The organism is Kitasatospora sp. NPDC048722 (assembly GCF_040650235.1).
Lineage (GTDB): Bacteria > Actinomycetota > Actinomycetes > Streptomycetales > Streptomycetaceae > Kitasatospora.
In genome coordinates, this window is sequence record NZ_JBEZGX010000036.1 from 1 (window position 1) to 87,048 (window position 87,048).

Consider the following 87,048-nt stretch of genomic DNA (forward strand, 5'->3'; position numbering starts at 1 on the left):
GAAGTCCGACCGCAATCCAATAAAACGCGCACGCCGAATACGAACCGAGCCGCGACAAGACGCGGACCAGCCCGGACCGGGAAGTGGTGTTTCAGGGGATTGGCCGCCCCGGGACCGTCCGCGCCGATGCGTGTCCGGTGCTCCCTGTCAGGCAACTCGAAGAACTCTACGCGTTCCGGCTCCCCGATGCAAACGACGGGCAAGGCGCGGGGGGACGGGGTACGACCGGAGGCCGAACACGAGCCGGCCGGGCCCTGGGGGGAAGGGCCCGGCCGGCTGTCCTGCGGAGCGGAGGCTCAGCTGTTGGTGGGGAAGCCCAGGTTGATGCCGCCGTGCGACGGGTCGAGCCAGCGCTGGGTGACGGCCTTGCCCCGGGTGAAGAACTGGACGCCGTCCGCGCCGTACGCGTGGGTGTCGCCGAACAGGGAGGCCTTCCAGCCGCCGAAGGAGTAGTAGGCGACCGGGACCGGGATCGGCACGTTGATGCCGACCATGCCGACCTCGACCTCGTACTGGAACCGCCGGGCCGCGCCGCCGTCGTTGGTGAAGATGGCGGTGCCGTTGCCGTACGGGTTGGCGTTGATCAGGGCGACGCCCTCCTCGTAGGAGGAGACCCGGACGACGGAGAGGATCGGGCCGAAGATCTCGTCGTTGTAGACGGACATGCCGGGCTGCACGCGGTCGAACAGCGTCGGGCCGAGCCAGAAGCCGTCCGCCGTCGGGGCGCCGTTCTCGTCCTCGGCGGTGATCGGGTGCTTCCGGCCGTCCACGGTGAGCTCGGCACCGTCGGCGAGGCCGGACTCGACGTAGGAGGTGACCTTGTCCCGGTGGACGCCGGTGACCAGCGGGCCCATCTCGGAGTCGCCGTTGCAGCCGGGGCCGACCTTCAGCCGGGCCATCCGCTGCTTGATCTTGTCGACCAGCTCGTCGCCGACCGGGTCGACCGCGACCAGCACGGACACGGCCATGCAGCGCTCGCCGGCCGCGCCGAAGCCCGCGTTGACGGCCGCGTCGGCGGCGAGGTCGAGGTCGGCGTCCGGCAGCACCAGCATGTGGTTCTTGGCGCCGCCGAGGGCCTGCACGCGCTTGCCGTAACGGGTGCCGGTCTCGTAGACGTAGCGGGCGATGGGGGTGGAGCCGACGAAGCTGACGGACTTGACGTCCGGGTGCTCCAGCAGGCGGTCGACGGCCACCTTGTCGCCGTGCACGACGTTGAAGACGCCGTCCGGCAGCCCGGCCTCCTTCCACAGCCCGGCGAGGAAGTTCGCGGCGGACGGGTCCTTCTCGGACGGCTTCACCACCACGGTGTTGCCGGCCGCGATGGCGAGCGGGAAGAACCACATCGGCACCATGGCCGGGAAGTTGAACGGCGAGATGATCGCGACCGGGCCGAGCGGCTGGCGGATCGAGTAGACGTCGATGCCGGTGGACGCCTGCTCGGTGAAGCCGCCCTTGAGCAGCTGCGGGATGCCGCAGGCGTACTCGACGACCTCCAGACCGCGGGCGATCTCGCCGAGCGCGTCGGAGTGGACCTTGCCGTGCTCGGACACGATGATCCGGGCCAGCTCGTCGCGGCGGGCGTTGAGCAGCTCGCGGAAGGCGAAGAGCACCGTGGTGCGCCTGGCGATCGAGGCGGTGCGCCAGTCGGCGAAGGCCGAGGCCGCGGCGGCCACGGCCTGGTCGACCTCGGCGATCCCGGCGAAGTCGACCTGGCCGGTGACCTGGCCGGTGGCGGGGTCGAAGAGGTCGCCACGGCGGGGGGCCGCGCCGGCGGTGGCGACGGGCTCGCCGCCGATCCAGTGGGTGATGTGCTTGCTCAAGGTCCGTCTGCCTCCGAAGTCCCGGGCGGCGTCCTGCCGCCGGTCCCTTGTCTGGCGCCGCCCGCGAATGGGCCGGGCGACGGGAATCACGGGGCTACCGCGCTCGTCACCCAGTCTGGTCGCCGCCGGGCCCGGCCTCAACGAACAGGCTGACGGGGATCCGGGATTCAGCCTTACAGGTCGTCCGGTCGCTCGGCCGGACGGGGGAACCCGACCGCGGCGGCGGGCCGCTCAGCCCTCGTCGGGCAGGTCGTCCAGATCCGCGGTGTCGACCAGCTCGGGGTCCTCCAGGTACGGGTCGTGCAGCCCGTCGGCCGCCTCTTGCGTCTCCAGCAGGTCCAGCCGCAGGTCCTGCGCCCACTCCAGCGCCCACCGCTTCAGCCCGGCCACCGCGTCCGCGGCGAAGCCCCGGGCGCGGAACCGGCCGTCCGCCGCCTCGGCCAGCGTCTCCAGCCGCTCGGCGAGCGCCGTCGGCTGGAAGTCGTTGTCCAGCGCGCTCGCCAGCGCCACGAGTTCACCGGGTCGGTAGTTGGCGGTGAGCGCGTGGACGTCGATCAGGTCGCGCGGCATGCCCCGGTCGACGAGCAACGCGGTGGTCAGCGCCGCCGCGTCCTCCAGGGCCACGACCGGCAGGACCACCGGCACCGGCGGCTCCGCGGACACGCCGGACTCCCCCGCCGCGCCGGCCCCGAGCACGAGCCGGACCGCCCGGTGCGCGAGCGGCTCCTTGCGCAGTTCGACCGAGTGGGTCCGCCCTCCGAGCCCGAGCCGGACGGCGAGCTGTTCGAGCCGCGGTGTGCCGGGCCGCTCGGTGGCCTCGCCGCCCGCCGCGCGGAAGGCGGCGGCGAGCACGGCGGCCACCTCCGGCAGTCCGGCGGCGCCCTGCTCCGCGCCGCCTGCCACCAGGGTGAGCCCGTCCTGGTCACAGGCCGCCACACCGTGGGCGCGCAGCGCGTGGCCGCCGGCCAGCGCGAGCCCGTACCGGTCGCAGAGGGGCGCGGCCAGTTCGGCGAGCCGCAGCTGGGCCGGGCCCGGTCGGAGGACGGGGTCGAGCGCGTCCGGGGCGGTGGTCACGCCTCCAGTCTGCCGCGACCGTCCCTCCCCCGCGCCACCGGCCGGGGCGCGGGGCCGCCGGGCGGCGCCCGTCACCAGTCGCTGAGTCCCGCGGCGGCCTCGTGGAGCGCCAGCTCCAGCAGCACCGGGTCGTTGAGCCGTCCGGATCCGTCGGGCGGGACCAGCCAGCGCACCCCCCGACTGCTGCGCTCGGGGTGCGGGACGACGATCCAGGTGCCCTCCCCCGCGCACCGCACTCCGGTGCCGACCCAGCGGGCGGCGGTGCCGACGGGGACGAGGAAGCTGACGTGCTCGTCCCCGAAGTCGGCGAGGGCCGGCCCGCAGAAGCCGCCGTCGAGGATGTCCAGGGCCGGGCGTCCGAGCCGGGCCTGGACGGAAAGGACGTCCCAGCGGCGGCCGGCGGGCAGCAGCATCAACCCCAGTCCGGTGCGTTCCCACTGTGCCCGGAAGCCCTCCGGGTCGGGTGCCGCCTGGGCGAGCCAGTGCAGTCCGGTGCTCTCCATGTCTGTCCCCGCTTCGTGCCGCTCGTACCGTTCAGGGCGCGGCGGGGATGCCGAGACCCGCCGCCACCAAGGAGAGGTGGACGGCGGGTCTCTCTTACACCGACTCGGACGGAAAACCGTGGATGCCGGGGTCAGCTGTCGAAACCGAGCCCCAATCGGTCCAACGTGCGCAGCCACAGGTTGCGGTGCCCGCCGTTGCGGTCCGCGCGCTGCAGGGAACGGGTGGTGATCTCGATGCCGGCCCAGCGGACCGGCTCAGGCGGGAACGGCAGCGGCTTGCGGCGCACCATCTCCAGCGAGGTGCGCTCGGTCCGCTCGCCCGCGAGCAGGTCGAGCATCACCTCGGCGCCGAAGCGGGTGGCCCCGACGCCGAGGCCGGTGTAGCCGGCCGCGTAGGCGACCCGGCCGCCGTACGCGGTGTCGAAGAAGGCCGAGAACCGGCTGCAGGTGTCGATGGCACCGCCCCACGCGTTCGTGAAGCGCAGACCCTCCAGCTGCGGGAAGCAGCGGAAGAAGTTGTGCGCCAGGGTCCGGAAGGTCTCCGGCCGCTGGTCGTACTCGTGCCGGACGTGTCCGCCGTAGTGGTAGACCGCGTCGTAGCCGCCCCACAGGATGCGGTTGTCGGCGGAGAGCCGGAAGTAGTGGAACTTGTTGGCGCTGTCGCTGAGCCCCTGCCGCCCGCTCCAGCCGATCGCGGCGAGCTGCTCCGCGTCGAGCGGCTCGGTCATGAGCGCGTAGTCGTACACCGGGACGACGTACGGACGCACGCGCTTGACCAGCGACGGGAACGCGTTGGTGCCGAGGGCGACCCGGCGCGCGAACACCCGGCCGTACGGGGTGCGGACGGCGGTGCCGCTGCCGTACTCGCGCAGGTCGGTGGCCCGGGTGTGCTCGAAGATCCGCACGCCCTGGCCGAGGCAGGCCGCCTTGAGGCCCCACGCGAGCTTGGCGGGGTGGACCATGGCCACGCCCTCGCGGTCCCAGAGCCCGCCGAGGAAGGTCGGCGAGTCCACCTCGGCGCGCAGCGCGTCGGCGTCGAGGACGGTGAGGTCGAGGCCGTACGCGCGCACGGCCTCGGCGATCTCGTGCAGTTCCTCGACCTGGTGGGGCTGGGTGGCGATGTCGATCTCGCCGGTGCGCTCCCACTCGGCGTCGATGCCGTAGCGCTTGAGGGTGTCCTCGATGCCGTCGAGGTTGGCGGCGCCGAGGCGTTCCAGCTGCGCGAGTTCGGCGGGCCAGCGCTGCAGGCCGTTGCCGAAGCCGTGGGTGAGGCTGGCCGCGCAGAAGCCGCCGTTGCGCCCGGACGCGGCCCACCCGACCTCGTGCCCCTCGACCAGGACGACGTCCAGCGAGGGGTCGCGCTCCTTGGCGATGAGCGCGGTCCACAGGCCGGAGTAGCCGCCGCCGACGACCAGGAGGTCGCAGACGGTGTCGCCGACCAGGGCGGGCTGCGCCGCGGGCCGGCCGGGGTCCTCCAGCCAGAAGGGGGTGGGCCTGGCGTCACTGAGTGCGCGGGCGGAGTCCATGCATTATCAGCCACTTTCCACGGATAGGTGATGGTTTGACGGGCCACCGCGGTCCGGACCCGCGTCAGCGGTGGCCGGGCCTGCGTCAGGCGGTGGCCTTCCGGCGGTTGCCGAGCCACTGCCCGCCGACGGTCAGCGCGACGGCGGCGATGAACATCGCGGTGCCGATGACGTTCACCTGCACCGGGATGCCGCGCTGCGAGGCGCCCCAGACGAACATCGGGAAGGTGACCGTGGTCGGGCCCGAGTTGAACTGGGTGATGATGAAGTCGTCGAAGGAGAGCGCGAAGCTGAGCAGCGCGCCCGCCGCGATGCCGGGGGCGGCCAGCGGCAGCGTGACCCGGAGGAAGGTCTGGACGGGGGTCGCGTAGAGGTCCTGGGCGGCCTGTTCGAGTCGCGGGTCCATGCTCATCACGCGCGCCTTGACCGCCGTCACCACGAAGCTGAGGCAGAACATGATGTGCGCGATGAGGATCGTGGTGAAGCCGAACGGGATGCGCATGTTGAGGAACAGCGTGCCGAGCGAGGCGGCCATGACGACCTCGGGCATGGCCATCGGCAGGAAGATCATCGCCGTGGTGGCGGCGCGGCCGCGGAAGCGGTAGCGGGCCAGGGCGAAGGCGACCATGGTGCCGAGGACGGTCGCGCCGATGGTGGCGAGCACCGCGATCCGCAGGCTGAGCGACAGCGACTGGCACATGTCGGCCACGCCGCAGGGATTGGTCCAGGCGTCGGTGGAGAACTCGTTCCACTCGTAGTTGAACTTGCCCACCGGCTTGTTGAACGAGAACGCGAGCACCACGAGGTTCGGCAGCACCAGGTAGGCGAGCGCCGCCAGCCCGGCCAGCACGACCAGGTGGGCGCGGATCCACGTGAAGATGCGGGACATCAGACCAGCTCCTCCGTCCCGGCCTTGCGCATGTAGACCGTCACCATGACCAGGATCAGCGCCATCAGGATGAAGCTCAGCGCGGCGGCCGTCGGGTAGTCGAGCACGTTCAGGAACTGCTTCTGGATGCCGTTGCCGACCATCTGCTCGCTCGGCGAGCCCAGCAGCTGCGCGTTGATGTAGTCGCCGGACGCCGGGATGAAGGTGAGCAGCGTGCCCGCGACGACGCCCGGCAGCGAGATCGGGAAGGTCACCTTGCGGAAGGTGGTGAACGGCCGGGCGTAGAGGTCGCCGGCGGCCTCGTGCAGGCGCGGGTCGATCCGCTCCAGCGAGGTGTACAGCGGGAGGATCATGAACGGCAGGAAGTTGTAGGTCAGGCCGCAGACCACGGCGAGCGGCGTGGCCAGCACCCGGTCGCCGGAGGTGAGCCCGAGCGCGTTGGTGACGTCCAGGACGTGCAGCGCGTTCAGCGCGCCGACGACCGGGCCGCCGTCGGACAGGATCGTCTTCCAGGCGAGCGTGCGGATCAGGAAGCTGGTGAAGAACGGCGCGATCACCAGGATCAGGATGACGTTGCGCCACCGCCGGCTCGCCTTGAACGCGATCGTGTAGGCGAGCGGGTAGCCGATGACCAGGCAGAGCACGGTGGCGACGGCGGCGTAGGAGAACGAGCGGACGAAGTGCCACTTGTACTCGACCAGGGCGTCCCAGTACGTCGAGACGTGCCAGGTGACCTTGAAGCCCGCTTCGAGCGAGCCGGTCTGCAACGAGGTGGACGCCTGGTACAGCATCGGCACGGCGAAGAAGACGACCAGCCAGGCTATGCCGGGCAGCAGCAGCCAGTACGGGGTGAGCTTGCGCTTCGGCTTCGGTCCGGGTTCCTTCAGCGGGATCGCGGCGGCCGGGGCGGTGGCGGTCACGCGGCCTCCTCCGCGGTGCCCGCGTCGATCGCCTGCGCGGCGTCGAGGGCGAAGGAGTGGGCCGGGTTCCAGTGCAGGACGACGGGGGCGCCGGGGACGATCCGGGCGTCGCGCTCCATGTTCTGCTCGAAGACCGTCACCTCCTGGCCGCCGTCGGTGCGCACGACGTACTGGGTGGAGACGCCGATGAAGCTGGAGTCGAGGACGGTGCCGGCCAGCCGGTTGCGCCCGTCGGCGACCTCGGCCGAGCCGTGCTCGATGGTGATCTTCTCGGGCCGGACGCCGAGGTGGACCTGCCGGGACCCGGTGGAGCAGCGCGCCTTCGGCACGGCGAGCCGGGCGCCGGCCACGGTGAGCAGCAGGTCGCCGCCCTCGCCGCCGGTCACCTCGGCGGGCAGCAGGTTGGACTGCCCGAGGAAGTTGGCCACGAAGGTGGTGGCGGGGTTCTCGTACAGGTCGGCGGGGGCGCCGAGTTGCTCGACCCGGCCGCCGTTCATCACCGCGATGGTGTCGGCCATCGTCATGGCCTCCTCCTGGTCGTGGGTGACGTGGACGAAGGTGATGCCGACCTCGGTCTGGATCCGCTTGAGCTCCAGCTGCATCTGGCGGCGGAGCTTGAGGTCGAGGGCGCCGAGCGGCTCGTCGAGGAGCAGCACCTGCGGGTGGTTGATCAGGGCGCGGGCGACGGCGACGCGCTGCTGTTGGCCGCCGGAGAGCTGGTGCGGCTTGCGCCGCGCGTACGGGCCGAGTTCGACGAGTTCGAGCATCTCCTCGACCTGCTTCTTCACGTCCTTCTTCCCGCGCCGCCGCAGGCCGAAGGCGACGTTCTCGAAGATGTCGAGGTGCGGGAAGAGCGCGTAGCTCTGGAAGACCGTGTTGACCGGGCGCTTGTACGGGGGCAGGGCGGTGACGTCCTGGCCGCCGATCAGGACGGTGCCGCTGGTGGGCTCCTCCAGCCCGGCGATCATGCGCAGGGTGGTGGTCTTGCCGCAGCCGGAGGCGCCGAGCAGGGCGAAGAAGGAGCCCTGGGGCACGGTCAGGTCGAGCGGGTGGACGGCGGTGAAGGGACCGTAGGTCTTGCCGATGCCGGTGAGGCGGACGTCGCCGCCGGCCGCGTCGCGCTGCTGGTCTGTCATCTGGGGTGTCTTCCTGGTTTCTGCGGTCTCGGCCGGGGGCTGGTCAGGCACCGATGAGCTTGGAGAACTTCTCCTCGAAGTCGCTCTCCTCGCTCTCGGTGAGGGTGCGGAACACGTGCGCCTTCGTCGCCATCTCGGGGGTGGGGACGACCAGCGGGTTGGCCGCGGTGTCCGGGGCGAGCGTGGCGAGCTCGTCCTTCATCCCGGTGACGGCCGAGACGTAGCCGATGCCCGCGACCAGCTGCGCCGCGATCTTGGGCTGATAGTAGAAGTCGATCAGCTTTTCCGCGTTCGCCTTGTGCCGCGCCCGGGCCGGCACCAGCAGGTTGTCGGTCGAGGCGACGTAGCCCTTCTCGGGGATGACGAACTCGATGTCCGGGTTGTCGGCGCGGAGTTGGATCAGGTCGCCGCCCCACGCGACGCACGCGGCGATGTCGCCCGAGGAGAGCTCCTGGCCGTAGTCGTTGCCGGTGAAGCGGCGGATCTGCTTGTCGTCGACGCCCTTCTGCAGCCGGGCGATCGCGGCGGCGTAGTCGTCGGCGGTGAACTTCGCCGGGTCCTTGCCCATGTCGAGCAGGACCATCCCGATCGTGTCGCGCATCTCGGACAGGAAGGTCACCCGGCCCTTGAGCTCGGGGTCGTCGAGCAGCTGGGAGACGCTCGTGACCTCCTTCCCCTTAGTGGCCTTCTTGTTGTAGGCGACGACGACCTGGATGCCGGCCCACGGGTAGGTGTAGAGCCGCCCCGGGTCCCAGTCAGGGGCGCGGAAGCGCGCCTCGACGTTGGTGATGGCGGTGGTGACGTTGGCCGGGTCCAGCTTCTGCGCCCAGCCGAGCCGGATCAGCCGGCCGCACATCCAGTCGGTGAGCACCACCAGGTCGCGGCCGGTGTCCTGGCCGGACGCCAGCTGCGGCTTGATCTTGCCGAAGAACTCGACGTTGTCGTTGACGTCCTCGGTGTACTTCACCGTGATCCCGGTGGCCGCGGTGAAGGCGTCCAGGGTGCCGTGCTTCTGCTTGTCCTTCTCGTCGGTGTCCACGTAGAGCGGCCAGTTGGAGAACGCGACCTCCTTCTCGCCGGCCGAGTGGTCCTCGGCCGCGTTGGCGCTCGAATCGCCGCTCACCCGGGGAGCCGCCGGGATGCCGCAGGCGGCCAGGGTGCCGGCCCCGGCGGTCAGCGCGGCGGCACGCAGCAGGGTGCGGCGGCCGATCGCGGCCCTGCCGCCGGCCAGGCTGCGTTCCCAGGCCCTTCGGACCGGTTCGGGCAGACCGTCGGTGAGCTCGTTGAACGCCATGGAACGGGCCTCCTGGGGGAAGTCGGGGGTGTGGGGGCACCCGCCGGCCGGGGGTCATCTGTCGCCGAAGACGGTGCGGTGCCAGTCCTTGCGGGCCACCGCGGTGGTGTCGAACATGACGTGCTTGACCTGCGTGTACTCGTCCAGCGAGTACTGGGACATGTCCTTGCCGTAGCCGGAGGCCTTGTAGCCGCCGTGCGGCATCTCGCTGATGATCGGGATGTGGTCGTTGACCCACACGCACCCGGCGGCGATCTCCCGGGTGGCGCGCAGCGAGCGGTGGACGTTGGTGGTCCAGGCGGAGGCGGCCAGGCCGTAGGGGGTGTCGTTGGCCAGCCGCAGGCCCTGGTCGTCGGTGTCGAAGGGCAGCACGACCAGTACCGGGCCGAAGACCTCGCCCTGCACGATCTCGCTGTCCTGGGCGGCGTCCGTGACGAGGGTCGGCGGGTAGTAGGCGCCGCGGGTGAGGTCGGTGCCGTCGTGGCCCCTGGCGGGGATCCGGCCGCCGGTGACGACGGTGGCGTACGCGCGGGCGCGCTCGACGAAGGCGGCCACGCGGTCCCGGTGGGTGTACGAGACCAGCGGGCCGAGGTCCGTGCGGGGGTCCAGCGGGTCGCCGACGCGGACGGCGGCGTACAGCTCGGCGACGCCGGCCACGAACGCGTCGTACAGGGGGCGCTGGACGTACGCGCGGGTTGCGGCGGTGCAGTCCTGGCCGCCGTTGATCAGCGACGCGGCGACCGCGCCGTGCACGGCCGCGTCGAGGTCGGCGTCGTCGAACACCACGAACGGGGCCTTGCCGCCGAGTTCGAGGTGGGTGCGCTTGACGCCCGCGACGGCGAGTTCGGCGACCCTGCGCCCGACCGCGGTGGAGCCGGTGAAGGACACCATCGCGACGTCCGGGTGCGAGACGAGGTGCTCGCCGGCCGTGCGCCCGGCACCGGTGACGACGTTGACGACGCCGTCGGGGATCCCGGCCTCGGTGCACGCCCTCGCGAACATCAGCGAGGTCAGCGGCGTCAGCTCGGCCGGCTTGAGCACGATCGTGTTGCCGGCCGCGATCGCCGGGAGGATCTTCCAGGCGGCCATCTGCAACGGGTAGTTCCACGGCGAGACCGAGCCGACGACGCCGACCGGCTCGCGCCGCACGTACGAGGTGTGGTCCCCGGAGTACTCGCCGGCCGCCTTGCCCTCCAGGTTGCGCGCGGCCCCGGCGAAGAAGGCGGCGTTGTCGATGGTGCCGGGCACGTCGAACTCGGTGGCCAGCCGGACGGGCTTGCCGGTCTGCGCGGTCTCCACCCGGGCGAGGTCGTCGCCGGCCCGGGTGAGGACGGCGGCCAGCCGGTTCAGCGCCTCGGCGCGGGCCCCGGGGGTCGCCGCGGCCCAACCGGGGAGCGCGGCCCGGGCGGCGGCCACGGCCGCGTCGACCTCCGCGGTGGTGGCCAGGGCGACCTGTTCGACCACGCTGCCGTCCGCGGGGTTGACGATCTGGAAAGGCTCGCCGTTCCCCCGGCTCTGCCGGCCGGCGATGTACTGCGCGCCGGCGCCGAAGTCGGTCAGGTCCATCTGGTTCCTCCAAGTGCCGGTTCCGGCAGTGCGACGTTCCCCGGGCAGGGCGTTCCACTGCCTCTTGCCTGCTGACGCGACGGATTCCGGAGTCCGGATCTTCGCCACAGCCGACCCGCTGACCATGCCCGCTGCCGCGACGGCGTGACAAGGGTCACTCCGACAGTCTCGACACGAAGGGCCTTACAACCTGCAAGGTGCCGAACAGCCCAACAGTTCGTCGTGAGCAGGATGATTTACCTGACACTGTGGATCCCCTAGGAGCTCTGGAGGCCCTCGCGATGCTCCCCACCGTCGCCCGCGTGCTCGACCTGGAGGTGATGCGGCGCGGCCTGCCCCAGGTCGTCGCCGGCGCCGACCACCTGGAGCGGCCGGTCCGCTGGGTCCACGTCAGCGAGCTGCCCGACGTCGCCGGGATGCTGCGCGGCGGCGAGCTGGTGCTCACCACCGGCATCGCGCTGCCCGAGGACCGCGAGGGACTCGCCCGCTACGTCCGCGAGCTGGCCGAGGTCGGCGTCGCCGGGCTGGTCATCGAGTTCGGCCGGCGCTACTTCGACACGCTCCCCCGAGCCCTGGTGCACGCCGCCGAACAGCGCGGCCTGCCGCTGATCGCGCTGCGCCGCGAGCTGCGCTTCGTCGCCGTCACCGAGGCCGTCCATGCCCTGGTCGTCAACGCCCAGCTCGACCAGCTGCGCGCCTCCGAGGCCGTCCACCAGGTGTTCAACGAGCTGGTCGTCGAGGGCGCCGAACCCCCCGAGGTCATCCGCCAGGTGGCCCGGATCGCCGGCGCGCCCGTCGTCCTGGAGAACCTCGCCCACCAGGTGCTGGCGCACGACGCCGCCGGCCGCCCGGAGGCCGAGCTGCTGGAGGACTGGGAGCGCCGCTCGCGCGGGGTGCGCCCGCCCGGCCGCACCGGCCACGACCCGCGCAGCGGCTGGCTGGTGACCACGGTCGGCGCGCGCGGCCAGGACTGGGGACGGCTCGTGCTCGTCCAGGAGCCCGGCGAACTGCCCGCCGGCGAGGCGCACCCGCACGCCATGCTGCTGGAGCGCGGCGCCTCCGCCCTCGCGCTCAACCGGCTCGTGGTGCGCGACCGGGAGAGCCTGGAGCGGCAGACCCACCGCACCCTGCTGTCCGGCATCCTCACCCACGCGCTGACCGTCTCCGAGGCCGCCCTGCGCGCGCAGGCGCTCGGCGTCCCGCTGGAGGGCCGCCGGCTGGTCGGCGTCGTGCTGCGGCAGCGGCGCGGGCCGATCCCGGCCGCCCTGGAGGCGCAGGCCCGGCTGCGCGACTTCACCGAGCTGGCCGCCGGCGCCGTCCGGGCCTGCCGGCTGTCGGCCCTGGTCGGCGCGCTGGACGACGAGGGCGTCGGCGTCCTGATCGCCCTCGGTACGCAGCAGGACGAGCACGCCGCGCTGGACGCCTTCTCGGCCGCGCTGCGCCGGATGGCGGCGGAGGCAGCGCGCGACGCCTCCCCCGGGCCGGAACCGGTGGTCGCGGTCGGCTCCTCGGTCGGCTCGGTCCGCGACGCCCGGCGCACCCTGCTGGAGGCCACCCAGGTCGCCGACGCGGCCCTGCACGACGCGCCCGGCGCCCGGACGTCGTCCTACTACCGGCTACCCGACGTGCGCCTGCGCGGTCTCCTGCACCTCCTGCGCGACGACGCCCGGCTGCAGACCTACGTCGAGCGCGAGCTTGGCCCGCTGCTCGCCCACGACGCCGAGCACAACGGCCAGTTGGTGCAGATGCTGCGGATCTACCTGGAGCAGGGCCGGAACAAGTCCGCCGCGGCCGACGCCGCGCACCTGTCCCGGCCGTCGTTCTACGACCGGCTGCACAAGGTCGAGCGGATCCTCGGCGTCGACCTCGACCAGGTCGAGTCCTGCCTCTCCCTGCACGTGGCGCTGCTCGCCCTCGACGCCGTCCGCCGGTGAACCTCAGACCCCGGTGATGCGCCCCCAGACCTTGTGCAGCGCGGGCCGCTCGGCCGAGGTGACGTCGCGCATGGTGCGCAGCCGGGCGCGCATCTCGTCGGTGGGGAAGACCAGCGGGTTCTCCGCCAGCTCGGCCTTGTCCTTGTCGCCGCTCGCCGCGAGGACCTCGCGCGCGGCCGGCACCGGGCAGATGTACTGGACGGCGGCGGCGAGTTCGGCGGCCACCTCGGGCTGGTAGTAGTAGTCGATCAGCAGCTCGGCGTTGCGCTTGTGCTCCGCCCGGTTGGGGATCATCAGGCTCTCCGCCCACAGCTCGGCGCCCTCCTCCGGCACGAGGAACGCGATGTCCGGGTTCCCGGCGGTGAGCTGGACGGCGTCGCCGGAGTACGCCTGGCAGGCCAGCGCGGCGCCGGAGGCGAGGTCGCTGGTGTAGTCGTTGCCGGTGAAGCGGCGGACGTGGCCGTTGTCGACCATCCTCTGCACAAGGTCCATCGCGCGGTGCGCGTCGTCGTCGGTGAACCGGGAGATGTCGGCGCCCTGGGAGAGCATGAGCAGCCCGAGCGCCTCGTCCAGCCCGGCGAACAGCGTCACCCGGCCCTTGAGGTCCGGCGCCCACAGGTCCGCCGTCGACTTGAGCTCGCGGCCGAGGGCCTTGCGGTTGTACGCGATGCCGGTGATCCCGGACTGCCACGGCACGCTGCGCCGGCGCCCGGGGTCGAAGGCCGGCCGGGCGAGCTGCGGGTCGAGGTTCGCCGTGACGTTGGGCAGGTTGGCCCGGTCCATGGCCTGCACCCAGCCGAGCGAGACGTACCGCCCGGCCATCCAGTCGCTGATCACCATGAGGTCCCGGCCGGGATCGGCGCCCTCGGTGAGCACCGGGCTGATCTTGCCGAAGAACTCGTCGTTGTCGTTGATGTCCTCGGTGTAGGTGACCGCGATCCCGGTCTTCTCGGTGAAGGCGTCGAGCGTCGGCCGCCGGCCCTGGTCGTCGACGTCGATGTACTGCGTCCAGTTGGAGAACGCCATCCGCCGGTCGGCCTCCGAACGGTCCGGCGCCGAGCGGCGGTCCTCGGCCACGTACGCGGACGGGATGCCGCAGCCGCTCAGCGCGCCGGCACCGAGCAGCGCGGCCCCGCCGCCGAGCACCGAACGTCGGCGCAGCGCACGGGAGTTCAACGGACGTCGGGGCGTGGTGGTGCTGGGCATGGTGGGGCCTCCGGAGCGTGGGACGGCCCCGGGCGCACCGAGGCACCCGGGGCCGTCCGATTCGTTACGTCAGACAGTGTGCGCGTCGGCGAGCGACAGCACCTCGTCGAGCACCGCGAGGCCGGTCTTGGCCTCCTCCTCCGTGACGGTGCACGGGGGGACGACGTGGAGGCGGTTCATGTTGACGAACGGCCAGAGCCCGCGCTGCTTGCAGGCCGCGGCCAGTTCGCCCATCGGGGCGTTGGCGGCGCCGGCGGCGTTGTAGGGCACCAGCGGCTCGCGGGTCTCGCGGTTCTTGACCAGGTCCAGCGCCCAGAACACGCCGAGGCCGCGCACCTCGCCGATCGAGGGGTGCCGATCGGCCAGCTCGCGCAGGCCGGGGCCGAGCACGGTGTCGCCGATGTGCTTGGCGTGCTCGACGATGCGCTCCTCGGCCATCGCGTTGATGGTCGCGACGGCGGAGGCGCAGGCCAGCGGGTGGCCGGAGTAGGTGAGCCCGCCGGGGAAGGGGCGCTCGTCGAAGTCGGCGGCGATCGCGGCGTTGATCGCCACGCCGCCGAGCGGCACGTAGCCGGAGTTGACGCCCTTGGCGAAGGTCAGCAGGTCCGGGGTGACACCCCAGTGGTCGGCGGCGAACCACTCGCCGGTCCGGCCGAAGCCCGCCATCACCTCGTCGAGGATGAACACGATCCCGTACCGGTCGCAGATCTCCCGCACCCCGGCGAGGTAGCCCGGCGGCGGGATCAGGATCCCGGCCGTGCCGACCACGGTCTCCAGGATGACGGCCGCGACCGTGCCCGGCCCCTCGAACGCGATCACCTGCTCCAGGTGCTCCAGCGCGCGCTCGCACTCCTGCGCCTCGTTCTCGGCGTGGAAGTTGGAGCGGTAGGCGTACGGGCCCCAGAAGTGCACCACGCCGGAGACGCCGGTGTCGTTGGCCCAGCGGCGCGGGTCGCCGGTGAGGGCGATCGCGTTGGCGGTGGCGCCGTGGTACGAGCGGTAGGTGGAGAGCACCTTCTGCCGGCCGGTGTGCAGCCGGGCCAGTCGGATGGCGTTCTCGTTGGCCTCGGCACCGCCGTTGGTGAAGAAGATCTTGTCCAGGTCGCCGGGGGTGCGCTCGGCGATCAGCCGGGCGGCCTCGCTGCGCGGTTCGACCGCGAAGCCGGGCGCGATCGTGCAGAGCTTCGCCGCCTGCTCCTGGATCGCGGCGACCACCTTCGGGTGCTGGTGCCCGATGTTGGTGTTCACCAGCTGCGAGGAGAAGTCGAGGTAGCGGTTCCCGTCGTAGTCCCAGAAGTACGAGCCCTCGGCGCCGGCCACCGCGAGGGGGTCGATCAGCGCCTGGGCGGACCACGAGTGGAAGACGTGCGCGCGGTCGGCGGCCTTGACGGCCTGGCCTGCGGCTGAGTCAGCGGTGGGGATGCTCATGCGGTAAGGCTAGGGAGTCCGGTGCCCGAAGTGCAGTTTCATCTTGTCAGTCGGTCACGCGAACGGCCGACAGGGTGCAAAGACACAGGGCCCGGATCGAATCGACCCGGGCCCATTGTCAGTTCACACCACTGATCAGATCGCGGTCATCCTGCGCCGGACGGTCACGACCCGCTCAGATCGCGGTCATCCTGCGCCGGACGGTCACGACCCGCTCAGATCGCGGTCATGACGTGCTTCACACGGGTGTAGTCCTCGAAGCCGTAGGCCGAGAGGTCCTTGCCGTAGCCGGACTTCTTGAAGCCGCCGTGCGGCATCTCGGCGACCAGCGGGATGTGGGTGTTGATCCACACGCAGCCGAAGTCCAGGCGGCGCGACATCCGCATGGCGCGGGCGTGGTCCTTGGTCCACACCGAGGAGGCCAGCGCGAACTCGACGCCGTTGGCGTACTCGACGGCCTGGTCCTCGTCGGTGAACCGCTGCACGGTGATGACCGGGCCGAAGACCTCGTTCTGGATGATCTCGTCGTCCTGCTCGAGGCCGGAGACGACGGTCGGCGCGTAGAAGTAGCCCTGCTCGCCGACCCGGTGGCCACCGGTCTCGACCTTGGCGTGGGCGGGCAGCCGCTCGATGAAGCCGGCCACCTGCTTCAGCTGGTTGGCGTTGTTCAGCGGGCCGTACAGCACGTCCTCGTCGTCCACGCCGCCGGTCTTGGTCTCCGCCGCGGCCTTGGCCAGCGCCTCGACGAAGGCGTCGTGGATCGAGTCGTGCACCAGCACGCGGGTGGCGGCGGTGCAGTCCTGGCCGGCGTTGAAGAAGCCCGCCACCGAGATGCCCTCGACGGCCTCGGCGATGTCGGCGTCCTCGAACACCACGACCGGGGCCTTGCCGCCCAGCTCCAGGTGCACGCGCTTGACGTCCTTGGAGGCCGACTCGGCGACCTGGATGCCGGCCCGGACGGAACCGGTGATGGAGGCCATCGCCGGGGTGCGGTGCTCGACCATCAGCTTGCCGGTCTCGCGGTCGCCGCAGATGACGTTGAAGACGCCGGCCGGCAGCTCCAGGTCCTTGAGGATGCCGCCGATGATCTCGGCCAGCAGCACGGTGGAGGCCGGGGTGGTGTCCGAGGGCTTCAGCACGACGGTGTTGCCCGCGGCGATCGCCGGGGCGAACTTCCAGACGGCCATCATCATCGGGTAGTTCCACGGCGCGACCTGGGCACAGACGCCGACCGGCTCGCGGCGGATGATCGAGGTCATCCCGTCCATGTACTCGCCGGCGGCCTTGCCCTCCAGCAGGCGGGCGGCGCCGGCGAAGAAGCGGATCTGGTCCACCATCGGGCCGATCTCCTCGGAGAGGGTCAGCGCGCGGGGCTTGCCGGTGTTGCGCACCTCGGCGTCGACGATCTCGTCGGCGCGCGCCTCGACGGCGTCGGCGATCTTCAGGAGCAGCTTCTGGCGGGTGCTCGGGGTGGCGTCGCGCCAGACCGGGAAGGCGGCGGCGGCCGAGGCCATCGCGGCGTCGACGTCCGCGGCACCGGACAGCGGGGACGTCGCGTAGACCTCGCCGGTGGTCGGGTCGACGATGTCGAGCGTGCGGCCGTCTGCCGCGTCGACGAACTCACCGTTGATGTAGTTGCGCAGCGTGCGAAGGTCGCTCACGGGGTCTCTCCTCGGTCTGGTCCTGCGGCGTTGCAGAGTCCGGCGCCATGGTACGTCCGCGACGGCGGCGTACGAAGGGTGCCGAGTGGCCCGGCCCGGACGGCCGCGGTCCACTGGTGGGGGAACGCGCGCTGCGCTGCGTCGCCGCGCGCGTACCGTGCCAGGGTAGCCGGAACACGGAGGGGATCGACAGCCCTGACGCAGTCCGGCGATGAAATCCGTACGTGATTTCGGTGATCGCGACGAAATCAGCAGCTTCCACGGTTGCGAACACAGGAACGATCAGGCACAGTTGCGGCGTGGCCAACCGCGACCGGAACGCCAGCGTTCCCCTCGACGCCGCCTCCAAGGCGATCATCGAGCAGCTCCAGGAGGACGGGCGCCGCCCGTACGCCGCCATCGGCAAGGCCGTCGGCCTGTCCGAGGCGGCCGTGCGCCAGCGCGTCCAGAAGCTGCTCGACCAGGGCGTGATGCAGATCGTCGCCGTCACCGACCCGCTCACCGTCGGCTTCACCCGCCAGGCGATGGTCGGGATCCGGGTCGAGGGCGACATCGAACCCGTCGCCGACGCACTGGCCGCCCTCGACGAGGTTGACTACGTCGTCTGCACCGCCGGCTCGTTCGACCTCCTGGCCGAACTGGTCTGCGAGGACGACGAGCACCTGCTCGAAATGATCAACAAGCGCATCCGCGCGCTTCCCGGCGTGCGGAGCACCGAGAGCTTCGTTTACCTGAAGCTCCGGAAACAGACCTACACCTGGGGCACCCGATGACAGCCGACCCGGCCCAGAAGGACCTTTCCAAGACCGCCTACGACCACCTGTGGATGCACTTCACCCGCATGTCGTCGTACGAGAACTCCCCCGTGCCGACCATCGTCAAGGGCGAGGGCACGTACATCTGGGACGACAAGGGCCGGAAGTACATCGACGGCCTGGCCGGCCTGTTCGTCGTGCAGGCCGGTCACGGCCGCACCGAGCTGGCCGAGGTGGCCGCCAAGCAGGCCAAGGAACTCGCGTTCTTCCCGATCTGGAGCTACGCGCACCCCAAGGCCGTCGAGCTGGCCGAGCGCCTCGCCAACTACGCCCCGGGCGACCTGAACAAGGTCTTCTTCTCCACCGGCGGCGGCGAGGCCGTCGAGACCGCCTGGAAGCTCGCCAAGCAGTACTTCAAGCTGATCGGCAAGCCGACCAAGTACAAGGTCATCTCCCGCGCGATCGCCTACCACGGCACCCCCCAGGGCGCCCTGTCGATCACCGGCCTGCCGGGCCTGAAGGCCCCGTTCGAGCCGCTGGTGCCGGGCACCCACAAGGCCCCGAACACCAACATCTACCGCGCCCCGCACTACCTGGAGGGCCCCGACGGCACCGTCGACCCCGAGGCGTACGGCCGCTGGTGCGCCGACCAGGTCGAGGAGGCCATCCTCTTCGAGGGCCCCGACACCGTCGCCGCCGTGTTCGTCGAGCCGGTGCAGAACGCCGGCGGCTGCTTCCCGCCGCCGCCCGGCTACTTCCAGCGCCTTCGCGAGATCTGCGACCGCCACGACGTGCTGCTGGTCTCGGACGAGGTCATCTGTGCCTTCGGCCGCCTCGGCACCATGTTCGGCGCCGACAAGTTCGGCTACGTGCCGGACATGATCACCTGTGCCAAGGGCATGACCTCGGGCTACTCCCCGATCGGCGCGACGATCATCTCCGACCGCATCGCCGAGCCGTTCTACAAGGGCGACAACACCTTCCTGCACGGCTACACCTTCGCCGGCCACCCGGTGTCCTCCGCCGTGGCCCTGGCCAACCTCGACATCTTCGAGCGCGAGGGCCTGAACCAGCACGTGCTCGACAACGAGTCGCGCTTCCTGGGCACCCTGAGCAAGCTGCGCGACCTGCCGATCGTCGGCGACGTCCGCGGCAACGGCTACTTCTACGGCATCGAGCTCGTCAAGGACAAGGTCACCAAGGAGTCCTTCAACGACGAGGAGACCGAGCGCGTGCTCTACGGCTTCCTGTCGAAGGCCCTCTTCGACAACGGCCTGTACTGCCGCGCCGACGACCGCGGCGACCCGGTCGTCCAGCTGGCCCCGCCGCTGATCTCCGACCAGTCGACCTTCGACGAGATCGAGCAGATCCTGCGGACCAGCCTCACCGACGCGTGGGCGAAGCTCTGATCATCTGATCCTCTTTCCCACCCTCCGCCGAAGGGCGGTCCCGCTCCCCGCGGGGCCGCCCTTCGGCGCGTTCCGGTGCCGGCCCGGTCGTTTCCGGTCGGCGTTCGCACCCAAACATGCCTGATTGCGGGTGATATGCCCGCGATGGCCCAGTGCGCCGCAACCGCACGGGGCCCCCATCGTTCTAATCTGACGACTGTCATATCCCTGCGGCCATCCAGGATGGAACCTCATGTCAGCGGCACCGCCTGACAACGACGTGCTGTGGGCCCGGGGGATCGTCAAGTCCCATCACGGCACCCCCGCCCTGCGCGGCATCTCGATCGGCGTCCGCGAGGGCGAGGTCCTCGCCGTCACCGGACCCCGCGGCTCCGGCAAGAGCACCCTGCTCGGCTGCCTCTCCGCCCTCCTCCCGGTCGACCGGGGCGAGGTCTGGTTCAACAGCGCCCCCGTGCACACCCTGACCCGGGCCGGCCGTGAGCGGCTGCGCCGCGACCGCTTCGGCTTCGTCGGCTCCGAACCCCACCTGGTGCCCGAACTGACCGCCCGGGAGAACGTCGCCCTGCCGCTCCTGCTCGCCGGCGCCGGCAACAAGGCCGCCTACACCGCCGCCTCCGAGTGGCTGGAGCGCCTCGACGTCGGCGACATCGCCCGCCACCGCCCCGACCGGCTGCTGCAGAGCCAGCGCCAGCGGATCGCCGTCGCCCGCGCCCTGGCCCCGCTGCCGCCCGTCGTCTTCGCCGACGACCCCACCGCGCCGCTCCACCGCGAGGCCGCCGACCAGGTCCTGCGGATACTGACCAGCGCGGCCCGCTCCCACCAGCTCACCCTGGTCCTGGCCACGCACGACCCGGAGCTCGTCCGGTTCGCGGACCGCGCCGTCGCCCTCGTCGACGGACGGCTCACCGCTCCCGCCGCCCCCGTCCCGCGCGGCCCAGCCGCACCGGGCACCACCGGCGCCTCGGCCGTCTCGGCCACCCGCCGCTGACGACGAGCCGCTGAAAGAGTCGACGTGTTCTATCTCCGCCTGGCCCGGGGCTACCGGGCGCCCGACCTCGGCCGCTGGCTGCTCACCGCCCTCGCCTCCGCCGTGGTCGCCGCCTTCCTGCTGCGCGCCCTCGGCCGGGCGATGAGCGACCGGCCCGGCGACGCCGACGCGCTCGTGCGGCTGCTGTGGTGCCTGCCCCCGCTGGCCGCCGTGGCCTGGTTCGCCGCCGTCGCCGCCCGCGCGGTCCCCGCCCAGCGGCCCGAACGGATCACCGGCCTCACCGCCGCCGGCGCCAGCTCCGGCCGGATCCGCAGCCTGATCGCCGGCGAGGTCGCCCTCGCCTGCACCCTCGGCAGCGTGCTCACCCTGCTCGTCTTCCTGGTCCTGCGCAACGACATCGCCGGGCCCTCCCTCGCCCCCGACCTCGGCATGGGCGTGCCGCTGCCGGCCGCGGCCCCGGTCACCCTGCTCGCGCTCGTGCCGATCACCGCCGGCATCGCCGCGGCCTGCGCGGTGCCCTTCGCCGAGACCCTGCCCGGCGGCCGCGGCACCGCCCCCACCGGCTTCGGACCGCTGCGGATCGCCGTGCCGATCGGCCTGGCCATGGTCGGCCTCGCCCTCGAACTGATCGCCCTGCGGCCCGGCGCCCCCGCCGACGGCCGTCCGGTCCACCTGCCCGCCGGACTCGGCAGCACCAGCGTCGCCGCGCTCGGCGGCTGGGCCGCGAGCGCCCTCGGCCTCGCCCTGATCACCGGCCCGCTGCTCGCCTGGACCGGTCGCCTGCTCGCCCTCGGCAGGCCCACCCCGCTGCGCCTGCTGGCCGGTCGCGGACTCACCGCACAGGCCCGCCGCCTCGGCGCGCCGCTGGCCGTCCTCACCCTCGTCGTCGCGATGGTGCTCACCACCATCCGCTACTGGATCGGCACCCCCGGCAGCGCCGACGCCCTGCCCGCCGTCGAGGCCTGCCTGGTCCTCGGCTGCGCGGCCTCGGCCGTCGCCGCCCGCCTCGCCGAGGTGCGCACCGACCGCCGGGACGTCACCGACGCCCTGCTGCGCCTCGGCGCCTCGCCCCGGCTGCTGTTCGGCGCGGTCGCCCTGCGCACACTGGCCGTCGGCACGGCCCTGCTGGTCACCGGCGGGGCGACGGCCGCACTGGCCGCCGCCGGACTCCGCTAGTCCCCGGTCCTCAGCGTCCTCAGCCTGCGGCCGCGAGCTGGCCGCAGGCGCCGTCGATCTCCTGGCCGCGGGTGTCGCGGACGGTCGTCGGCACGCCGTGCGACTGGAGCCGGCGGACGAACTCGCGCTCGTCCTCGGGCCGGGAGGCGGTCCACTTCGAACCCGGCGTCGGGTTCAGCGGGATCAGGTTGACGTGCACCCGGTGGTTCTTGATCAGCCGGCCGAGCAGGTCCGCCCGCCAGGCCTGGTCGTTGATGTCCTTGATCAGCGCGTACTCGATGGAGACCCGGCGGCCGGACTTCTCCGCGTAGTTCCACGCCGCGTCCAGCACCTCGGCGACCTTCCACCGGGTGTTCACCGGCACCAGCTCGTCGCGCAGCTCGTCGTCCGGGGCGTGCAGCGACAGCGCGAGGCGGCAGCTGAGGCCCTCGTCGGCGAAGCGGTTCATCGCCGGGACGAGGCCGACGGTGGAGACGGTGATGCCGCGCTGGGACAGGCCGAAGCCGTCCGGTGCCGGGTCGGTCAGCCGGCGGATCGCGGCCAGCACCCGGTTGTAGTTGGCGAGCGGCTCGCCCATGCCCATGAAGACGACGTTGGACAGCCGCGCCTCGCTGCCGGGGCCGCTCCCGTCCTCGGCGGACGAGCCCCCGCGCGCCCCGAACTCGCCGGCCCTGAGCGCGCGCATCCCGGCGGCGATCTGCTCGACGATCTCGGCGGTGGACAGGTTGCGGGTCAGACCGGCCTGGCCGGTCGCGCAGAACGGGCAGTTCATGCCGCAACCGGCCTGCGAGCTGATGCACATGGTGACCCGGTCGGGGTAGCGCATCAGCACCGACTCGACGAGCGTGCCGTCGAACAGCTTCCACAGCGTCTTGCGGGTCGCGTCGTCGTCGCAGGAGACGTGCCGGACGACCGACATCAGCTCGGGCAGCAGGCTCCCGGTGAGCTTCTCCCGGCTGGCGGCGGGAATGTCCGTCCAGCCCGCCGGGTCGTTCGACAGCCGGCCGAAGTAGTGGTTCGAGAGCTGCTTGGCGCGGAACGGCTGCTCGCCCAGCTCGGCGACGGCCTCCTTGCGCTCGACGGGGCTCAGGTCGGCGAGGTGTCGCGGGGGCTTGGCGCCGCGCGGCGCGACAAAGGTGAGTTCTCCGGGCTTAGGCATGGTTCATCCAGTGTCGCAGACGCGCGAGGGCCCCGGACGTCGGGACGTCCGGGGCCCTCGCGCGCGTACGCGGGTGCGCTAGCTGCCGACGAAGGCGGCGAGCAGCAGCCAGACCACCGGGGCGGTCGGCAGGAGCGAGTCCAGCCGGTCCATGATCCCGCCGTGGCCGGGCAGCAGCGTGCCCATGTCCTTGATGCCGAGGTCGCGCTTGATCATCGACTCGCCCAGGTCCCCCAGGGTCGCCGTGACGGCCGCGCAGCCGCCCAGGATCAGGCCCTGCCACCAGCTTCCGCCGTCGATGATCAGCTGCATCAGCAGGGCGCCGGCCAGCATCGACAGGCCGATGCCGCCCGCCAGGCCCTCCCGGGTCTTGCCGGGGCTGATCGTCGGGGCCAGCTTGTTCTTCCCGAACTTGTAGCCCACCGCGTAGGCGCCGGTGTCGCTGCAGATCGTGACGATCAGGAAGAGCACGATCCGCTGGGGGCCGTCGTCGGCCGCCAGCATCATCGCCACGAAGGTCGCGAGGAACGGCACGTAGAAGGCGGTGAACACGCCCGCCGTTATGTCCCGCAGGTAGTCGTCCGGCGGCTCGGCCATCCGCCAGACCATCACCGCGAGGCCGGTCAGCGCGAGCGAGGCCGCGGCCCACTGGACGCCGGCCCAGTAGCCGGTGGCGATCATCGCGATGCCGCCGGCGACCAGCGGGACCAGCGGCGCCTTGATCTGCTTGCGCTCGGACAGCCGGCTCGTCAGCTCCCAGACGCCGACCGACACCGCGGCCATCACGACGAACAGGAACAGCGCCTTCACCACGAACAACGAGGCGATGATCACCGCGCCGAGACCGACCCCGACCCCTATCGCGGCCTGGAGGTTACGGCCTCCGCGCTGCTTGCGGGGCTGGGGCTGCGGCTCGGGCTGGGCCACGGGCGTCTCCTGCCCTGGGTAGGACGGCGGCACGAAGGGGGGATGCCCGGCCGCCGGGTGGCTCGACGGAGGCGCGGGGTGCGCCGGAGCCCCCGGGTACGGCGGAGCGCCGTGGCCGGGGGCGGGGGCGACGTCATCGGTCATCGCGCGCAGCACGACGGTCTCCGACGCGCCCGGCACCGCCGCACCGGGATGCTCGTCCCGGAACAGCGGACCGCTCAGCCGGCCCGCCTCCCGTGCCTGGCCCGCGTCCTGGCGGGCCGCGGGGCCCGCACCGGCCGCCGGGCCCGCGGCCGGACCACCGGACGGGCCGGGGCCGACGGGCGGGACCGGGTCGGCCGGTACGGGAGGCATGACCTGAGTCTCCTCCGCGTCGGGGCCCCAGTACACCGGAGGCTGCGACGCGTGACCCGTTCGGCCGCCCCGGTCGCCCGGCACACCGCCGGGCGCACCCTGGGCGACCGGCGGGCCCGGCACGGCGGGATCGCCGTACCCCGGCGCCGTGGGGTCGGCGTACCCGGGCGCCGCGTGCGACGGCTGCCGGGGGGCCTGCGGCTGCGGCGCCGGGCGGTAGGGCTGGAACTGCTGGTCGGATGGGCCCCAGTAGCCAGGGGCGTCAGGGGCGTCGTTCATCAGACTTCGAGCAGCTCGGCTTCCTTGTGCTTGAGCAGCTCGTCGACCTGGGCCACGTACTTGGCCGTGGTGTCGTCGAGCTCCTTCTCGGCGCGGCGGCCCTCGTCCTCGCCGACCTCGCCGTCCTTGACCAGCTTGTCGATGCCGTCCTTGGCCTTGCGGCGCACGGAGCGGATCGAGACCTTGGCGTCCTCGCCCTTGGTGCGGGCGATCTTGATGAACTCCCGGCGGCGCTCCTCGGTGAGCTCGGGCAGCACCACCCGGATGATGGAGCCGTCGTTCGAGGGGTTGACGCCCAGGTCGGAGTCGCGGATGGCCTGCTCGATGGCCTTCAGCGCGGTCTTGTCGAACGGCGAGACGACCGCCATCCGGGGCTCCGGCACCGAGAACGAGGCCAGCTGGTTGATGGGGGTCACGGCGCCGTAGTACTCGGCGACGATCTTGGCGAACATCGCCGGGTGGGCACGGCCGGTGCGGATGGCCGCGAGGTCGTCCTTGGCGACGAGGACGGCCTTCTCCATCTTCTCCTCGGCCTCGAGGAGGGTCTCTTCGATCACTGTGGTCTCCCTGTCCGGTTCATCTGCTGTTGTCCCGACCGGTGCCGGCGTGGCGCCCGGTCATGGCGTCGACGCCGTCCCGTACGGCTGGTTGCTGCTCAGGCCCGGACGGAATCCTGGCTGATGAGTGTGCCGATCTTCTCACTCTTCACCGCGCGCGCGATATTGCCCTCCGCGAGCAGCTCGAACACCAGCATCGGGAGGTTGTTGTCCTTGCACAGCGTGATGGCGGTGAGGTCGGCGACCTTCAGGTCGCGGGCGATGACCTCGGAGTACTCCAGCGCGTCGAACTTGACCGCGTCCGGGTTGGTCCGCGGGTCGGAGTCGTAGACGCCGTCCACGCCGTTCTTGCCCATCAGCAGGACGTCCGCGTGGATCTCCAGCGCCCGCTGGACGGCCGTGGTGTCGGTGGAGAAGTACGGCATGCCCATACCGGCGCCGAAGATCACCACGCGGCCCTTCTCCAGGTGCCGGACGGCCCGCAGCGGCAGGTACGGCTCGGCGACCTGGCCCATCGTGATGGCGGTCTGGACGCGGGTCTCGATGCCCTCCTTGACCAGGAAGTCCTGGAGCGCGAGGCAGTTCATCACGGTGCCGAGCATGCCCATGTAGTCGGACCGGGCCCGGTCCATGCCACGGACCTGCAGTTCCGCGCCGCGGAAGAAGTTGCCGCCGCCGATGACCACGGCGACCTCGGTGCCGGCGCGCACGACCGTGGCGATCTCCCGGGCGATCGCGTGCACGACGTCCGGGTCGACGCCGAGCCCGCCGCCACCGGCGAAGGCTTCACCGGACAGCTTCAGCAGCACCCGGCGGCGCGAGCCGTCCTTGGGGTCCTGCGCGGTCTCCTGCGTCTCCTGCATGGGACTTCTCCTTCTGCACCTACTTGGTTCACAGACGCGGGTGTGCGGGTGCCCGGTCTGCGCGTACACGCGAGGAGGCCACTGCCGCGGGAACCGGTTCGGTGTCCTGCACGGCAATGGCCTCCTCGTCGTTCATGGTGCCGACGCGGCCCGCCCGTGGCGGTTGGCGCTGGGTGAGCCCGTTCGGCGTTCCTCCCGCCCGGGTCAGCGGGCGGGGGCGGTTCCCAGCGTAAGCGCGCCGGGGACCAGGGGGAACGTGGCTCAGGCGCCGACGCGGAAGCGGGCGAAGCGCTTGAGGGCGACGCCGTTCTCCTCGAGGACCTTGGCGACGGACTTCTTGTTGTCCTTCGCGAAGGCCTGCTCCAGGACGGAGTTCTCCTTCACGAAGCCGGTGACGCGACCCTCGACGATCTTCGGCAGGGCGGCCTCCGGCTTGCCCTCCTCGCGAGCGGTGGCCTCGGCGACGCGGCGCTCGTTCTCGATGTCCTCGGCCGGGATGTCCTCGCGGGACAGGTACTTCGGCGCGAAGGCGGCGATGTGCTGCGCGACGTCCTTGGCGACCTCGGCGTTCTCCTTGTCCAGCTCGACCAGGACGCCGACGGCCGGCGGCAGGTCGGGGCTGGTCTTGTGGAGGTAGACCGCGACGAAGCCGTCACCGTCGAACTGGGCGAAGCGACGGAAGACGATCTTCTCGCCCAGGGTCGCGTTGGCCTCGTCGACGAACTGCTGGACGGTCTTGCCGGCCTCGATCTCGGAAGCCAGGGCGGCGTCCAGGTCGGCCGGGGCGGTCTTGGCCACGTGGGCGGCGATCGCGTCGGCGACCTTGACGAAGTTGTCACCCTTGGCGACGAAGTCGGTCTCGCAGTTGAGCTCGACCAGCACGCCGGACTTCTTGTCCTCGGCGATCAGCGCGGCGACGGCGCCGTTGGAGGCGTCACGGCCCTCGCGCTTGGCGACGCCCTTCTGGCCCTTGATGCGCAGGAGCTCGACGGCCTTCTCGACGTTGCCCTCGGCCTCGTCCAGGGCCTTCTTGCAGTCCATCATGCCGGCGCCGGTGAGCTCACGGAGCTTCTTGACGTCCGCGGCGGTGAAGTTCGCCATGGTGTGAATCTCTTCTCGCGTCTCGCGTGTCTGCGTGGGGATGTGCCGGGACCGTTGGTCCGGTCCCGGCACGGGAGAGAGGGGCGCCTACCGGCGTCGTACCGGCGAGCGCCCCTCACCCTTGGTACGTCAGGCCTGCTCGGCCGGAGCCTCGGCGGCCGGGGCCTCGGCGGCGGCGGGGGCCTCCTCGGCCTTCTTCTCGCCCTCGATGAGGTCCTTCTCCCAGTCGGCCAGCGGCTGGTCGGCACCCGGCTCGGCCTTGGCGTCGCCCTTGGCGACACCGGCGCGGGCCTTGAGGCCCTCGGCGACGGCGTCGGCGATCACGCGGGTCAGCAGGGTGACGGAGCGGATCGCGTCGTCGTTGCCCGGGATCTTGTAGTCGACCTCGTCGGGGTCGCAGTTGGTGTCGAGGATGGCGACGACCGGGATGTTGAGCTTCCGGGCCTCGCCGACCGCGATGTGCTCCTTCTTGGTGTCCACGATCCACACGGCGCTGGGAACGCGCTGCATGTCACGGATACCGCCGAGGGTCTTCTCCAGCTTGTCGTGCTCGCGCTGGAGGACCAGGAGCTCCTTCTTGGTGAGGCCGGAGCCGGCCACGTCCGAGAAGTCCAGCTCGCCGAGCTCCTTGAGGCGCTGCAGACGCTTGTAGACGGTCGAGAAGTTGGTCAGCATGCCGCCGAGCCAGCGCTGGTTCACGTAGGGCATGCCCACGCGGGTGGCCTGCTCGGCGATGGCCTCCTGGGCCTGCTTCTTCGTGCCGACGAAGAGGACGCTGCCGCCGTGGGCAACGGTCTCCTTGATGAACTCGAAGGCGCGGTCGATGTAGTTCAGCGACTGCAGGAGGTCGATGATGTAGATGCCGTTGCGCTCGGTGATGATGAAGCGCTTCATCTTCGGGTTCCAGCGGCGGGTCTGGTGACCGAAGTGGACGCCGCTCTCCAGCAGCTCCCGCATCGTGACGACGGCCATAGCCGTTCTCCTCAGGTGTTACGGCCCGGCTGCCGCGCAGGCCGCCCCGGGGCTCGCGCGGTGGCGATCCCCGTTCGGGTGACTGCGTGTACGGCCGGGTCAGGCTCGGTTTGTCCGTGGCGGTCAGGTGACAGCCACGCCTGACGCCCCGAACGTGCCGAGCCGCTTGAACCCGCTCGGTCGGGGACCGGGACGGGCTCGGCGGACCGAGCGGCACTCGCACCTGGCGGGGGCGGCGGCGGAGCCGCATCCGTCCACCGGTGGCGGGGCGTGCGAAGTCGACCCGGCGGACCGGGTCGCGTGTGAAGTGTACGGGAAGCGCCGAGTGGGGGGCGACTCCGCAGGTGGCGGAGGGGCCGCGGACGGGCGGCCGCGTCGGCGGCACGGGCGCCGCCGGAGCGGGTCGGCGTGCGGTCGGCGTGCGGTCCGAGTGCGGTCTGAGTGCGGTTGGAGTGCGGTCGCCACGACGTTCGCGAGGACGTTCGCCAGGACGTTCGCGACGGTGGTCCGTAGCGGCGCCGGGAGGCGCTCGTACACCGGACGGCGGCGTCCGTACACCCGTCCGGGGGATGCCGCTCGTCTGCGGGGACGGTTTGTCCACAGGAATCCCGAAGAGGGTGGTGTGGGCACTTCGCGGCCTGGACGCTCGGGCGCATGACTGGTCGCGGTGGAGTTCGGGGGGTCTCGTCGGCATTGTCGGCGACATTGGCGGCGCCGTTCGTGGTGCTGTGCGTTGTGATGGCGCTCGTTCTGGCGGGTGCTGCGGCAGCGCGCGCTGTCGGGTTCCTTGCCGTGGCTGGGCGTTCGAGCCCGGGTGGCTCCGGGGACGGCGCCCCTGCCGGACTCGCGCGTGAACGGGCGTGGCCGGTGGGTGGGCCCGGCGGGGTGCTCGGGCGGTTCGTGGCACCGGCGAAGCCGTGGTCCGCCGGGCACCGGGGCGTGGACCTGGCCGCTCCGGCAGGAGCGGAGATCAGGGCTGCGGCTCCGGGAGTGGTCACGTTCTCCGGGCTGGTCGCGGGCCGCCCGGTGGTGACGGTGTCGCACCCCGGCTCGGGGGCTCCCGCCCTGCGGACCACCTATCTCCCCGTCACCGGCACTATGCCGGTGGGCGGCGCCGTCGGCGCCGGCCAGGTGATCGGGCGGCTCGCCCCGCTCTCCGGGGAGGGGCGGCACTGCGCCGGGCGGGGCTGCCTGCACTGGGGTCTGCTGCGCGGCGACCGCTACCTCGACCCGCTCGCCCTGTTCGGCGCGGGCGCGGCGCGGCTGCTGCCGACGGGTCCGCCGACGGGCACCTCCCCTCGACCGGGGCGAGGTGTGCCGATCGGCAGCTCAGCCGCGAAGGAGCCGGCGGTTCACCCGCGGGAGAGGCCGTGGAGGGCCATCGCGACGGCGGCATCGGCGATCCGCTCGGGGCTCTCGGCCAGGCCACCGAGCGCGGCTCCTGCCGCCGCCAGCTGCTCGCCGTGGCGGACGGCCGCCTCGACGACCCCCTGGAGCAGCGCCGCGGTGAGCCTCGGCTGGGTGTGGCCCAGCTCTTCCAGGGCCTGGGTGACCAAGCCGACCAGCTTCCCGTGCGCCGCGCGGATCCGCTCGCGCGCGGCCTCGTCGAGCTCCAGCGCCGAGATCGCCACGACCGCCCGGTGGCGCGGATCGGCCGCGAGCGCCAGTTGCCCTCGGACGTAGGCCTCGATGCGGCCGGCCGCCGTGTCGCAGCTCTCCATCCCGGCCTCGATCTCGGCCGCCCAGAGCGGGAAGTCCACCTCGCACAACGCCTCGACCACCGCGGCGCGGGAGCGGAAGTACTCGTAGACCGAGGAACGCGCCAGCCCGGTCCGCGCCGCGAGGGCGGGGAAGGTCAACGCCTCCATGCCCCCCTCGGTGAGCAGGACGCGGGCAGCGTCGAGGAGAGCTGCCCGCTGCAGCTGGCGATGCTCGGCCACCGTGGCCGCTCGGATCTTCGGCACGCTCCCACTTTACGGAGACCTACACGCGGCCGGTACGCCGCCGCGCAAACCTCGGGCCGCCCGGCCGGAACCGCACGCCCGAGCGACCGACCGCACGCACTACCGGACGTCCGAGAGCTTGGCGCGCAGCTGCAGGACGGACTTGGTGTGGATCTGGCTCACCCGGCTCTCCGTCACCCCGAGGACCTGACCGATCTCGGCGAGGGTCAGGCCCTCGTAGTAGTAGAGCGTCACCACCGTCTTCTCCCGCTCCGGGAGGGTGTTGACCGCTTGGGCCAGCAGCCTCCGCAGCTCCCGGTCCTCGGCCACCTCGACGGGGTTGTCGGCGCCGTGGTCCTCCAGGGTCTCCATCAGGCTCAACCGGTCCCCGCCCTCCCCCACGGGGTGCAGCAGTTCGTCGAGCGCCACGACGTTGGCGAGCGACAGCTGGCTGAAGATGGCGTGCAGGTCCTCGATCGCAATGCCCATCTCGGCCGCGACCTCGGGCTCGTGCGGGGTCCGGCGCAGCCGGGCCTCCAGCGTCGCGTACGTCCGCTCGACCGCCTTGGCCTTCTGCCGCACCGAGCGCGGGATCCAGTCCAGCGCCCTCAGTTCGTCGATGATCGCCCCGCGGATGCGGCTGATCGCATAGGTCTCGAACTTGATGGCCCGGTCGATGTCGAACTTCTCGATCGCGTCGATCAGCCCGAATACCCCCGAGGAGACGAAGTCGGCCTGCTCGACGTTGGAGGGCAGACCCACCCCGACCCGGCCCGCCACGTACTTGACGAGCGGTGAGTAGTGGAGGATCAGCTGCTCCCGCAGCCGCTGGTCACCGGTCTCCTTGTAGGAGCGCCAGAGTTCCTCCAGCGCACTGCGCGCGGGGCCGCCTGCCTCCGGCCCCCGGCGGGGCGAAGGCGCCAACGCGTTCGGGGGTGGAGCTGGCGTCGGGGGCGCTGCTGGGGACCGGGTCGGAGCTTGGGTCGAGGACGGAGCGTGCGTCGGGGACGGACCCTGCATCGGGGGCAGCGCTGGAGGCGGGGGCGGAGCCTGGCGTCCCGGTCCGGGCGGGGGCGCCGGTGGTGGCACCGCCTCGGGCGCCTCCGTGGCGGCACGCGCCCCGGTCGGGCCGTCGGCGGGCGCCCCGAACCACGTGCCCGTACCGGCCGCGACCTCGCCACCGCCGGTACCGGCGTCGGCACCGTCGACCGCGTCGGAACCGACGACATCGGGGCCGGCCGTGTCGGGACCGACGGCATCGGCGGGCTGGCCGGGCACCGACGCCGGCCGGCCGCCCTGCCGTGACAGGCTCCCCATCGCCCCCGTCGCCTTGGGCGGGTACTCGGTCACGGGGCGCCGCTCGGTGCGCGGTCCTCCCGAGGACCGGGCGCCACCGGTCACTCTGTGTCCGGGAATGTGTGTGGGCATGCGTTGGTCTGCGCCGTTCTGCCGAGTCATGTGCTGATAGGGAAGGCATGTGGAGCGTAGCGTGACCGACTCGCTGCAATGCGCTACCGCCACTCGGTCGTCCCTCGATCCGGTGGCGTTCTCGTTATCGGATCCGGGCACCCGCAGAGGACGAACCGGTTCGGCAGGTCAACCACCCGATCTCCCGTCACTCCTTCTCGCAGCTCCCATCAGCGCAGCTGTTCGCCTCTCCCCGCGGTCACCTCCTCCGCACGATTCGCCAGTGCGCGCCGTGCCGTTCCACGAAGCCGAGCGACCCCAACTCGTAGAGCCGCTGGAGCACTTCGTCCGGCGGCAACCCCGACTGACGGGCCAGCCACTCGACCGGCGCGCCCTCGGCCGTCGCCGGCACGGCCTCCAGCACCCGTGCGACGGGCGGCTCCAGCAGGTCCCGCGGCAGGACCGGTCCGGTCCGCGTCGGCGCGAGGTCGTCCCCGATCGCACCGATCAATTCCGTCACCTCCGCCGCGTCGGTGACCAGCGTGGCGCCGCCGCTGCGGATCAGGGCGTGCACGCCCGCCGAGAGCTCGGAGGTGACCGGCCCGGCCACGCCCATGGTGTGCCGGTTGAGGTCCCGCGCCCGTCTGGCCGTGCTCAGCGCCCCGCTGCGCACGGCCGCCTCCACCACCACGGTGCCCCGGGTGAGGGCCGCGATGACCCGGTTGCGCAGCACGAAGCGGAAGCGGTTCGGGTGCTCCCCAGGCGGGAGTTCGCTGACCAGGAGCCCTTGGGCCCCGATCCGCCGAATCAGTTCGGCGTTGCCCTTGGGATACGCGACATCGACCCCACAGGCGAGGACAGCGACGGTCAGCCCGCCCACCGCCAGGGCCCCGCGGTGGGCGGCGGCGTCGATCCCGTAGGCGGCTCCGGAGACCACCACCCAGCCCCGTTCGGCGAGTTGGGCCGACAGCTCCCCCGCGACGTGTGCGCCGTACGCCGTGCAGGCCCGGGACCCCACCACCGCCACCGAGCGGAGGGCCAGCAGGCGCAGCGACCCGGTGCCCGTCGTCCAGAGCCCGACCGGCCGCCCGTCGCCCAGGTCGTCGAGCTGGCTGGGCCATTCCGTGTCCCCCGGAATGATGAAGCGTCCACCGCAGGCTCGCACCCGTTCCAGGTCCTCGGCCGGATCCAGACCGGGGAGTCTGGCCTGGTAGCCGGCCAGGCGGGGCCCGTCGAGCCCGGGATGGTCGGGCACGGCGCCCTCCCGGATCGCCTGGACCACCTCGGTGGCGGCGAGCTGGCGGAGCCACCGACCGACCACCGCGTCCCCGGGCTCGCTCAGCCGACTGAGCAGCACTCGGGCGAGCCGCTCCGGCTCGGGCTGTGCGGCCGTCGGCGGCGGCTGTCGAGGATCCGCCGTCATCCGGTTCATGCGACACCGTCCTCGTCCGCCGGGTACTCGTCGCGCGCTCCTCGGGTTGGGCGTCTTCCCGGACCGCTCCGCTGGGCGGGGACGCCCCCGGGGCGCTCGAGGGCGCGTCCGGTGAGCGGAAGGCCCTGCTCCACGCCGGTGCGCAGGACCAGCGCCGTCCGCACGTCCCGTTCGTCCGGTCGGTCCCGGCCAGCGAGGTCCGCGACCGTCCAGGCGACCCGGAGCACCCGGTCCAGCCCCCGGGCGGTGAGCAGCCCGCGTTCCAACTGCCGTGCGGCGTCGTTCAGCGCGCCGGGGGCGAGCTGCCAGCGCGTCCGCAGTTCGTGCCCCGGGACCTCGGCGTTGACCCGCCAGGGCGTGCTGGCCAGCCGGGCGGCCGCCCGCTCCCGCGCGGCCAGCACCCGGGCCGCGATGATCTCGGTGGTCTCCGCCGTGGTGTCCCGCTCCATCAGCTCGACCCTGGTCACCGGGGCGACCTGGACCTGGAGGTCCACCCGGTCGAGCAACGGCCCCGACAGCCGCCCCTGGTAGCGGCTCACCATCGCCGGGGTGCACTCGCACCCCTCGCCACGCCGTGAGTGCCGGCCGCACGGACAGGGATTGGCCGCGAGGCAGAGCAGGAACCGGGCCGGGAGCCGGAGCGATCCGGCCGAGCGCGCGATCACCACCTCGCCCGACTCCAGCGGCTGCCGCAGCGCGTCGAGCACCCGGACGGGGAACTCCGGTGCCTCGTCCAGGAACAGGACCCCCCGGTGAGCCAGCGACACCGCACCCGGTCTGGGCAGGCCGCTGCCGCCACCCACGATCGCCGGCATCGTGGTCGAGTGGTGCGGGGAGCAGTACGGGGCGCGGTCGATCAGTGGACGGCCCGCCGGGAGCAGGCCCGCCACCGAGTGCACCGCGGTGACCTCCAGCGCCTCCTTCTGCGTGAGCGGCGGGAGCAGCGAGGGCAGCCGCTCGGCCAGCATCGTCTTGCCGGCCCCGGGCGGCCCCTTCAGATACAGGTGGTGTCCCCCGGCGGCGGCGATCTCCAGGGCCCGCCGGGCCTCGTACTGACCGGCCACGTCAGCCATGTCGAGGCGGGCCGCCTTGTCGTCGGGCAGGCCCCGCACGCCCGCGCTCGGCAGCATGAGCCCGGCCATCACGGGATCGGGGCGGCCCGCGATCGGATCGGGCGGCTCCTCCGGCGCGGGCGCACCGGTGAGGACGGCGATCAGTTGGCGCAGGCTGCGGACCCCGATCACCTTCGCCCCGGGGACGAGCGAGGCCTCGGCCGCCGTCTGCTCGGCGACGACGACCCGCTCGTACCCGGCATCGGTGGCGGCCAGCACCGAGGGCAGCACTCCGCGGACGGGCCGCACCCGGCCGTCCAGCCCCAGTTCGCCGATGATCAGCAGGTCGGCGATGGCCGAAGGGTCGAGCCGCTCGGCGGCGGCCAGTACGGCGCAGGCCACCGCGAGGTCGAAGCCACTGCCGCTCTTGGGCACGGAGGCGGGGCTGAGGCCGACGGTCAGCTTGCGCTGCGGCCACGCCTCACCGCTGTTCACGACGGCCGCGCGCACCCGGTCGCGGGCCTCTGACAGCGCCTTGTCGGGCAGGCCGACCAGGGTGAACGCGGCCACCCCGGGCTCCAGATCGGCCTGGACCTCGACGATCACCCCGTCGACGCCGACCAGCGCGACGGAACAGGTACGGGCGAAGGCCATCTCAGACCACCCCCCGCAGGTGGTCCACCGAGGCGGCGCCCCGGGACCGGTTGATGACCGCGACCAGGTCGATCCGCACCCCGCCCGGCGGGACGGGCGGCCACTGCGGATCCGCCGGCCCGGGGTCGTACCCGGGCCCGGCCAGCTGCGCGAAGTGCCCGGGCCAGCGCTCGGCCAGCCACCGCTCGGCCAGCCGCTGCAGTCGGGCCGCCTTGGCCTGGTCGATGGCCTCGGTCGGCTGCTGGAAGCCCCGCTCGGAGCGGGTCTTCACCTCGCAGACCGCCACGGTGTCGCCGTCGAGGGCGACGATGTCCAGCTCGCCCTCGGCGCAGCGCCAGTTGCGGTCCAGGATGCGGAGCCCGTCCTCCGCGAGGCGGCGGGCGGCGACCCGCTCGCCGTAGCGGCCGAGGCTGGTCTTGCTCGGCCTGTCCGGCCCGCCCTGGCGGGCCTGCCGGGTGATCGCGCCCTGCGCGGTCGGGTTCTGCACGGTCGTGTTCTGCACGGTGACCACCTCCGCCGTGGAGGTTGCACCGCTGTGCTCGACGGGACCCGGTATTTCCCTTTTCCTGTGGACAACTCGCGCCTGTGGATAACTTCCGTCACCCGCAGGAGTGAGAATCCCCGATTGCGCGAAATTCCCCTGGACAACGCGGGACCGGGCGGTCCAACGTCAGTTCCCGAAGCCGGCGTCGTCCGAGGGCAGCTCCAGATCGCTCTTCGCGAGTTCCTCGATGTTCACGTCCTTGAAGGTCAGCACCCGGACCTTGCGGACGAACCGGGCCGGCCGGTACATGTCCCAGACCCACGCATCCGCCATCGACACCTCGAAGAAGACCTCGCCCTGGACCGAGTGCACCTGCAGCTCGTAGTCGTTGGTGAGGTAGAAACGTCGCTCGGTCTCGATCACGTACTTGAACAGGCCGACGACGTCCCGGTACTCCCGGTAGAGCTTGAGCTCCATCTCGGTCTCGTACTTCTCGAGATCTTCGGCACTCATCCAGGCGTCCCCTCAACTTGTCACGTCCACCCATTGTGGACCACCGCACCCACGCTCAGAGCCGTACCGGAACGACCGGCGGGCCCTGTACCAGCAGCCGCTCCAGAAAGTCGGCCAGTCCGGCCGGGTAGACCGTCTCGGCGGTCCGCCTCAGCTCCTCAAGCGTCCACCAGCGTGCCGCGAGCAACTCGGCGTGTTCCTCGTCGCCCGTGCCCGAGCGGTCGAGGCCGGTCGCCTCGGTCCGGGCCAGGTGGAACCACTGCTCCTGCTCGTAGCGCTGTCCCCGGAAGGAGAACGACACCGTGCCGTACCCCACCAAGGGCCCCAGCTCCACGCCCCGCAAACCGGTTTCCTCCACGAGCTCCCGCGCGGCGGCGTCGCGCACGTCCTCCCCGGGTTCCAAACCGCCTCCCGGGGTGAACCACCAGGTCACGTCCGGCACCGCCGGGTCCGAGCCCAGGAAGAGGAGGACGCGGTCCAGCCCGTCCAGCAGGAGGATCCGCGCGGCCTGGCGACGCCGCACCGTCATGGCAGCTCTTCACGCCCCTTCCATCCGCACCGGTGGTGGTACCGATCCTGCCACCCGACGCGTCCGTCCGGGGCGATGTTCGACAGAGCGGCCCGGCAGCCGGCGGCGGCCGCGCTCAGGATGCGCGCCCCCGACGGAACCGGCGGGCCAGACCGGCCACGCCGCCGACCGCCGAGGTCACGACGATCAGCGCCGCGCCGGCGACGGTGGCCACGGCCGCCGGGACCAGCGGGCCGGGCTGAGCGGCCCGCGGACCGGCGAGGCCGTCGAAGGCCGTGGTCCGGGTGAACCCACCCATCCGGCCGAACGGCATCACCGTCGCCTCCACCCGGGCCTCGACGGCGTCGGCCGCGACGGTCCCGCCGTCGACCGCCACGTGGGTGCGGGAGTCGAGCGAGACCATCCGGTTGTCGCCGAGCAGGAAGATCCGCCCCTGCGGCACCGTGACGCTGAAGGCCGCGCCCTGCGGACCCTGCGCCGCGAGGTAGGGCTCGGTGACGGGGGTGCCGTTCACCGTCAGTCCGCGGCCGTCCTCGGCGGAGGCCACGGTGTCCCCGCCCACCGCGACGACCCGCTTGACCATGAGCTCGCCGCCCCAGGCCTGGTCCTTGAAGACCACGACGTCACCCCGGCCGACGGAGCCGCCGTCGGTCTTCCGGGCAAGCACCGTGTCCCCGACCTCCAGCGTGGGGGACATCGAGCCCGAGGGGATGTTGTAGGGCCGGTAGCCGACCGCGATCACGGCGAAGCCGCCGACCAGCAGCACGAGGCCGAGCCCGATCAGGACGCCCTGGATCACGGCGGCCGCCCGGTGGCGCGGCCGGGTGGGCGTCACCGTCCGGTCGGCGGTCTGTTCCACGGCACTGCTCATCGACACCGTCCAGCTCTGACCTGCCGGAGCACGCCCCGGGTGCGCCGGAGGCACAGGCGGAAAACCCGTCGGGCCGTGGCACGTCCGAGCAGATTACTCGTCGGTACCACGGCCCGCGCAAGAGCTTGGGAGGAGCTGCCGGGGCTCAGGAGCCCTTCCTGTGGTCCGACCGGTTCCGCACCCGGCGCACCAGTGGGAGCAGCGCCACCGCTCCCGCCGCGCCGGCCACCGGCGGCACCAACGGCACGCCCGCCGCCAGGCCCTTCTGGTCGAAAGTGCTCGGCACCGGCAGCGTCGCCCAGTGGTCGATCGGCCAGGCCACCACGAAGGCGCGCCCGATCACGTCGTCCACCGGAACCGTCCCGCCGCCCGGCTGGTCCATGTGGAAGCGGGAGTCCAGCGAGTCGTCGCGGTGGTCGCCCATCACCCAGATCCGGCCCGGCGGCACCTTCAGCGGCCCGAAGCTCCGGCTGCAGGGGTTGTTGCCCGGGAAGATGTACGGCTCGTTGAGGGCGACGCCGTTCACCTTGACCGGACCGCCGCTCTCGCACTCGACGGTGTCGCCGCCGATCGCGATGACCCGCTTGATCAGGTCCTTCTCATTGGCCGAGGGCATCAGGCCGACGAAGCTGAGGACGTCCTGCACCCCCCGGAGGAAGGAGTTGCTGCTCTGCTGGACGGGCTCGTCGTTCAGCCAGCCGCCCGGGTCGTGGAACACCACGACCTCGCCGCGCTCGGGCTCGGCCCCGAACCAGGGGGTCAGCTTGTCCACCAGGACGCGGTCACCGACCTGCAGCGTGTTCTGCATCGACTCCGACGGAATGGAGAAGGCCTGGACGAAGAAGGTCTTGATCACCAGCGCCAGGACCAGCGCGATGCCGATCAGGATCGGCAGTTCCTTCCAGAACGATCGCGGCTTCTTGTCCTTGTCGGACACCTTGCCTTCCGACTCGTCCGCCGGCCCGGCCCCACTCCGGAGCTCGCCCGGGGTACCGTCCGTCCCGTCGCCCGGCTCGTCGGCGGAATGGGCCGCCGCGTCCTCGACCGAGGCCGACGGCGCTGCGGACTCGGCGGACCGGTCCGCCCGGCTGCCGGAGCCCTCGGGCTCTCCGGCGCCTGAGCGGGCGCCGATCACCAAATCCCCCACAACGTCTCCTCCCTGCTGTGCGGACGCCCACGCGCCCGCGCTCGGAGTGCCGCACAGCGGGCACCACGCTCACTACGACCATGAACGCCTCAGGGCTGCCCACCACGGACGCCCCTGACACCAGCACAGCCTCGACGCTCAGCCGGGACGTCCCGGCCGCGCCTGCACTTCTCTATCACTCCAAGGCATCCGGCTCGCGATCCCACGCGCGCGACCCGGTGGGTCGGCGGCCGGCGTGGCCTACCGCGCAGGCCCCTCCGGCCTGCGAACGGCAAGCGGAAGGATGCCCAACACACCCATAACGAGCGGAGGTTCCATCGGAACCGGCCCAACGGGCACGGAATTCGGCACAGTTCCGGCGGCCTGCGGAGCACGCGCCAGAGAGGAGAGTGAACTCGGCTCGTCAAGTTGATGGAAGCGGTCCAGCGGCCAGGCGATCACGAAGGCCCGGCCGACCACACCACTCAGCGGGATCGTGCCCTGGCCCGGATTCCCCATGTGGAAGCGGGAGTCGGCGGACACGTCCCGGTGGTCGCCCATGACCCAGAGCCGACCCTGGGGCACCTTCACCTTGAAGGGCTGCCTGGACGGCGGGTTCCCGGGCGAGAGGTACGGCTCGTCCACCGGCGTGCCGTTGACGCTCAACCGGCCCTGCGCGTCGCAGCACTCCACGGTGTCCCCGCCCACGCCGATGACCCGCTTGATCAGATCCTGCTCGCTGTCGGACGGCAGCAGCCCGACGAAAGTGAGGACCTGCTTGGCCCCGCCCAGGATCGGACCGTCGTCGGACGGCTTGTGATCGTTCTCCAGCCAGCCGCCGGGGTCCTTGAACACCACGACGTCTCCGCGCGACGGCTCGTTGCCGAACCAGGGGGTGAACTTGTCCACCAGTACCCGGTCCCCGACCTGGATGGTCTGCTCCATCGACCCCGAGGGGATCACGAAGACCTGGATCATGAAGGTCTTCATCACCAGCGCCACCAGCAGGGCCACCAGGACGATCAGCGGGAACTCCCGCAGCAGCGAGCGCTTGCGCCGCCGGGCCGCGCGCTGCGCCGTGCGGCGTCGATCGGCCCGGCCGCGGACCGGAACGACTCCGTCGGCACCCGCGGCGCCCTCCCCCGCCACCTCGGCGGGGTGGTCGGCCAGTCGGCCCCTACCTCTGGTCCCCATGACCACCCGTCCCCGCTGTCGCGGCGAAGGCCGCGGGCCGGTCCAGGCTGTTCCAGCGCGCGATCGGGAAGACCACCCAGTCCGCCCGGCCGATCACCCTGCTCTCCGGCACGAACCCGCCGCCGGGCTCGCCGAGGTGGTCGCGGGAGTCCCGGGAGGCCCTGCGGTGGTCACCCATCACCCACAGCTTGCCGGCCGGCACCACCACGTCGAAGGCCACGCCGGACGGTTCGTCGCCCGGGGCGAGGTAGGAGGATTCGTCGATCGGCACACCGTTGACGGTGATCCGCCCGCCGGGCCCGGTGCTGGTCACGCGGTCGCCGCCGACACCGATCACCCGCTTGACGTACACCGTGTTGCCGGCCGGGGCCAGCCCGAGGTCCCGGCCGAGCGAGCGCAACCCGTCCCGGAAGCCGGCCGGCCGGTCCGGCTCCGGAAGGAAGGAGCCCGTCCCGTCGAAGACCACGACGTCGCCCCGCCTGGGGTGGTCGCCGAAGGCGTAGGCGAGCTGGTTCGCGATCAGCCGGTCGCCGGGGCGAAGGGTGTCCTCCATCGACCCGGACGGCACGGTGAACGGCCGCGCGACGAAGGCGTTCACCAGGAGCAGCGCGGACAGGCAGATGCCGGCCAGCAGCAGGAGGTCGCGCGAGCGCGACCGCCCCGGCTCCTCGCCGTCCGCGGCCTCCCCGCCGTCGGCCTCGCCGTCGGTCTTGCCATCGGCCTCGCGATCGGCCTCGCCATCGGTCGTGCCGTCGGGCTCGCCATCGGTCTTGCCATCGCCCCCGCCGTCGGCGACCCCACCGCCATCGGCCACGTCGTCCACCACGTCCGCGGAAACCGCCGTGGGAGCAACCGCAGTGGCGGCGGAAACGGCCGCGGACCGCGGCGGCGAGTCCGCACCGGAGGGTGCGGGACTGCCGTCGCGGTCCGCGGGTGGTTCGTGCGTGCTCATCGGGGGCTGAGCTTACCGTGCGGCAGCCGCGCCCCCGGGAGCGCTCCGATCCCCCGGCGAGGCCGGGGGCCGGTGGATCAGCGGTCGCGCTTCTCCTTGATCTTCGCGGCCTTGCCGCGGAGGTCACGCAGGTAGTACAGCTTGGCGCGGCGAACCGCACCGCGGGTCACGACCTCGATCTTCTCGACGACCGGGGTGTGCACCGGGAAGGTGCGCTCCACGCCGACGTTGAAGCTGACCTTGCGGACGGTGAAGGTCTCACCGACGCCCGCACCGTGGCGGCGGATGACGACGCCCTGGAAGACCTGGACACGGGAGCGGTTGCCCTCGATGACCCGGACGTGGACCTTCAGGGTGTCACCGGCGCGGAAGGCCGGGATGTCGCTACGCAGCGAGGCCGCGTCGACAGCAGCGAGCTTGTTGCTCATGTTGCTCTCCATCGCAGGCGCCACGGGCCGCCCACGGAAGTTCGTCGCAATGGGGTCTGCTGCGGGCCGCATCGGCTGGCGGCGATCCCCCCGTGGCGGGGGCGCCGGTCCACGTGACCCCTACGGGAGGGGTCCAGCGACAGACAGCAGCGGCCTATTCTTCCACACCCTCGGCCACGGACCGAAATCGGCCGAGCGTCTCGTCCCAGGCCAGGCCGAGGACGGAGAGCGCCGCCCGGTCCTTCTTGTCGAAGGCGCCGTACTGCCACCGCTCCACCAGGTCGGGACGGTTCGCCAGCGTACGGGCGAAGGCCTCGTCCCGGCGCCAGCGGGCGATGCGGCCGTGGTTGCCACTGAGCAGCACCTCGGGCACGGTCCGGCCGCGCCACTCGGCGGGCTTGGTGTACACCGGGCCCTCCAGGAGGTCGGCCATCGCGCCGGGAGCGAAGGAGTCGTCCCGGTGGGACTCGGCGTTGCCGAGCACCCCCGGCAGCAGCCGGGCGATCGCCTCGACCATCACGAGCACGGCGACCTCGCCGCCGGCCAGCACGTAGTCACCGATCGAGGCTTCGACCACCGGCATCCGGGTGGCCGCCTCCTCGATCACCCGCCGGTCGATGCCCTCGTACCGGGCGGGAGTGAAGGCCAGCCAGGGGCGGCCGGCCAGTTCCTGGGCGAGCTCCTGGGTGAACGGGCGCCCGCTCGGGGTGGGCACCACCAGCGTCGGCACCTGCCCCTCGGGCCCGGCGGCGACCACCGCGTCCAGGGCCTCGCCCCACGGCTCGGGCTTCATCACCATGCCGGGGCCGCCGCCGTACGGGCTGTCGTCGACCGTCCGGTGGACGTCGTACGTCCAGTCCCGCAGGTCGTGGACGTGCACGTCCAGCTGGCCGCGGGCACGGGCCTTGCCGACGAGCGAGATGTTCAGGGGTTCCAGGTACTCCGGGAAGATCGAAACGACGTCGATCCGCATCCCGGTCTGGACGCCCTCGGTCGCCGTCACTTCTCGCCGCCCTGCGAGTCACCGTCGGCGCCGTCCGGGGAGTCCTCCTGGGCGCCCTCAGCAGCGCCCTCCGGGGCCTCGGCGGCAGCACTGCCCGCCACCTCGGCCCGCTCCGGGTCGATGAGACCGGCCGGCGGGGTGATCACGGCGCGCTGGTTCTCCAGGTCGATGGTCGGCACGATCTGGCTGACGAAGGGCACCAGCACCTCCGTCCCGTCGGCCTTCTTCACCGTGAGCAGGTCCTGATACGGCAGGTGGACGACCTCGGTGAGCTCGCCGACCGGGGTGCCGTCGGAGAGCACCACGTCCAGCCCGATCAGCTGGTGGTCGTAGTACTCCTCCGGGTCCTCGGGGCTCTCGTCCGGATCGACCTCGGAGATCAGCAGGGTGCCACGGAGCGCCTCCGCCGCGTTGCGGTCCTTGACGCCGGCGAAGCGCAGCAGCAGCCGCCCGCTGTGCACCCGGCCGGACTCGACGGTCAGCGGGCCGGCCGACGCGGGGTCGGTGAGCACGACGGCCCCCGGCCCGAGCCGGAGTTCCGGCTCGTCGGTGCGGACCTCGACGCTGACGTCCCCCCTGATGCCGTGGGCGCGGCCGATCCTGCCGACGACGAGCTGCACGGTGATCGTTCTCCTGGAGTTCCTGAGCTGGACGGGAAGTCGGCCACGTCCGCGCCCCCGCGGGGCAGGGACGTGCTGGCCGGATGCGAAAAAGGCCGACCGGGACGCCATGCGTCCCGGTCGGCCCCAAGCCCTGACGGCTGCACGGGCAGCTGCGTCAGCGGATGTTGTCCACGTCGACCAGGTCGACCCGGACGTTGCGACCGCCGAGGGCGCCGACCACGGTGCGCAGAGCGCGCGCCGTGCGGCCGCCCCGGCCGATCACCTTGCCGAGGTCATCGGGGTGCACACGCACCTCGATGGTGTTCCCCCGACGCAGGTTGCGCGAGCGCACCTGCACCTCGTCGGGGTGCTCGACGATGCCCTTCACCAGGTGGTCGAGGGCGTCCTCGATCACGATCAGGCCTCGGCGGCGGCGTCGGCCTCAGCCTCGGCCTTGTCCGACTTCTTGGCCTTCGGGGTGATGGCGACACCGGTGGTGGCGTCCTCGAAGCCGGCGACGGCCTTCGCGAACAGGTGCGAGAAGTCCTCGACCTTGGGCTCGGCGACCTTGAGCGGCGCCGGGGCCGGCAGGCCCTTGAACTTCTGCCAGTCGCCGGTCAGCTTGAGGATGGCGAGGACCGGCTCGGTCGGCTGGGCGCCGACGGACAGCCAGTACTGGGCGCGGTCGCTGTCGACCTCGATCTTCGAGGGGTTGTAGGTCGGCTGGTAGATGCCGATCTCCTCGATCGCGCGACCGTCACGCTTGGTGCGGGCGTCGGCGACGACGATGCGGTAGTGCGGGGAGCGAATCTTGCCGAGACGCTTGAGCTTGATCTTGACTGCCACGGGAGTGGATTCTCCTGGTGTTGACGTGGGTGAGCGGTCGCGTCATCGCGTGGGGTTGCGGTGCGGACCGTTCAAGGGACACGCCAGCCGTAGGAGAGAGGGGTCCTGCTCGGCTGCCGAGTACTCAGCTGTCCATTCTGCCATACCGGCGCGAACCGCCTGGACCGGGCCTCCCGGGCCCCCGTCCGCGGGGCCGGAGCCGGAGCGGCCGGCCCCCGGATCCACCTCGTGGGGCCGGACCGGACCGGGAGCCCCCGCTCCCGGTCGAGTCCACTGATTCCGTCCACGAGTCTTCCGATCACACCCGCCGGTTCCGCTGCCCGCACAGCCGACCACCGGGTCCTGCCACCCGGTCACGCGACCCCGAACCGGTCACGTGAGCCCGATGGGCCCTGCCTTGCCTAACTTCTCGAACGCGCTTGTCGAACTCGTCGAACGTGCCGAACTCGTCGAACCTCGTCGAGATTGCTGAAATTGCTGAAATGGTTGGAACTACCGGAACCGCCGGAACTACCGGAACCGTCGAACCCGACAGGATCAGGCGATCTTGAAGGGCTGCTGGCACGCACCGCAGACGATGGACGCCTGCGCGAGCACCGACGGCACGACCCGGACGTTCCGCCCGCAGCCGCAGACCGCCTTGACCCGCACGCCGCCCCCGGAGGAACCGTGCCGGGCGGCCGGCCCGCGGAAGGCACGCGTGGCGCCGTCGCCGGCCACCGCCTCCTGGTGCGCACCCAGGGCGCGGTCCAGGCGTTCGATGGTCTCGGCGTACCGCTCCTGCGTCTCCTTGAGCATGGTCACCTGGGAGAACCCGCTGCTTGCGTGCGGCTCCACCGGGTGCGCCAGACCGAGCTCGGAGGCGAGCATCAGGAAGCGCCGGTTGTGGTAGCGGCCGGCCCGCGAGGTGTCCCGGATGTCCCGGGCCGCGGCCAGACCATGGGCAGCCTCGTGGAGGAGCCGCTCGAAACCGAGCCGCGTGCCACAGGCCGAGGAGGACTCGCCGATCAGGGCCTCGGGCGAGGCCAGGTCCGGGAGGTCCTGGTGGTAGGCCTGGATGTCACTCCAGGCGGCGGCCAGTTCGGCCGCGAGGACGAGGGGCTGTGTCGTGCTCACGCTAGACCAACGATGGAGTGCGAGCCGATGTTCCGCCTGTTCCCGTTCTCCGGGAATTCCCAGGGAACTCCCAGGAATGCATGGTCGCGCGCGAATTGCGCGTTCCGGATCTGACGCAAGACCAACCCCCTGCCGGTTTCGGCCCGCACAGCTCGGCGGGCCTGGTGAATTCCGTCCGGGGGGCGGGCTGTCGCACCCAGGACGTACGGCCCGTGGTCCTGTCGAAGTTGACAGGGCCACGGGCCGTACACCGTACCGCTATTCCGTTAATACCGGCAGTTGACCGGCCAGTAGGGATGTTGCGAGTCCGGAGCCGTCGGTGAGAGTTACCGGATTCTTACCACCCGCATTCCGGGCAAATGTTGCCGGTAACGGTCATTACCCACCGCCGGTCGTGCCGATGGTCGGGATCAGTACGCACGCGCGACGATCGCGATATTGCCTTCCTGGTCGTCCGTCTGCGGCACCGAGCCGTCGGCGGCGACGATGCAGCGCACCGAGACGCCCTGCTCGGCCAGCTTGGCCTCGCCCTCCGGGCCGAGCTCGGCCCAGGACATCCGGCCCCAGCCGGTGGCGGCGGCCTCGACGGCCTCGTCGAGGGTCTTGACGTCGACGGTGCGCGACTCGCGGCGCTCGCGGGACTGGCGCAGCAGGAGCGCCTGGTCCTCCTCCAGGACGCCCGGGAGCAGCTCGGCCAGGGCGTCGATCGAGACCGGCTCCTTGCCGCCCGCGATGCGGCGGACCAGCATCGCGGTGCCGTTCTCCAGGTCGCGCGGGCCGACCTCGATGCGGACCGGAACGCCCTTGAGCTCCCAGTCGACGGCGCGGCGGCCGAACGGGGTGTCGGTGCGGTCGTCGACGACCACGCGGACGCCGGCGGCCTCCAGGCGGGCGCCGATCTCGCGGACCTTGGCGAGGACGGCGTCGTCGCCCTTGATGGCGAGGACGACGGCCTGGACGGCGGCCAGGCGCGGCGGGACGCGCAGGCCGTTGTCGTCGCCGTGGGACATGATCAGGCCGCCGACCATGCGGGTCGAGACGCCCCAGGAGGTCTGCCAGACGTACTCGCGCTCGGCGCCCTGGAGCTGGTAGGTGGTGTTGAACGCCTTGGCGAAGTTCTGGCCCAGCTCGTGGCTGGTGCCCATCTGCAGGGCCTTGCCGTCGCCCATCATGCCCTCGAGGGTGAGGGTGTTGATGGCGCCGGCGAAGCGCTCCTTGGCGGTCTTGCGGCCGAGCACGACGTCGATGCCGAGCACGTTGGTCATGAAGTCGCCGTAGACCTGCGTGTGGATCATCGACGCGTACGCGCGGGCGTCCTCGTAGGTGGCGTGGGCGGTGTGGCCCTCCTGCCAGAGGAACTCGGTGGTGCGCAGGAAGACGCGCGGGCGCAGCTCCCAACGGACCACGTTGGCCCACTGGTTGATCAGCAGGGGCAGGTCGCGGTGGCTCTGCACCCACTTGGAGAAGTACTCGTTGATGATCGTCTCGGAGGTCGGTCGGACGACGACCGGCTCCTCCAGCTGCTTGCCGCCGCCGTGGGTGACCACCGCGAGCTCGGGGGCGAAGCCCTCGACGTGCTCGGCCTCCTTGGTCAGGTACGACTGCGGGATGAACATCGGGAAGTAGGCGTTCTGCGCGCCGGCCTTCTTGATCCGGGCGTCCATCTCCTGCTGCATCCGCTCCCACAGGCCGTAGCCGTACGGTCGGATGACCATGGTGCCGCGCACCGGACCGTTGTCGGCCAGCTCGGCCTTGTTGATGAGGTCCTGGTACCAGCGCGGGAAGTCTTCCGCCTGAGGGGTGAGAACGGGTGCCTTAGCCATGGCCCGAATGGTACGGGGAGCGGCCCCCTGACTTCGAATCGGTATCACACCCGCGGCGGACGGCCACCCGGCCACGGGACGACCACGCACGGCCACGGGACGGAACGGGACACGGCCGCGGGAGGACCACGGGACGGACGGGCCACGCCCGCGGCACGACCCCCGCCGACAGCAGGGGGCGCACGACCGCGACACGCGCGCACCACCCTGCACCCCTCTGGACGCCGCGCCCGAGCCGCTGTTCGCTGGAGTGGGGCGGGACTTTGGGGGAGCCGTAGCAGCACACCGAAGGACCGGATGGGAGGCCGCGATGGCTTCAGCTCGGACGACCGGCACGACCGAACGACCAGCGGGCGCACGACCGCACCACCACCACGCGGGGGGCGCGTGGCCCGCGCGGGCGCGCGACTGGGCCGAGATCCAGGAACGCATGCTGGTACCGCTGTACGAGGCGGTCTACGACCGGCTGGAGGTCGGCCCGGCGAGCAGCGTGCTGGGCCTGGGCTGCCGCTCCGGGCTGGCGCTCCTGCTGGCGGCCGGCCGGGGTGCCCAGGTCGCCGGCCAGGAACCGCGGGACGAGCTGCGCGAGCTCGCGCGGGACCGCCGGCTGCGGGTGTGCGCGGGGGCCCGCCCGGCCACCGCGCTCCCCCGCTCGGCCCATTCGCTGGTGACCGTTTTCGAACAGCTCCCGGCGAGCGCCGAACCGCGCGCGGTGGTCGCCGAGGCCGCCCGGCTCACGCTGCCCGGCGGGCACGTGGTGCTGGCCACCTGGGGGCCGCAGGAGCGCTGCGAGAGCGCCGCGGTGCTGGACGTGGCCCGGCGGATGGCCGGCCGCACCGCCGCGCGCGACCCGTTCGAGCTGAGCGCGCCGGGCGCCCTGGAGGACCTGATCGCCGCGGCCGGCCTGCGTCCCGCCGGCAGCGGCCGGGTGAGCTGCCCGTTCGCCTATCCGGACCTGGACAGCGCGGTGCGCGGCCTGCTCTCCACCGGGCTGTTCGAGGCCGCCGAGGAGTTCTCCGGCGGCGCGCTGGTCGCCAAGGAGCTGGAGGAGGCGCTGCAGCCCTACCTGCGCGCCGACGGGTCGGTCCGGATGGAGAACGTGTTCCGCTACCTGATCGCCGAGCGTCACCGCTGAACCGGGCACCGCGGCACACGCGGCGCGGCACACGCGGCGCGGCACACGTGGCCCGGCACACGTGGCCCGGCACACGCAGGCACGCCGGACCCGGCGGACCCGGCGGACCCGGCGGACCGGGGGCACACCCCGAGACAGACGAAACCGGGGGCGCCCGCCGCCATGGCGAGCGCCCCCGGCCTTCTGCCCGCGCTTCCCCGAACAGCCCGCGGCGCACCGCCGTCCTACGAGGCGTCCCCGTCCCCGTCCCCGTCCTCGGCCGCCTCCCGCGGCACCCCGGCGGCCCGGTAGGCCTGCGCCTCGTCCAGTGTCTCCGCCTCCAGCAGAGCCGCCGCCAGCGCGTCGAGCCGGGTCCGCTGCTCGGTCAGGATCCGCACCGCGTCCTCGTAGCACTCGGCGACGATCCGCCGGGCCTCCTCGTCGACGGCGTCGAGCGTGGTCGGGGCGGCGGAGAGCCCGTACGCCCCCTGCGGGTCGGCGGGCACGGCGGTGAGCCGCCCGACCCGCTCGCTCATGCCCCAGCGGCCGGCCATCCCCCGGGCGATGTTGGTGACCTGCTCCAGATCGCTCTCCGCGCCCGTGGTGATGACCCCGTAGACGACCTGCTCGGCCGCCATCCCGCCGAGCGCGCCGATGATCCGGCCGCGCAGGTAGGGCTCGGTGTACGAGTAGCGGTCGTTCTCGGGCGTGGAGAGCGTGACGCCGAGCGCCCGGCCGCGGGGCACGATGGTGATCTTGCGGACCGGGTCGGCACCGGGCTGGAGCATCCCCAGCAGCGCGTGCCCGCTCTCGTGGTACGCCGTGCGCTCGCGCTCCTCCTGCGGCATCACCAGCGGCCGGACGGCGCCGAGCTGGACCTTCTCCAGCGCGTCCGAGAGGTCCCGCTCGTTGACGGCGTCCTGCTTGCGCTTGACGGCCAGCAGGGCGGCCTCGTTGACGAGGTTGGCGAGCTCGGCGCCGGTCATCCCCGGGGTGACCTTGGCCAGCCGGGTGAGGTCGGCGTCGCCGGCCAGCGGGACGGTCCGGGCGTGGATGGCGAGGATGGCGGCGCGCCCCTCGCGGTCCGGCGGACTGACGGTGATCCGCCGGTCGAAGCGGCCGGGGCGCAGCAGCGCGGGGTCGAGCACGTCGGCGCGGTTGGTCGCGGCGATCACGATGACGCCCTCGGAGCCGGTGAAGCCGTCCATCTCGGTGAGGATCTGGTTGAGCGTCTGCTCGCGCTCGTCGTGGCCGCCGAGGCCGCCGCTCCCGCCGCGCTGGCGGCCGATGGTGTCGATCTCGTCGATGAAGACGATCGCCGGGGCCACCTTGCGCGCCTCGGCGAAGAGTTCGCGGACGCGGCTGGCGCCGACGCCGACGATCATCTCGATGAACTCGGAGGCGGAGGCGGAGAAGAACGGCACATCGGCCTCGCCCGCGACGGCTCGGGCGAGCAGCGTCTTGCCGGTGCCGGGCGGGCCGCTCAGCAGCACGCCGCGCGGCATCTTGGCGCCCATCATGCGGTACCGCTGCGGGTTCTTCAGGAAGTCGACGACCTCGGCGAGTTCGGCCTCGACCTCGTCGATGCCGGCCACGTCGGCGAAGGTGGTGCGCCTGCCCTCCTCCGCGACCACCGGTTTGGGCGGCGCCTTGCGGCCGAGCGGCCCGGTGCCGAGGCCGCCGGACATCCGGCGGGCGAGCAGCACCCAGACGAAGACCAGCAGCAGCATCGGGGCCAGCGAGAGCAGCAGGTTGGAGAGGAAGCTGCGCTGCTGGACGACCGGCGAGGTGGCGGTGACCTCGATGCCCTGCTGCTGGAGCGTGGCCCAGAGGTTGTCGTTGGCGAAGGAGGGCCGCTGGGTGGCGAAGTCGGTGTAGTCGCCCTTGGCACCGTCCGGCCGGGGCTGGGCGGACTTGAGGGTGCCCTCGATCGCGTCGCCCTTGGAGTAGATCTTGGTGATGTTGCCCTTGTTCAGCTGGTTGTTGAACTCGGTGTACGAGATCGTCGTGGCGCCCTCGTTGCCGAAGAAGGACAGCAGCACGTCGGAGATCAGGAACACCACGAGCGCGGTGAGGATGAGGCCCATCCAGCCGCCGGGCATCCGGCGGCGGGGCGGCTGCGGGGGTGGGGCGCCCTCCGACCGCCAGGGCTGGTCGGGGGTCTGGCGCGGCGGGACGGGTTCGGTCACCTCTCGGACGATACGGACGCACGCTCGGGTGGGCCAACCGCAACGCCGCACCCCCGCCCCGCCCCGAGCGGCCCCGGGACAGCCCCTGCCCGCCCCCGGGCCGGCCCCGACCGGGGCCGCCCCACCGCCCGCTAGGCGCCCGAGCCCGGCCATTCCTCGACGGTCATCGCGAACCGCTCGTGGTCGCGCCAGGCGCCCTGCAGGAACAGCATCCGCGGCGTGTAGCCCTCGTGCCGGAACCCCAGCCGCTTCGCCAGCGCGATCGACCGCTCGTTGTCCGGCTGCACGTTGATCTCCAGCCGGTGCAGCCCGAGCCCGCCGGCCGACGGCGGGGCGAAGCAGCGGTCCACGACCAGCCGCATGCCCTCGGTCATCCGCCCGGTGCCGGCGAACGGCAGGTAGGAGTCGTAGCCGAGGGAGGCGTTGCAGAAGCGGCCCATCACGATGTTGGCCACGTTCACCTTGCCGACCAGCCCGTCGGTCTCGCGGTCGACGATCAGGAAGGTCCGCAGGCCGGCCCCCTGGCGCTCCAGCAGGTCGGGCAGCCCGTCCGGCTCGACCGGGTTCCACCGCCCGACGTGCTCGGCGGACCGTCGGACCGCCTCGGCGTACGCACCCTCGTCCTCGGCCCGCGGGGCCCTGATCGTCACTCGCACCCCACCATCATCGGACACGCGATCGGCCCGCCGCCCGGATAATCCGGACGGCGGGCCGATCGGTGACGACGCTGGCCGACGGGCGTCGAACCGCCCGGAGGCCTACAGCAGGTCCTTGAACTCCTTGGGGAGCTCGAAGTCGGCCGGTCCCTTGCCCGCGCCGAGGCCGAACGCCCCGCCGTCGGCCGGGGCCTGGGCGCCGCCCGGGCCGAGCGCGCGCCGCTCGGCGGCGGCCGCCTCCTCCTGCGCGCGCTTGAGCGGGTTGCCGCTCTTGCGCTTGCCCTTGGCCTGCGGGGCCTTCTTCGCGGACTTCTTCGCGCCGCCGCCCATGCCCGGGATCCCCGGCATGCCGGGCATGCCCTTGCCGGAGGCCATCGCGGACATCATCTTGCGGGCGTCGAAGAACCGCTCGACCAGGTTCTTGACCTCGCCGACCTGGACACCCGAACCCTTGGCGATGCGGGCCCGGCGGGAGCCGTTGATCAGCTCCGGCTCGGCACGCTCGGCCGGCGTCATCGACTTGATGATCGCGCCGACGCGGTTGACGTCCTTGTCGTCGATGTTGTTGATCTGCTCGCGGATCTGGCCCATGCCGGGCAGCATCCCGAGCAGCTTGGAGATCGAGCCCATCTTCTGGACCTGCTCCAGCTGGGACAGGAAGTCGTCCAGCGTGAAGGCCTTCGGGCCGCCGCGCAGCTTGGCGGCGATCTTCTCGGCCTCGGCCTGCGAGAAGGTCTGCTCGGCCTTCTCGATCAGCGAGAGGACGTCACCCATGCCGAGGATGCGCGAGGCCATCCGGTCCGGGTGGAAGGCGTCGAAGTCGTCGACCTTCTCGCCGTTCGAGGCGAACATGATCTGCCGGCCGGTGACGTGCGCGACCGACAGGGCCGCACCGCCGCGGGCGTCGCCGTCGAGCTTGGAGAGCACGACACCGGTGAAGTCGACGCCGTCGAGGAAGGCCTGCGCGGTGGTGACCGCGTCCTGGCCGATCATCGCGTCCACGACGAACAGGACCTCGTCCGGCTCGACCGCGGCGCGGATGTCCGCGGCCTGCTGCATCAGCTCGGCGTCGATGCCCAGGCGGCCGGCGGTGTCGACGACGACGACGTCGTACTGCTTCTGCTTGGCGTACTCGATCGAGTCCTTGGCCACCTGCACCGGGTCGCCGACGCCGTTGCCCGGCTGCGGGCCGTAGAAGGCCACGCCGGCGCGCTCGGCGACCACCTGGAGCTGGTTGACCGCGTTGGGGCGCTGGAGGTCGCAGGCGACCAGCAGCGGGGTGTGCTTCTGCTTCTTCAGCCAGTGGCCGAGCTTGCCCGCGAGGGTGGTCTTACCGGCACCCTGCAGACCGGCGAGCATGATCACCGTGGGGCCGTTCTTCGCGAACCGCACCCGACGGGTCTCGCCGCCGAGGATCGCGATGAGCTCCTCGTTGACGATCTTGATGATCTGCTGCGCCGGGTTCAGCGCGCCCGAGACCTCGGCACCGAGCGCCCGGTCCTTGACCTGCTTGATGAAGGCCCGGACGACCGGCAGCGCGACGTCCGCCTCCAGCAGCGCGATGCGGATCTCGCGGGCGGTGGCGTCGATGTCCGCCTCGCTGAGGCGGCCCTTGCCACGGAGGTTCTTGAACGTCGCTGCGAGGCGATCGGAAAGGGTGTCGAACACGTCGTCGCGGGTCCTCTGCGGCATCGGTATCGGTACGGTCGTCGCTCCCAAGGGTATCCGGCCGCCCCGGGTACGGTCTCCACCCCCGCGCACACCGGGCCCGCGGCCCGTTCGCGGCGGGCCCGCGACCCCTTCAGCCCAGTGCCGCGCGGACCGCCGCAGCCACCTCCCCGGCCCGCTGGGCGGCCAGCGGGCGGCCCTCCCCGTCGGTCAGGTAGAAGGAGTCGACGGCGTCCGCGCCGAGCGTGGAGACGTGCGCGGTGCGCACGCGGACGCCGGCCTCGTCCAGCGCCCGGCCGATCCGGTGCAGCAGCCCGGGGGCGTCGTGCGCGCGGACCTCCAGGACGGTCGCCGTCGCCGAGGCCACCGCGGGCGCGACCGTGACCAGCGGCGGCGGGGTCGGGATGCCCCGGCGCCGCGGGGCCGCCGCGTCCCGCTCGGCGAGCCGGCGGGCGACGTCCAGCGAGCCGTCCAGGGCCCGGCGCAGGTCCGCGCGCAGCCGGGTGGCCTCCGGCAGCTCGCCGTACTCGGCCGCGACCCGCCAGGAGAGCAGCAGGACCGGGCCCGCGCCGATCGGGTCCAGCTCGCGCAGTCCCGCCGAGCGGACGGTCAGCCGGTGCAGCGCGAGCACCCCGGCGACCGTGCCGAGCAGCCCCGGCCGGTCCGGGACGGCCAGCGTCAGCTCGACGCCCATCGGCTCGGTGCCCGGTTCGGCCGCCTCGGCCTGGGCCAGCAGTGTCAGTGCCGGGGCGTCGGTGCGCGCGGCCTCGACGGCGAGCCGCTCCTGCTCGGCCGTGGGTGCCGCCTCGGTCGGCGCGGCCGGTCCCCCGGACAGCTGGGCGGCGGCCCGCGCCACCAGGCCGTCCACCAGCGAGGCGCGCCAGCCGCTCCACGCCGCCGGGCCGGTGGCCAGCGCATCCGCCTCGGTGAGCGCGTGCAGCAGTTCCAGGCGCGGCAGGGTGGTGACCACCTTGGTGATCGCCTCGACGGTGGCCGGGTCGTCCGGGTCCCGCCGGGTGGCGGTGTCGACCAGGGTCAGGTGGTGGCGGACCAGCACCGCGAGGGTCTCGGTGTCCTCGGGGTCGAAGCCCATCCGGACGGCGACGTCGCGGACGATCACCTCTCCGGCCTCGCTGTGGTCGCCGGGCCAGCCCTTGCCGATGTCGTGCAGCAGCGCGGCGACCAGCAGCAGGTCGGGCCGGGCCACCCGGCGCGTCATCGCGGCGGCCCGCACCGCCGTCTCGACGAGGTGGCGGTCCACCGTCCAGCGGTGCACCGCGTTGCGCTGGGGGCGACAGCGGACCCGCTCCCAGTCCGGCAGCAGCCGGGTGACCACGCCCTCGGCCTCCAGCGCCTCCCACACCGGCACGGCCGCCTCGCCCGCGCCGAGCAGCGTGACCAGCTGCTCGCGCGCCTCGTCCGGCCAGGGCACCGGCAGCGGGCGGCACTCGGCGGCGAGCCTGCGGACCGTCGCGTACGAGACGGTGAGCCCGTTCTGCGCGGCCGCGGCCGCGGCGCGCAGCGGCAGCACCGGGTCGGCGGCCGGGCGGGCACCCTGTGCGAGCACCGCCTCGCCGTCCTGCTCGACGACGCCCTCGGCGAGCGGTCGGCGCTCGACCGCGCCGCGCGCCACCGCGCCCGAACCGCGCCCGGCGCCGCCGAACGGGAAGGCCAGCCGCCCCGGCCGGCGGCCCCGGCCGGACCGGGCGGCGAGCACCCGGTCCACCGCCCGCCAGGTGACGTCGCTCGCGTAGGCGATGGTCCGGGCGGCCTCGTAGACCTGGCGCAGCAGTGCGTCGGCGTCCAGCACGCCGAGCCGCTCGGCGACCTGGTCCTGGTCCTGGAGGCTGAGCCGCTCGGTGGCCCGGCCGGTGGCCAGGTGCAGCGCGTCGCGGACGTCGGCCAGCCGCAGCGCGGCGGCGTCGAGGCCGTCGCGCGGGGCGTCGGCGAGCCAGGTCGCGGCGACCGCGTTGAGCGCGACGACGTCGCGCAGGCCGCCCCGGGCCTCCTTGAGGTCGGGCTCCAGCAGGAAGGACAGCTCGCCGTGCCGCTCGGCCCGCTCCCGGCCGAGCTCGCGCAGTTCGGGCAGCCGGGCCGGGGCGCCGGCGCGCCAGTCACCGAGGACGGCGGAGCGCAGGGCCGCGGTGAGCGACTCGTCCCCGGCGACGTGGCGGGCGTCCAGCAGGCCGAGCTGTGCCTTGAGGTCGGCGGCGGCGACGGACCGCGCCTCGGCGACGGTGCGCACCGAGTGGTCGAGGGAGGCTCCCGAGTCCCACACGGGGTACCAGATCCGCTCGGGCAGCTCCCGGTCGATCCGGCCGGAGTGCAGCAGGAGGACGTCGAGGTCGCTGCGCGGGGACAGTTCGCCGCGCCCGTAGCCGCCGACGGCGACCAGGGCGACACCGGCGGGGGCACCGGCGGACGCGAGCAGGCCCGCCAGCCAGTCGTCGGTGAGCCGGGCGAGCGCGGCGCGGCGTTCGCGGCCGGCCGGGCCCGGGCCGGCGAGCAGCGCGGCCCGGGCCGCTCCGTAGCCGGCGCGACCGGAGTCGGAAGGGCTGGTCTCGGTGGTCATGCGGGGTCCCGTCCGTCGGGCGGCTGTGCGGGGTGGCGCCGGCGGGCGGGCCGGGCGCCGATGCGCCGCCGGGCGGGCCCGCGACCCCTGGGGATCGCGGGCCCGCCCGCGGTGCGTCACGTCGTCAGAGCGCGTCCGGTCCGCGCTCGCCGGTGCGGACCCGGACGGCCGTGTCGACCGGGATGCTCCACACCTTGCCGTCGCCGATCTTGCCGGTCCTGGCCGCCTTCACCAGGACGTCGATCAGCTGGTCGGCGTCGTCGTCCTCGACCAGGACCTCGATCCGGATCTTGGGCACGAGGTCCACGGTGTACTCGGCGCCGCGGTAGACCTCGGTGTGGCCGCGCTGGCGGCCGTAGCCGCTGGCCTCGGTGACGGTCAGCCCGTGCACCCCGAAGGCCTGCAGGGCGGCCTTCACGTCGTCCAGGCGGTGCGGCTTGATCACGGCGGTGATGAGCTTCATCGGGCGTCGACCTCGGTCTTCTCGGCAGTGTTCGGGGCGGCGGACTTCTGAACATCGGCCTTCTGGGCCGTGGTCGCCGCGGAGACCGCGGCCGGAGCGAGGGCCCGGGCCAGACCGGCGCCCACCGCGCTGAAATCGTAGGCGGACTCCGCGTGTTCGGCCTGGTCGATGCCGGCCACCTCCACCTCCTCGCTGACCCGGAACCCGACCGTCTTGTCGATCGCCTTGGCCAGCAGCCAGGAGACGACGAAGGAGTACGCCGCGACCACGGACACGCCCATCGCCTGCTTGCCGAGCTGGTCGAGACCGCCGCCGTAGAACAGGCCCTTGGCGGTCTGGCCGACCCCGCCGGTGGCGAACAGGCCGATCAGCAGCGAGCCGATCGCGCCGCCGACCGCGTGCACGCCCACCACGTCGAGCGAGTCGTCGAAGCCGAGGCGGTACTTGAGGGAGATGGCGGCGGCGCAGACGGCGCCCGCGATCAGGCCGATCGCCACCGCGCCGAGCGGGCTGACCGAACCGCAGGCCGGGGTGATGGCGACCAGGCCGGCCACCGCGCCGGAGGCGGCGCCCAGGGTGGTGAACGCGCCGTGCTTGAGCTTCTCGAAGACCAGCCAGCCGACCAGCGCGGCGCCCGTCGCCACCTGGGTGTTGACGAAGGCCATCGCGGCGACTCCGTTGGCGGCCAGGGCCGAGCCCGCGTTGAAGCCGAACCAGCCGAACCACAGCAGGCCGGAGCCGAGCATCACCAGCGGCAGGCTGTGCGGGCGCATCGGGTCCTTCTTGAAGCCGATCCGCTTGCCGAGCACCAGGCAGAGCGCGAGTCCGGCCACGCCGGCGTTGATGTGCACGGCCGTGCCGCCGGCGAAGTCGATGACGCCGTTGCGGTCGCCGAGCCAGCCGCCCTTGCCGCCGTCCACCATGAACACCCAGTGCGCGACGGGGAAGTAGACGACGGTCACCCAGAGCGCGACGAACAGGCCCCAGGCGGCGAACTTGGCGCGGTCCGCGATGGCGCCGCTGATCAGTGCCGGGGTGATGATCGCGAACATCAGCTGGAAGACGGAGAAGGCGGTGACCGGGATCGTGCCGGACAGCTCGTTCAGGCCGATCCCGCGCATCCCGAGGAAGTCGAGGTTGCCGATCAGGCCGAAGCCGGCGTCCGGCCCGAAGCTGAGCGAGTACCCGTAGAGGACCCAGAGCACGGTGACGATGCCGAGCGAGAGGAAGCTCATCGCCAGCATGTTGAGTGTGCTCTTGGCCCGGACCATGCCCCCGTAGAAGAAGGCCAGGCCCGGGGTCATCACCATGACCAGGGCCGCACTGATGAGCACGAAGGCGGTGTCGCCCGCGCTGAAGCCGTCCGGCATCGGCGTCTCCTCTGCGTGAAAGCCGATCCACCACCCGGGTACCTGTCCCGTGCCACCCGGGGTGTCGGCGATGAAGAGGAGAGTGCCGAAGGCTGGTTTCGGCCAGTGCGGCCGGTTGTTTCGCGGCCGTGACGCGTGCGACGCGCGGGTTACACCTGCGTGAACCGCAGCCGTGTCGATGGCCCGGATGGGTTACCGTGCCGCCGCGCGCCACACCCGGTGCCGCGACCGCCACCGACCGTGGCGGCGGCGGCCGTCACGGTCGGTGGAGTCCGGTGGGGGGGCGTGCTCAGACCACCGAGACGTACTCGGGGATGTCCTGGACGACCCTTTCCTTCAGGCGGCTCACCGCGTCCACGCCCTTGAAGCGGACGGCCGCGGCCTCCGTGGTCTTGCGCACCCGCGAGTTCAGCCGCTCGGAGCGGACCTTCGTCGCGATGTCCACCGCCTGCTCGGCCATCAGCGCGGCCTGCTCGGCCTCCTTCTGGAGCAGGTGCACGCTGGCCATGCCGATCAGGTTGAAGGCGTAGGAGCGCACGTGGTCGCCGTCCTGGCGGAACAGGTCCACCGCGCGCTCCATCACCGGCGCGGACATCGACGCGTACAGCTCGGCGTTGTCGGAGTGGTAGGCGAGGTCGCGGAAGGAGTGCGCGTTCTCGGCGTTCAGCTCGGCGGGCGAGAAGAACTTCAGCCAGTCCGGCTCCTCGTCCCCCTCGCGGATGTCGGTGAAGGTGTCCTCGGCCAGCCGCACCGCCCGGGCGCAGCGGTTCACCTCGCCGATGGTCGCGTAGGCGCGCGCCTCCATCGCGTACAGCAGGGCCTGCTGGCGCGGGGTGGCCGTGTCGCGACTGCCGTACTGGGCGAGGTGGATCAGCTCCAGGGCGTCCTCGCCGCGGTTGAGGTGGATCATCTGGCGGCTCATGTCGGTGAGGATCAGCGCGCCGAACGGGCGGTCGCCGGCCTCCTTGGCGGCGTGCAGCGCGAGCACGTAGTACTTCTGCGCGCTCGGGTGCATGCCGACGTCGTAGGACATCCACCCGGCCAGGTGGGCGAGTTCGGCGGTGAGCCGGAACAGCCGCCGGGTGGTCTGCTCGGGGTAGCTCTCCTGGAGCAGGTCGGTGACCTCGTGCAGCTGGCCGACGACGGCCTTGCGGCGCAGCCCGCCGCCGTTCTGCGCGTCCCACTGGCGGAACATGACCGTGGTCTGCTCCAGCAGTTCGAGCTCGGGCTCGGACAGCCGGCCGGTGAACGCCTCGCCGCCGTTGGCCGCGGTCAGGATCGGGGTGGGGGTGCCGTTCGGGCCGGGGGCGAGCCAGCGCTGCATCGGCTCGATCAGGGCGGCGCCGGCGGTCAGCGCCAGCGAGGTGCCGAGGAAGCCCCGGCGGTTGAGCATCAGGTCGCTGCGGGAGTAGTCGCTGATCAGCTGGACGGTCTGCGGGGCGCTCCACGGCAGGTCCACGCCGCCGCCGACGGTGGAGACCGGGATCGCGGCGCGCAGGCCGAGGTCCTCGATCGAGACGACCGAGCCGAAACGCTCGGAGAAGAGCTCCGACATGATCTTGGGGATCGGCTCGCGCGGCTGCTCGCCGTCCAGCCAGCGCCGCACGCGGGAGGTGTCGGTGGAGACGTGGTGGGCGCCGATCTGCCGGGCCCGGCGGTTGACCTGGCGGGCCAACTCCCCCTTGGACCAGCCGCTGCGGGCGAACCACGTGGTCAGCTTCTCGTTGGGTTGCTTCTCTGCCATGGGGAACGTCCCATCCCGCCCGGCCCCGGAGGGCCCCCGATCGTCATCGCCCGACGGTTGCGGGCTGTTGCCAGACGTGCCGTGCCGCGGCGCCGCCGCACCCCGCTGTCGCACTGGTGTGCCACGACCCCGGACGGGGCGTCAGTTCGCCCAACTCCCGCGCCCCTACGGCTCGGAGCTGACTCCCCGACGACGCCCGTGTGCTGAACGTAATGCCCCGCCGAGGGTCCGCGGGACGGCCCCTGGCGAAACGCCACCTTTCGCCACCCCCAGGAGTGAACCGAAGCAAGGGGGCACACGCTTCACTAGGTAGTCGCGGCGGTCGGCATATGCGGGCTGCCAAGTCCCCGAGCAATCCCGGCGGTCCCGGCGGACCACTACGGCCACCGGCGAGTTTGCCGTCCGCCCAGCTCGACGGCCGCCTCGCGCACACGACGATCCGGCATCGGCACAGCCGCCACAAGGCGGCGCCCGAGGCGCACCACCCCAAAAGGCGCACGCCACGCGCTGCGCGCCGCATTCGCACAACGCACCACGCAACGGACAATCAACACAAAGTCACCGTCCCGTAACCATCGGCAACGAGAACCTGTTGGGGGAGGCATGGACAACCTGTTCGGCGAACTTCGACTGGGGCACCTGCGGCTGGCTCCGCTGGGCGCGCGCCGCCGCACCAAGGTCACCGCGTCCCAGGCCGCCGCGGAGTACACCGGCCGCTGGGGCTGGGCGGTAGCCGTCACCGGCCGGGCCGCCGGCAACGCCCCGGCCTCCTGCCGGTGCGGCTCCGCCCGCTGTGCCGCCCCCGGCCTGCACCCCGTGCCCGGCTGCGAGGGCGCCGTGCACACCGCCGACGCCGAGGGCTCCGTCCTGTTCCCCACCGGCCGCGCGTTCGACGTCCTGGACGTCCCCGAGCAGGCCGGCGTCCAGGCGCTCGTCCGGCTGGAGCGGATGGGCACCCAGGTCGGCCCGGTGCTGACCGCCCCCACCGGCCGGCTGCAGTTCCTGGTCGCCCCCGGCACCGCCCGCCGCCTGCCCGACCTCCTGTACCGGATGGGCTGGGACGACGCCGCGCTCGACCTGGCCTGCCACGGCGAGGGCAGCTACGTCGCCGCCCCGCCCACCGTCCTGCCCGGCCTCGGCCCGGTGCGCTGGCTGCGCCGCCCGACCCGGGACAACGCCGGCTGCCCGCCCGAGGCCCGGCTGCTGCTCGGCACCCTCGCCTACGCCTGCCACCGCGGCCGCGAGCGCACCGCGGAGCCGGCCTGGATGGCCTCCTGAGCCCAGCACCACCCGAGCCCAGCGCAAAGGGCCCGCCCCCAGCGGGGAGCGGACCCTTCACCGTGTGCGGGGAGCTCAGTCCCCGATCAGCGCGTCCACGAAGGCGCCAGGCTCGAACGGCGCCAGGTCGTCCGCGCCCTCGCCGAGGCCGATCAGCTTGACCGGCACCCCCAGCTCGCGCTGGACCGCGACGACGATGCCGCCCTTGGCGGTGCCGTCCAGCTTGGTCAGCACGATGCCGGTGATGTCGACCACCTCGGCGAAGACCCGGGCCTGGATCAGGCCGTTCTGACCGGTGGTGGCGTCCAGCACCAGCAGGACCTCGTCCACCGGGCCGTGCTTCTCGACGACCCGCTTGACCTTGCCCAGCTCGTCCATCAGGCCGGTCTTGGTGTGCAGACGGCCGGCGGTGTCCACCAGGACGGTGTCCACGCCCTCGGCGATGCCCTCCTTGACCGCGTCGAACGCGATCGAGGCCGGGTCGCCGCCCTCGGGACCGCGCACGGTCCGGGCGCCGACCCGCTCGCCCCAGGTCTGGAGCTGGTCGGCGGCGGCGGCACGGAAGGTGTCGGCCGCGCCGAGCACGACCCTGCGGCCGTCGGCGACCAGGACGCGGGCCAGCTTGCCGGTGGTGGTGGTCTTGCCGACGCCGTTGACGCCGACGACCAGGACCACGGCCGGGCCCTCCTCGTGCTTGGTGGAGCGCACGGTGCGGTCGGCGTCCTTGCCGACCAGCTCGACGAGCTCCTCGCGCAGCAGCCCGCGCAGCTCGTCGGGGGTGCGGGTGCCGAGCACCTTCACCCGGGTGCGCAGCCGCTCGACCAGCTCCTGGGTGGGGGCCACGCCGACGTCGGCGGTCAGCAGGGTGTCCTCGATCTCCTCCCAGGTGTCCTCGTCGAGGTGCTCGCGGGAGAGCAGCGAGAGCAGGCCCTTGCCGAGCGAGTTCTGCGAACGCGAGAGCCGGGAGCGCAGCCGGACGAGCCGGCCGGCGGTGGGCTCGGGGACCTCGATGGCGGGAGCCACCTCGGCCTCGGCGACCTCGACGGCCTCGGGGGCCTCGGGGGCCTCGGGGGCCTCGGGGAGCGGCACCTCCTCGACGGTGCGCCGCGGCTCCTCGGTGGGCGGCGCGGCCTCCTCACCGACCTGGGGCTCGCGCGGGGTGGTCGGCGGCGCCGTGATGACCGGCGCCTGCGACTTCGGCGGGAGTTGCTGGCGTCGTCTGCCGGAAACGACGAGGCCCGCGATCGCGCCGACGGCGACCACGGCGATGACTACGGCAAGGATCACGTATTCCATAACGGATCCAGTATCCGCGACGGGACCCGAGAAGCACCGCACCCGGGCTAGGCCGATGTGGCCCGCTCCACTTCCCGCCGCCGCTCGCGGTCCTCTTCCCGCAGCCGCTGGCTGATCACCTGGGAGATGCCGTCGCCCTTCATCGTCACGCCGTAGAGCGCGTCCGCGGACTCCATCGTCAGCTTCTGGTGCGTGATCACGATCAGCTGCGAGCTCTCCCGCAGCTCCTCCATGATCCCGATCAGCCGGCGCAGATTGGTCTCGTCCAGTGCTGCCTCCACCTCGTCCATGACGTAGAACGGGCTGGGCCTGGCCTTGAAGATGGCGACCAGCAGCGCGACGGCGGTCAGCGAGCGCTCGCCGCCGGAGAGCAGCGACAGCCGCTTGACCTTCTTGCCCGGCGGGCGGGCCTCCACCTCGACCCCGGTGGTCAGCATGTCGTCGGGGTCGGTCAGCACCAGCCGCCCCTCCCCGCCCGGGAACAGCCGGGCGAAGACTCCCTCGAACTGGGCCGCGGTGTCCTGGTAGGCGGACGCGAACAGTTGCTCGACCCGCTCGTCGACGTCCCGGACGATGTCCATCAGGTCGCGCCGACCGCGCTTGAGGTCGTCCAGCTGCTCGCCGAGGAACTGGTGGCGCTCCTCCAGCGCGGCGAACTCCTCCAGCGCGAGCGGGTTGACCTTGCCGAGCTGCTGGTAGGCCTTCTCGGCCGCCCGCAGCCGCTTCTCCTGCTCGGCCCGGACGTAGGGGTACGGCTCCCCCGGCTCCCGCCCCTCCTCGGGCGTGGCCGGCGGGACGGGCTGGTCGGGCCCGTACGAGGCGAGCAGCTCGCCGCCGTCGATGCCGAACTCCTCCAGCGCCCTGGTCTCCAGCTGCTCGATCCGCAGCCGCTTCTCGGCCCGCAGGACCTCGTCCCGATGGCCTGCGTCGACCAGCTTGTCCAGTTCCTCCTTGAGGCCGCGCCCCTGCTCGCGGTGCTCCCGGAGCTCCGCCTCGCGCTCGGCGCGCTCCCGTTCGACGGCCGCCCGCCCGGCGTCCGCACGCGCGAGCGACACCTCCAGGCAGGTGAGCAGTTGCCGGGCACCCGCCGCGACGGCGTTCGCCACCCCGGCGTCGTGCTGCGCGCGCCGACGGCGCTCGGCGGCACGGGCGCGCGCCTCGCGCTCGGCGCGGGCGGCGCGGTCCAGCTGGTCGGCACGGCCGGCCAGCGCGCGGACCCGCTCCTCGTGGGTGCGCACGGCGAGGCGCGCCTCCAGCTCGGCCTGCCGGGCGGCTGAGGCGGCACCGGCCAGCCGCTGCTGCTCGGCCGGGTCAGGCTCGTCCTCCCCCGCATCGGCGGAGTCCTCGGCGGCGGCCAGGCGTTCGGCCAGTTCCTCGGCGGTGGCGAGCAGTTGGGCGAGGCCCTCCTCCGCCCGGGCGGCGGCGGCCGCCAGCCGTTCGGCCTCGCCGGCGGCGGCGCGGGCCTGTCCGCCCAGGCGGCCGAGCGCTCCGGCCACCTGGGCCCGTTCCTTCTCCGCGTGCCTCCGCTGTGCGGACAGCCGTTCCACCTCGGCCGCCGACTCGCTCCGCAGTTCGGTGAGTTCGGCCAGCCGTTCGGCCGCCTCGGCGCAGCGGAGGGCGAGTCGGTCGATCGCGCGGGCCGTCTCGTCCACTGCGGCCTGGGTCTCCAGCAGGCTCGGCGCGCCGCCGGAGCCGCCGTGGGCGCAACCGGCGCCGAGCCGGTCGCCGTCTGCGGTGACGGCGTTCAGGGCGGGGTGCGCGGCGATCAGGGACAGGGCGTCGTCGAGGGTGCCGACGACGGCCGTCCCGGCCAGCAGCGTCCGCACGGCGGCGGTCAACTCGGCTGGTCCGTCCACCAGTTCGGCCGCCCAGCGGGCACCGGCGGGCAACTCGGGCACGGCCCGGGCCGGTTCGGGCGCACCGGCGATGAGCAGCGCGGCCCGCCCGGCGTCGTCGGCACGCAGCAGGCGCAGCGCGGCGACGGCGGCGTCCGGCGAGTCGACGGCCACCGCATCGGCCGCGGCGCCGAGCGCGGCGGCGACGGCGGCCTCGTGGCCGGGGGCGATCCGCAGCAGTGCGGCGGCCGGGCCGAGCAGCCCGGTCAGCCGTTTCCCCGCCGCGAGCAGCGCACCGGTGCCGTCCTTGCGGCGCAGCCCGAGCGCCAGCGCGTCGTGGCGCGCGGTGAGCGCGGCGCGCTCGCGCTCGGCGGCGCCGGCCGCCTCCCGGGCGGTGGCGAGGTCGCGTTCGACGGCGGCGAGCCGCGCGCGGGCCTCGTCGTGGGCGGTGTCGGCGCGCTCGTCGTCCCCGACGAGGCCGTCGACCTGCTCCTGCAGCTGCTCGAACTCGCCCTGCGCGGCCCCGGCCCGCAACAGCGCCTCGTCCCTGGCCTCGGTGAGCCGGCCGATCTCGGCCTGGGCCGACGTGGCCTTGGAGCGCGCGGCCGCCGCCTGCCCCTGGAGCCGGGCGAGCCCCTCGCGGCGGTCGGCGATGGCGCGGGCGGCGTCCCGCAGCCGGCGTTCCTCGGCGGCCAGGTCGCGTTCCAGTCCGTTCTTGCGTTCGACGGCCTCGGCCAGCGCGTACTGGGCCTCCTCCAGCGCCTCGGCGAGGGCGGCCTCCTCCTCGCGCACGCGCTCGGCCTCGCGTTCGAGCTCTTCCGGGTCCCGTCCGCGCCGTTCCTCGCCCTGTCCCCCGGCGGCGGCGTGCCGGGCCCTCGCCTCGGCCAGTCCGATCGTGCCGCGGGTGCGCTCGGCGAGCGCGGAGAGCCGGTACCAGGTCTGCCGGGCGGCCTCCAGGCTCGGGCCGAGCTGCTCGACCTGCGCCTCCAGGACGCGCTCGCGCTGGACGGCGCGGGCCAGTTCCTGCTCGACGGTGGTGCGGCGCAGGCGCAGCGCCAGTTCGTCGGCGATCTCGGCCTCGACGGCCTTGCGGAGGGCGAGCAGGTCGTCGGCGAGCAGCCGCAGCCGGGCGTCGCGCAGGTCGGCCTGGATGCCGGCGGCGCGGCGGGCGATCCTGGCCTGCCGGCCGAGCGGGCCGAGCTGGCGGCGCAGTTCGGCCACCAGGTCCTGGACGCGGTTGAGGTTGGCCTGCATCGCGTCGAGCTTCCGCAGCGCCTTCTCCTTGCGCTTGCGGTGCTTGAGCACGCCGGCCGCCTCCTCGATGAAGGCCCGGCGGCCCATCGGGTCGGCGTGCAGGACGGAGTCCAGCTGGCCCTGGCCGACGATGACGTGCATCTCGCGGCCGATGCCGGAGTCGGAGAGCAGTTCCTGGATGTCGAGCAGCCGGCAGGTCCGGCCGTTGAGCGCGTACTCGCTGCCGCCGTTGCGGAACATCGTCCGGGTGATGGTCACCTCGGCGTACTCGATGGGCAGCGCGCCGTCGGTGTTGTCGATGGTGAGGCTGACCTCGGCGCGGCCGAGCGGGGCGCGCCCGCTGGTCCCGGCGAAGATGACGTCCTCCATCTTGCCGCCGCGCAGCGACTTGGCGCCCTGCTCGCCCATGACCCAGGAGAGCGCGTCGACGACGTTGGACTTGCCCGAGCCGTTCGGGCCGACGACGCAGGTGATGCCGGGCTCGAAGCGCAGCGTGGTGCTGGAGGCGAAGGACTTGAACCCGCGCAGCGTCAGACTCTTCAGGTGCACGCCGCCGGTCTCCTCATCGCTCGCCGGGGTTCACGGGCCCCGACCGCGACTGTATCCGGCGGGCGGGCGGCCGAAGGCGCCCGGACACGACGAAGGGACGCCACAACCGGGCGTCCCTTGCATGCTGCGTCCCTTGCGGGGCGGCTCAGTGCACAGCGGCGTCGATCTGTGAGGACCGGGCGGGACTCAGGTGAGAGCCGGCTCCCGCTGATCCAGATCGATGCTGTTGAGCAGCGAGTGCTCGTCAGCGACAGCGGTGAGAGCGTCGTTCTCAGCCTGCATCCGAAGGAGCTCGGCTTCAAGGTCCTGGACGCGCTGCTGAAGCCGTCGCATCTCGGAGAGCATTCGCGGGTCGGGGCCGCCGACGTACCCGAGAAGCGCCTTTGCCATGATGAATGGTCCTCCACGCTGAGTGACCGAACCGGAACGGTACAGGTCTAGGGGGAAGGGGGACGCACGCGCGGCGCGCCACCGGTAAGTGCCGGCTTGGCACTGCGGCGCAACCATCGTGAGCTGCGCTCACGAGGGCATGCGCCGACCGGGAAAACGCGGTCGTGTGCGCGGGCTTCCAGCGTCTCACCAAAGACGGAAAGGGTCAACACGATCACCGCACGCTACCGCGCCCCTGTCACCTGCCTGGCGGTGTCGTCACGCCGAGGGGGTCCGGGCCCGGGTCCACCAGGTGCTCGTGGATCATCGTTCGATGCGGAGTCAACCACGAGTCTGCCCGGATGGCAACCGTATGACACCGCCGGTTGAGGATCTTTTCCCCGGGGACCGCACGGGGCCCCTCCGCGGCGGATTTCAGCGGATCTCGAAGCCCTCGTAGCCGGCGCCGACGGCGGTCCAGATCTCGGTCACGCCGCTCACGCTGCCGGGCGTGTCGGGGCCGCGGAGCAGCGCGAGCAGCTCCTCGCAGTCGGCGGCGAGGCCCTCGGCCACCACCTGGACCCGGCCGTCGCCGAGGTTGCTCGCGTAGCCGGTCAGACCGACCTCCAGCGCCCGAGCCCTGGTCCACCAGCGGAAGCCGACCTGCTGGACCTTCCCCCGGACCCAGGCGGTGACCCGGACCGGTTCCTCACTGTGGGCGTCGCGACCGTGCATGCCCCGACCCTAACCGGCCGCGGGCCCGGCCACAGGTCCGCGGACGGTCACGGCTCCGCGGGCCCCTCGACGGTCCATCCCGGGCTGTGCACGCGCGCGTGCAGTTCGCCGCGCCGGGCCTCCCGGCCGCAGGTGCGGCAGACCCAGGCCGCGTCGAAGGCGTGGGGCTCGTGCCCCGGCGGCTCGTGGTCGAAGGTGACCGGCGACTCGGGCAGCAGCCAGCGGTCGCCCCACGTGCGCAGCGCGTGGGCGAGCGGGGCGAGGTCACGGCCGGCCTCGGTGAGGTGGTACTCGTAGCGCGGCGGGCGCTCGCTGTAGGCGCGCCGCTCGACGATCCCCGCCTCCTCCAACGCCCGCAGCCGGGCGGTGAGCCGGTCCCGGGGCGCGCCCGTGTTGCGGGCGATCCGGTCGAAGCGGTGGTTGCCGTAGAACAGTTCGCGCACCACCAGCAGGGCCCACTTCTCTCCGACGACGTGCAGCGCCGCCGCCATCGAGCAGGGACGGCCGGGCAGGGCGGCGGGGACCGACGGGACCGGGCCCGGGGTGTCAGGGGTCACGGCGCCAGCGTGCCACACAGGGTTGTGTTCTCAAACCCGGCCCGGACGACACCGCGGCCCCGCCGGAGGATCCGGCGGGGCCGCAGCGGGGTGCGCGTCGGGTCGGCGCGTCAGGTCAGCGGGTCACCAGTCGCCGCCGCCACCGCCGAAGTCGCCGCCACCGCTCCAGTCACCACCGCTGAAGTCCCCGGCGTTGAAGTCCGCCCCGGTGAAGTCACCGCCCTCGTACTGGTCCTGGTAGCCGTGGTGGCCGCCCTCCATCATCGGCGCCGCGGCGTAGGCCGGGCCGCTGCTCATCATCGAGCCGAGCATGGTGCCCACCAGCAGGCCGGACAGCAGCCCGCCGCCGCCGAAGCCGCTGTAGTAGCCACCCGCGTACGGGGCGTAGGCCGGGCCGGCGTTCCAGTACGGCTGCGGGCCGTACTCGGTGTCCACCGTGCGGACGGCCGGGTCGAGGCCGGCGGCGACGCGGTCCGCGTCGGCCTGGCAGACCGGGACGCTGCGGGCCGAACCGCCGGCCGGGGCCCAGTCGACGTCCTTGACGGAGGGGCCGTGGCGCGGGTCCATGAAGCACGGGGGACGGCGCTCGGGCAGCGGGCGCCCGTCGCGCCGGGCGGCCAGGGTGGCCAGCGCGAACCGGCCGTCCTCGATCGTCTCGGTGACGACCTTGACGTCCTCGGGCTTCTTGGCCTCGTCCATCAGGCGCTTGGCCTTCTCGTACGAGTCGAGCGCGTGGCTGTAGTCGGTCCGCTGGACGTCGTCGGCGTCGGCGGCACGCGGGTTGAAGTCCAGGCGCTCGAGCTCGACGCCGTAGGCGGTGATGTCCTCGTCGACCACGCGGCGCAGCTGCTCCAGCTCGGCGCGGGCCTGCTCCTCCTTGCGCTTCTTGGCGCGGCGGAAGAGGAAGAAGACACCGGCGCCGGCCAGCGCGAGCAGCACGACCGGGATGACCACCCAGGCGATCGAGGTGCTGTGGTTCACCCCGGTGCCCTTGGTCTGCGGGGCGGCCTGGTCGACGAAGTCGTTCAGGGTGGCGTTGATGTCGCCCTTGTCCGCGCGGGCGACGGCACCCGAGATCCGCTCCGCGGCGCCGACGCCCATCGCGCCGCGGTCGGCGTGGGCCAGGAACCCTCCGGTCCCGCGCCAGACGCCGTAGACGCCGTCGATGCCCACCAGGGTGCGCAGATCGGTGAGGATGGTGTCCTTGTTGGCGCTGTCGGGGACGACCGCGATGAAGATCGGCTTGTCGGCCTTCTCGATCTTCTTGGTCAGGGCGTCCGCCTGCGCCTGGCTGAAGCGGTCCAGCATCGTCGGGGCGACGTAGACCTGGCCCTTCTTCAGGGTGGCCGCGGCGTCGCTCAGGCCACCGGCCGCCGAGGCCGCCGGGGCGAGCAGGAGCAGAAGCCCGAGCAGCGTCGCCGCGACCACGGCGAGCGGCCCGGTGCCCCGGGAACGTCGAGCAAGGGTTCTCATAGCACCCGACGCTACCGCGAGTGGCGGCGAAGCACGCCATACCCTTCGCATACTGGTGATGTGGGGATTCCCCGCCGGACGCCGGGGCGGTCCCCTCCTCGGGGATGAGATTTCCCCCGAGTCACCCTGAACCGGACGACCGCCGGGAACCGCGGCAGGCGGCCGGACGTACATCCCGGCAGGCCCGGAGCGGTCGGAGGGGGTGTCCTGACCGTATCGTGCGAACGGGCATAGTGGTCCCGGACCGCGGGCCCATTACCCGCTCTTGACCCAACGCCCCTCGTGGCCCCAACCCCTCTGATCGGAGCGCTCGGTGATCATCGGCCTCGTCACCGCCGTGACGGCATCCGCCTGTTACGGCACCGGCTCGGTCCTGCAGGCCGTCGGTTCCCGGCGGTCCGCCCGCGAGGAGGCCGCCAAGGGTGTCTCCACCGCCACGACCGAGCACGGCGGGCCGAGCCTGTCCTCGACCGCGAAGGCCGCCGTCACCTGGGAGTTCATCCTCGGCACGGTGCTCGACCTGATCGGCTTCGGACTCGGGGCACTGGCCGCCCGGCTGCTGCCGTTGTTCCTCTCCCAGACGATCATCAGCGCCAACCTGGTGATCACCGCGGTGCTGAGCATCAAGCTGCTCGGCATCCGGCTCAAGCAGCTGGAGTGGGCGTCGATCGGCGTGCTCTGCTCGGCGCTGGTGCTGCTGGCCGTCTCGGCCGGCCCCGAGGGCGGCCACCACGCGGAGATGGCGTTCCACTGGTGGCTGCTGATCATCACCACCGTCCTGCTGGTCGGCGGCGGCCTGCTGGTGCGGCGGATGGGCTCGAAGGGCGCCGTCGTCGCCGGTCTGCTGTCCGGCCTCGGCTTCGGCGCCCTCGGCGTCGGCGTGCGCATCCTCAACGGCGTCGAGCCGTTCGAGCTCGGCAGCCTGCTCTCCGACCCGGCGCTGTACGCGATCATCATCGGCGGCCTGGGCGGCATGTACGTGCACACGGTCGCGCTGCAGATCGGCTCGGTGAACGGCGCGACGGCCGCCCTGGTGGTCGGCGAGACCGTGCTGCCCGGCGTGGTCGGCGTGCTGTGGCTCGGCGACTCCTCCAAGTCCGGCCTCGGCTGGCTCGGTGTGGTCGGCTTCGTGCTCGCGGTGGTGTCCGCCGTCGGCGTCGCCTACTTCGGCCAGGGCGACCACGGAGCCCTCGGCGACGCGGCCGACCAGGAGCCCGAACTCGCGCACAAATAGCGCTGCCCGTCAGCCCCCGCTGCGCTCCCGCGGCACCCGTTGGCAGCGGGGGCAGTAGTAGCTGGAGCGGTTCATCCACGCGGCCCGGCGGATCGCGGTGCCGCAGCGGCGGCAGGGCTCGTGCTCGCGGCCGTACGCGTCGAGGTCCCGCGAGAAGTAGCCGCTCTCGCCGTTCACGTTGACGTACAGGCTGTCGAAGCTGGTGCCGCCGACGGCCAGCGCCGCGGTCATCACGTCCCGGGCGTTGGCCAGCAGCACGGCCGCCTGCGGGCGGGTGAGCGTCGCCGTCGGCCGGTCGTAGTGCAGCTTGGAGCGCCAGAGCGCCTCGTCGGCGTAGATGTTCCCGACGCCGCTGATCAGCGTCTGGTCGAGCAGCGCGCGCTTGACGGTGGTGCGCCTGGCGCGCAGCGCGGCCGTGAAGGCGTCGTCGTCGAAGCGCGGGTCGAGCGGGTCGCGCGCGATGTGCGCGATGGAGACGGGCGTGCCCTCCGGGTCGCCCTCCTCGGCCTCCTCGACCGCGAGGCCGCCGAAGGTCCGCTGGTCGACGAAGCGCAGTTCGCGTCCGCCGTCGGTGAAGCACAGCCGCACCCGCAGGTGCGTCTCGTCGGGCACCGACGGGTCCTGGACGAGGAGTTGGCCGCTCATGCCGAGGTGGCCGATCAGCGAGAATCCGGTGCCGGTGCCGGCCAGCGGCAGCCACAGGTACTTGCCGCGGCGCTGCGCGGCGCCGAGCGTCGTCCCGGTGAGCCGGGCGGCGAAGTCGGCGGCGCCCGCGGGCTGGCGGCGCACCGCGCGCGGGTGCAGGACCTGGACGTCGGCGACGGTCCGCCCGGCGACCCAGTTCGCCAGTCCGCGGCGCACGACCTCGACCTCGGGAAGTTCGGGCAAGGCAGCATTCCTCCTGCGGAAAGGGACCGGCAGGAGGAAGGCTACTGCTTCGTCACGCGCCGGCGGGCAGCCGGTCGGCGTACTTCTCCTTGATCGCGCGCCAGGCGCTCTCGGCGGCCTTCTGCTCGGCCTCCTTCTTCGAGCGGCCGACGCCGCTGCCGAAGTCCTGGCCGGCCACGCGGGCCACCGCGGTGAAGGTCTTCTCGTGGTCCGGACCGGACTCCATGACCACGTACTCGGGCACACCGATGCCCACCGAGGCGGTGAGCTCCTGCAGGCTGGTCTTCCAGTCCAGGCCCGCGCCCAGCTGAGAGGACTCCTCGATCAGCGGGTCGAACAGGCGGTGGACGAACTCGGTGGCCGCGTCCAGGCCCTGGTCCAGGTAGACGGCGCCGATGACGGCCTCGACGGTGTCCGCGAGGATCGACGACTTGTCGCGGCCGCCGGTGCCCTCCTCGCCCTTGCCGAGGCGGATGAAGGCGCCCAGGTCGAGCCCGCGCCCGACGTCCGCGAGCGCGCGGGAGTTGACCACCGCGGCGCGCAGCTTGGCGAGGGTGCCCTCGGGGACGTCCGGGTGGACGCGGTAGAGGGTGTCCGTCACCACGAGGCCCAGCACCGAGTCGCCGAGGAACTCCAGGCGCTCGTTGGTGGGCAGCCCGCCGTTCTCGTACGCGTACGAGCGGTGGGTCAGGGCACGTACCAGAAGGGCGCGCTCGAGCGTGTACCCGAGGCGCCCTTCCAGGACGTCGTATTCGGTCGAAGCCGGCCCACCGGCCTTGCCACCGCCCGAAGGACCCTTCGGGGCGGAGGACGCCTTGCGGGTGGAGTTACCGTCCGACATCGATCCGTGCACCCCGCCGATCAGACCGAGAGGACCTGGCGGCGGTTGTACGTGCCGCAGCTGGGGCACGCGATGTGGCCGAGCTTCGGCTCGTGGCAGCGGTCGCACGCCACGAGGGCCGGAACGACGGCCTTCCAGTTGGAACGGCGGTGGCGCGTGTTGCTGCGCGACATCTTCCGCTTCGGAACAGCCACGGCTACTTCTCCTGGTTCTCGGCGGCACCCTCACGGGTGTCGCTGTTCTTGATCCCGTCACCCTCGTCGCCGGGGGCGGCGGAGAGTCCCTGCAGAGCCGCCCACCGGGGGTCGGCGGCATCGTGGTGGTGGGCCGGGTCGTCGCTCAGGCGCGCTCCGCACTCGGAGCACAGGCCCAGGCAGTCGTCCTGGCACACCGGCTGCAGCGGCAGTGCGAGCACCACCGCGTCACGCAGCACCGGCTGGAGGTCGAAGAAATCGCCCTCCAGGCGGTAAGTCTCTTCTTCCGAGTCCTCGTCGAGGTCCTCGGTCCCGGTGGTCCGGGCGCGGTGGCGCTCGTCGGACTCCGGGTAGTAGTACAGCTCCTGGAAGTCCACGTCGATGTCGAACTCGACGGGCTCCAGGCACCGGACGCACTCGCCCTCGACCCGGGCCTCGGCGGTGCCGGTGACCAGCACGCCCTCGACCACGGACTCCAGGCGGAGCTCCAGCTGGATCTCGCTCTTCTCCGGGACGCCGATCACGTCGATGATCCCGAAGCCCTCGGGGGCCTCCAGGGTGCGGGACACCTTGCGCATCGAACCCGGACGGCGGCCGAGCTCGTGCGTGTCGAACACGAGGGGGTCGCGGTGGTCGAGGCGGTTCAAGGTGTCCTGACTTCCATGGAAGGTGATCGGTGGGGCCCCATGTACGGCGGCGTTGCGAGGGCAAGCCGAGAGTCCGACATGGAGAGGCCGGAGTGGTCAGACTACCGGAGTCTCCCGCCAGGCCCAACTTCGGTCCCGGAGGAACGACCCGGGACCGGTGCTCAGCGCCCGCCGAGCTCCCGCAGCCTGGTCATGTCGATCATGCTGGTGTCGAAGAAGCTCGTCTCGTCCAACCCGGGCTGCTGCTGCGGCACGACCGGCGGGGCGGCGGGCTGCTGCGGGTAGCCGTAGGCGTCGTACTGCTGCGCACCGTAGCCCTGTTGCTGCTGCGGATAGCCGTAGTCGGCGTGCTGCTGGCCCGTGTAGTCCCCGTGCTGCTGCTGTTGCGGGTACGCGCCCGTGGCGTCCTGCTGCTGGTGGGCCCACTGGGCCGCGTACGGGTCGCCCTGGGCGGCCGGGTCGAAGCCGCCGCCGTACACCTCGGCGTACTGCCCGCCCTGCTGCTGGGCCGCCGCGGCGTACTGGTCGGCGCCGGGGTTCTGCCAGCCGGCCGCGGCCGGGGTCTGCTCCGGCCAGCTCTGCTGCTGCGGCACGTCCTCGCGGTACCAGGCGAGTTCCTCGCCGTCGCCCTCGGCGGCGAAGCCCGCCGCGACCGCCTCGGCCCGCTCCTTGGCCTGCTGCGCCTCGTCGGCGGCGGCCAGGTAGGCGCCCAGCTCGTCGATCGGCCGCTTGCCGAGGAGCTTGTCGCGGCCCTTGCCGACGGCCTCCAGGGTCGCGCTGAGGACGTTCTCCAGGGTGGCGAGCTTCACATCGACGTACTCGTCGACCTCGGGACTCGGGCTGACCCGCTGCGGCCGGAACTCCTCGCCGTCCGTCTCGCCGTCGTACTCGTTCTCGAAGACGCTGGAGTCGCCGCGCAGCTTGGTCCGGCCGCGGCCGACGGCGCCGAGCGTCTTGGTCAGCACGACCTCGAAGTTGGCGAGCTTGCTGTCCACGTAGTCGTCGGCCTCGGCCCGCTTGGTGTCCACCTCGGAACGCGCCTCGGCGAGGATCCGGTCGGCCTCGGCCTGGGCCCGGCGGACCACCTCGGTGTCCGAGATCAGGGAGCCGCGCTCGGCGTGCGCACCCTGGATGATCCGGTCGGCCTCGGCCTGGGCGCCGGCCACCACCTGCTCGTGGTCGGCCATCACCGACTGCGCCTGGGCGAGTTCGGCGGGCAGGACCGCCTTGAGGTCGTTGAGCAGGCCGATCAGCTCGGCCCGGTTCACCACGCAGGAGGCCGACATCGGCATCGAGCGGGCGTTCTCGATCGCCGCCACGATCTCGTCGACCTTGTTCTGCACGTCCACGGGGCTTCGTCTTTCCGTGTGCCGCCGACGGTCCGGCGGAGGCAGGCCCGGCGCGGTGGACCTCACCGCAGGGCAGGAATACAGACTGTACGGCCACTGCGGGGCGCGGTCACAACGCCCGAGCCGGGCCGGGCCTCCGGGGGATCCCGGCGACACGGACAAACCATGACGAAGCGGCAGGAAGGGAACGGCCGGACTACTGCTCGGCCTTGCGCTCCGCGATCCGCTCGACCAGCCTGCGGTGCACCGTCTCCGGAAGCAGGTGCGAGACGTCGCCGCCGTACGAGGCCACCTCCTTGACCAGCGTCGAGGACAGGAAGCTGTACGTCGGCGAGGTCGGCACGAACAGCGTCTCGACGCCCGTCAACCCGTGGTTCATCTGGGCCATCTGCAGCTCGTAGTCGAAGTCGCTGACGGCCCGCAGCCCCTTGATGATCGCGGGGATGCCGCGCTCGCGGCAGTAGTCCACCAGCAGGCCGTGGTGCGACTCGACCACCACGTTCCCGAAGTCCGCGGTGACCTCCTCGATCAGGCCGATCCGCTCCTCGACGCTGAACATGCCCCGCTTGCTCCGGTTGATCAGCACCGCGACGTGCACCACGTCGTAGAGCTTCGAGGCCCGCTCGATGATGTCGAGGTGGCCGTTGGTGATCGGGTCGAACGAACCGGGGCAGACGGCTCGGCGCATGGCGTTTGTGCTCCCTCGTGGGGTGACGGCTGCTGCGGGCCTCGGCCCGCTACTCGTGCTGGCGGGCGGCGGCGCGACCGTACCAGAGCGTGCCCTCGCCGTAGCGGCGGGAGCGCAGCACCTCGAAGCCGTCGGGCCAGCCGAACTCTCCGCCGCGGGTGCTGCGCTCCACGGTGACGAGTGCGTCCTCCGCGAGCCAGCCCCCGGCCAGGAGTGTGATCAGCATCTCGCGCAGCTCGTCGTCCGTGACGGCGTACGGAGGATCGAGGAACACCAGGTCGTACGGGGCCTGCGGGGGCGGCCCGGCGATCACCTTCTCGGCCTTGGCGGCCTTCAGTTCCGCGCCCGGCAGGCCGATCGTGCGGACGTTCTCGCGGATCACCCGGGCCGCCTGGCCGTCCGCCTCGACCAGCAGGACGTGCTCGGCCCCCCGGGACAGCGCCTCCAGGCCGACCGCGCCCGATCCGCCGAACAGGTCGAGCATCCGGCTCCCGTGCAGGGTGCCGCGCAGCGCCTCCAGGGTGGAGAACATCGCCTCACGGGCCTTGTCGGAGGTCGGTCGGGTGCCCCGGCCTGGCGGTACGGCCAGCCGGCGGCCGCCGGCCGCTCCGGCGATCACGCGGGTCATGGTGGTGGGAGGTCCTTTCGTCGCTGCCCGACCACGCTACCCGCCCCGGGCAGGAGGCGAGCGGGCGAGTGACGGTGCGGCCCCCGCCGGGCGTACCGGTGGGGGCCGCGGGGGCGCCGCCTAGCTCGCCTCGGAGCCCGCCGACTGCGCCGGGACCGCCGCGCCGAGCAGGGCCGGCGAGGCGTAGCGGGACCAGGACAGGCAGCCGTCGGGCGGGCAGAACTCGGGGCGGCGCGGGTCGTGCCCGAGCTCGCGCAGCTTGGTGCGGACGGAGTCGGGCGTGCGGCCGAAGCGGGCGGCGATCCGGGCGACGGTCTCGCCGTCGTGGAAGCGCCGGACCAACTCCTCCTCGTGCTGCGGCACCCAGGGGGCGCCGTGGCCGGGGTACAGCTCGCGCAGCACGTCGCGGTCGGGGATGGGCTCGGAGACGTCGGCGACGATCGCCAGCGCCCGCAGCGCGCGGTTGAGCGCGATCCGCAGCGAGGCGACGTCCTCGACCGGCAGGCGGAGCTTGCCCGAGGCGAGCGGCGCGGCCGCCGCCCCCTCGCGCCAGCCGGTCAGGGTGAGGGTGACCTCGCGGTCGTCGTCGCTGGCGAGTTCGATCCGGAAGACCTTGTCGCCCAGCGGGAGCTCGTTGAGATGACGGAATGCCATGGCAGGACCCCCAAGTGTCGCGCCAGGTACGCACCTTGAGGTGCGTCCTGAACACCTTCATTCTCTCGCGGGGGTCTGACAATTCCCGGGCCGCGCGGGTACGACCGGCCCGCTCAGCCCTTCTCCATGTAGGCCGCGCGGTCCTCGTCGACGAGGCTCTCCAGCGCGGTGCGCAGCTCCGGGTGGGCGGCGAGCTCCGGGTCCTCGGCGACCAACCGGGTCGCCTCCGTCCGGGCGGTGAGGATGACCTCCTCGTCCTCCAGCACCGAGAGCACCTTGAGCGAGGACTTCACGCCGGACTGCGCCTGGCCCAGCACGTCGCCCTCGCGGCGCTGTTCGAGGTCGATCCGGGACAGCTCGAAGCCGTCCAGCGTGCCGGCCACCGCGTCCAGCCGGGCCCGGGCCGCGCTGCCCGCGGGCATGTCGCTGACCAGCAGGCACAGGCCCGCCGCGCTGCCGCGGCCGACCCGGCCGCGCAGCTGGTGCAGCTGGGAGACTCCGAAGCGGTCGGCGTCCATGATGACCATCGCGGTGGAGTTGGGGACGTTGACGCCCACCTCGATCACGGTGGTGGCGACCAGGACGTCCACCTCACCGGCCGAGAACCGGCGCATCACGTCGTCCTTGGCCTCGGGCGCGAGCCTGCCGTGCAGGATCTCCACCCGCAGGCCGCTCAGCGGACCCTTCACCAGCTTCTCGGCGGTCTCCACCACCGAGAGCGGGGGCCGCCGTTCGTCGCTCCCGGCGCCGGCGTCCGCGATGTCCTCGAAGTCCTCCTCGGCCGCCTTCCGCTTCTTCTTGGGATCGGCCGCCGGCTCCTCGTCCCCGATGCGGGGGCAGACGACGTACGCCTGGTGGCCCTTGCCGACCTCCTCGCGGACCCGCTCCCAGGCGCGGGTGAGGAAGTTGGGCTTCTCGACCGCGGGGACGACGTGGGTGGAGATCGGGGAGCGGCCGGCCGGGAGCTGGTCCAGGACGGAGGTCTCCAGGTCCCCGAAGACCGTCATCGCGACCGTGCGCGGGATCGGGGTGGCGGTCATCACCAGCAGGTGCGGCGGCTGGTCGCCCTTGGCGCGCAGCGCGTCGCGCTGCTCGACGCCGAAGCGGTGCTGCTCGTCGACGACGACGAGGCCGAGGTCCTGGAACTGGACCTTGTCCTCGATCAGCGCGTGGGTGCCGATGGCGATCCCGGCGTCCCCGCAGGCCATGTCGAGCAGCGCCTGGCGGCGGGCCGGGACGCCCATCGAGCCGGTGAGCAGCACGACCCGGGTGCCGAGGTCGGAGCCGCCGAGCATGCCGCCCTCGGCGAGGTCGCCCATCATCTCGACGATCGAACGGTGGTGCTGCTGGGCGAGCACCTCGGTGGGCGCGAGCAGGACGGCCTGGCCGCCGGCGTCCACCACGGCGAGCATCGCGCGCAGCGCGACCAGCGTCTTCCCGGAGCCGACCTCGCCCTGGAGCAGCCGGTGCATCGGGTGCTCGCTCGCGAGGTCGGCGGCGATCTCGGCGGACACCTTCCGCTGCCCCTCGGTGAGGGCGAACGGCAGCCGCTCGTCGAACGCGTCCAGCAGGCCGCCCTCGCGGGCCCGGCGCGGCTTGGCGGGCAGCGCGGACTCGGCGGCCCGGCGCTGTGCGAGGGCGACCTGGAGGACGAAGGCCTCGTCCCAGCGCAGCCGGCTCTGGGCGCGCTCGCGGTCGGCCTGGCTGCGCGGGCGGTGGATCAGCTCCAGGGCCTCCGGGAGCGGGATCAGGTCGTGCCGCTCGCGCAGTTCGGCGGGCAGCGGCTCGCCGACGTCGCCGAGGTGCTTGGTGAGCGCGGTGTCGATGCAGATCGACAGCTTCCAGCTGGGCATCTGGGCGCTCGCGCCGTACACCGGGATGAGGCGGCCGGCGAACTGCTGCGCGGCGTCCGACCCGGCGTCCTCGTCGAGCAGCTGGTAGTCCGGCGACACCAGCTGGCGGGTGCGGTTGAAGACGTTGACCTTGCCCGCGAACAGGCCCTGGGCGCCGGACCTCAGCTCCTTCTGCCGCCAGCCCTGGTTGAAGAACACCAGCGAGAGCCGGCTGCGGCCGTCGGTGACGACGACCTCCAGCCGGTCGCCCTTGCGGCCGCGGAACGGGATGAGGGTGACCTTCTCGATCCGGGCCAGCACGGTGACGTGCTCGTCGACCTCCAGCTCGTCCAGGCTGGTGAGCTGGCCGCGTTCGACGTAGCGGCGGGGGTAGTGGTGCAGGAGGTCCCCGACCGTGCGCAGCTTGAGGCTGTCGGCGAGCACCTTCGCGGTGCGGTCGCCGACGAGCTTGGTCAGTGGTTCATCGAGAGCGCCCATCAGGCCCTTGTTTACACCAAAGCGCCGACAAACCGGGCCGCTCCGCCGGCCCCGTCCGGCGCCTACTCGACCCCGATCAGCAGCGGGGCCGCCTCCCGGCCGCCGTGGAAGACCACCGTGTCCACCTCGGGCCGGCCCTGGCGCACGTGCGCGACGAGGTGCTCGGCGAGCGCGTCGTCCGCGCCCTCGCCGAGGATCAGGGTGACGAGTTCGCCGCCCGCCCCGAGCATCCGGTCCAGCACGCTGGCCCCGACCTCGGCCGGAGCGGCGCCGATCACCGCGACGTCCCCGTCGATCAGGCCGAGCACGTCCCCGGCCTGGCAGACCCCGGCCATCGTCCAGGACTCCCCCTCGGCGACGGCGAGTTCGGCGTAGCGGGTGGCCCCGGCGGCGGAGGTCATGGCGACCACGTCCTCGTCGAAACGGCGCCCGGCCTCGTGCACCGCGAGCGCCGCGAGCCCCTGCACCGGCGAGCGGGTGGGCAGGACGGCGATCCGCACGCCCTCCTCGCGGAGCTGGTCGGCAGCGGCACCGGCGGCGGCGCGCAGTTCGGGGTCGTTGAGCAGCAGGACGACCTCGCGCGCGCCCGACCTCCGGACGGCGGCGGCGAGTTCGGCGCTGGCGGTGGGGCGGTCCGGGTCGGCGCGGAGCACGACGGCGCCGGCCTGCTCGCAGAGTTCGGCGAGGCCCTCGCCGCACACCACGGAGAGCACCGCGCGGGCCGGTTCCTCGCGCTCGCCCGGCTCGGCGGCGGCGCCGGAGCGGGCGGCGGCCTCGGCGAAGTGGGTGATGCGGATCTGGTGCGGCCGGCCGGCCCCGATGCCGGCCTCGACGGCGGCGCCGGCGTCGTCCACGTGGACGTGCACGTTCCACAGGCCGTCGCCGCCGCCGATCACGAGGGAGTCGCCGAGCCCGCCGAGCCGCTCGCGCAGCGCGGGCAGGGCGTCGTCGGGGGCGTCCAGCAGGTAGATGACCTCGAAGGCGGGGTGGCCGGGGCCGGGCGGCCGTACGTGGGCCTCGCAGCTCTCCATCGCCCGGACGTCCCCGCGCAGCGCGACCGGCCCCATCGGCTGGTGCCCGGCGACGGCGTCGGCGAGCGCGCCGAGGACGGCCACCAGGCCGCGCCCGCCGGCGTCGACGACCCCGTTCTCGGCGAGCACGGCGAGCTGCTCGGGCGTGTGCCGCAGCGCGTCCCGGGCCGCCCGGTGCGCGGTGTCGGCGACCTGCGCGAGCCCGTCCCCGGCCCGGACGGCCTCCCGGGCGGCGACCCGGGCGACGGTCAGCAGCGTGCCCTCGACGGGTTCCGCGACGGCCTGGTAGGCGGAGTCGGCGGCCCGCTGGAGGGCGGCCCGCAGCTGGTCGGCGCCGCCGCCGCCGGCCAGCGTCTCGGCGGCGCCGCGCAGCCACTGGGCGAGGATCACGCCGGAGTTGCCGCGGGCGCCGACCAGCGCGCCGCGGGCCATCGCCCGGACCGTGTCGGCCAGGCCGGGGGCCGGCTCGGCGGCCGGGTCGGCGAAGCGGCTCTCCACCTCGGCGGCGGCGGACTCGACGGTCAGGTAGAGGTTGGTGCCGGTGTCGCCGTCCGGGACGGGATAGACGTTGAGCGCGTCGATCTCCTCGCGCGCCTGGCCGAGCGCGCGCAGGGCGAGCTGGCACCAGGTGCGCACGGCCGGGGCGTCGAGCGTGTGCAGCACCAGGTCTCCTCCGGATGGGACGCCGCGATGGCCTCAGGTCGAACGGCGAGGGGTGATACCGGCAGGTTATCGGGGGCCGGGAGGGGTCGCCCGGGCCGTCGGCCGGAGCGATCACCCGGGCGGTCATGGTAGTTTCGTTGAACGGGAGCAAGCGTTGTATGCTCTTCCGGTTGCCTGGAACAATCCGGGCGCACCCCCCAGGTCGGTCCGGTTCACGCGAGTGTTCCGGTGTCCTGGTGGGTTGTCGAACGTAACTGATCTGAAGTCTTGGAGTGACTCCTGTGGCTGCCAACTGCGACGTCTGCGGCAAGGGGCCGGGCTTCGGCAACAGCATCTCCCACTCGCACCGCCGTACCCCCCGTCGTTGGAACCCCAACATCCAGACGGTGCGCGCTGTGATTGGGCGGACGCCGAAGCGGCTCAACGTCTGCACCTCGTGCATCAAGGCCGGTAAGGTCTCGCGCTGACGCGCAGACCGGCATGCCGGTCCTCCAGTGGAGGCCGGTCCATCCTCGGATGGACCGGCCTCCACTGTTTTCTCCGGGCGTGCCGGGGCCTCCCGCGGGCGCCGGCGCGGTGGGCGGGTCCTGACGAGGGCCCGCCCACCGGCGTTCGTCAGCGCCAGCGCCAGGCGTGGTCGACCGGGCCGATCCCGGCGCCGAGGGCGAAGCCGCCCGCGATCGCGCCGGTGATGTACTCCTTGGCCGAGCCGACGGCCTCCGGCAGCGGCTCGCCCTTGGCGAGTCCGGCGGCGATCGCGCTGGCCAGCGTGCAGCCGGTGCCGTGGGTGTGCCGGTTGTCGTAGCGCGGCGCCCGGTACCAGTGCTCCTCCCCCGGCCCGCCGTACAGCAGGTCGGCGGCCTCGCCCTCCAGGTGCCCGCCCTTGACCAGGACCCAGCGCGGCCCGAGGTCGAGCAGCGCCTTGGCGGCGTCCAGCATCTGCCCCTCGTCCTCGACGGTGCGGCCGGTGAGCTGCGTCACCTCGTGCAGGTTGGGCGTGGCCAGGGTGGCCACCGGCAGCAGCTTCTCGCGGACGGTCGCGACCGCCTCGGCGGCGAGCAGCGCGTCCCCGTGCTTGGAGACGCCGACCGGGTCGACGACCACCGGGGCGTCCACCCCGGCCAGCAGGTCCGAGACCGTCTCGACGAGCTCGATCGACGCGAGCATCCCGGTCTTCACGGCCTGCACGCCGATGTCGTCCACCACGCTGCGGAACTGGGCCCGGACGGCCTCGGCGGGCAGTTCCCAGTAGCCCTGGACGCCGAGCGAGTTCTGCGCGGTGACGGCGGTGATCACGCTCATGCCGTGGACGCCGAGGGCGAGCATGGCCTTGAGGTCGGCCTGGATGCCGGCGCCGCCGCCGGAGTCGGATCCGGCGACGGTGAGCACGCGGGGAGGAGCAGTCGAAACCATGTCCCCAACCTACCCGCGGCCGCTCAGAGCACGGCTTCCGATTCCGCCCAGCGGTCCTCCGGCACGGTCTTCAGCCTGGTCACCGCGTCCGCGACCGGCCGCAGCTCGATGGAGGTCCCGCACAGCGCCGTGAAGTGCCCGAACGCGCCCGCGTGCACGGCCTCCACGGCGTGCCACCCGAACCGGGTCGCGAGCACCCGGTCCCGCGCGGTCGGGGTGCCGCCGCGCTGGGTGTGGCCGAGGATCACCGGGCGGGCCTCCTTGCCGAGCAGGTTCTCCAGCTCGTTGGCGAGCCGGTTGCCGATCCCGCCGAACGTCCGGTGCCCGAACTGGTCCACCTCGCCGTGGTCGAAGCGCATCGTGCCGGGCATCGGGGCGGCGCCCTCGGCGACCGCGATGATGGCGAACTTCTTGCCGCGCGCGAAGCGGTCCTCGACCATCCGGGCCACCGCCTCGATGTCGAACGGCTTCTCCGGGATCAGGATGCCGTGGGCGCCGCCGGCCATGCCCGCGGTGAGCGTGATCCAGCCGGTGTGCCGGCCCATCAACTCGACCACCATGACGCGCTGGTGGGACTCGGCGGTGGTCTTCAGCCGGTCGATCGCCTCGGTCGCGACGTGCACCGCGGTGTCGAAGCCGAAGGTGACGTCGGTGGCGTCGATGTCGTTGTCGATGGTCTTCGGCACCCCGACCACCGGCAGTCCGGCCTCGCTGAACAGTTTGGCGGCGGTCAGCGTGCCCTCGCCGCCGATCGCGATCAGCGCGTCGATGCCGATGTCCCGGGCCAGCGTCTTGGCGTTCTCCACCGCCCAGGCGATCCGCTCGCGCCGGACCCGGGCCGACCCGAGGATGGTGCCGCCGAGGGTGAGCAGACCGGTGACGTCGTCGTGCGAGACCAGGCGGGTGCGGCCCTCGATCAGACCGAGGAAGCCGTCCAGGATCCCGACGATCTCGTCACCGTGCACATCGGTGCCCCGGTGCACCACGGAGCGGATCACCGCGTTGAGGCCGGGGCAGTCGCCGCCGCTGGTCAGAACACCGATGCGCATGGTTGGTGCGTTCTCCGCTCGCAGTGGTCCGGACCACCCGCGCCGGAGGGCGGGCGGGCTCGATCCCTCGCAAGCCTACGCAGAACCGACCCGCGAATCCCGTCCGCGGCACCCGGGAGCGTGACGTGCCGTACCCGTGTCCGAGCAGCATCAGCCGTACTGCGTACGTCACTCGGCGAAGTGGTCCCAGCCGCCGACCCGGTCCCAGGGCGCGCCGTCGACCGTCACCCGGCCGCCGCGGGTGCCCCGGGGCCGGCCGGTCACCTCGCCCACCACCCGCCAGCGGGCCGGGAGTTGGATCCCGCGCGGGAAGGTCGCCACGATCGCGTGGTCCTCGCCGCCGGACAGCACCCAGACCAGCGGGTCCACCCCGACGGCCTGGCCGATGTCGGCCATCTGCGCCGGGACGTCGAAGTCCGCGGCCTTCAGGTCGATGTCCACGTCGCTGGCGCGGGCCACGTGTCCGAGGTCGGCGACCAGCCCGTCGCTCACGTCGATCATCGAGGTCGCGCCCAACTCGGCCGCGGCCGGGCCGGCGTGGTACGGCGGCTCGGGGCGGCGGTGCGCCTCGACGAAGGCGCGCGGGGAACGGAAGCCGCGCTGGAGCACCGTCAGGCCGGCGGCGGACCAGCCCAGCCAGCCGGTCACCGCGACCACGTCCCCCACCTGCGCGCCGGAGCGCAGCACGGCCGCGCGCCCCTGGAGGTCCCCGAGCGCCGTGATGGCGAGCGTGACGGTGTCGCCGCGCACCACGTCGCCGCCGACCACGGTCGCGCCGGCCACCTGGCACTCGTCGCGCAGCCCGTCCATCAGCTCGGTGGCCCACGTGGTGGGCAGGTCGGCGGGGGCGACCAGGCCCAGCAGTATCGCGGTCGGCACCGCGCCCATCGCGGCGACGTCGGCTAGGTTCTGGGCGGCGGCCTTGCGGCCGACGTCGTAGGCGGTGGACCAGTCCCGGCGGAAGTGCCGGTTCTCGATCAGGACGTCCGTGGTGGCCACCACCCGGCCGTCCGGGGCCTTCACCACTGCCGCGTCGTCGCCCGGGCCGAGGTCGACCGCGTCGGTGAGCGGTACCCGGGCGGTCAGCTCCCTGATGAGGCCGAACTCGCCGAGCTCGCCCACGGTCCCCTGCATCTGCCGTCCTCTCGCACTTCAAGCCGAATCGTGCTGCCGTCCCGGATCGCGCTGCCATCCGGATCCGATCCCCGTCGCTCCCCCGCGCGCAGCGTACGCCCTCCCGGGGTGCAGAGGTCTCCCCTCCCCGGCCCGCTGCGCGGTAGCGTGGTGATCAGACTGCCGGTGAGCCCGTTTCCCACCCGACGTCCCCCCGGGCGAGCACGGCGGCGATCCCCCCCAACCGGCCGCCGGGAGGCCCCCGTGGTACAGGCGTACATCCTGATCCAGACCGAGGTCGGCAAGGCCACCGCCGTGGCCGAGTCGATCTCCAAGATCCCCGGCGTGCTCACCGCCGAGGACGTCACCGGCCCCTACGACGTGATCGTCCGGGCCGAGGCCGACACCGTGGACGACCTCGGCCGTCTGGTCGTGGCCAAGGTCCAGCAGGTGGAGGGCATCACCCGCACCCTCACCTGTCCGGTGGTCCACCTGTAAGCCCCGGCTACGATCGGCGGGTGGCCAAACTCCGTGTCCCCCGCGTCCTCGCGACCCTGCCCGCGCCGGTCCGCTGGCTCGCTATGCCCGTCGCGCTGACCTGCACCGTCGTGGTGCTGCTCGGCAGTTGGAGCGAGCCGGCGGACATCGAGGTGCCGGCGCCGACCGGCAAGGCGGCCGACTACTGCCGGAACCTGGCCGGCGCGTTGCCGCCGGACCTCCTCGGGCACGCCCGCAAGGACCCGTCGCCGTCCTCGCCCTTCGTCGCCGCCTGGGGCTCCTCGCCCCGGACGGTGCTGCGCTGCGGCGTCGACCGGCCCGAGGAGCTCGACGGCGACCACGCCGGGGACTGGTCCCCCGTGGCCGACGACGTCACCTGGTGGGCCCAGAAGCTCACCGACGGCAGCTACCGCTTCGTCTCGACCATGCGCAAGGCGTACGTCGAGGTGACCGTCCAGGACGGCGTCGCGTCGAACCCGTTCGACCCGGTCGCCGCCCTGTCCGGCGCCGTCAACGCGAACGTCCCCGGCTGACCGGGACGGACGAGAGACCGACGGAGGGCGGGCCGGGAGCTTCCCGGCCCGCCCTCCGTCGTCGCGCGGGCGACTAGCGCAGCCCGGTCGAGCGCCGCAGCGCCGCCTGGAGCAGCCGGTCGATGAGCTCCGGGTACGCGACCCCGGTGGCCTCCCACATCTTCGGGTAGGCCGAGATCGGGGTGAAGCCGGGCATCGTGTTGATCTCGTTGATCATCCAGGTGCCGTCCTCCAGCAGGAAGAAGTCCACCCGGGCGAGGCCCTCGCAGCCGAAGGCCTCGAACGCCGCCACCGCCTGGCGCCGGATCTCGGCGGTCTCGTCCGCCGACAGCTCCGCCGGGATCCGGACGTCCGAGGAGTCGATGTACTTGGCCTCGAAGTCGTAGAACTCGTAGTCGCCGCCGACCATGATCTCGCCGGGCACGCTGGCCCGCGGACCGTCCTCGAACTCCAGCACGCCGCACTCGATCTCGCGGCCGGTCACCCCGGCCTCGATGATCAGCTTGGGGTCGTGCCGGCGGGCCTCCTCGATCGCGGCGTCCAGCTCGGCGAGGTCCTTGACCTTGGTGATGCCGATGCTGGAGCCGGCCCGGCAGGGCTTGACGAACAGCGGCAGGCCGAGCTCGGCCACCCGTTCGCGTACGGCCGCGCGGCCCTCCTCGGTCTCCCAGTCGCGCCGGTTCACGATGGTGTAGCGGCCGACGTTCAGGCCGTGCGAGGCGAGGATCCGCTTGGCGAACTCCTTGTCCATGCCGGCCGCGCTGGCGAACACGCCGTTGCCCACGTACGGGACCCCGGAGAGCTCCAGCAGGCCCTGCAGGGTGCCGTCCTCGCCCCAGGGGCCGTGCAGCAGCGGGAACACCACGTCGACCTCGCCGAGCGCCTTGGGGGTGCTCCCCGGCTCGCTGAGGAGGACCTCGCGGCTGCCCGGCGAGACCGGCAGCGCGACCTGCCCGTCCACGGACTCGGCGACGTGCGCCACGTCCGGCAGCCTGCCGTCGGTGATGGCCATCCGGGCCGGCTCGTCGCTGGTCAGCGCCCAGCGGCCCTCGTGCGTGATGCCGATCGGCAGCACGTCGTACTTGTCGCGGTCGATCGCCCTGAGCACGCTGCCCGCGGTGGAGACCGAGATGGCGTGCTCGGAGCTGCGCCCGCCGAACACCAGCGCGACGCGGGGCTTCGGGGCGGACGGGTTCGGGGAGGACTGTTCGATGCTCATATCGCGTTTGAGACTACCGTGCGACGTGTTTCCGGAAAGTTAGCCGCCCCGCCACGTCGCCACCCGGCGGTCAGCGCCGTTCCGCCTTCGCGGAGCGGGACATGAGCGCCTGCAGCGCCTCCTGGGTGGGCCGGCCGTTGTGCACCACGTCCACGACGGCCTCGACGATCGGCATGTCGACGCCGCTGCGCCGCGCGAGGTCGAGCACCGACTCGCAGGACTTGACGCCCTCGGCGGTCTGCCGGGTCGCCGCGATCGTCTCGGCGAGGGACATGCCCCGGCCGAGGTTCATGCCGAAGGTGTTGTTGCGCGACAGCGGCGAGGAGCAGGTGGCGACCAGGTCGCCCATCCCGGCGAGGCCCGCGAACGTGTGCGGGTCGGCGCCGAGCGCCTCGCCGAGCCGGGTGGTCTCGGCCAGCCCGCGGGTGATCAGCGTCGCCTTGGTGTTGTCGCCGAGCCCCATGCCCGCGGCCATGCCGACCGCGAGGCCGATCACGTTCTTGACCGCACCGCCGAGCTCGCAGCCCACCACGTCGGTGTTGGTGTACGGGCGGAAGTACGGCGTGTGGCAGGCCGCCTGGAGCCGCTTGGCGACCGCTTCGTCGCTGCAGGCGACGACGCTGGCGGCGGGCTGGCGGTTGGCGATCTCCTTGGCCAGGTTGGGCCCGCTGACCACCGCGACCCGCTCCCGGCCGACCTTGGCGACCTCGTCGATGACCTCGCTCATCCGCTTCGCGGTGCCGAGTTCGATGCCCTTCATGAGGCTGACCAGGACGGTCTGCGGCTCGATCAGCGGCGCCCAGGCGGCCAGGTTGTCGCGCAGCGTCTGCGAGGGCACCACCAGGACGGCGAAGTCGGCGCCGGCCAGCGCCTCGGCGGGGTCGGTGGTGGCCCGGACGGAGTCGGGCAGGCGCACGCCCGGGAGGTAGTCCGGGTTCTCGTGCGTCGTGTTGACCGCGTCCGCCAGCTCCTGGCGGCGGGCCCAGAGCACGACCTCGCTGCCGGCGTCGGCCAGCACCATCGCGAACGCGGTGCCCCAGGAGCCGGTCCCCATCACGGCGCAGCGGGTCACTGACCGGCCTCCTCGGTGTTCGGGCCGCCCTTGGCGCGGCGGCGTTCGGCGAGCGCGGCGGCGGCCCGCTCGCGGGCGGCCCTGCGCATGTCGTAGCGCTCGGCGGGCGGCTCCTCGCCGCGCACGCCGGCCAGCACGGCGGTGATCGCCGCCATGATGTCCTCGGTGGCGTCGCCCAGCACCTGGGCGGTGAGCTCCATGCCCTGGTACTTGCTCAGGTCCACCGGCGGACCGGCCGCGACGACCACCCGGTGGCGCGGGAAGAGGTTGAACTTGCCCTTCCCGTAACCGGGCCGGCCGTACGGCGGGATGATCTCGTGGGCGCCCCAGTGCGCGACCGGGATGACCGGCGCACCGGTCATCAGCGCGACCCGGGCGACGCCGCTCTTGCCGGTCATCGGCCACAGGTCCGGGTCCCGGGTGAGGGTGCCCTCGGGGTAGAACTGCACGCACTGGCCGTTGTTGACGGCGTCGATCGCGGCGCGGAACGCCTGCGCGGCGTCCGTCGACTCGCGGAACACCGGAATCTGGCCGGTCTTGCGCAGCATGAATCCGATGAAGGGAATCGAGAACAGCGAGGACTTGCCGAGAATCCGCGGCGGGCGGCCGCTGTTGTACTGCCAGTGCGCGTAGACCAGCGGGTCGATGATCGAATTGTGGTTCACCGCGGCGATGAATCCACCTTTCTCGGGAAGGTGCTCCCAGCCCCGCCAGTCGGGCTTCACCAGCGCGGTCGTCACCGGCTTGACCAGCACGGCCGCAAAGCGGTACCAGATGCCGTAGTCGGCGTTGCCGAACTTGGCGTGCGAGCGGCGGGCCACCCCAGGTCCTCCTCATCCGTGCGGCACACGGGGTGCCGCGGTCCTTGCCTCCCGGCGCCGGTGCACCGGCCGCCCGGTGCCCGGATCGCGGGCGCGGAACAGTGTCGCCCGCCCGCTCACCGACTGTCGAGCGACCGCGCCAGCACACCGGGCGGCCGTGATCAAACGCACGTCCGCACAGCTGGGACGGCCTGGCGGGGGCTCCGGGACCGGCGTCACAATGACGCCGATGACCCAGGACACCGTACGCCCCAGCGGGCCCGTCGCGCCCGCCGCACCCACCGCCGGCTGGTCGCTGGTGCTGCCGCTCAAGCCGCTCGCCCTCGCCAAGTCCCGGCTGGCCCCGTACGCCGGGCCGCACCGGGCCGACCTGGCGCTCTCGTTCGCGCTCGACACCGTCACCGCCGCGCTCGCGACCCCGGGCGTCGCCCGCGTCCTGGTGGTCACGCGGGACCCCGCGGCCGGCCCGCGGCTGGCCGCGCTCGGCGCCGTGGTGGTGGCCGACGAACCCGGCGGCGGCCTCAACCGGGCGCTGGCGCACGGGGCGTCGGCCGCGCTGGCGCTCGCCCCGGACGCGCCGCTGGCCGCCCTCTCGGCGGACCTGCCGGCGCTGCGGCCGGCCGAACTGGCCCGGGTGCTGGTCGCGGTGCCGTCCCGGGGCCGGGCCTTCCTGCCGGACTCCCCCGGCCTCGGCACGACGCTGCTCGCCTGTGCCCCCGGCAGCCCGCTCGCCCCCGCGTTCGGGGACGGCTCGCGGGCCCGGCACGCGGCCGGCGGTGCGCTCGAACTGCGCCTGGCGGACGTGGAGTCGGTGCGCCGGGACGTCGACACCGGCGCGGACCTCGGCGAGGCCCTGGCCCTCGGCGTCGGCCCCCACACGAGCGCCCTGTTCGCCCTCATCGGCCGTTCCTGACGCACGCCACGCGAGACGCCGCCCGGGACTGTCGGACCCGCTCGCTATGCTGCTGGCATGCAGGCCACCGCGTTCACCTTCGACCCCGCCACCCGGGCCGGCTCCGTGCTGCTCGACGACGGGACCCCGGTGCCGTTCGACGCGGCCGCGTTCGACGCCGGCGGCCTGCGGCTGCTGCGGCCCGGCCAGCGGGTGCGCATCCGCACCGAGGGCAGCGGCGAGGCGCGCCGCGTGGTCTTCCTGACGCTCCAGACCTTCCCGGACCCGGCCGACGGCTGAACCGGACCCGGCCGGCGGGGCCGGCCGGACGCCCGGAACGCGAAAGAGCCGTGGCGGCCCGGCCTCCGCGTCATGCGGGAACGGGTGCGCCACGGCTTCTCTCGAAAGCCGTCCGAGGACGCTGCGCGGGACTACTTGGCGGTGGTCTTGCGCGCGGTGGTCTTGCGGGTGGCGGTCTTCTTCGCCGGAGCCGTCTTCTTGGCCGTGGCGGTCGCCTTCTTGGCGGTCGCGGTGGTCTTCTTGGCGGCGGCGGTGGTGGCCGTCTTCTTGGCGGCGGCCGTCTTCTTCGTGGCGGTCGCCGTGGTCTTCTTGGCGGCGGCGGTGGTGGCCGTCTTCTTGGCGGCGGCCGTCTTCTTCGTGGCGGTCGCCGTGGTCTTCTTGGCGGCGGCGGTGGTGG

Annotated in this window: 78 protein-coding genes and 2 pseudogenes; 14 read left to right on the plus strand and 66 right to left on the minus strand. The window is 72.8% G+C overall.

The genetic code is table 11. From position 1 onward, the window contains the following. Positions 1–296: 296 nt before the first annotated feature. The 9 genes from AB0C76_RS24800 to AB0C76_RS24840 form a co-directional block, all read right to left on the minus strand. A complete protein-coding gene (locus AB0C76_RS24800; protein WP_359969433.1) occupies positions 297–1,820 on the minus strand; it encodes a CoA-acylating methylmalonate-semialdehyde dehydrogenase in 1,524 nt (507 codons plus the stop codon). A 231-nt stretch (positions 1,821–2,051) separates the two neighbouring features. Continuing rightward, the gene (locus tag AB0C76_RS24805) at positions 2,052–2,894 is read right to left on the minus strand and encodes a hypothetical protein (RefSeq protein ID WP_359969436.1); all 843 of its coding nucleotides are present in this window, start codon (positions 2,892–2,894) and stop codon (positions 2,052–2,054) included. Positions 2,895–2,965: 71 nt separating this feature from the next. After that, entirely contained in the window at positions 2,966–3,397 is a 432-nt protein-coding gene (locus AB0C76_RS24810) for a hypothetical protein (RefSeq protein ID WP_359969439.1), read from the minus strand. A 131-nt stretch (positions 3,398–3,528) separates the two neighbouring features. Next, the gene (locus AB0C76_RS24815; RefSeq protein WP_359969442.1) at positions 3,529–4,923 is read right to left on the minus strand and encodes an FAD-dependent oxidoreductase; all 1,395 of its coding nucleotides are present in this window, start codon (positions 4,921–4,923) and stop codon (positions 3,529–3,531) included. Positions 4,924–5,008: 85 nt separating this feature from the next. Beyond that, positions 5,009–5,812 (minus strand): ABC transporter permease, encoded by an 804-nt coding sequence (locus tag AB0C76_RS24820; RefSeq protein ID WP_359969445.1) that lies wholly within the window; start codon positions 5,810–5,812, stop codon positions 5,009–5,011. After that, complete coding sequence (locus tag AB0C76_RS24825) at positions 5,812–6,732, minus strand: ABC transporter permease (RefSeq protein ID WP_359969448.1); 921 nt, start codon at positions 6,730–6,732, stop codon at positions 5,812–5,814. The genes AB0C76_RS24820 and AB0C76_RS24825 overlap by 1 nt, the downstream gene beginning before the upstream one ends. Continuing rightward, positions 6,729–7,868, minus strand: a complete 1,140-nt coding sequence (locus AB0C76_RS24830; protein ID WP_359969451.1) for an ABC transporter ATP-binding protein — start codon at positions 7,866–7,868, stop codon at positions 6,729–6,731. Before AB0C76_RS24830 ends, AB0C76_RS24825 begins: the two co-directional genes overlap by 4 nt. A gap of 43 nt (positions 7,869–7,911) precedes the next feature. After that, complete coding sequence (locus tag AB0C76_RS24835) at positions 7,912–9,162, minus strand: spermidine/putrescine ABC transporter substrate-binding protein (protein ID WP_359969454.1); 1,251 nt, start codon at positions 9,160–9,162, stop codon at positions 7,912–7,914. 54 nt (positions 9,163–9,216) lie between these two features. Beyond that, positions 9,217–10,728, minus strand: a complete 1,512-nt coding sequence (locus tag AB0C76_RS24840; protein ID WP_359969457.1) for a gamma-aminobutyraldehyde dehydrogenase — start codon at positions 10,726–10,728, stop codon at positions 9,217–9,219. Between the two features lie 281 nt (positions 10,729–11,009). Here AB0C76_RS24840 and AB0C76_RS24845 point away from each other — a divergent pair, with 281 nt between their 5' ends. Beyond that, a complete protein-coding gene (locus AB0C76_RS24845) occupies positions 11,010–12,662 on the plus strand; it encodes a PucR family transcriptional regulator ligand-binding domain-containing protein (RefSeq protein ID WP_359969459.1) in 1,653 nt (550 codons plus the stop codon). Between the two features lie 3 nt (positions 12,663–12,665). Here AB0C76_RS24845 and AB0C76_RS24850 read toward each other — a convergent pair whose 3' ends face one another. From AB0C76_RS24850 to AB0C76_RS24860, 3 genes are all read right to left on the minus strand, one after another. Further along, positions 12,666–13,868, minus strand: coding sequence for a spermidine/putrescine ABC transporter substrate-binding protein (locus AB0C76_RS24850; protein WP_359969462.1), 1,203 nt, complete (start codon positions 13,866–13,868; stop codon positions 12,666–12,668). A 69-nt stretch (positions 13,869–13,937) separates the two neighbouring features. Next, positions 13,938–15,296 carry an aspartate aminotransferase family protein gene (locus AB0C76_RS24855; RefSeq protein ID WP_359969465.1) on the minus strand — a complete coding sequence of 453 codons (1,359 nt, stop codon included), beginning with the start codon at positions 15,294–15,296 and terminating at the stop codon, positions 13,938–13,940. Between the two features lie 215 nt (positions 15,297–15,511). Next, positions 15,512–16,957, minus strand: a complete 1,446-nt coding sequence (locus AB0C76_RS24860) for a gamma-aminobutyraldehyde dehydrogenase (protein ID WP_359969468.1) — start codon at positions 16,955–16,957, stop codon at positions 15,512–15,514. 299 nt (positions 16,958–17,256) lie between these two features. On the opposite strand from AB0C76_RS24860, the gene AB0C76_RS24865 reads away from it, so the two are divergent. From AB0C76_RS24865 to AB0C76_RS24880, 4 genes are all read left to right on the plus strand, one after another. Further along, positions 17,257–17,730: an Lrp/AsnC family transcriptional regulator gene (locus AB0C76_RS24865; protein WP_030306695.1), complete on the plus strand. Its 474-nt coding sequence runs from the start codon at positions 17,257–17,259 to the stop codon at positions 17,728–17,730. Continuing rightward, positions 17,727–19,121, plus strand: coding sequence for an aspartate aminotransferase family protein (locus AB0C76_RS24870; protein ID WP_359969471.1), 1,395 nt, complete (start codon positions 17,727–17,729; stop codon positions 19,119–19,121). The genes AB0C76_RS24865 and AB0C76_RS24870 overlap by 4 nt, the downstream gene beginning before the upstream one ends. A gap of 232 nt (positions 19,122–19,353) precedes the next feature. Beyond that, on the plus strand, positions 19,354–20,109 hold the full coding sequence (locus tag AB0C76_RS24875) for an ABC transporter ATP-binding protein (protein ID WP_359969474.1): 756 nt from the start codon (positions 19,354–19,356) through the stop codon (positions 20,107–20,109). A gap of 24 nt (positions 20,110–20,133) precedes the next feature. Next, the gene (locus AB0C76_RS24880) at positions 20,134–21,285 is read left to right on the plus strand and encodes a hypothetical protein (protein WP_359969477.1); all 1,152 of its coding nucleotides are present in this window, start codon (positions 20,134–20,136) and stop codon (positions 21,283–21,285) included. A gap of 19 nt (positions 21,286–21,304) precedes the next feature. Here AB0C76_RS24880 and rlmN read toward each other — a convergent pair whose 3' ends face one another. The 6 genes from rlmN to rpsB form a co-directional block, all read right to left on the minus strand. Next, on the minus strand, positions 21,305–22,444 hold the full coding sequence (gene rlmN, locus AB0C76_RS24885) for a 23S rRNA (adenine(2503)-C(2))-methyltransferase RlmN (protein WP_359969479.1): 1,140 nt from the start codon (positions 22,442–22,444) through the stop codon (positions 21,305–21,307). 78 nt (positions 22,445–22,522) lie between these two features. Then, positions 22,523–23,725 carry a phosphatidate cytidylyltransferase gene (locus AB0C76_RS24890; protein ID WP_359969482.1) on the minus strand — a complete coding sequence of 401 codons (1,203 nt, stop codon included), beginning with the start codon at positions 23,723–23,725 and terminating at the stop codon, positions 22,523–22,525. A gap of 278 nt (positions 23,726–24,003) precedes the next feature. After that, a complete protein-coding gene (gene frr, locus AB0C76_RS24895) occupies positions 24,004–24,561 on the minus strand; it encodes a ribosome recycling factor (RefSeq protein WP_329929691.1) in 558 nt (185 codons plus the stop codon). Positions 24,562–24,659: 98 nt separating this feature from the next. Next, positions 24,660–25,424 carry a UMP kinase gene (pyrH, locus tag AB0C76_RS24900; protein WP_189923573.1) on the minus strand — a complete coding sequence of 255 codons (765 nt, stop codon included), beginning with the start codon at positions 25,422–25,424 and terminating at the stop codon, positions 24,660–24,662. A gap of 261 nt (positions 25,425–25,685) precedes the next feature. After that, complete coding sequence (tsf, locus tag AB0C76_RS24905; protein ID WP_280685338.1) at positions 25,686–26,525, minus strand: translation elongation factor Ts; 840 nt, start codon at positions 26,523–26,525, stop codon at positions 25,686–25,688. A gap of 129 nt (positions 26,526–26,654) precedes the next feature. Beyond that, positions 26,655–27,497, minus strand: coding sequence for a 30S ribosomal protein S2 (gene rpsB, locus AB0C76_RS24910; RefSeq protein WP_045700214.1), 843 nt, complete (start codon positions 27,495–27,497; stop codon positions 26,655–26,657). A gap of 738 nt (positions 27,498–28,235) precedes the next feature. Between rpsB and AB0C76_RS24915 the strand changes: the two are divergent. Continuing rightward, positions 28,236–28,718, plus strand: a pseudogene (locus AB0C76_RS24915) (M23 family metallopeptidase); the annotation flags it as partial. 131 nt (positions 28,719–28,849) lie between these two features. Here AB0C76_RS24915 and AB0C76_RS24920 read toward each other — a convergent pair. The 18 genes and pseudogenes from AB0C76_RS24920 to proS all read right to left on the minus strand — a co-directional run bounded on the left by AB0C76_RS24920 (position 28,850) and on the right by proS (position 45,472). Next, complete coding sequence (locus AB0C76_RS24920) at positions 28,850–29,437, minus strand: helix-turn-helix domain-containing protein (RefSeq protein ID WP_359969621.1); 588 nt, start codon at positions 29,435–29,437, stop codon at positions 28,850–28,852. A gap of 123 nt (positions 29,438–29,560) precedes the next feature. Beyond that, positions 29,561–30,325, minus strand: a pseudogene (gene whiG, locus AB0C76_RS24925) (RNA polymerase sigma factor WhiG); the annotation flags it as partial. A 781-nt stretch (positions 30,326–31,106) separates the two neighbouring features. Beyond that, positions 31,107–32,279: a DNA-processing protein DprA gene (gene dprA, locus AB0C76_RS24930; RefSeq protein ID WP_359969487.1), complete on the minus strand. Its 1,173-nt coding sequence runs from the start codon at positions 32,277–32,279 to the stop codon at positions 31,107–31,109. Further along, complete coding sequence (locus AB0C76_RS24935; RefSeq protein WP_359969490.1) at positions 32,276–33,985, minus strand: YifB family Mg chelatase-like AAA ATPase; 1,710 nt, start codon at positions 33,983–33,985, stop codon at positions 32,276–32,278. Before AB0C76_RS24935 ends, dprA begins: the two co-directional genes overlap by 4 nt. 1 nt (position 33,986) lies before the next feature. Further along, entirely contained in the window at positions 33,987–34,445 is a 459-nt protein-coding gene (locus AB0C76_RS24940) for a YraN family protein (RefSeq protein WP_359969624.1), read from the minus strand. Positions 34,446–34,655: 210 nt separating this feature from the next. Next, positions 34,656–34,982 (minus strand): DUF2469 domain-containing protein, encoded by a 327-nt coding sequence (locus AB0C76_RS24945; RefSeq protein WP_329929696.1) that lies wholly within the window; start codon positions 34,980–34,982, stop codon positions 34,656–34,658. 55 nt (positions 34,983–35,037) lie between these two features. Continuing rightward, positions 35,038–35,511: an NUDIX domain-containing protein gene (locus tag AB0C76_RS24950; protein WP_359969493.1), complete on the minus strand. Its 474-nt coding sequence runs from the start codon at positions 35,509–35,511 to the stop codon at positions 35,038–35,040. 115 nt (positions 35,512–35,626) lie between these two features. Then, positions 35,627–36,382, minus strand: coding sequence for a signal peptidase I (gene lepB, locus AB0C76_RS24955; RefSeq protein ID WP_359969496.1), 756 nt, complete (start codon positions 36,380–36,382; stop codon positions 35,627–35,629). Positions 36,383–36,527: 145 nt separating this feature from the next. After that, positions 36,528–37,529 (minus strand): signal peptidase I, encoded by a 1,002-nt coding sequence (gene lepB, locus AB0C76_RS24960; protein ID WP_359969499.1) that lies wholly within the window; start codon positions 37,527–37,529, stop codon positions 36,528–36,530. 240 nt (positions 37,530–37,769) lie between these two features. Continuing rightward, positions 37,770–38,657, minus strand: a complete 888-nt coding sequence (gene lepB, locus AB0C76_RS24965) for a signal peptidase I (RefSeq protein WP_359969502.1) — start codon at positions 38,655–38,657, stop codon at positions 37,770–37,772. 28 nt (positions 38,658–38,685) lie between these two features. Next, a complete protein-coding gene (gene lepB / locus AB0C76_RS24970) occupies positions 38,686–39,516 on the minus strand; it encodes a signal peptidase I (RefSeq protein WP_359969505.1) in 831 nt (276 codons plus the stop codon). 215 nt (positions 39,517–39,731) lie between these two features. Continuing rightward, entirely contained in the window at positions 39,732–40,082 is a 351-nt protein-coding gene (rplS, locus tag AB0C76_RS24975) for a 50S ribosomal protein L19 (protein ID WP_063347674.1), read from the minus strand. Between the two features lie 154 nt (positions 40,083–40,236). Then, positions 40,237–41,055 carry a tRNA (guanosine(37)-N1)-methyltransferase TrmD gene (gene trmD, locus AB0C76_RS24980; RefSeq protein WP_359969627.1) on the minus strand — a complete coding sequence of 273 codons (819 nt, stop codon included), beginning with the start codon at positions 41,053–41,055 and terminating at the stop codon, positions 40,237–40,239. A 26-nt stretch (positions 41,056–41,081) separates the two neighbouring features. Then, complete coding sequence (rimM, locus tag AB0C76_RS24985) at positions 41,082–41,705, minus strand: ribosome maturation factor RimM (protein ID WP_359969508.1); 624 nt, start codon at positions 41,703–41,705, stop codon at positions 41,082–41,084. A 157-nt stretch (positions 41,706–41,862) separates the two neighbouring features. Beyond that, positions 41,863–42,102, minus strand: coding sequence for an RNA-binding protein (locus AB0C76_RS24990; RefSeq protein WP_030056773.1), 240 nt, complete (start codon positions 42,100–42,102; stop codon positions 41,863–41,865). A 2-nt stretch (positions 42,103–42,104) separates the two neighbouring features. Beyond that, complete coding sequence (rpsP, locus tag AB0C76_RS24995; protein WP_045700219.1) at positions 42,105–42,533, minus strand: 30S ribosomal protein S16; 429 nt, start codon at positions 42,531–42,533, stop codon at positions 42,105–42,107. Between the two features lie 537 nt (positions 42,534–43,070). Further along, entirely contained in the window at positions 43,071–43,649 is a 579-nt protein-coding gene (locus tag AB0C76_RS25000; protein WP_049650398.1) for a hypothetical protein, read from the minus strand. Positions 43,650–44,059: 410 nt separating this feature from the next. Then, positions 44,060–45,472: a proline--tRNA ligase gene (proS, locus tag AB0C76_RS25005; protein WP_359969511.1), complete on the minus strand. Its 1,413-nt coding sequence runs from the start codon at positions 45,470–45,472 to the stop codon at positions 44,060–44,062. 310 nt (positions 45,473–45,782) lie between these two features. On the opposite strand from proS, the gene AB0C76_RS25010 reads away from it, so the two are divergent. Then, positions 45,783–46,607 (plus strand): methyltransferase domain-containing protein, encoded by an 825-nt coding sequence (locus AB0C76_RS25010; RefSeq protein ID WP_359969514.1) that lies wholly within the window; start codon positions 45,783–45,785, stop codon positions 46,605–46,607. Between the two features lie 224 nt (positions 46,608–46,831). On the opposite strand, the gene ftsH is transcribed toward AB0C76_RS25010, so the two are convergent. The 7 genes from ftsH to AB0C76_RS25045 all read right to left on the minus strand — a co-directional run bounded on the left by ftsH (position 46,832) and on the right by AB0C76_RS25045 (position 57,248). Continuing rightward, positions 46,832–48,775 carry an ATP-dependent zinc metalloprotease FtsH gene (ftsH, locus tag AB0C76_RS25015; protein ID WP_359969516.1) on the minus strand — a complete coding sequence of 648 codons (1,944 nt, stop codon included), beginning with the start codon at positions 48,773–48,775 and terminating at the stop codon, positions 46,832–46,834. A gap of 131 nt (positions 48,776–48,906) precedes the next feature. Then, positions 48,907–49,431 carry a GNAT family protein gene (locus AB0C76_RS25020; RefSeq protein ID WP_359969518.1) on the minus strand — a complete coding sequence of 175 codons (525 nt, stop codon included), beginning with the start codon at positions 49,429–49,431 and terminating at the stop codon, positions 48,907–48,909. 102 nt (positions 49,432–49,533) lie between these two features. Continuing rightward, positions 49,534–51,123, minus strand: coding sequence for a signal recognition particle protein (ffh, locus tag AB0C76_RS25025; protein WP_359969521.1), 1,590 nt, complete (start codon positions 51,121–51,123; stop codon positions 49,534–49,536). Between the two features lie 109 nt (positions 51,124–51,232). Then, entirely contained in the window at positions 51,233–53,671 is a 2,439-nt protein-coding gene (locus AB0C76_RS25030) for a [protein-PII] uridylyltransferase (protein ID WP_359969524.1), read from the minus strand. A 124-nt stretch (positions 53,672–53,795) separates the two neighbouring features. Then, positions 53,796–54,134, minus strand: coding sequence for a P-II family nitrogen regulator (locus AB0C76_RS25035; protein ID WP_218207157.1), 339 nt, complete (start codon positions 54,132–54,134; stop codon positions 53,796–53,798). Beyond that, a complete protein-coding gene (locus tag AB0C76_RS25040) occupies positions 54,131–55,504 on the minus strand; it encodes an ammonium transporter (RefSeq protein WP_359969527.1) in 1,374 nt (457 codons plus the stop codon). The genes AB0C76_RS25035 and AB0C76_RS25040 overlap by 4 nt, the downstream gene beginning before the upstream one ends. A 289-nt stretch (positions 55,505–55,793) precedes the next feature. After that, positions 55,794–57,248 carry a hypothetical protein gene (locus AB0C76_RS25045; protein ID WP_329929708.1) on the minus strand — a complete coding sequence of 485 codons (1,455 nt, stop codon included), beginning with the start codon at positions 57,246–57,248 and terminating at the stop codon, positions 55,794–55,796. A 603-nt stretch (positions 57,249–57,851) separates the two neighbouring features. Here AB0C76_RS25045 and AB0C76_RS25050 point away from each other — a divergent pair. Then, a complete protein-coding gene (locus AB0C76_RS25050) occupies positions 57,852–58,526 on the plus strand; it encodes a bifunctional DNA primase/polymerase (RefSeq protein WP_359969529.1) in 675 nt (224 codons plus the stop codon). A 75-nt stretch (positions 58,527–58,601) separates the two neighbouring features. On the opposite strand, the gene ftsY is transcribed toward AB0C76_RS25050, so the two are convergent. The 6 genes from ftsY to AB0C76_RS25080 all read right to left on the minus strand — a co-directional run bounded on the left by ftsY (position 58,602) and on the right by AB0C76_RS25080 (position 66,594). Further along, positions 58,602–59,822, minus strand: a complete 1,221-nt coding sequence (ftsY, locus tag AB0C76_RS25055) for a signal recognition particle-docking protein FtsY (protein WP_359969532.1) — start codon at positions 59,820–59,822, stop codon at positions 58,602–58,604. 47 nt (positions 59,823–59,869) lie between these two features. Next, positions 59,870–63,460 carry a chromosome segregation protein SMC gene (smc, locus tag AB0C76_RS25060; RefSeq protein WP_359969535.1) on the minus strand — a complete coding sequence of 1,197 codons (3,591 nt, stop codon included), beginning with the start codon at positions 63,458–63,460 and terminating at the stop codon, positions 59,870–59,872. 186 nt (positions 63,461–63,646) lie between these two features. Then, entirely contained in the window at positions 63,647–63,850 is a 204-nt protein-coding gene (locus AB0C76_RS25065) for a hypothetical protein (protein ID WP_045702518.1), read from the minus strand. A gap of 414 nt (positions 63,851–64,264) precedes the next feature. Next, entirely contained in the window at positions 64,265–64,564 is a 300-nt protein-coding gene (locus AB0C76_RS25070) for an acylphosphatase (protein WP_359969538.1), read from the minus strand. A gap of 47 nt (positions 64,565–64,611) precedes the next feature. Beyond that, positions 64,612–65,121 carry a helix-turn-helix domain-containing protein gene (locus tag AB0C76_RS25075; RefSeq protein WP_359969541.1) on the minus strand — a complete coding sequence of 170 codons (510 nt, stop codon included), beginning with the start codon at positions 65,119–65,121 and terminating at the stop codon, positions 64,612–64,614. A gap of 123 nt (positions 65,122–65,244) precedes the next feature. Next, a complete protein-coding gene (locus AB0C76_RS25080; RefSeq protein WP_359969544.1) occupies positions 65,245–66,594 on the minus strand; it encodes a hypothetical protein in 1,350 nt (449 codons plus the stop codon). A gap of 313 nt (positions 66,595–66,907) precedes the next feature. Between AB0C76_RS25080 and AB0C76_RS25085 the strand changes: the two genes are divergently transcribed. Beyond that, positions 66,908–67,828 (plus strand): hypothetical protein, encoded by a 921-nt coding sequence (locus AB0C76_RS25085; RefSeq protein ID WP_359969546.1) that lies wholly within the window; start codon positions 66,908–66,910, stop codon positions 67,826–67,828. 9 nt (positions 67,829–67,837) lie between these two features. Here the strand turns inward: AB0C76_RS25085 and mutM are convergent, their stop codons facing one another. From mutM to AB0C76_RS25135, 10 genes are all read right to left on the minus strand, one after another. After that, entirely contained in the window at positions 67,838–68,716 is an 879-nt protein-coding gene (mutM, locus tag AB0C76_RS25090) for a bifunctional DNA-formamidopyrimidine glycosylase/DNA-(apurinic or apyrimidinic site) lyase (RefSeq protein WP_359969549.1), read from the minus strand. A gap of 52 nt (positions 68,717–68,768) precedes the next feature. Further along, positions 68,769–69,557 carry a ribonuclease III gene (gene rnc, locus AB0C76_RS25095; protein WP_359969552.1) on the minus strand — a complete coding sequence of 263 codons (789 nt, stop codon included), beginning with the start codon at positions 69,555–69,557 and terminating at the stop codon, positions 68,769–68,771. A gap of 20 nt (positions 69,558–69,577) precedes the next feature. Further along, positions 69,578–69,751, minus strand: coding sequence for a 50S ribosomal protein L32 (rpmF, locus tag AB0C76_RS25100; RefSeq protein ID WP_030056747.1), 174 nt, complete (start codon positions 69,749–69,751; stop codon positions 69,578–69,580). 2 nt (positions 69,752–69,753) lie between these two features. Then, positions 69,754–70,398, minus strand: coding sequence for a DUF177 domain-containing protein (locus AB0C76_RS25105; RefSeq protein ID WP_359969555.1), 645 nt, complete (start codon positions 70,396–70,398; stop codon positions 69,754–69,756). Between the two features lie 161 nt (positions 70,399–70,559). After that, on the minus strand, positions 70,560–71,747 hold the full coding sequence (locus AB0C76_RS25110) for an ATP synthase F0 subunit B (protein WP_359969558.1): 1,188 nt from the start codon (positions 71,745–71,747) through the stop codon (positions 70,560–70,562). 196 nt (positions 71,748–71,943) lie between these two features. Continuing rightward, entirely contained in the window at positions 71,944–72,435 is a 492-nt protein-coding gene (coaD, locus tag AB0C76_RS25115) for a pantetheine-phosphate adenylyltransferase (RefSeq protein ID WP_359969561.1), read from the minus strand. 49 nt (positions 72,436–72,484) lie between these two features. Further along, positions 72,485–73,063: a 16S rRNA (guanine(966)-N(2))-methyltransferase RsmD gene (rsmD, locus tag AB0C76_RS25120; RefSeq protein ID WP_359969564.1), complete on the minus strand. Its 579-nt coding sequence runs from the start codon at positions 73,061–73,063 to the stop codon at positions 72,485–72,487. Between the two features lie 120 nt (positions 73,064–73,183). Further along, positions 73,184–73,717, minus strand: coding sequence for a hypothetical protein (locus tag AB0C76_RS25125; RefSeq protein WP_355674667.1), 534 nt, complete (start codon positions 73,715–73,717; stop codon positions 73,184–73,186). A 113-nt stretch (positions 73,718–73,830) separates the two neighbouring features. Next, a complete protein-coding gene (gene recG, locus AB0C76_RS25130) occupies positions 73,831–76,047 on the minus strand; it encodes an ATP-dependent DNA helicase RecG (RefSeq protein WP_359969568.1) in 2,217 nt (738 codons plus the stop codon). A 62-nt stretch (positions 76,048–76,109) separates the two neighbouring features. Beyond that, a complete protein-coding gene (locus AB0C76_RS25135) occupies positions 76,110–77,741 on the minus strand; it encodes a DAK2 domain-containing protein (protein ID WP_359969570.1) in 1,632 nt (543 codons plus the stop codon). 281 nt (positions 77,742–78,022) lie between these two features. On the opposite strand from AB0C76_RS25135, the gene rpmB reads away from it, so the two are divergent. Beyond that, positions 78,023–78,208: a 50S ribosomal protein L28 gene (rpmB, locus tag AB0C76_RS25140; RefSeq protein WP_014138233.1), complete on the plus strand. Its 186-nt coding sequence runs from the start codon at positions 78,023–78,025 to the stop codon at positions 78,206–78,208. A gap of 148 nt (positions 78,209–78,356) precedes the next feature. Here rpmB and thiD read toward each other — a convergent pair whose 3' ends face one another. The 3 genes from thiD to AB0C76_RS25155 form a co-directional block, all read right to left on the minus strand. Next, positions 78,357–79,154, minus strand: a complete 798-nt coding sequence (gene thiD / locus AB0C76_RS25145) for a bifunctional hydroxymethylpyrimidine kinase/phosphomethylpyrimidine kinase (RefSeq protein WP_359969573.1) — start codon at positions 79,152–79,154, stop codon at positions 78,357–78,359. 23 nt (positions 79,155–79,177) lie between these two features. After that, the gene (locus AB0C76_RS25150; RefSeq protein WP_359969576.1) at positions 79,178–80,203 is read right to left on the minus strand and encodes an ATP-dependent 6-phosphofructokinase; all 1,026 of its coding nucleotides are present in this window, start codon (positions 80,201–80,203) and stop codon (positions 79,178–79,180) included. A gap of 168 nt (positions 80,204–80,371) precedes the next feature. Continuing rightward, positions 80,372–81,337: a thiamine-phosphate kinase gene (locus tag AB0C76_RS25155; protein ID WP_359969579.1), complete on the minus strand. Its 966-nt coding sequence runs from the start codon at positions 81,335–81,337 to the stop codon at positions 80,372–80,374. Between the two features lie 243 nt (positions 81,338–81,580). Between AB0C76_RS25155 and AB0C76_RS25160 the strand changes: the two genes are divergently transcribed. Both AB0C76_RS25160 and AB0C76_RS25165 read left to right on the plus strand, forming a co-directional pair. Next, on the plus strand, positions 81,581–81,814 hold the full coding sequence (locus AB0C76_RS25160; RefSeq protein ID WP_218205768.1) for an Lrp/AsnC ligand binding domain-containing protein: 234 nt from the start codon (positions 81,581–81,583) through the stop codon (positions 81,812–81,814). A gap of 20 nt (positions 81,815–81,834) precedes the next feature. After that, entirely contained in the window at positions 81,835–82,347 is a 513-nt protein-coding gene (locus AB0C76_RS25165; RefSeq protein ID WP_359969582.1) for a DUF3515 domain-containing protein, read from the plus strand. Between the two features lie 73 nt (positions 82,348–82,420). On the opposite strand, the gene AB0C76_RS25170 is transcribed toward AB0C76_RS25165, so the two are convergent. From AB0C76_RS25170 to AB0C76_RS25180, 3 genes are all read right to left on the minus strand, one after another. Continuing rightward, positions 82,421–83,566: a D-alanine--D-alanine ligase family protein gene (locus AB0C76_RS25170; protein WP_359969585.1), complete on the minus strand. Its 1,146-nt coding sequence runs from the start codon at positions 83,564–83,566 to the stop codon at positions 82,421–82,423. A 70-nt stretch (positions 83,567–83,636) separates the two neighbouring features. After that, positions 83,637–84,638: an NAD(P)H-dependent glycerol-3-phosphate dehydrogenase gene (locus AB0C76_RS25175; protein WP_359969588.1), complete on the minus strand. Its 1,002-nt coding sequence runs from the start codon at positions 84,636–84,638 to the stop codon at positions 83,637–83,639. Next, positions 84,635–85,459 carry a lysophospholipid acyltransferase family protein gene (locus AB0C76_RS25180; RefSeq protein ID WP_359969591.1) on the minus strand — a complete coding sequence of 275 codons (825 nt, stop codon included), beginning with the start codon at positions 85,457–85,459 and terminating at the stop codon, positions 84,635–84,637. Before AB0C76_RS25180 ends, AB0C76_RS25175 begins: the two co-directional genes overlap by 4 nt. 229 nt (positions 85,460–85,688) lie before the next feature. Here AB0C76_RS25180 and cofC point away from each other — a divergent pair, with 229 nt between their 5' ends. Then, complete coding sequence (cofC, locus tag AB0C76_RS25185; protein WP_359969594.1) at positions 85,689–86,372, plus strand: 2-phospho-L-lactate guanylyltransferase; 684 nt, start codon at positions 85,689–85,691, stop codon at positions 86,370–86,372. 57 nt (positions 86,373–86,429) lie between these two features. Then, a complete protein-coding gene (locus AB0C76_RS25190; protein ID WP_359969597.1) occupies positions 86,430–86,651 on the plus strand; it encodes a hypothetical protein in 222 nt (73 codons plus the stop codon). 131 nt (positions 86,652–86,782) lie between these two features. On the opposite strand, the gene AB0C76_RS25195 is transcribed toward AB0C76_RS25190, so the two are convergent. Beyond that, positions 86,783–87,048: hypothetical protein (locus AB0C76_RS25195; protein ID WP_359969600.1), on the minus strand; the 266-nt coding region annotated here is incomplete at its 5' end.

Bases quoted from the DNA above. Each gene is read 5' to 3' on its own strand.
- AB0C76_RS25040 (WP_359969527.1), bottom strand. From the start codon at position 55,504: ATGCCGGACGGCTTCAGCGCGGGCGACACCGCCTTCGTGCTCATCAGT.
- cofC (WP_359969594.1), top strand. From the start codon at position 85,689: ATGACCCAGGACACCGTACGCCCCAGCGGGCCCGTCGCGCCCGCCGCA.
- recG (WP_359969568.1), bottom strand. From the start codon at position 76,047: ATGGGCGCTCTCGATGAACCACTGACCAAGCTCGTCGGCGACCGCACC.
- coaD (WP_359969561.1), bottom strand. From the start codon at position 72,435: ATGCGCCGAGCCGTCTGCCCCGGTTCGTTCGACCCGATCACCAACGGC.
- AB0C76_RS24835 (WP_359969454.1), bottom strand. From the start codon at position 9,162: ATGGCGTTCAACGAGCTCACCGACGGTCTGCCCGAACCGGTCCGAAGG.
- ftsY (WP_359969532.1), bottom strand. From the start codon at position 59,822: ATGGAATACGTGATCCTTGCCGTAGTCATCGCCGTGGTCGCCGTCGGC.
- AB0C76_RS25150 (WP_359969576.1), bottom strand. From the start codon at position 80,203: ATGCGCATCGGTGTTCTGACCAGCGGCGGCGACTGCCCCGGCCTCAAC.
- AB0C76_RS25065 (WP_045702518.1), bottom strand. From the start codon at position 63,850: ATGGCAAAGGCGCTTCTCGGGTACGTCGGCGGCCCCGACCCGCGAATG.
- AB0C76_RS24875 (WP_359969474.1), top strand. From the start codon at position 19,354: ATGTCAGCGGCACCGCCTGACAACGACGTGCTGTGGGCCCGGGGGATC.
- AB0C76_RS24950 (WP_359969493.1), bottom strand. From the start codon at position 35,511: ATGACGGTGCGGCGTCGCCAGGCCGCGCGGATCCTCCTGCTGGACGGG.
- AB0C76_RS25070 (WP_359969538.1), bottom strand. From the start codon at position 64,564: ATGCACGGTCGCGACGCCCACAGTGAGGAACCGGTCCGGGTCACCGCC.
- ffh (WP_359969521.1), bottom strand. From the start codon at position 51,123: ATGCCGCAGAGGACCCGCGACGACGTGTTCGACACCCTTTCCGATCGC.
- lepB (WP_359969496.1), bottom strand. From the start codon at position 36,382: ATGAGCAGTGCCGTGGAACAGACCGCCGACCGGACGGTGACGCCCACC.
- AB0C76_RS24845 (WP_359969459.1), top strand. From the start codon at position 11,010: ATGCTCCCCACCGTCGCCCGCGTGCTCGACCTGGAGGTGATGCGGCGC.
- AB0C76_RS25080 (WP_359969544.1), bottom strand. From the start codon at position 66,594: ATGAGAACCCTTGCTCGACGTTCCCGGGGCACCGGGCCGCTCGCCGTG.
- AB0C76_RS25035 (WP_218207157.1), bottom strand. From the start codon at position 54,134: ATGAAGCTCATCACCGCCGTGATCAAGCCGCACCGCCTGGACGACGTG.
- AB0C76_RS24840 (WP_359969457.1), bottom strand. From the start codon at position 10,728: ATGGACCTGACCGACTTCGGCGCCGGCGCGCAGTACATCGCCGGCCGG.
- rsmD (WP_359969564.1), bottom strand. From the start codon at position 73,063: ATGACCCGCGTGATCGCCGGAGCGGCCGGCGGCCGCCGGCTGGCCGTA.
- AB0C76_RS24820 (WP_359969445.1), bottom strand. From the start codon at position 5,812: ATGTCCCGCATCTTCACGTGGATCCGCGCCCACCTGGTCGTGCTGGCC.
- AB0C76_RS25050 (WP_359969529.1), top strand. From the start codon at position 57,852: ATGGACAACCTGTTCGGCGAACTTCGACTGGGGCACCTGCGGCTGGCT.
- rpsB (WP_045700214.1), bottom strand. From the start codon at position 27,497: ATGGCCGTCGTCACGATGCGGGAGCTGCTGGAGAGCGGCGTCCACTTC.
- AB0C76_RS24855 (WP_359969465.1), bottom strand. From the start codon at position 15,296: ATGAGCATCCCCACCGCTGACTCAGCCGCAGGCCAGGCCGTCAAGGCC.
- proS (WP_359969511.1), bottom strand. From the start codon at position 45,472: ATGGCTAAGGCACCCGTTCTCACCCCTCAGGCGGAAGACTTCCCGCGC.
- dprA (WP_359969487.1), bottom strand. From the start codon at position 32,279: ATGAACCGGATGACGGCGGATCCTCGACAGCCGCCGCCGACGGCCGCA.
- AB0C76_RS25125 (WP_355674667.1), bottom strand. From the start codon at position 73,717: ATGGCATTCCGTCATCTCAACGAGCTCCCGCTGGGCGACAAGGTCTTC.
- AB0C76_RS24815 (WP_359969442.1), bottom strand. From the start codon at position 4,923: ATGGACTCCGCCCGCGCACTCAGTGACGCCAGGCCCACCCCCTTCTGG.
- AB0C76_RS24945 (WP_329929696.1), bottom strand. From the start codon at position 34,982: ATGAGTGCCGAAGATCTCGAGAAGTACGAGACCGAGATGGAGCTCAAG.
- rplS (WP_063347674.1), bottom strand. From the start codon at position 40,082: ATGAGCAACAAGCTCGCTGCTGTCGACGCGGCCTCGCTGCGTAGCGAC.
- tsf (WP_280685338.1), bottom strand. From the start codon at position 26,525: ATGGCGAACTTCACCGCCGCGGACGTCAAGAAGCTCCGTGAGCTCACC.
- AB0C76_RS24850 (WP_359969462.1), bottom strand. From the start codon at position 13,868: ATGCCCAGCACCACCACGCCCCGACGTCCGTTGAACTCCCGTGCGCTG.
- AB0C76_RS24890 (WP_359969482.1), bottom strand. From the start codon at position 23,725: ATGCCTCCCGTACCGGCCGACCCGGTCCCGCCCGTCGGCCCCGGCCCG.
- AB0C76_RS25030 (WP_359969524.1), bottom strand. From the start codon at position 53,671: ATGACCACCGAGACCAGCCCTTCCGACTCCGGTCGCGCCGGCTACGGA.
- AB0C76_RS24830 (WP_359969451.1), bottom strand. From the start codon at position 7,868: ATGACAGACCAGCAGCGCGACGCGGCCGGCGGCGACGTCCGCCTCACC.
- rlmN (WP_359969479.1), bottom strand. From the start codon at position 22,444: ATGCCTAAGCCCGGAGAACTCACCTTTGTCGCGCCGCGCGGCGCCAAG.
- AB0C76_RS25010 (WP_359969514.1), top strand. From the start codon at position 45,783: ATGGCTTCAGCTCGGACGACCGGCACGACCGAACGACCAGCGGGCGCA.
- AB0C76_RS25190 (WP_359969597.1), top strand. From the start codon at position 86,430: ATGCAGGCCACCGCGTTCACCTTCGACCCCGCCACCCGGGCCGGCTCC.
- AB0C76_RS25170 (WP_359969585.1), bottom strand. From the start codon at position 83,566: ATGAGCATCGAACAGTCCTCCCCGAACCCGTCCGCCCCGAAGCCCCGC.
- pyrH (WP_189923573.1), bottom strand. From the start codon at position 25,424: ATGCAGGAGACGCAGGAGACCGCGCAGGACCCCAAGGACGGCTCGCGC.
- AB0C76_RS24935 (WP_359969490.1), bottom strand. From the start codon at position 33,985: ATGGCCTTCGCCCGTACCTGTTCCGTCGCGCTGGTCGGCGTCGACGGG.
- thiD (WP_359969573.1), bottom strand. From the start codon at position 79,154: ATGGTTTCGACTGCTCCTCCCCGCGTGCTCACCGTCGCCGGATCCGAC.
- AB0C76_RS24810 (WP_359969439.1), bottom strand. From the start codon at position 3,397: ATGGAGAGCACCGGACTGCACTGGCTCGCCCAGGCGGCACCCGACCCG.
- AB0C76_RS24870 (WP_359969471.1), top strand. From the start codon at position 17,727: ATGACAGCCGACCCGGCCCAGAAGGACCTTTCCAAGACCGCCTACGAC.
- rnc (WP_359969552.1), bottom strand. From the start codon at position 69,557: ATGTCGGACGGTAACTCCACCCGCAAGGCGTCCTCCGCCCCGAAGGGT.
- trmD (WP_359969627.1), bottom strand. From the start codon at position 41,055: ATGCGGATCGACGTCGTTTCGATCTTCCCGGAGTACCTGGAACCCCTG.
- AB0C76_RS25155 (WP_359969579.1), bottom strand. From the start codon at position 81,337: ATGCAGGGGACCGTGGGCGAGCTCGGCGAGTTCGGCCTCATCAGGGAG.
- AB0C76_RS25045 (WP_329929708.1), bottom strand. From the start codon at position 57,248: ATGGCAGAGAAGCAACCCAACGAGAAGCTGACCACGTGGTTCGCCCGC.